Consider the following 113,249-nt stretch of genomic DNA (forward strand, 5'->3'; position numbering starts at 1 on the left):
GGGTCCCCCCGTCGGTGCTGCCGGTCCTGAAGCCTGGCGCTGAGCTGAAGAGGTTTCCAACTATTCCGAATTAACCCATTCGGTAGGGCAGGGATACTCTAATGCCAGAACAAATTAATTCCAGGTTTCCAACTATTCCGAATTAACCCATTCGGTAGGGACCAACTCACCCCTGCTGGATGGCGGGCGATCGAGATGGCAGGTGGTTTCCAACTATTCCGAATTAACCCATTCGGTAGTGACCCCCATGGAAGCTCCAAGCGGCGCCATTGTGGATACAAAGGTTTCCAACTATTCCGAATTAACCCATTCGGTAGTGGCGGCATTTAAGAATGAAACTCCTGTATGGAGTAACAAGTGTTTCCAACTATTCCGAATTAACCCATTCGGTAGTGCCCAGCACCGTCACCCTCTCCACATGCCGCGAGTAGATCGTTTCCAACTATTCCGAATTAACCCATTCGGTAGTGGTGGCCTAATTGAAGGGGCATTAAACGCTGCTGTTCAGCGTGGCTTGTTTCCAACTATTCCGAATTAACCCATTCGGTAGTGAACTTTACAGCAGTTGTCTACTTTAACAACTCTCCCGAGCGTTTCCAACTATTCCGAATTAACCCATTCGGTAGTGACAGCCAGCTAATAAACTCTGATCTATCGGCTAAGATCGTTTCCAACTATTCCGAATTAACCCATTCGGTAGTGACTCCATCTACTCCTTCTACTCCAGACAAAGTTTCCAACTATTCCGAATTAACCCATTCGGTAGTGTGCATCTACTTACTGCTGTCTACTCACAATACTATGGACTCATGTTTCCAACTATTCCGAATTAACCCATTCGGTAGTGCATCGCGACCTTTAACCCCATCACTGGCGAAACCCGCCGTGTGTTTCCAACTATTCCGAATTAACCCATTCGGTAGTGGAGATTCTTGTACCAGGCATCTATGAACTTACTCAGGTAGTTTCCAACTATTCCGAATTAACCCATTCGGTAGTGGCTGATAGCGCCGTGCAGCCAGCGCCGCCCGTCTGGTTTCCAACTATTCCGAATTAACCCATTCGGTAGTGAGATATTCAGCGGGCTGCCGCCAGGCGGCAAATGAGCCCAGTTTCCAACTATTCCGAATTAACCCATTCGGTAGTGCTCATCCTTCGCCCCGTGATGGCTTCCCCCTGCGGCTGTTTCCAACTATTCCGAATTAACCCATTCGGTAGTGGAAGATCCTAAATTGATCTTTGCCAACGTCTACTTTGATGGGTTTCCAACTATTCCGAATTAACCCATTCGGTAGGGGCCCAAGAGACTGCTACGTCGGGTTCGCCTGACTGTAGGTTTCCAACTATTCCGAATTAACCCATTCGGTAGGGTCGACTACGAAAACCTTCCCGTTCCAGAAGAATACGAAAAGTTTCCAACTACTCCGAATTAACCCATTCGGTAGGGGAAGATCCCAGAGACCAAGCCTACGTTCGGGGATACCAAGATGGGTTTCCAACTATTCCGAATTAACCTATTCGGTAGGGCCCCACCGCAGCAAGCTCAAAAAGCTGGGCTTCACCGTTTCCAACTATTCCGAATTAACCCATTCGGTAGGGAACACCGACTACCGCATGTACCCTACGCCTCGGTTTGTTTCCAACTATTCCGAATTAACCCATTCGGTAGGGCTTTTAAGTGAGTGTCCATCTTCCTTTGAATTGATGATTGAAGGTGTTTCCAACTATTCCGAATTAACCCATTCGGTAGGGGACTCACATTCGCGGCGATCATCCGATTAACCCTACAAGTAGTTTCCAACTATTCCGAATTAACCCATTCGGTAGGGGTCTTGGCAGATCGATCAAATATACATCGATGACGACCTAGAGTTTCCAACTATTCCGAATTAACCCATTCGGTAGGGTTCTCTGAAATCCTGCACGACGCCCGGCAAGTTGTAGATGGTTTCCAACTATTCCGAATTAACCCATTCGGTAGGGCGATCGCCACAATAGATCCCAAAATCTGTACATTGTCAAGTTTCCAACTATTCCGAATTAACCCATTCGGTAGGGTATCGACGAGGCAATGAGACTGATCAATGGTCGGGAGTGTTTCCAACTATTCCGAATTAACCCATTCGGTAGGGAAATACCGATAACGGCGAACTGCCTGCTGAAGCTATTCCCGGGTTTCCAACTATTCCGAATTAACCCATTCGGTAGGGTATCCCGAACGTGACGTCGAAAATGATCGCCCACCGTATATAGTTTCCAACTATTCCGAATTAACCCATTCGGTAGGGTAGACCTAAATCAAATCAATCAACTTAATGCAGAGACTCCGTTTCCAACTATTCCGAATTAACCCATTCGGTAGGGTTCCGCTCTGTTTTCCGCTGCTGCTATCCTGTCTTTGGTTTCCAACTATTCCGAATTAACCCATTCGGTAGGGTCACAGGAGATGAACAAGCGTACTTCGATATGGAGTGTTTCCAACTATTCCGAATTAACCCATTCGGTAGGGTGTTGCCATGTTTGCGGCAGGTGTGATGAAGCTTTTTGTTTCCAACTATTCCGAATTAACCCATTCGGTAGGGGTTGCTTCTGCTCTAACTGCTGCTGCTATCCTGTCAGTGTTTCCAACTATTCCGAATTAACCCATTCGGTAGGGAATCGACTGTCAATCTGGCAGTATATACTGCAACTGGTGTTTCCAACTATTCCGAATTAACCCATTCGGTATGGTATTGCGATCTTTGACACCGGCGTGTCGCCCAAGGTTGCCTACAGTTTCCAACTATTCCGAATTAACCCATTCGGTAGGGTAGAAGTTTATGCCGAAGAGCAATTCATCAATCTAGAGCGTTTCCAACTATTCCGAATTAACCCATTCGGTAGGGCGTGGCATGGGAGACAACAGCTCATCTGATTGGTGCGTACGCGTTTCCAACTATTCCGAATTAACCCATTCGGTAGGGGCTCAGATCGATGGCCGTGTCGCCGCTGACATTGACCCTGTTTCCAACTATTCCGAATTAACCCATTCGGTAGGGAGCCTCGGGCCGACCTCAAGCTAAGTCTGCCAAGACACCTAAGGCCCGCAAACAAAAGGCGTTTCCAACTATTCCGAATTAACCCATTCGGTAGGGTGTTGCTTTCAACGCTGCGGCCTGGACAGATGAGACCAAGTTTCCAACTATTCCGAATTAACCCATTCGGTAGGGCACCGCTAACACCGGAGCAACAGGCACTCGAGGATTTAGCAGGTTTCCAACTATTCCGAATTAACCCATTCGGTAGGGCCCTAGTGCTGGCTGAAGGCGAATTCTTCAGCGCAGAGTTTCCAACTATTCCGAATTAACCCATTCGGTAGGGCATGATTGGAGCAGCCATTACAAGATTCACAAACGATCCAGTGTTTCCAACTATTCCGAATTAACCCATTCGGTAGGGTGCGCCATTCTGGAATCCAGGTGTAGAGCGGGTTTTACCCCCCTCAAAAGGCACATTAGCATTTTAGCAGTGATCTCAAGCTCTGGAACATCAACTTGGCAGGCTCCAAACTCTTGCAGTGCAAGGGTTTGGCACATGAGAACGAGAGAATGCGGGTTTCAGCCGATCTGGCTAATGTGCCCCGCAACTTGCTCAAAAGTAGAAAATACTGCCCTCAAGCCCTACACAATGTAGTAGCTAGGCGGCTCTTCAATGGGTGGGTGCCCGATAGCCAGGGAGCGCTTGAACGAGTCCGGCGTAATCCAATACAGCCGCACGCTGTCTTCCTCAGGCTTCACCCGCTGCTGTATTGCCGCGTGGAGCTTCTGCATCTTTTTGAGATCCATAAAACACTCAAACACCGAGTACTGCACCCGCCGTCCGTACCCTTCTAAAAAAGTGGCCAGCTTAGTACGACGCTTGTCGTCAGGGATGTCGTAAACTACCAGTACCAGCATTATCTCATCCGCTCAAACGCCTTGTAGGGTTGGTTACCCAGTACCGCTCGCTTGTACCGCTTCACCTGCAGCTGTATCACTCGACGATAGCTCACAGGTTCCTTAACATCCGGGTGCGTCACCTTTTCGGTAATGCGCTGCTCGAAGTGCCGCAAAAACACCCGCCGAGCCGGGTCAGTCAGGTACACGCCGTTATTTTCCTTCGGCCAGCTAAAGTCTGTAGGCCGAATAATCTTTTGGTTGATCAACCGCATCACCAGGGCATCCACCACTGGCGACCTAAACTCCTCCATCAGGTCAAACGCCAGATACGCTTTTTGCCGCTCGGCTCCGTGCAGGTGGCCCAGGTAGGGGTTTAGCCCCTCCACCAGCAGCAGGCTAAACACATTGTTAAACAGCAGCGTATAGCCAAAACTCAGCAGCGAGTTTACCGGGTCGGTGGGCGGGTGAAAGTTGCGCCCCGCCCAGCTAAAGCCAGGGTTGGTAATCAGCGGGCCAAAGGTTTGAAAATATTCGCTCGCCCCGTTGCCCTCATAGCCGCGAATCTGCTCCAGCGACAGGGGCGCATCCCCCGCCAGCGTCGTCAGCGCCCCATCGAGCCGCTCGATGGCGGTACGCACCTCGGCAAACTGGCGCTTGCGATTTTGCCGCAGCAAAAAAATCTTCGAGTTCCACAGCTTGCCGTAGACCACCGCCCGCGCGGTGGTGCAACCAAAGGCCTCGTCGTGCTGGCGGGCAAACTGCTCGGCCTCGGCAGTGAGATCGGTAATTTCGGCGCTCCACAGGTGGCCCTTGTAGTCGCCCAACTGGCTGAGAAAAATCACCGGAATCTGCTGCTGTAAACAGGCGGCAATCACCGCCGTGGTGAGCTGCACATTGCCAAACAGCAAAATGCGCTCGACCTCTGCCAGCGGAATTTCGAGACTGTCTTTGGCGCGGGGAGCTTTGAGCACCAGCCGCCCCTGGTCTTTGTGCAGGTAGGCCCCCTGCTCGACAACATAGAGACTAGACATGCCATTTCTCCAGGTGATTTCTTGAGACTCAAGGGCGACCCGCACATCGGCCCGCACCTGGTAGCCCAGCACCACAAACAGCGGCGGCGGTATGGGCTGCTGCGACCGCTTTAGCGCTTCCACCAGGGCCTGCTGTATAGCGGTGCTCTGGGCTGGGCCATCGGCATAGGTCAGCTTCATGGTGCTCCCCTCTCCCAAATTGGGAGAAGGGTTGGGGGTGAGGGCCTGAGGGCGTCTTGGCGACAGCGGCACCACCACATCTCCGGCAAAGGCGTGGCCCAAAAACCGAAAGCCGCGATCGAAGGTAGTGATCTGGGTCTTATTGGGATGCAGGCTTAACCCCATGCCCTCCAGCAGTTGGGCCACATAGGTTTGTGCTTCTACCAGTCGTTGCTGAGTACGGGCCAGCACGACAAAATCGTCGGCATAGCGCACCAGTTTGTGCCCGGCCTGGGTGAGCAGCTCATCAAAGTCATCCAGATACACGTTCGCCAGCAGCGGCGATATGGGTGAGCCCTGGGGCACACCGCAGGTGGGCAGCAAAATGCCCTCGCGGGTCAGGGTGCCAGCGGTGATCCAGCCCTGCAGCAGGGCCAAAACCCAGGGCTGGTTGAGCCGTTCTTTCACCTCGGCCAGCAGCCGGGGATGCTGCAGGGTGTCGAAGTATTTGACAATGTCGGCATCGAGCACCCAGTCGTAGCCCCGGCTGCGCCAGTGGGCCACCCGCTCAACAGCCATGCGGTGAGAGCGACCGGGCCGGTAGGCGTAGCTCTGGGGCTCAAACTCGACCTCAAACACCGGGTGTAGCACCTGGAGCAGGGCTTGTTGAACGATGCGATCGCGCACGGTGGGCACCCCCAGCTCGCGCCAGCCGCCCGACTTTTTAGGAATAAAGAACTGTCGCAGGGGCAGGGGGCGATAGGTGCTGGTCGCGACCTGCTGTAAAAGCCGAGTCAGGTTTCGCGACTTGTGCAGCCCAAAGGCATAGATGGTTTCGCCATCGACCCCGGCGCAGCCCTGGTTGGTGGCCACTTTGTCCCAGGCCAGCTCAAAGTTTGTGGGGTCAAGAAAGCGATTTTGTAGAGAGTTCATGGGAATCTCAGCGTCCCTCTCCCGGCGTGGGAGAGGGATTTAGGGAAAAGAGAAAGCTTGGTAATGAGTAACTCACGCCATGCCACATTCACCCTCCGTCCCCCAGCCCCTGCCTCCCAGGTCGGGAGGCAGGGGAGTTATGGCCTCCGGCGTCGCCGCTTTATGGGCCTGAGGCGGTACGACACATCCACCGCCATGAGCTGATTGGGGTAGATCTGGCTGATGTATTGCAGGGGGCGATCGGGGGTGGCGCAGGCGAGCAAGATACCGGCGGTCATGCCCTTGGTGGCTCCGGTGTAGTCGGCGATTACCTCGGGTTCGGAGAGCCCCGCCTGGGTGGCGGCATCGGCGTAGATGGCATCGACCAGGCGCTGAATGTAGTTGGGGTCGTCGATCTGGTCGTCGGACACCAGCAGGCTGAGGGGTGGCTCGGACTGGTTAGGGTCAATTAAAAGATTGGGGCCGTAGTGGACTTTTAAGGTTTGGGTGATGCCCTCGACGGCGAGACGGCTGACCAGCTGATTGGCGTAGGGCAGCGACTTGTCGGTACAAATTAGCCAGCAGTGGCGCAGATGGGGGAGGTGCCCCTGGTTCCAGTGGTAGCGAATGGCGACTTCGGCGGGGGAGTCATCGGTGGGACTCATGGCCACGATCAGCCCCGGATAGATTTTGGTTAGCTTGGTGACATTGGCCTGGGGTGTTTCTGTCGGTATCGCTCCTATGCGGTACAGCAGTGCCTTAATCCAGCTGGGAATATCGGTGAAGTAGATCAGCAGCAGCAGCCCGACCAGTAGCGCCACGGGCAGCAGCGCCTGGCTCCACAATGGCCAGCGGGTAGTGTAGGTGTTGATCAAATTCCACAGGAACTCGGTCACCCCGTCGGAGACGAAGTTGATCACCATGGTTGCCGCTAAAAAAAGGGCAAACAGCTTTTTGGTGGGGTTGTTAAGGGCCTCGATCAGACGGCTGTAGTTCATGGAGTGGCCGGGTAAAGGCAGGTAACGTTTAGAAGTTGAACCGAAGATTTACTTAAATTTGCCATCTTTGGCAGAAAACGCGACTAGGGTTGCACAAAGTTTGCCCCCCTGACTCTCAAAGTTCTTCTCTTGCCCTGGAAGAGAGGCTCGGGAGAGGGATTATTGCGGCTAGCTTTGCCTTCTATCCCCTGTCCCCTGCCTGCCGCCCTGGGAGGCAGAGAAGTAAGCCTGACTCTATTCAATCCTGCTTCTGGAAGACCCTGCTTCCAGGTACCCGCTAGGGTAGGGCACAACAGCGACGTTTCACAGAGCCAAATACCCCATGACGGCCTCTCTTTACACCGCTATAACCTTTGCCCCAGTGCAGGGGTTTATCGAGAAATCGCGCAAGCTGCGCGACCTGTACGGCAGTTCGTTCATTTTGTCGTACTTATCAGAGCGGATTTGTCAGGCCGCCCAGCGCTACCTCAACCCTGGTGTGCCCATTGACCAACTGCGCTGGCCCGACGATCCGATCGTCTCTCCGGCGCTGATTGCGATTACCCAAGGAGTACCCAACCAGATTTTAATTCGGGGTGAGTTTCCCAAAGATCGAGCAGAAAATGCCTTTAATCGAGCCTGGAGCGATGTGGTGCTGATCTGCCAGGCTTGGATTGAAGACGAAATCCCCAATCGAATCGATGGCACCCGCTGGGAATATGAGCACTGGCAGCGGATGTGGCAGGCCTGGATCAACCATGCCTGGGAGTTTTTTTGGGCTGTGGGCGACAGCGCTGACGATGCCAAGGAAGCGCTGAACGAACGTAAGTTTGCCCGCGCCTGGTGCGGTGTGAACTGGACAGGCGAAAGCTCTAGCCTCTCGGGCATTGACGGGCGAGCCTGGCCCCACATGGGCAAGCACCGTCCCTACTCGCGCCCCCAGGCCGATGAGGACAGGGAAGTGCGCGAGTTTTACGGCCAGCTGATGGCCAAACTGGATGAAGCCACCATCACCACCCGCGAGTTTTTGAGCATTCCAGAGTTGGTAAAGCGGCTGGTTACCTACGATCGTGTGGCCAACTACCGGCCTGATCCTCAGCGACCTCGGCGGCTACAGGTCGAAATTCCCCCCAGTTTTAGAGACCTAAACCGGCTGCTGAACCGGCCCGAAAATGACCAGACCCCAATAGAAAATGCCGAGCGGGCCGAGTCTGAAACTGTGAAGCGCTGGACCGGCTGGTTTCAAGGAGATGGCGATCGTGCTGGCAACTTTTTGGTAGGCAAACCCGACGATGTGCTGCACCGCTTTAGTCACAATATGCGCCAGTGGGGTGCCGGGCTCCAGCGTCAGATGCCCCCGGCCTACCGCCCCAACAAGCTTGACCCCGATGGCCGCATTATCTACGCTGGCGGCGACGACTTTTTGGGGGTGTTTTATCGCAACCAGGCGACCAGAGGCGACCCAGCCGACAGCCCGCCCATGACGCCCCTGGAGTGCCTGACCTGGTTTGAGACGTTTAAATCGCAGGTGTGGAGCCAGACCCAGGAGCCAATTACCGTCAGCGTGGGGTTTGTGTGGGCGGCCCCCAATGTGCCCCAGCGAGACGTGCTGCAGCACTGCCGTGAGGCCGAGCATGCAGCGAAGCAGGGCGGGCGCGATCGCATCGCCTGGCGCATTCTGTTCAACAGCGGCAACTACCTGGAGTGGGTCTGTCCCTGGTGGCTGCTGGAGGGAGATTTCTCCTCTTTGCCGGAGCCCCCTGAAGATCTGCCCACCACAGGGCTAGTGGCGGCCTACCGCGATCGGCGCGGTACACAGGGCTACGACAATCGCCCCAACTGGACTCATCTTTATAACGATGTGGCTACCCTCAAAGCTCGCCACGCCTTTCAGTCCACCGAAGTCGCGCTGGGGCTGATGAAGCTGTACTTTGGTGAACCCTATCGTGCGCTGCTGGCCAATCCCTCTTACTGGTTTAACCAGGAGGCCGATACTCCTGAAAAGACTCGGATCTTCAGTGGGGTGTTAGGCGATTGCAGCACCTACAGCACCCAAGCCGACATCGATCAAGCTCTTATCAACTGGGTAATTAACCTGGCCCAGGTGGGCTTTCATTTAACCCAAAGCTTTGAGACCCGTACCTACGCTCAGGCCGCTTAGCCATGCCGACCCTCGACTCTAGCAAAACTCCCAAACCGCCGCCGTTTCGATACCTACTGGCGATTCAACCCCTAGGGTTGCTCTACGGCAGCGCTGGCCCCTTTCTCTCTCCCGAAAATTTGGTAGGGCGAGCGGGCAGCCACTTTCCGCCCAGTGCGGCGACTCTCTCTGGGCTAGTGGCCGCCCACTACGCCCAACGCATCGCCGAGACTACGGGAGCTGCCAAAACTGAACTACAACAAGCGCTGCACGATCTACAACTGGCGGGCCCTTTTTGGACCCATAGCCAAACTCTGACCTCCAGCGGTCAAGACTTTTATGTGCCAACTCCGCTGACCTACTTAGTTGAGAAGGGCAGCACCGCAATTAGTCAGACCCTAGGCTGGCAGGCTCATCCCGACAAACCTCAGCGACTAGGGTGGCGTAACCAGCAGGGGCAGGTGCCGATCGGTAAGTTTGAGGCCAACACCTGGCTGCCGCTCAGCCAGTGGCACAAGCCCAAAACCGTTCAAAAGGCTCCCTGGAATTTTTTGACTCACCTGCACCCCCGGCTGGAGGCTGATCAGCGGCGAGTCGCCGTCCCGCCCCGTACCACTGAGCCAGACGCTGAAAATCTCGACCCCCAGGGCAGTCTGTTTCTCGAAAATTCGGTGCAGGTGCCCGACGATATTTACCTGGTTTATCTCTCTAATCAGTCTCTGGAGTCAGGTTGGTATCGCTTCGGCGGCGAGGGGCATATGGCCGAGGTCACCTGCTTAGAGTTGGACTCAAAAATTCAGCTGCTGCTGTCTGAGCCTGTGGGCACCACCTTTGCGTTGATTACTCCAGCCGTGTGGGGGTCTAACCGGCTTTCGACCCGTTACCCCGCGGCCTGGCAAGACTTAGTCGGAGAAACTACCGAGCAAGCATCAATGCTTACCGGCAAACCTGTTCCCTTTCGTTATCGACTGGGCAACCGCAAAAACGACCAGGGCCAAGATATACATCAACCCCACCAGCCTAAGCAGCTGTCTCGGGGCCGCTATGCCGTCCCGGCAGGCACGGTCTATCAGCTCAGTACTGAGCAACCCTGCTGGTATGACTGGGAAACAGATTGGTTTCCTTGCGAAGGCCCCTCGCTCAAGCGCTGGGGCTGCGGTCTGGCCCTGGCGCTGCCCGATGCGATAGCGGTCCCAGCCAGTGAAGCTGAAAGTGAGTTGGCCCAGCCTCCTGAAACAAGAATTGCCAGCTAGCCCTTCATCTCTCTTCCCTCTTTTGCCCTATCTCTTCTATTTCCCATGTATCACAAAGCCTACGGCATTATCGAAACCCTGGCCCCGCTCCATGTGGGAGCCAGTGCCGGAGAAGAAACCGGCAATCTCAACTTGATCTTTCGCGATCAGTTTACGCAGACAGGCATTATCCCCGGCAGCTCCATTCGTGGACGCTTTCGCGCCGATATGCGACTGCGACGGCAACAGTATCTGGAGTTTTCCTTGAAGGAAAAAGGAGTATCGCTACCCCCAGCGACAGAGAGGGAAATCCCAAATCCAGATAGGCCCGACAATCCGTTTCCTCGCCTCAAGTGGTTAGAACAAGAAGCCGCCAAGCATGACATCAAAGTTCCTCCACAAACTGATGAGAACCACTGGTATGGCCACCACGCTGTTGCCGGTCAGGAAGATGGTGGTACCACCGAAGCCTTCGTGAAATTTGAATATGCTTCTCTGGTGTGGATTCCAGTATTTTGCCCTGGACAACCTGTAGTTTGGGTAAGCTGTCCTCGTCTGTTGCGCCGCTTCAAGCAAATTACTGGCAAATCAGAGGAAATTCCAAGGCCAAAACCAAAGGCCGATGGTCAGCCCAAAACCTATCCGGCAAAATTGAGAGAACATCGAGACCGACTCTTTTTTAATCTGGGTTTTTTGGATGATTTGGAAATTGTTCAGGATCTGAACCAGTGGGTTCCCAAAGAATCAGAAATCCAGCCTGACAACCTGGTGGTAGTGGATGACCAAGATATCAGCATTATCCACGATATGGCTTTGTATCGCCAGACTCGAACCAAGCTGGAAGATGACGTTAAAAAGGTTGAAAACTTTTTTGGCTTTGAGGCTTTACCTGAAGACAGCATTCTAATCTTTCCTATCGCTATTAAAGATATCGTACCTGAATACGACAAAAGCACTGACACCGCAGAAGATGGCAGCGATCGCTGGAAACCTTTCAAAAAGCGCACCATGCGGGAGCTTTATTTTGGGGGTTTGGAATCTGTCGGTTGCGGTCACTGCGAAGTCATGCTGGGCGGTGAATATTTTGGTGACAAATCTAATAATCTAGAAGCATAGGAATAGGAGGGTAAGCATATGGGATGGCAAGCTTACGGGCTAGACAGAGAGGCGCAAAGATTAGTGATTGATGCTCTTGAAGTAGATCAAAAAGATCAAATTCAAGGCGAAAAATGCTTGCGCGAAGCTTACAAAATGAGGGAGTCCGTCGCCTATGGTCTTGAACGGTTTTGGGGAGAACATTTACGGCACCTGGATAAAGAGGGAAGAACAACTAAAAAATCTAAGTACTGGAAAGACGTTTGGGACACCCTAGCTAATATCCTCGATAAAGCTGATGTTAAACTCCCTGATGACTCCAACCCAAAAGCAATGGCCAAAAAACTTTGGGGAGAAAATCCGGTGGACTCCAGCGGTAAAACATTAACCTTGGAAGACCAAAGGTTAGCTTTAGCAGTACTCACACAGCTCTGTGATTGCTTAGTGTGGTGGACTCAGCGATATAAAACCACTTGATCCATGAGGCTATTAAATCAAGCACCGCAAATGTCAGATTAGCTTCATGATTTTTATCCAATGTCATATCAGTCTCAGAGGTAAAAGTTGTTATGCCTAAACCAAAGAAAACTCTAAAGGATTTAGGTGAAATTGCTCCACAGTTAGGCTTGGAAGTATCTAGACAAGAACCAATTCACGGTAGAAAAATTGAGTTTAAAGGAGATCAAGACCCTATGGAGGGTCTGCGAGAACCTCCTATGATGTACAGAGCGCAGGTAAAAGAACGTTGTAACCTTCAATTCGCAGGAGACAAGGGAAAAAATCCTCACCGCACTCAATGGATGAAAGAGTGGTTACAATCTTCGTCTACTTTGGATCCCAAGTACAAATATGTCTATGAAGAAGGAGGAGATAAAACTAAAACCCCGATTTATTCCTTCAAGTTGAAGTTTTCTTGCCGAGTATCTAGTAATTCTGGGCAAGACAGTATTCATCGTCCTGTTTTAGGGAAAGCTGGAATCCCTTATATTCCAGGTAGTAGCGTCAAAGGCTTGTTTAGGCGTTTACTCTATTCAGAAATCCTACCGCAAGAAGATAAAGATCTGGTTCAACTCTACTGTGGTAATGAAGAAGAGCCCGGCAAGCTACGTTTTCATGGGGCGTACCCGATAGGTAATTGGGCTAACCAGATTGTGGATGTGGTTCATCCTCAGCAAGCTCGTCAGGTGGCAGACAACACACCAGGTAGTGCTTTTGCCTTACTTAGTTTCTTTGAGCCTGAATTTTCCTTTGAGTTTAGCAGCGCTGACGAAGGGATAGACTGGAAAAAGGTTGAAACTTTGACCAGAGAGGCCCTGCGTTCGGGACTTGGAGGTAAAACCAGTACTGGCTATGGATTTGCAGATGCAGGCAAGCCTGGCTATGCTGATGCAGAACATCCAAACTACGCGAAAGCACATCACTTCAACCTCCAGGGTGTGGGCGTCAGCTCTCAATTGCTGAATGGCAACTCAGAATTTCGGCCTAATCTCTTCAAGGCTACTTTGAGAGGCCATCTCAAACGCCTGTTGGGAGGAGTTTGTAATGACATAAATAGAGTCAATCGACAAGTTGATTACTTTATGGGTAGCACAGAAGGAGAAGGCGCTATCCAACTGTTTTACAAGCTAAGTGCTTGGCAACTTGTTGAGCCTAAAAAAAGAAATGAAAAGCCTTTGAGCCCAGCAGCTCATACTGTACGAGGAACCCTTCATGTCTCCGCAAGCTCTGAAGCTGATCTTGATTTTCTGACAGAGGTGCTAAGGTTTGCCTACGTTATGGGAGGCTTTGGCAAATCCTGGCGCAGAGTTTGGCATAAGGATTTCAAGCAGGACTATACAAGATTTCATATTGGGTGTCATTGGACTTCAGAGAAGCCTAAATCGGAAGAAGGAAAGCAGCTTGTAGATGAAATTCAGCCTGTGACGACTAAGGATGAACTGACTGAGTTTTTGAACGACTTACATCAGCTTTGCCAAAACTGTCTCAGTCTTGCATCTGCGACTCCCATAATCCAGTGGAGAGAATCGTTCCATCCAGGCAGAGTGGCAGTTTATTGCAGCAGAGAGCTTGTTACCGGGTCGGCCGCAATTGACCTCTTCCATAACAATGTTTTCAAGACGACTCGCGCGATCGGCGGTAGAGATCCCCATCGAGAGCATCCACAAAAAGTTAGAGCGCCTGGCTACACTAGTCATGTCTGGCACCGTATGTTACCTATTGGCAAGGATGCTTCTGGGACAGACCAATTCCTTGAAATAGTGACAGTGTTTCACGGCGATAGCGATCGCCGTTCATGGATGAGAGAAGGCAGAAATCAGCTAAGACCTTTTTTAGAAGCTCTTGAGGGTTGCTTTATGACTCAAGCTTGGGGAGACCCCGTCAGGTTTTAGGTGCAGACATGTCTGAGATTACGTCCATGCCTACAAGCGTCAGCAAGATCTCTCAAATCAAGACTTAGAGACTTGCGCTGAGACTCAAGTCAGTATTTTTGAGTCTCAGTGCAAGCCACCATAGGCAGCCTGTTTCGCTGCCTATTCAATCGGTGCCGATACGCTGCAAAGGTAATAGCGATTCCGCCTGCCGATAGTCATTGCATTAAAATAGGCAAGCAGCTTTCCTGATTGGGGTTTTAGCAATGATCGCTGCCAGCCAAAACCATCCTCTAACTCCCCAGGTGTATTTTGAGTGGGAAGCTCAACAGCAGTTGCGGTATGAATATTTTGATGGGGAAGTCTTTGCAATGACCGACAGGTCGCTGCCCCATGCCGATATTGCGCTGAATATTGCCACTATTCTGCGCTCCCATCTACAATGGGGGTGCAAAGTTAGAAACTCAGATGCGAAAGTAGGTATTACCGACGCTGGACCCTTTGTCTACCCAGATGTCAGTGTTACCTGCGATGAGCGCGATCGCACTGCTCAGAAGTTCTCTCGATATCCCTGCTTGATTGTGGAAGTGGTTTCTCCCGACAGCGAGGCCTATGACCGAGGCAGAAAATTCGCTCAGTATCGCCGCCTGGAAACCTTAAAAGAGTATGTGTTGGTCGGCTCTAAGACTAAGACTGTAGATGTCTTTCGCCGTTATAACGAGGGCACGTGGACGTTCATCCCCTACAGCGAAGGTAATGACCTAGAACTCATTAGCTTAGAAATCACAGTTCCGGTAGACGCAATCTACGAAGATGTGGCACCAGAACCAATTGAATTCTGATGAGTTCACTTCTACAGCAAATGACCGCAAGCCCTACTGTAGCTGTAGGGCTCAATCAACCCACTAATAGATGGCCTTCTTTGACTATGCTAACTGAAGGCCCTTACAGATATCGCGATAAAGGCCTTCCAGGCTGCACTCAATCGACCCACACCCGCTTCATCAGGACTGTCATCACTTCACCTATCTTCCCTGTTGGCACTGGCGGACACCAGTCATTGGCTTCAGCAAAGCGGCGGCTATGCAAATCACGTATGACGGCTTTCACCCCTTCAGGAGAACTGGTAACGGTAATACGAACTGTTTCCTGATGTGGCTGCAGCATGAGATCTTCTTGCTCAAGAGGTTGCAGAGCCTGAGACTTTGTTCCAGGAGCTTGAAAATTGGACATCATAGTGGACACTCATTGGCTTACACAGCTATCATATCTTGCGTGTAAGCCATTAAGTGTCCATTTACGGAGTTTCTTCCCTCTGAGATCATTCAGGGCATGGGAAGAGCAGGATATGCCTTGAAAACGGTTCTAGAGACCTATGACATTAGCCAAAATAGGTTGGCAACGCTGCTAGGCGTTCGCCGCTCAGTGGTTTTTCGGTGGTTCCATGAGCAGCGCGACCCTACAGCTGAGACTGTAGCTGAGATCGTGAAGGCACTCAATTCTGTCAATCCTGAAGCGGCCCAGAATTTTATTAAGCTCTACCTAGGAGAGTTAACCGATCCTGAGGATTCGTGAGACTGGGGCATTCTATTTGCTCAAAGGATCTGCTCACATTTCTCTACTGCGGCTATGCATTCCTTCGGGCTTCCATGTCGCACTTTGCGTGGTGATGCGATCGCCACCCTCTCGTAACGATTTTGGAGCCATAAAGGAGACTCATGAGAGGCAAGGTGAGTCCCAGAAAAATAATGGTGAGTCTAGAAATATGATGACTACTTTTGAGCGGAGTTTTCCGCTATAGGCTTCTCGCTAATTGGTTGATTTTGCTTTGTTAACCAGTCTTTGATGGCGGCTTCTAGCGCATTCGACTGGCTAAGTTCCAGGCGTGCACAGGCCACCTCAAAAGCAATCTTGAGATCTTGAGGAATGCGCCCTCTGACTTCTCGGATAGTCTTGCCCATTGAGTTAAACCCGTACTTTATCTCCAAAACATCTTACGGTTTCCAAGGTTCACACCGAGCTAGCCTTTGGAAACAACGTTGTCTCCAAGGTTCCGAGTGATTTCCCGTGACGCTAGGTAAACAGTCCTAATGCCCATCACTTGTCGCATTATGCGATATCCCCTTCTGACGAGTATAAGGCCTATCTCTTGTCGGAGATAAGAGACAAAGTATGTGCAGCGGCAATTCTTCAAAACAAGCATTCGAGCTGTTGACCACTTGAGTTCCCAGTCACTCTTACGCTTCTCCATTCTCACTTTGAGCGCGCTTGAGCTATAGCGCTTTTGCGCGTTTGCGTCTACTATGATGTTTGGATATTTCTGCTGCACTTGGCAAAATGCTAACCGACTCAGATATTCGTATTTGGTACCACCAGCAAGGGCTCAGTCCTGATGCCCAGCAGCGTATTGAGTCCATACGCAACAATCCCCCTGCCCGAGCGGTGCAGGGCGGACGCAAAAACGTCTCTGGCCGCTACCCCAGCAAAAAGATGGGTGTGACCATTCAGTTCGAGTCTCACCGAGTTGAGCTAGCCCGCATCATCCAGCTAGAGTTTGATGACGAAGTTTTGGAATACTACGACCAGCCCCATGGCGGGGTAGAGCTGAGCTACAAAGCTAGGAGCGGGAGGCCTTGTCGCGTCGTCAGCACCCCCGATCTCTTTGTGATTAGAGCCAACGAGGCTGGTTGGGAGGAGTGCAAACCGGCGGCCGAGTTAGAGAAGCTGGCGCAGACCCAACCAAACCGTTACTGTCGCGACGAATATGGAGTCTGGCGCTGCCCACCAGGTGAGGAGTACGCCGCCCGATATGGCCTAGCCTTCCGGGTCTGGTCAGACGCCGAGGTCTCTTGGGAATTTCAAGACAATATATTCTGGCTAGATGACTACCTGAGGTTTGACAGCCCAGCCATTGAGCCGGCCACTGTATCAGCTGTGCAAAACCTAGTCGAAGAGCGAAGAGGGCTCTCCCTAGCCGAATTACTAGAGGCCAACACTGGGGCTACCCCAGACGACATTTACACCCTGATTGCTACCCGACAGATTTACGTTGATCTTTACAATGGCAGGCTTTCTAACCCTCACTCGGTCAAAGTCTTTCAAAGTGAGGCGATCGCCCTGGCCTACGTTCATGCCCAGCTGATTCAGTCTCCTACCTCCCCTGACGGGTTCCAGCGTATCAAAATCTCCATTGGCGTTAGGCTCAACTGGGATGGTGAAATTTGGGAGATTAGCAACACCGGAACTAACAAAACCTCGCTTCAGCGAGCTGATGGGCAGTTGGTCTCCCTCAATAACGAACAGCTCGATGCCCTGATTGATCGGGGGGACATCACCGCTGTCGATCAGGTAAGCCGCCATGACGAACTTGAAGCAGCCGTCAACGACATTCTGCTTCAGGCTAGCGCTAAAGCAATGGAAGATGCCTACGAGCGTTACCAGGTTATTCAACCTTACCTAGAGGAATCTGCGCCTACGTGCCCTACGAGAACAATCAAGCGATGGCGCGATCGCTATAGGGCAGCTGAGAGGGAATACGGCAATGGCCTCGTAGGGCTTATCCCCAACCGCCAATTACAGGGCAATCGAGTCCCTAAGATTAGCGCCGAAGTCCTGGCGTATATGGATTCCTACATCCAAAAGCACTACGAAACTATCAAGCAACAGAACGCCCACAGTATTTTCAAGACGTTTAAGACTGACTTTGCCGAAGAGCACCCTGACTGGGTATTTCCGTGCCGAGCTTCGTTTTATAGCGCGGTAAAGCGACGATCTGGAGCAGGGCAAACGCGATCGCGCCAGGGTAAGCGGGCCGCAATCCAAAAAGAGCCAATGTACTGGGAACTGACTGAGACCACCCCACGTCACGGCAGCCGCCCCTTTGAAATTGTCCATATTGACCATACTCCGATGGATATTGAGCTACTCAGCTCCTTGGAGTCACTGAGCCTATGCAATATCAGCGTTGACAAACTGAGCAAGCCCCATGAACTCGCTAACCAAGCTTGGCTCACACTGATGATCGACGCTTACAGTCGTCGCATTCTGGCAGCCTACGTGACCTATGAGTCGCCTAGCTACCGCACCTGCATGATGGTTATGCGCATCTGCGTAAGTCGTTTCAAGCGTCTACCCCAAAACATAGTCGTGGACAATGGCTCAGAATTTCACAGCATTCATTTCAATAACCTAGCTGCTTTCTACCAGATCACCCTCAAATACCGCCCTCCGGCTTTTGCCCGCTCTGGCACCTTGGTCGAACGGATGTTTGGCACTAATAACCAGGAGTTTTTGTACAACCTTCAGGGCAATACCCAAGGGAGGAAAAATCGGCAAACCACTAAAACCGTTGACCCTAAGCGAAATGCCTTGTGGAACTTGCCTGACCTCTACAAATTCCTTTGCGTCTGGTTGTACGAAGTCTACGACAGAGAAAAGCACCCAGCACTGGATCAGAGCCCTTGTGATGCCTATACCAGTGGTCTGGCGATCGGTGGACAGCGTGAACATCGTCGCATTGAGTTTAACGAGAATTTCAAAATTCTTACTCTAGCTGCCCCAAAACCAGGCACACGTAAAATTCAGCCTACCAGAGGAATCAAAATTTTCAATATTTGGTACTGGAATGATATTTTCCGTGATCCCATGCTAGAAAAACAAAAAGTCGAGGTGCGGTACGATCCTTTCAACATCGGAATTGCTTACGCATACGTACGAAATCAATGGGTTCAATGCACTTCTAGCTACTTTTCTGTTTTCAATAGCCGCACGGAAAAAGAAGTCCAATTAGCTAGCGAGGAAGTCAAAAAGCGAAAAAAACAGAGTAAAGAAAATACAGATATCTCTGACAGGGATATTGCTCAGTTTTTGAAAGATGTGGATAAACACGAAACCTTACTTAAGCAACGCCTCAAAGCGCTTGATAATCAAACTGTCCTCCAGGTAATTGAGGGTGGTCTTTCTGGAACCTTGTCTATACAACCTATCCAGGCTCTTGGTCCTGAAGAACTCCGTCTCACTGAGTTGTCAGATATGGAGCTACCAGGTATGAGACCAAAGAATTCACAAAATTTTTCAATAGTAGAGCCATGTATTGAAGACGAAGAAGAATTTGAAGATTATGGAGAATACTAATGACCGAAAAGAGCTACTTTCCAGAAAGGCTCCTAGAATCTTCAATCAAGGAACGTATTGACTACTTTAGAAACTTCACTGTAGCCCATCCTCTTTTGATTAAAGTCGCAGACAGATTGGTAGCAGCTTTAACGGACCCTGACGAATCAACAGTTATTTTTCTTTTTGGCCCATCTGGAGTCGGCAAAACAACCCTTCTCCTAAGAACAATTGAAAAGTTGATCGACCAATTCATGAAGGAGTATGAAGAGAATAAAGGAAGGGTTCTTTTCGCAGGTTTTGAGGCTCCTACACCAGATCTCCGGAATTTTAGTTGGAAGGACTTTTATATACGAGCACTCAAAGCGCTAGATGATCCCCTAGTTGATATTGAGGACCACTTAGTAGCACGCACATATCTTCATTCATCTACCAAGGCAGCGCTTCGCCTTCTGCTTGAAAGAAACTTAAAATACCGTCAACCAAAGCTTTTTTATATAGATGAAGCTCAGAATTTGGGAAGAGTTTCTACATCAAAGCATTTGAAGGATCAGTCAGAGTGTATCAAGTCAATTTCCAATTTAGGCCAGGTTCCTATTCTTCTGGTTGGTACTTATGAGCTTTTGCCTTTACAGGCCCTTAGTGGTCAACTCTGCCGTCGTAGCACAGAAATTCATTATCCTCGCTATCGCTTGGATAGTGCTAGTGATGTGAAGGCATTCAAAAATGTACTGTACAAATTTCAAAGGCATTTACCCTTGGAAGAAGAGCCAGATCTCATGGGTCACTGGGATTTTTGCTATGAGCGAAGCTTAGGATGCATTGGCATACTGAAAACTTGGCTTTTGAAAGCTCTGAAGGAAACATTACGTGGTAACAAAGATACATCTACCATCCAGCTGACTGACCTAGAGAAACATGCATTCTCCCTAAACGCTTGCTCTACTATGTTTCGCGAGATTTGTCAGGGAGAGAAAGCTCTACAAGATACCATCACCCGAGACTACTTCCGCATAGAGCTAGGACTTGAGCCAATCATCAGTATAGAACCTGATGTAAACAGTAATAAATCACCTGTAGCACAGCCCTCTCAACCAAGACGGGTAGGAGAGCCTAATCCTGAACGGCGGAAAGTTGGTGATGACAAAAATGCCAGCTAGAACATTCTGTTCAACCCTAGTCAGTAACGGATTGACTCTACCTAGATCCAACAATGCAGAAGCTTGATGTTCCAGGACCGAGTAAGCTCTTTTCGCTGAAGCCAGAAGGCATGGGCACCCCGCATTGTGAAAGCCTTGCTAGTTATGCCATGCGCCTAGCAGAAGCCCACTGCCTTGATGTAGGCGCTTTGATCTATCGGTTCATTCATCCTTTAACTGGGTCTGCATGGAAAGATTCTCGTTCTCAAAGAAGTGTCTACAGAATAGACAGAGCTGATCTAGGTAGTCTTACTCCTGCCCACGTTCACATTGGTAAGTGGCTTGACATGTCGAATGAAACCCAAGCCACTGTATCTGCACTAGCGGAGTTAACTAAGCGCCCAGATCTCCACCTGCTTACGACGCTTCCTCTGAAAGGATACGTAAAGAAGGATTCGGTCTTACGCTTTCAGCGTGCCTGGTGTCCTGTCTGTCACCAGGAGCAGAGGATTTCCGGGCAGCCAGTCCATGACTTACTGATTTGGTCTTTCCTTGACGTCTATGTGTGCCGCCGCCATGGACGGCGGTTGCGAACATCCTGCTACTGGTGCAGTTCTAAACAACCAATTCTTAGATTTTGGTCTCAGCCTGGTCAATGTGGAAGGTGCGGCATAGAGTTCGACACAGAGGATACGCGCTCTTACGGCCCAACCTTCGAGGAAGCTTGGAAAGCTGACGTCATAGGCGATCTGCTTTCCAAGTGGAACAAACTTGAACCCGGCAAACGAAAGAGACCTCCAACCCTTGAGAGAGTGCTGACCTCTAGCTATAGCACAGGGGATATAATGGAGAGTTTGCTTCCTCAACAGTGATGATGGAACTTTGTCTAGCATATTTTGTCTGCGTACCTTTTCTAGCATATTTTGTCCGTTTTGGACAAAATATGCTAGAAAGCACAATCTGTCGTCAGATTGGTCGACGCCGGAATAGTTGCGTACTATGCAAATTATCTGATGCCTGAAGCCCTTTCTGGAAGGCAGTTTCAGAGGCAATGCTTTTTCGCCGGACTAGATTTGGACTAAATCTCCAAACCTTCTCAAGACTTCCGTGGTGCATCTTGCAGTGCCAGGCCGAACCTTAAGGCTGAATGCCGTTTATAGGGTGAGCGCTATGGCTTCTGACATAGATCCGCCAGGCCTTTGCGGAATGGCTCCTTGCAATAGAGCAAATTAGACCCGTGGCATAAAGCAGGCCATCGCCTTACCCCAAGGGTAGTCGATGTACTGCGACTTGGCTCATGGGGCTACAAAGCAGCTCCTGGTAGATTGTCTTATCAGCAATCCACTCGTTATCACTGTAAGACCTAAAAAGAGGCTGATAAGTCTCGTTTTAAGGTTTACTAGTGACTTGACATAGTTCTATTGCACAAAAAGGCGTGAGTAGGGGGAGGCGCGATCGCGATCGCGCCTCCCCCTACTCAGATCAGATCCGCTGCCTAGAAAATATACTCTTGATATAAGTCTTTTAAGTCTTATATCAATACTTAGATTTGAATAGATGGGTCTTACCATGAGATCAAGGTGATCGGCATCTCAGAGCTGGCGGAAAATTTAGCCTTGGTCTAGGTGGGTGATCCCAGATGTCGAAAGCTCGTACTCGAAGACTGAAATACACTTGCCGTTCTAACTTCCCACCTCCCTGACTCCCCTGCTCCCTCGCGACTGGCAATAGTCCCCATACTTGTGCCGCAGTCTACTAGGTGCCCTAGTTTCTCCCCACCACAGAACCTATGAACAAAGTGCGCGCTAAGGAACGTTGAATATCCCCGTCTTTTTCCCAAGATCCCTAGGGATTTCGCGCCAGATCTTGCCGACCTTCTAGGTGTTTATGCATAGACAGAAGATCAACTGACTCAATCCTTAACAAAAATTATTTGCGATAGATTTGAATTATGAGTAGGCCAGATCTGGAAGGCTATAATAAGTAAAATAATGGGTGGACTAGCAGTGGTCTAAAGACCTTTTATACACCCTTTTACATTAGTGCTCGGCTCCCTTGGGTTGAACGCTAGGTTCACAGAGGCAATTGGCTTATAAAAGCTGCTGCACCAAATTCGAGCGATTTAATGCCATGAATCAGCTTAAATTGACTTTGAAATGATTAAATTGAGCGTTGTGCTTAGACAACAGCAGCGATTTTTATGGGTCTAGGTAGGTAATAGGCTGGGGAGTTTTTTGCTCCAACGCATCGAGCCTAATCCTATGTCATTGCCTCCGCGTTAAGTCAGACAAAATAGATGTCAGCCTGCTAGGGTGGGTTGCCTTTCTTTGCCCATTCTTTCTATTGACCAGTCGTTTGCGGCCGCAGGAAAACGTTTGGCGACGTATATAGGCCTGGCTGAAGAATCGACTGGCCAAATGACTCTGATTTTCCAATTTATAGGTGCGATCGCGCCGCCGGGCCGCATTCATATCCCTTCACCTCTCCGTCGCCATGACTACCCCAACCCTCCTTCACACCGCGATCGCAAGTCTTGCCAGCCCTGTGCTTCACCGCACCCTGCCGTCTCTGCTAGATGGAGCCTATGGCCCAGTTACTCCCAACGATCGCGCCCTCAGCCAGTGGCGCAAAGGCCAGTGGCAATCTCTATCGACCGACGCCTTTCGCCGCACTGTGGAGGAGTTGGCCCTGGGGCTAGAGGCCTTTGGCCTGCACCGGGGCGATCGCGTTGCCCTGATGATGCACAGCGATATGGGGTTTGCGATCGCCGATCTTGGCACCCTGCTGGCCGGTTTCGTCAACGTTCCCATCGACCTGACCCAGACCATTGAGAATATTTTGTTTATTCTCCAGGAGGTCGAAGCGCCCCTGCTGGTGGTATCTAACCTAGATCTGCTCGGTCAGATTCGGCCCTACCTGTGGGAAGTGCCCACCCTAAAAACCGTCATCGTCGCCGAGGTGCCGGAGGATTGGCAGGCCGATCAGCCCCTGAAAAGTGAAGCCTCAGCCTCAGACATAGCTCTACCACTACCGGCCCCAGAGGCCTGCTTGCAAATTCCCCATCTGCTCTGTGAGGTTCAGTCTCAGCCGCTGTGCCCGCCCGTGCCCATGCCCCAGGCGCTGCGGGTGTGCTCGCTGGCTGAGGTGAGCCGTTGGGGGCACCAGCGCTGGACGGCTGAGGCCGCTCAGGCTTTGGGGGATGCGATCGCCCCCTCGGACCTGGCCACCATCATCTACATTGCCAGCGCAACCAAGCGGCCCAAGGGGGTTATGCTCAGCCACGAAGCCATCTCCGCCAACGTGCTGGCCGCCTTTTCTAGCTATCCCAACCTCAGGGCCGGTCCCGAGGAGGTGGCCCTGCTGTTTTTGCCCCTCACCCACATCTTTGCCCGCGTGTTTTTGTACGGGCACCTGGCCTGGGGCCACAGCATTTACTTTTCTGACCCCAACCACCTGGTCAAACATCTGCGGCGCGTCAGACCTACCTTTTTAATTACGGTGCCCCGCCTGCTCGAAAAAGTGCGCGATCGCATCCTTGATCAAGCTCACCACCTCAGCCGCTTCGATCGGCGGGTGCTGCTGTGGGCCGTCAAACTCACCACCCGGTTCGACCCCAGCCAGCCGCCCCAGGGCCTCTACCGACTCCAGCTACAGCTGGCCGAACGGCTGGTATATCCCAAATGGCGCGAGGTATTTGGCGGCCGGCTCAAAGCCTGCATCTGCGGTGGGGCAGCCCTCTCCGGCGATCTGGTGCAGTTTTTCTCCGCCGCAGGGGTGCCCGTCTACCAGGGCTACGGCCTCACCGAAACCAGTGGCGTGCTCACCTACACCCGCGAGGGCCACAACCGCCCCGGCACCGTTGGCCTCCCCATTCCCGACGTAGAAATTGCCCTCGCCCCCGACCGGGAAATTCTGGTCCGCGCCCCCTTCTTAATGCAGGGCTACTACCATGACCCCGCCGCCACCAGCGCTGTTCTCACCCCCGACCGCTGGCTGCGCACGGGCGATTTGGGTCAGGTTGACCCCGATGGCTTTCTCACCATTACCGGCGTAAAGAAACCTCTGTTCAAACTCTGCACCGGCAAATACGTCTCCCCCCGCCCCCTTGAGGAAGAACTCACCGCCTCCCCCCTAGTCGCCCAGGCCATCACCGTCGGAGCCAATCGCAAGTTCTGCGCCATGGTAATCGTCCCTGATTTAGCTGCCCTCTGCCACCAGGCCCAGGTGCGGGAACTCGACACTACCCAGCCCGATTGGTGGCGCCATCCTCGGATTACCGCCCTCTACCAAAGCCTGATCGACAGCGCTAATTGCCACCTGCCCTACTGGGCTACCGTGCGGAAGTTTGCTCTGATTGCCGCCGAACAGCTTGAGAGCGAGGGATTGGCGAAAGCCGTTGAGGGGCTGTATGGCGATGGGGGCGGTCGAGGGGATAGGGGAGATGGGGGAGATGGGGAGGTTTGTCCGGTTTATGCGCGATCGCTGATGCGGTACTAAGGCAAGGTTTGAGTTTTGAATTTTGAGTTTTAAGTTAGGAGGTTGTTTCCCAAGGTTTGAATTTTGAGTTAGGAGGTTGTTTTAGTGGTTTTGACGATTGCAGTAAGGATACGTATTAGTTCGTCAATTTGGCTTAGCTCTGTGCTCAGGTCGAGGTTCACCAGATCGGATTCTTTTAGAAGACGCAGCCAATACTTTGTTTCTCTGGCTTCCTTAGACGCGATCGCCATTTTCGATAAAAAGTCTCTGCGACTCTGAGCTGCCGTTGCCTCCTCAACATTAGCGCCAATGCTAGTACCGCTCCGCAGCAGTTGCTTAGAAATCACAAACTCTCTCTGCGCCTGCAATTGCTTATAGAGCCTAATAACCCTCAACGCAAACTCAAAACTCTTCCTCTGAACAATACTCTCAGCCATTCCCCCACTCCATACTCAAATTCTAAAATTCCCAACTCTCCCCAATTCCCAACTAAAAACTAAGAACTCAAAACTCCCCTCCCCTTCTTCCCCAATTCAAAACTAAACACTAAAAATTCAAAACTAAACTCCCCCACTCCCAACTACACCCCACAAGGAGCCAGCTATGCAAACACCATTCCGCACCGTCGCCGTTCTCGGAGCCGGGGTCATGGGAACCCAGATCGCGGCTCACCTGGCCAATGCTGGCCTGACCGTTCACCTGCTCGAACTCCCCGCCAAAGATGGCAATAAAAACGACCTGGTAGAGGGAGCGTTCAACAAAGCCCGCAAGCAGTCGCCGCCGATTTTCTATACCCAGCAGGCGGCCAAGCGGGTCATCCTGGGCAACTACGACGAGCATTTCGATCGCCTGGCCAGGGTCGACTGGGTGATTGAAGCAGTGGTCGAAAACCTGGCCATCAAGCAGGACCTGATGGCCAGGGTAGAGCGCACGGTGGGGGCGAGCACGGTAATTTCCACCAACACCAGCGGGCTGCTGATTCACCAGGTGGCAGAGGGCAGGTCGCGCTCCTTCAAACAGCGTTTTTTGGGCACCCACTTCTTCAACCCACCCCGCTACCTGAAGCTGCTCGAACTCATTCCCACCGCCGATACCGACCCCGCCGTGGTGGAGCGGGTAGCGGCATTTGGCCGCGATCGCCTGGGCAAAGGCATCGTCATCGCCAAAGACACTCCCAACTTTATTGCCAACCGCATCGGCGTGTTTGTCTCGATGCTGGGCATCCGCGCTTTCGTGGGCGGCGACTACACCATAGAAGAAATCGACGCCCTCACCGGCACCCTGGTGGGGCGGCCCAAGTCGGCTACCTTCCGCACGGCGGACCTGGTGGGGCTAGATACGCTGCTCTACGTGGCCGACAACCTCTATCCAGCCATTTCCCACGACGAGCGACGAGAGTATTTTCAAGTCCCCGAACTGCTGCGCAAGCTGGTGGCCACCGGCACCCTGGGGGCCAAGGCAGGCCAGGGCTTTTATAAAAAGGTCGACGGCGAAATTCGCTCGCTGAACCCTCAAACCTTTGGTTACGACTCTCCCCGTCCGGTCAATCTAGGTAATCTGGACGGTCTGAAGAAAAAAGATTTGGCGGAACAGCTGCGCCAGTTGTATAGCGATCGCGGGCGGGCCGGAGCCTTTTTCCGCCAGACCATGCTCGAAACCCTGGCCTACAGCGCTAACCGCATTCCCGAAATTGCCGACAGCCCTGCCGATATCGATCGCGCCATGGTCTGGGGCTTTGGCTGGGACATCGGCCCCTTCGCCATCTGGGATGCCCTGGGCTTTGAGCGAGTCATTCAGGACATGGCCCAGGCTGGGCTGACCCTGCCACCCTGGGTCGAGCGCATGCAGAAAGCCGGGGCCACAGGCTTCTACAGTGCCGACCCCGCCCTCTCCGCGCCCTCTGTCTATGTGCCTGGCGAAAGCTATGTCGCCCTGGATGTTCCTACCAACGAACTCCACCTCGCCGATCTCAAAGATCGGCCTCCCCTCTGGCACAACAGCGAGGCCGCCCTGCTCGATGCCGGAAACGGCGTGACCCTGTTCGAGTTTCGCTCCAAGGCCAACACCCTCAGCACCAAAGTGGTTGAAGGCCTGGATGCTGCCCTCGATTGGCTAGCCGCCCACGACGACTACCACGGCATGGTGATCGGCAACGAAGGCCCCAACTTCTGCGTCGGCATCAACCTCGCCGAGGTCGGCAAAATCGCCCAGTGGGAAAATCTCAACCCCCTCAACCGCAACCATCGCACCATCGCCAAGCTGCTCCACGCCGTCCAGGCTCTGGTGCAGCGCATTCACTATTTCCCGAAACCCGTGGTGGCCGCCATTCAGGGTCGGGTTCTGGGCGGCGGCTGCGAACTGGCGATGGCCTGCCCCCACGTCGTCGCCGACGCCGAAACCTACATCGGCCTGGTAGAACTGGGCGTCGGGCTGATTCCCGCCGGGGGCGGCCTGATGCGCCTGGCCCGCTGGGCTGGTCAGCGCGCGATCTCTGACGAATACGCCGACATTCTGCCCTGGCTAAAGCAGGTGTTTCGTACCGTCGGTATGGCCCAGGTTTCCAACAGCGCCTACGAAGGCATTGAGTTAGGCTTCTTGCCCGCCACTGCGCAAATTGTCATGAACGGCGATCGCCGCCTCTACGCCGCCAAGCACAAGGTTCTCTGCCTGCACCACATGGGCTACGCCCCCCCGCCCCATCAGCCCATCCCCGTGCTCGGCCAACCCGCCCGCACCGTGCTAGAGCACATGGCCTACGTCATGCACGCCGGTAACTTCATCAGCGACTACGATCGCAGCCTCGCCAACCGCCTCGCCTACGTCCTCACCGGCGGCGACCTCACCGTCCCCGCCCTGGTCGATGAAGCCTACCTGCTGGGCCTGGAAGGCGACAACTTCCTGCCCCTGATCGACGAACCCAAGACCAAAGAGCGCCTGCTGCACATGCTGAAAACCAAGAAACCCCTGAGGAATTGAGGGGTGAGGGAGGTGGGGAAGGTGGGGGAGGTGGGGAAGGTGAGGGAGGTGGGGAAGAACTCAAACTCCCCCATCTCCCCCATCCCCCCTATCTCCCCCACCTCCCCTATCTCCCCCACTCCAAAACACCATCACTCCCCCACTCCCCACTCCGGAGACTCCCGCCATGAACACCGCCTACATCGTCAGCACCGTCCGCACCGCCGTGGGCAAAGCGCCCCGAGGTACCCTGCGCCACACCCCGCCCGACGACCTGGGGGCTGCCGCGCTGCGGGGCGCGATCGCCCGCATCCCTACCCTGGTCTCAGACCGCATCGACGACGTGATCATGGGCTGCGCCATGCCCGAGGCCGAGCAGGGCTTCAACCTGGGCCGCCTGGTAGCCCTGCGCGCCGGGCTATCGGACTCGGTGGCGGGCTGCACGGTCAACCGGCTCTGCTCCTCGGGGCTGCAAACCATTGCCATGGCTACCCAAGCCGTTGCCTGGGGCCAGTCCGATGTGATTGTGGCGGGCGGGGTCGAGTCCATGAGCCTGATTCCCATGGGCGGCCATCAGTTTTCCCCTAGCGGCGGGCTATTTGCCGAACTGCCCGCCGCCTACATACCCATGGGCCTGACCGCCGAGAACGTCGCCGAGCGGTTCCAGATTTCCCGCGCTGACCAGGATGCCTTTGCCCTGCGATCGCACCAAAAAGCCCTCGCCGCCCAGTCCACCGATCGGTTCAAAGCCGAAATTGTCCCCATCACCCTGCGCAGCACCGAGTACATCGACGGCCATCCCCAAACCTACAAGCACATCTTCGACACCGACGAAGGCCCCCGCGCCGACACCAGCCTCGAAGCCCTGGCCCAGCTCAAGCCCGTCTTTAAAGCGGGCGGCACCGTCACCGCTGGCACGTCCTCCCAAATGTCCGACGGGGCCGCCGCCACCGTCATCATGGGTGAAACCACCGTCCGGGAACTGGGCCTACAGCCCCTCGGTCGCCTGCTGGGCTTCGCCGTCGCCGGCGTGCCCCCCGAAATCATGGGCATTGGCCCCGTCGCCGCCGTTCCCAAAGTGCTCCAGCAGGTGGGCCTCACCCTCAACGACATCGGCCTGATCGAACTCAACGAAGCCTTCGCCGCCCAATCTCTCGCCGTCATCCGCGAGCTGGGCCTCAACGAGGACATCGTCAACGTCAACGGCGGCGCGATCGCCCTCGGCCACCCCCTCGGCTGCTCCGGTGCCAAGCTCACCGCCACTCTGCTCCACGAGATGCAGCGGCGCGGCACTCGCTACGGGTTGGTGACTATGTGCGTTGGCGGCGGCATGGGGGCAGCGGGGGTGTTTGAGAATTTGTTGATCTGAATTGAGGGTGGGGGAGATAGGGGAGGTGGGGAGGTTTAGAGAAGCCAGGATTTGGGGTTTTTGATCAGGCTGACTAGGCCGCTTAGGACTTGGTTGTAGGTTGAGTAGATCGTTTTAGCCCGGTCGCTTTCTAGGTAGTGACACTTGACTGCAAACTTCAGCCAAACCTGGGTTTCAGCGGCTTCGGCTTCACAATCACTCAGTTTCGCAATAAAAGCGGCCTGATACCGCCGCTTTCGCCAAGCCTCCGCCATATTGGCACACACCGACCGAGACGATCGCCGCATCTGATCCGTCAGCGAATACCGCTCCTCCACCGGAAAGGTCTTGCTCAGCTCAAAAATCTCCATCGCCGCCCCAAACGCCAGCTGATATATCACCAAATCCTCATGACTCCTGATCACCCCCCTCTCCCTCTCTCCCATTCCCTTTTTCTCCCTTCTTCCCAATCCATACACCCAATAATTCCCCTCTCCACCTCCCCTCACTAATCACGGAAACCCACCAACCATGCTCCTCCCTACTTTCCTCCCCACCCTCCCCATCTCCCCCACCCTCTTCATCTCCCCCATCCTCCCCATCTCCCTTGTCTTCCTCATCCTCGCCATTCCCCCCCTCCGTCGCACCCTCATCTCCGCTCCCCTCGGCAAGATCGCCCGCAAGCGGCTGCCCAAAATCTCCGACACCGAGCGGGCCGCGATCGAAGCGGGTCAGGTCTGGGTGGAGGGCGAATTCTTCTCGGGTCAGCCCGACTGGCAGCGGCTGCTGAACGAGCCTTACCCCCAGGTGCCGCCGGAGGTGCAGGCCTTCCTCGATGGGCCGGTGGAGCGGGTCTGCCAGATGGCCACCGACTGGGAGATCTACCAGCGCAAGGACCTGCCCCCCGAGGTGTGGAAATACCTCAAGCACGAAAAATTCTTTGGCATGATGATTCCCGCAGAGTTTGGCGGTTTGGGCTTCTCGAACCTGGCCTACAGCGCGGTGATGGTGAAGCTGGCCTCGCGCTCCTTTACCCACGTGGCCACGGTGGGGGTGGCCAATTCCCTCGGCCCGGCCAAGCTGCTGCTGCGCTACGGCACCCCCGAGCAAAAGGCCCGCTACCTGCCCCGCCTGGCCATTGGCGAAGAAATTCCCTGCTTTGCGCTCACGGAACCCCTGGCCGGGTCTGACGCGGCCAGCCTGACCGCACGGGGGGAGGTGTTCAAGGGCGAAGACGGCCAGCTCTACCTGCGGCTGAACTGGCGGAAGCGGTACATTACCCTGGGCGCGATCGCCACCCTGATCGGCCTGGCCTTCCGCCTCTACGACCCCGATAACCTGTTGGGCCAGGGGCACGATGTCGGCATCACCTGCGCCCTGGTGCCGAGGGAAACGCCTGGGGTGGTGATCGATCGCCGACACGATCCCATGGGCGTGCCCTTCTTTAACTCCCCCGTCGAGGGCCACGACGTGGTGCTGCCCATCGAGCAGATTATCGGCGGCGTGGCCCAAGCGGGCCAGGGCTGGAAGATGCTGATGCAGACCCTGGCAGCGGGGCGGGGCATCAGCTTCCCCGCCACCTGTACGGGGGTGGCCAAGCTGGTGTCGCGGGTAGCCAGTGCCCACAGCGTCGTGCGCCAGCAGTTTGGCCTGCCCATCGGCCGGTTCGAGGGCGTCGAAGAACCCCTGGCCCGCATCGCCGGGTTGACCTACGTAATCGATGCCGCCCGCCTCTACACCTGCGGAGCGGTGGATAGCGGAGCGCAGCCTGCGGTGGTGAGCGCGATCGCAAAGTACCAGACCACCGAACTAGCCCGCCACATCGTCAACGACGGCATGGATATTCTGGGCGGCTCCGGCATTTGCCGGGGACCGCGCAACCTGCTGGCCCACGTGTACAACGCCATTCCCATCGCCATCACCGTAGAGGGGGCCAATATCCTCACCCGCACCCTGATGATCTTTGGTCAGGGGGTAATCCGCTGCCACCCCTACCTCTACAGCGAGATTCAGGCCCTCTACGACAGCGACTGGGTCGCCTTTGACCGACTGCTGTGGGGCCATACAGAGGCGTTTATTCGCAACGTCGCTCGCTCGGTGGCCCTGGGGCTGACTCGGGGGCGACTGGCTTCATCCCCCGTCGGTGGTTCCACCGCCATCTACTACCGCAAACTGTCCTGGGCTTCGGCCACCTTTGCCGTCCTCACCGATGTCGCGCTGCTCCGCTACGGCGGCAGCCTCAAGCGTCACGAAAAAATCACCGGCCGCTACGCCGACGCCCTTTCCTGGCTGTATCTGACCAGCGCCGTCCTGCGCCGGTTTGAGGCCGAGGGGCGGCCTGAGGCAGACCTGGCGACGGTGCATTGGGCCGCTCAGTATGGCCTGGTTCAAATTCAAACCGCCTTTGAGGGCATTGCCAGTAACCTGTCGCTGCCCGTTGTAGGAGGTCTAATCAAACCTTTGTTAGGGCTAGGACTGCGGTTAAATCCCCTGGCGACTCTTCTCAGCGATCGCCTGGGTCACCAGGTAGCGAAGGATTTGCAAACGGTTGGGGCAATGCGCGATCGCCTCACCGCTGGCCTCTACCTCCCCACCGACCCCACCGAAGCCCTGGGCCGCCTTGAGGTTGCCCACCGCCTCAGCCAGCAGGTCGAGCCTATCCATCGCCGCCTCAAAGAAGCTGTCCGCAGCGGGCAGCTTGCCACCAACGGGCCAGATTCCCTAGAAACCCTGGCGCTCCGAGCGGGGCTGCTCACCCAGGCCGAATGGGACCTGCTGCGAACCGCAGATCAGGCCCGCAAAGACGCCATCCAGGTCGATGCCTTTAGCTTTGAGGAATATCAGACCGGAACAGCCGTGGAACCTGTGGCCGCAAAGGCCACCTTATAGCGGGTGACGAGCGCACTCAACTGAGTTCAATGTATTGAGCGCCCTCTCCGCAATGCCTTACGGTAATGGGAGAGATTGACGGGTGTTGCCATCATGGGGGCCAAATGACGCTTTCAGGCAAGCAAAGAACCGAGTTTGCCCGACTGTGGCAGCCCGGCGCTGAGGGCATCGAGCTATTCAGCGCTCAGCTCTATCGCTACGCCTTCGCCAAGCATATGCACGAGGCCTATACCATTGGCCTCAACCATTGCGGTCTGGGCGGTTGTGACTATCGCGGCAGCGATTACCAGGCCTACCCCGGCGGTTTCAATCTCATCCATCCTGGCGAAGTGCACACCGGTCACGTACAGGGAAACCGGGGCTGGGGCTTTCGCAATCTCTACATCAGCGTGCCCACTATGGAGCGCATTCTGGCTCAGATCGACTGGCCAGAGTCAACGCTGCCGTACTTTGTGTCTCCCACAAAAGTCAGGGCCGACACCCTGGGGTCGGGGATCTTTAGCCGGGTGTTTGCCGCCTTAAACCGCCCAGCTTCGCGGCTAGAACAAGACACGCTGCTGCTGGAGCTGGTGGCGTACTTGGTCGATCGCTATGCCGATAGGCGTCACAGTTGGCGATCGCCCCAGCCTGAAACCCAGGCCGTGGCGATCGCGCAAGCCTATCTAAAGGAGCACTACGCTGAGAGTATTTCCATTGCCGCCCTGGCTGACCGGGTCGGACTCAGCCCCTTCTATTTGATTCGCAGCTTTCGTCACCAGGTCGGCTTGCCGCCCCACGGCTATCAGCGCCACTGGCAGCTGATGCAGGCCAAGCGATCGCTCCATACCTCGCAGCCTCTAGCCGATATTGCGATCGCCCACGGCTTTTACGATCAAAGCCACCTCACCCGCACCTTCAAGAAAGCTTTTGGCGTTACCCCAGGGCAGTACCGCCAGAGCAATTTTGTCCAAGACCTGCCCAGATAACAATCGGTAGCTTGGGGCCAGACGTTTCGTTTTCGATCGCCATGGCGACCAGGGCATTGTTTAAAGATATCTCGCTGTCGGCCATTATTGCGGGTTTTGTCACCGTGCTAGTCGGCTTCACCAGCTCAGCGGTAATCGTGTTTCAGGCCGCCCAGGCCCTCAACGCCACCCCCGCCGAAATCGCCTCCTGGATGTGGGCCTTGGGACTGGGCATGGGGCTCACCTGCATTGGCCTATCCCTGCGCTACCGCGCTCCGGTCGTCACCGCCTGGTCAACCCCCGGCGCCGCCCTGCTCATCACCTCGGCGGCGGGGGTGCCCATGGCCGAAGCAATCGGCGCATTTTTGGTATCGGGCCTGCTGATTACCCTGGCCGGGTTCACCGGCTGGTTTGAGCGGCTGATGAACCGCATCCCGATTTCCCTGGCGGCGGGGATGCTGGCTGGGGTGCTGCTGCGCTTTGGGCTGGATGTGTTTACGGCCATGCAGACTCAGTTTGGGATGGTGTTGGCCATGTTTTGCGTCTATTTGGGCATGCGCCGCACCAATCCGCGCTATGCAGTGGTTGCAGCGCTGGGAGTTGGCGTTGCGATCGCCGCCCTGCAAAACCAAATCCAGCTCGACACCCTCAGCCTGCAGCTGGCCCAGCCCGTTCTGACCATGCCCCAGTTCTCCCCCGGAGCGCTGATCGGCGTTGCCCTGCCGCTGTTTGTGGTCACCATGGCCTCCCAAAACGTGCCTGGGGTCGCGGTAATCCGCGCCTCGGGCTACGGCTCCGTGCCCATTTCGCCCATCATCGGCTGGACCGGAGCCGTCACCGTCATCCTGGCCCCCTTCGGAGCCTTTGCCATTAACCTGGCCGCCATCACCGCCGCCATCTGCATGGGCCGCGAAGCCCACGAAGACCCCGGCAAACGCTACATAGCCGCGATCGCCGCCGGATTTTTCTACCTGCTAATCGGCCTGTTTGGGGCCACCGTCGCCGCCGTCTTTGCCGCCTTCCCGTCGGAGCTGGTGCTGGCGATCGCCGGTCTAGCCCTGCTCGGCACCATCGGCAACGGCCTCTTCACCGCCCTGAAAGCAGAGCGCGATCGCGAACCCGCCCTGATCACCTTCCTCGTCACCGCCTCCGGCATCACCCTGCTCGGCATCGGCTCCGCCTTCTGGGGCCTGATCGCCGGCACCCTCGCCCTCGCCATCTATCAATTCAAATTCCAAACCAGGCCAATCTCAAAAAAAGACTAAACAATCTCCCCTACAGACTCAAACACAGCCAACCAAGTCTCAAAAAAAGACCATACCCCCCTGTCCCCTCCATCCCCCCTGCCCCCTTATCTTCCCCACCTTCCCCATCCCCCCACCTTCCCCATCCCCCCCTCACCCCATCACCCCCCTCACCCCATCCCTCCCCTCCCCCTCCTCCGCTCAAACTCCCCCAACCTCCGCTCAAACTCCCCCCAATGCCCCTCCATATCCGCCAGCGACACCTCAAACCGTTGAGCGGGTTGATCGGCTAGCGCGATCGCAATCAGCCCCTTCTCCACCTCCAGCCCAAACTCGGCATAGACCTCAGTCGCCGCCGCCCGGTAGGCCGCAATCTGCAAAAAATAATCTCCCAGCCACTCAGGCTTTTTGGGCCGCAGCGCCGTTTTCCAGTCGCAGAGGTGCAGTTGCCCATCTATGACGACCAGCGCATCGGGGAACCCGATAAACCCCGCCGAGTGCCACACCGCCCCTTCCACCAGCAGCACCGCCTCCACCTGGGCCAGCAGAGGTTGCATAGAATCCCAGTAGCCCGTCAAGTCGGCGGGGATAGTGACCGGTTCATCGTTCAGGTAGGCGGCAATTTGTTTGTGCAGCCGCGTGCCCGCCGACGAAGCCTGACCCGAAATACGCTGAGATTCCTCAGCCCCCACCCACTGCCGCCATCGCTGCAAAGCCTCCCGCGCTTCCTGGGGTTTCGTGGCCGACAGCACCGTGGTCACGCCGGGGTAGCAGCGCCCTTCAATTTCGTAGACCATTTTGCGGTCGCGGCGCACCCGCTTAGCCGAGTAGTGGGGAAGCCTGTCCATTTTCAACCGACCCTAGATCGCAACCAAGTTTTGAGCATAGGCCATCCCAGAGATCCTGTCATAAGACTCATTCACATCCATCGTGGACCCAATCTAAAATACTTAGGTCTTAAAGAGAGACAGACCTGAGCCACTTCATGCAGCCCCCTTAGTCGGAAACTTTATAAGACTCAAGCAGATAATCCTTGGACCTTTTATGAAGCCAACAGGTCCCAAAAAGAGACTCAACAGCCCACAAAGCAGTCTTATGCGTCTCACAGAAAGACCTTTCGAGATACTATCGAGTCTCAAGACAAGACAACCGATCTATTCAGCAGCACGCCCGAAGCGCTGTGCACTGTGCGCAACGGCAGGATATCCATTTCTACATAGCGAAGGCAGGTCAATAGCCAGAATCTAGATTAAGACTCATCCTAAAACTGCGGATGCACCCACAGGAACTCCCCTTGCTAGATCACCGGAAACAGCTTTCAAGAATGCCTGATTGACTGACAAAAGTTCTGATGTAGGTTGGTGTTGAGCGAAGCGTTCGCGTAGCGTCTCTAGGGGAGAAAACCCAACACCAGTAAGGGTTTTGTTGGGTTCTGCTGGCGCTTCACCCAACCTTGCATATAAGCGGTACGCCCCTCGGATTTATCCTAAAGGCCTATCGTTGTGGGGAGGACTCCGAACCCAACCTCAAGCTTCCAAGCTTGCTTCGTAGATTCATCAGAGCCTCCCCACCCCTCAAGCCGTCACCCCAAGCAGCCTAGACAGTATGCTGGGCCACCCTCTAGTAGGAACCCGGATTCCGCAAGGATAGTGCGCTTGTAGAGTGACTCGGTGACGACAAACACAGGAGTAGGCTGATGAGTGCATCCCCGATCGCGGTTCCGTTAGGTATCGACATTAGCAAAGCCAGGTTTGACGTGGCCTTGCTGAAAGAGAGGCATCGCGCGAAACGAGCCAAATTCGACAATACAGCCGCTGGTTTCGACCAGCTCAAGGCGTGGCTGAGAGCTCAAGCTATTGAGCAGGTCCACGCCTGCCTGGAAGCCACCAACACCTACGGTCATGCCCTAGCGCGCTATCTGCACCACCAGGGCCATCAGGTCAGTATCGTCAATCCAGCCCGTATCAAAGGCTATGGCAAAAGTCAGCTGAGTCGAACCAAGAATGATGCCGCCGATGCCAGTCTCATCGCCCGCTTTTGTCGCGATCTCAAACCGACGCTCTGGCACCCCGCCCCTGATGAGGTCGCCACACTCCAGCGGCTCACTCGGCGCTTAGAGGCGCTTGAACAGATGATGACGCAAGAAAAGAACCGCCGGGAGCTGTGCGACGACGACGAACTCAGGGCCGATATTGACGCTCATATTGAGTTCCTGGAGGCGCAGGAGACGTCGCTAAAAAAGCGCTTGCAGCAGCTTATTCAAGTCCATGACCGCCTAGCTGAGCAACAGGCCCTCTTGGAATCCATCACCGGCATTGGAACCCAGACCGCGCTCACCGTGCTCGGCGAGATTGGCTCGATTGAGGTCTTTGGTTCAGCACGCCAATTAGCAGCGTTTGCCGGGCTTACCCCCCAAGAGTTTCAGTCCGGTAGCTCTATCCATGGGAAAACCCGGTTGTGCAAGATTGGCCATGCCCGTCTGCGTAAGGCCCTCTATTTCCCAGCCCTCGTGATGATTCGCTATTGCCCTGAAATCCAAGCCTTTCGCCAACGCCTCCTAGACGCTGGCAAGCAGAAGATGCAAGTCGTCGGTGCCGTTATGCACAAACTTATCCGCATCATCTACGGCGTCTTGTCTTCCGGGGAAACATTTGACTCCGCTAAATTAGTCTCTCAGAACACTTGACCTACAGCGACTTAAACAGTATCTACCTCAAAACTTATCCCTGACACCGCACAGCCTAATACTGCCGGGCGGAAATCCAGCCGCCGCTGCAACTCCCCCAACTCCCTTTCACCTTTACGACTGGACGTCCTAACCAACGTGACTATGGCTACAACCTGATTGACTGACAAAATCCCTGAAACCCTTATGCGGCCGTAGCCGCCGTAGGTTGGTGTTGAGCGAAGCGTTCGCGAAGCGTCTCCAGGGGTGAAAACCCAACACTAGCAAGGGTTTTGTTGGGTTTCGCCAGCTCAACCCAACCTACCTCAGGACGTTTGTCAGTTAATCAGGGCGATGAACCCATAGATGCCAGGTTGAACATCGCCGGACTCAGCCAGCACCGTTGGCGATTCAGCTTGCGGCGGAGAAGGCTGGATGAGCGGCAGGCTGGACCAAACAGACGGGTGAGGCCTGTCGCCGGGTCGGCTCTCGGAGCACATAGCCAACCCCTCGCACCGTATGAATCAACCGAGGCATTTGATGCTGTTCCAGCTTCACGCGCAGATAGCGGATATAGACATCTAAAACATTGGATTCAATGTCGGGATTTTTAGTCCAAACCTGCTCAAGGATTTGGTCGCGGGTCATCACCCGCCGAGGATGCGCCATAAAATATTCTAGGAGTGAAAACTCTCTCGCCGTGAGGGCGATCGCGTGCCGATGGCGGTAGACATCGTGGGTCAAGCGATCCAGCGTTAGGTTTTCAAAATGCAGGCGATTGCACTGGGTTTCTAGCCTGGCCCGACGCAGGCGCGATCGCATCCTGGCCTTTAATTCTTCCATTGAAATCTGGGGGAACAGATAGTCATTGGCTCCGGCATCTAGCCCGGCGACACAATCTTGAATGCCGTGCCTTGCACCCAGCACCATGATCTGAGCCCGATTGCCCGTCGAGCGCAGTCGACGACAAATCTCCAACCCCGAAAAATCAGGCAGACCCATGCCTAAAAGAATCAGATCAAACTGCAATTCACGCGCATACAATAACCCCTGTACGCCACTGCGGGCAACCGTAAAACAAGTGTGACCGCCCAGGCCAGGCTCTGAAAACTCACTTAGATTTGACACCAGAAATTGAGCTCGCCGAATATCTGCCTCAATCAACAAAATTTGGGTGTTCATAGGTTATTCCTTTTAGAGCTCAATCTCTCGCCAAACATTTATAAAAATGCTGCGCTGGGTTTTGGCCTAGTGAACAAGACCAGAGCGCAACGCCCGAATCGCGGCCTGGGTGCGATCGCTGACGCAGAGTTTACTCAGGACGTTGCGCACATGACTTTTGACGGTGCCCGTCGTGATGTAGAGCTTTTTGGCAATCATAGAATTGTTGCAGCCGTCTACAATAAGCTGCAACACCTCTAGCTCACGGGCCGTTAAAGAGGCGATCGCAATACTTTTTCTATGCTCTGGATCGACGGCTCGAATCATCACCATCTCTACATATTTGGCCCGTTCGGGTTGACCAGAATGATATGGCGTTACTAACTCCGTAACCTCCTGGGCAACGGTGGCCAACGCTTGATTAATAGCGGCCTTATCCCATGCAATAGCCTGAGCCGAACGCTCTAAAGACGTACGCTGACCGTAGCTCACAGCTGAAGTGGACGCCATCATACTATCCTCATTAATACGCTAATTAAAAAATCTATCCAGCCTTAATTGCGCAGTTGTGATCGAATCAGTTCAGAGAGTATCAAACTTCTGAAATCTGCGTTTGTATGGGTTTAATATAGGGAGTCTTCACCATCCTGTCGCCCACTCAGGGTTGACACTTCTGCCCCACAGCGTGATTGACCCAATCGTCCATCTCCCACTGGATCGCTCACTCCACCTTAGGTTGGACCTGAAACCCAGCCCCAGGTCCCAATCTGACCATGCCAGAGTCGGTCACCTGATTGACTGACAAAAGTTCTGATGTAGGTTGGTGTTGAGCGAAGCGTTCGCGTAGCGTTTCCAGAGGAAAAAACCCAACTCCAGTAACGGTTTTGTTGGGTTACGCTAACGCTAACCCAGCCTACGGCAGTATAAGGGTTTCAAGGTTTTTGTCAGTCAACCAGGTCGGCCACACCAGCGAACCCCCAAAGCAGACCCAAATACTCAGTATTGCTGAACAGAAATCAAGCCACCGTTCCACCTCCCCACCTCCCCTACTCCCCTACTCCCCTACTCCCCCGCTCCCCTGCCCCCTCGCGAATAGTCCACTAACGCATTTTCGTCACCAAACTGCCCTAAAACGTCGTTAGATCGATGGAAAAATAGACGCCGCTCGACTGCCAGGAGCCGCCCGCCTCGCCGCCGTTGAGGGGAATGCCCCAGTCCAGCCGGGCGCTCCAGTAGTCTCCCTCGGTCCACAGCAGGCCAACCCCAGTGCCCACCAGGGTGTGCAGATCCGGGTTGGGCCGCCGGGTGTTCCATCCCGTGCCCAGGTCGAAAAAGGGCACCACTTGCAGCAGGCCCTGGCGATCGCGATCGCGCAAAACCGGCAGCCGCACCTCGGCGGAGGCCAGCAGCGCATTGTCGCTCAGCAGTCGGTCCTGGGAATAGCCCCGCACCGTGTCCTGCCCGCCCAGGCCAAACAACTCTTGAGAGGGCAGGGTATCGCTGGCCAGCTGGGCCTCACCCCGCACCAGCAGCAGCGTGTCGGGGCCGAGCAGTCTGGCCCACTGGGCCTGCCCCAGCCAGGAAAAAAACTCGCCATCGGGGGCGTCGCCAGTCAGGTTCAGTGGGGTAGACCCGCCCAGGCCCAGGTTAAACTGCGATCGCGCCGCCACCACGCTGCGCCCACCCCGCTGCACCCAGTCCTGGGCAAAGCGCAGCACAAACACCTCCACCTCCCCATTAGCGTTGGCCCCAAAGGCCGGGAAGGGGATCGCCTCACCGAGAATATCTTTCAGAAAGACGGTGCGACTCCGCTCCCAGGAGCCCGTCAGCGTCAGGGCCAATTCCTGCGTCGGAGTCAAAATGATCGGCTGGCGGTAGAACAGGTCCAATACGGTGCTGTCGGTGGTAATGCCGAGAACATCGGCGGGCTGACTCACCACCTGGCTGTGGGTGTACTCAAAGCGGGTGCCCACCGTACCGTTGCGGGGGTTGATCGGAATGTGGTAGCTGGCGCTGAGGCGATCGCTGCCGTCGGTATTCAGGTAGCCCAGCCGCAGCCCATCCCCATAGCCAGTTAGATTGCGCTGGTTGAGAAACAGTCCCCGCTCCCAGGTGCCCACCGCAGCCGGGCGGCTGTTGCTGGTGACAACGTCCACATCTACGCTGTCGGCCTCGGTTACCGTCACCGTCAGGCGGCTGGTGCCCGGCTCTACCCCCGCCGACAGATCGCCGGAAATGCTGGCAATCAACGAGTCCAGCTGGAGCAGCCGCAGCGCATCCACCAGGCGATCGACATTGAGGGGAGGCCCAGCCGCCAGAGCCAGACGGCTGGTGATGTAGCTGGGGTTGAGTCGCACTGTGCCCACGACCTGAATATCGCTCAGGCTGCCTTCAATCACCTGAATGGTGACGACCCCCTGCTCCGGCTCCTGGGGCGGAATAAACGCCCCCGACGACACATACCCGCGCTCTACATAGAGCTGGGTAATCGCGGTGCGGGCTTGCAACAGCTCCGCCAGCGTTAGGGGGCGGCCCACGTACGGGGCCAGCACCGCCTGAAGTTCGGCCTGGCTGAATACCGTGCTGCCCACCACCTCAAAGCGATCGACCACCAGGGTGACTTCGCCCGCCGGGGGAGCCGTATCCTCGGGCGGGGGCGTAGCGGGCACCGTCAGGGAAGGATCTGGCGGAGATGGCTCCAGCAGGTCCGTGGGCGGCGGCAGGGGGGGCAACGGTCGCGGCTCGACGGCTGGGGGCGGCACCTGGGCCAGGGCAGGGAAGACGGGCGGCGAACTATCTGACGGCGGGAATAATCCATCGCGGGCCAGTTCCATCGCCACAGCCTGCGGTTCGTGCCCCCCGGCCCCTACCGGAACCTGCACCAAAAACTCGCAAACCAACATCACGCCCATTGCCCTAAAAACAAGCCTCAGCGGGCGAGAAGGTACGTAATTTGCCGTAGGTAGACGCTCTACGGGCCGTAAAGGCTTAACAATAGCCATTTTCTCTCTGGGTCTTAGCTCACCATAGCTGATTGCGGTAGGAGCTAATGGCTTTTTCGCTGCATTCGGCCAGAAAGCCACAGTTCGGTCGTTGACTCCCATAGCCTTGTGTGGCAGAATCCTGCCATCATAAGGCTTGCGGTGAGTGAAGTTTCTCTTCAAAACCAGGGGAATGCTGCTATGAGTCAGTCCTTTGACGCCCTGATCATTGGGGCTGGCCAGGCTGGGCCACCGCTGGCTGGACGGCTGACCGCAGCGGGCATGAACGTGGCGCTGATTGAGCGCCATCTGTTTGGCGGCACCTGTGTCAACACCGGCTGCACGCCGACTAAAACCCTTGTCGCTAGCGCCTATGCCGCCCATCTAGCCCGCCGCGCCGCCGACTATGGTGTGGCAATTGCCGGGGAGATTGGCGTGGATATGCAGCGGGTAAAGGCCAGGGCCAGCGCCGTGGTTGCCAACTCGCGCCACAGTGTCGAGGCCTGGCTGAAGGGCATGGAGGGCTTAACGGTGCTGCACGGTCAGGCTTGCTTTGAGACGCCCGACACCCTGCGGGTGGGCGATGAACGTCTCACCGCACCAAAAATTTTCATCAATGTCGGCGGCCGGGCGCGGGTGCCTGACATGCCCGGCGTGCATGAGATTGATTACCTCACGAACACCTCTCTGCTGGCGCTAGATAGTCTCCCCCGGCATTTGGTGATAGTGGGCGGCAGCTACATTGGCCTAGAGTTTGCCCAGATTTACCGCCGCTTTGGTGCCGCCGTAACGGTCTTAGAGAAAGGCCCGCGCCTGGTGGCCCACGAGGATGAGGATGTGTCTGCCGCGATTCAGGATATTCTCGAAGCCGAAGGTATTCAGGTGCGCACCAGGGCTGAGTGCATTGCCTTTAGACCCCATGCCGACGGGGTGGCGGTGCAAGTAGACTGCTCCGAGGGGGAGCCCGAGGTCGTCGGCAGCCACGTGCTGCTGGCGGTCGGGCGGCGGCCTAATACCGATGATCTGGGTCTCGACCGGGCCGGAGTCGCCACCGACGAGCGCGGCTACATTACCGTCGATGACCAACTTCGCACCAGCGCGCCCGGCATTTGGGCCTTGGGCGACTGCAATGGCCGGGGGGCGTTCACCCATACCTCCTACAACGATTTTGAGATTGTTGCGGCTAACCTGCTCGACGGCGCTGAAAGAAAGGTGAGCGATCGCATCCCCGGCTATGCCCTCTACATCGATCCACCCCTGGGGCGCGTCGGCATGACCGAGGCCCAGGCGCGCGGGTCGGGCCGACCGCTGCTGGTGGGCACCAGACCCATGTCTCGGGTGGGTCGCGCGATCGAGAAGGGCGAAACCCAGGGGTTTATGAAAATCGTGGCCGATGCCGAAACCCAGCGCATTCTGGGCGCGGCAATCTTGGGTACGGGCGGCGACGAAGCCATCCACGGGCTGCTCGACATGATCAATGCCGACCAGCCCTACACCACGATGCAGTGGGCCGTACCCATCCATCCCACCGTGTCCGAGTTAATTCCAACGGTGCTGGGCGGGATGCAGCCGCCGCCAACAGCCGGTGCTGAATGATGGCCCTTGCGTAACCGCTGGCGCTGGTCCCTTACTAATCTCTCAGCAGAGCCTCTCGCCATAGAGTCGTGAAGGATATAGCCGTAGCCAGTCTGGTCCAGGCATTTTCCCTCAAAACGTTCAAACCTTCGAACGTCTCTAGATGCCCTGGGAGCCGCGGTGTTCTAGACCAGCTCGCGCAGGCGGCTTTCTAAAAACCGGCGCTCGGGTTCCTGCCTGGCCAGGTCCAAGGCCCGCTGGTAGGCCTCTCTGGCCTCGGCTGTCTTACCCAGCTGCCGACACAGGTCGGCCCGGGCCGCGTGGGCCAGGTGGTACTGGGCCAGATCGCCCTGGGCCAAAATGTCGTCGAGCAGGTGCAGGCCGACCTGGGGACCGTCGCGCATCGCCACCGCCACGGCCCGGTTTAACTCGACTACGGGGGATGGCTCGATCTGGGTCAGCAGGCTGTACAGGCCCACAATCTGTGCCCAGTCGGTGGCGGCGGCGCTGGGGGCCTTGGCATGGACGGCGGCGATCGCCGCCTGAAGCCCGTAGGAGCCAACGGGGCCAGAGGCCACCGCCTGCTGCACCAGGGCCTGCCCCTCCGCAATCTGCGCCTGGTTCCAGAGGGCGCGATCCTGATCGGCGAGCAGGATGAGATCGCCCGTCGGGGAGGTGCGGGCTGTTCGCCGCGACTCTTGCAGCAGCATCAGCGCCAGCAGCCCGATCACCTCGGGGTTGGGCAGCAGTTCCATAACCAGTCGCCCCAGCCGAATCGCCTCGCCCGACAGATCGGCCCGCGTCAGCGTCGGGCCGGAGGAGGCCGCATACCCCTCGTTGAAGACCAGATAGATCACCTGGAGAACGGTGTCTAGGCGGTCGGGCAGCTCGGCGATCGCGGGCACCTGGTAGGGGATGCCCGCCGCGCGAATTTTGGCCTTGGCCCGCACAATTCGCTGGGCCAGGGTTGGCGGGGCGACCAAAAAGGCGCTGGCAATTTCCTCGGTTTTTAGGCCGCAGACCTCCCGCAGGGTGAGCGCCACCTGGGCCTCCCGGGGCAGGGCCGGGTGGCAGCAGGTGAAGATCAGCCGCAGGCGATCGTCCTCGACATCGTCGTCGGCTATCTCGGCCGCAGGAGTATCGAGCCGCTGGGCCAGCTCGGCCAGGGAGGCGTCGAAGCGAGTGCGCCGCCGAATGGCGTCGATGGCCCGAAACCGGCCCACCGAAACCAGCCAGGCGCGCGGGTTAGCCGGTACGCCCTCCCTGGGCCAGCGCTCCAGGGCCACGGCAAAGGCCTCGTGGAGAGCTTCCTCGGCCAGATCGAAGTCGCCCAACAGGCGAATCAGAGTGGCAAACACCCGCCGCGACTCGGCGCGATAAACGGCATCTAGCTGCCTGTGGATCTGTCTGGGGTTGTCCATGCTCGATGCTTCAGAAATCGACATCCGTCACCTTGCTCCAGACCCAAATAGTACTATAGTACCATGACCAACGCTGCGACTACCGCTTGCTGAGCCGTTGCCAGCCGTCTTCTAGCAGCGTGTAGAGCACCGGCACCACCACTAGACTCAGCAGGGTTGAGGTGATCAAGCCGCCGATGATGGCGACGGCCATGGGCTGCCGCAGCTCGGCCCCGGCCCCCAGGCCCAGGGCAATGGGCACCATGCCCAGCACCGTGGAGGCCGTGGTCATGAGAATGGGCCGCAGCCGCACCTGGCCTGTGACTTTGATGGCGCGATCGCGGCTCAGCCCGGCCTCGCGCAGCTGGTTGATGTAGTCCATCAGCAGCAGGGCGTTTTTATCCAGCAGGCCCAGCAAAAACAGCAGCCCGATCACCGAGATCATGCCGAAGTCACTCTGGGTAATCAGCAGGGCCAGCATGGCCCCCACCAGGGCCAGGGGCAGCGACAGGCCCACCACCGCTGGCTCCAGCAGTCGCCCAAAGGGAATCCACAGCACCACCAGCATGCAGATCACCGCCAGGCCCAGGGTGGTGCCAAAGCTGCCCAGCACTTCGTTGAGCCGGGCCGAATCGCCCCCCAGATCGACCGTCACCCCCGGCGGCAGGATCTCGTTGGCGATCGCCACCATCTGATCGGTCGCCTTGCCCAGGGCCTGTCCGGCACTCAAATTGGCGGTCACGTAGGCCACCCGCTGGCCGCTGCGCCGATTGATTTCGACAATCTCGCCAGCGCTGCCGACGGCTTCAGTGGTCGAGACATCCACAAACCCCGGCAGCGCGGCCACCCGGTCTTTGAGCGCCGTCGCGGCCTGGTGGAGCTGGGCTAAATCCTCTCCTACCAGCACCACTTGCAGGGGCTTTTCGCCGCCGGTATCGACAAACTGGAGGTCTTCGACGCTGGTGGTCACCCCTGGAATCTGGGGCAGGTCAGCCCGCAGCTGATCCTGCACTTCGGCGGTGGTCAGGGCGCGATCGGGGCTGAGGGTGACGTAGAGCTTGCCCTGGTTGGGCTTGCCCCGCACCCCCACCGTGGTCAACACCGACGCCACCGCCGGGGCCTGGAGCACGGTGGCTTCGATCTGCTCGGCCACCGATTGGGACTGGGCAAAGATCAGCTGCATCGGATTGATCTGGGCCGCCGCCCCGGCCGCCTGGGCCAGCCTGGGGTTGCGGGCCTGCTGGGTCAGAACGCCGCTCGCGGCACTGCCCTGGGCGCCCGGCTGGGGCAGCGGCGCCTGGTAGGTGACATTGAACTCGCCCCGGTCGAGCTGGGGAATAAACCCCTGGGGCACCAGGGGAATCAGGGCAATGCCGGCCACCAGGCTGGCGATCGCCAGAGCCACCACCATCCACCGATGGCCCAAGGCCCACCCCAGCAGCCTGCTGTAGCGCCGCGCCAGCCAGCCGTTGGGCGGGGCTTCGGTGATCATGGCGGTCGTTTCGCTGGCCGCCGCAGGAGCGCCAGGGGGCAAATCCTCTGACCCAGCGGCCTCCGGAGGCAGCTCCGATCGCCTGCCGCGCAGCCAGTACACCGCCAGAACCGGCGACAGGGTGCGCGCCACCAGCAGCGAGGTAAGCACCGCCGCCGACACCGTCAGGCCAAAGGGTTTAAAGAACTGCCCCACGGTGCCCCCCATCAGGGCCACGGGCAAAAACACCGCCACAATGCTCAGGGTCGACACCGACACCGTCAGGCCAATTTCTCGGGTTGCCCGCAGGGCCGCCTGTTTTGGCGATTCCCCCGCCTCCAGGTGGCGCATGATGTTCTCCACATCGACGATGGCATCGTCCACGATGATGCCAATCACCAGGGCCAGGGCCAGCAGGGTAATGGTCTCCAGGTTGAAGCCGTAGATCGCCATCACCACAAAGGTGCCGAGCAGCGAGGTAGGAATCGCCAGGGCCACAATCAGCGTGGCCCGCCAGTTTCTCAGAAACCAGAAGATGACCAGCACGGCGATCGCGATCGCCAGCACCAGCGAGTCAATGGTGGCCTGGGTGGATTCTTGAATGAAATTGGCCTGGGTCGCCGCTTTGGTGATCTGGAGGTCTGGCATCGCCGCTTGCAGGTTCTGCACCACGGCTTCGACATCGTTGACCACCGCCAGGGTGTTGGCGCTGCCCCGCTTGATCACCTGCAGGGCCAGGGCCTCGGCCCCGTTAAACCGAATCAGAGTGGGGGGATTGAGCAGATTGGTCGAGGGGTTTTTCGCGCCAGGGGCCTGGTTATTGGCCAGGGGCGGCGGGGCCAGGGTCTGCTGCCCGGCGGTGCCCTGGAGGTCGACCCGGAGAACGCCAGGAACGGCTTCCAGGGGCGGAATGACATCGGCCTTGACCCGCTCGGCCAGGGCCACCAGATCGCCATCGGCGGCGCCCAGGGCGTAGCTAATGGCGGCTTCCTCGTTGAGGTTGAGGGGAATCACCTGGGTCTGGGTGGCCTCGGGCAGGGTCAGCTCCGCCAGCGCTTCCTCCACCGCCGCCGTTGAGGCTTCCAGGTCGGTGCCCACCTTAAACCGCAGGTTCAGAACGCTCTGCCCCGGATAGGTGGTCGAAAAAATGCGGTTTAGACCCTCCAGGGGTTCGAACTGGGCCTCCAGGGGCACCGTGAGCTGGGCCTCGGTCTCCAGGGCCGTGGCCAGCGGGGCAGAGCCGTTCACTACCACCACCGGAAAGGTGATGTCGGGAAACAGCGCATACTCCAGGGAGCGAAAGGCGAACAGCCCGGCCACGCTGACCACCAGCCAGAACGCAATGGTCAATCCGGCATGGTTGATCGCCAGCTTAGAGAGGTTGAGGCGATCTTTGAGCAGCCGTGGGGGCGAGGCCTGGGGCATAGGATCTAGGCAAATAGGGCCATTGCAGAGAACGGGAGGTTGGAAGGCTCGACAGGGTAGGAGGTGTCCATTCTAAGATGTGTCGTTCTAAGTCTGTCAGTTGTTCTAAATCTGTCATAGTAAATCCAGAAAATTAGGGATTCACCAGTTCCAGCATGCCAATGGTACAGACGGCTTTAGGAGGGTTCAGGTGCCGCTAGCCGCTCCAGCAATCACAACGCTTTTGGTCCCCCAGGGGGCAGAGTATGCCGCTGTGTGCAGAGGCCTAAAGCCGCTGAAAAAGGCTGCGATCGCGCTGCCCCAGGTGGTGCCGATTCCCGTGGGTGGTGAGGCGGTGACGGCGCGGCTGAAAGCCCTGGAGCTGCCTCCAGGGGGCTGTTTGGTGATGGGACTGGGGGGAAGTCTATCGCCAGCGCTGGGGGTCGGGGCCGGGGTGATTGGTCAGCGCTGCCTGACGGTGGTGGAGGGTAGCGTGGTAGGGGATAGTCCTGGCCAGCCCAGCCCCGATTTAGTGGGTTGGATGCAGGATCGGCTGGGTCACGCCGCTGGCTTGGGGACGGTGGTGACCAGCGATCGCATTCTCACCACCGCCGCCGCCAAGGCCGCCCTCCACCATCTCACCCAGGCCGACGTGGTGGATATGGAGAGCAGCGCCGTCATTGCCGCCCTGGCGCCCCATCCAGTGGCGATTCTGCGGGTGATCAGCGATGATTACGATCAAACCCTGCCGGATATCACCGCCGCCCTGGGAGCCAACGGCGATCTCAAGCCCTGGCCCCTGGTTAAGAGCTTTATCCAGCAGCCCGGGGCAGCCGCCCATTTGATTGCTGGCTCCCTGCGCGGTCTCCGGCGGCTAGAAGCCCTAACCCATCAACTGTTTGTTTAGCCTCTATGGACATTCTTCAACGGCTGAAAGCGCGCCAGGCCGAAAATTTTGATCTGCACACCCAGCACCTCAACGCCCAGATGGTCAACGTGCTCAAGACCATTGGCTTCAATCGCCAGTACGTGCGGGCCGAAGGCCCCTACCTGTACGACCAGGAGGGCCACCAGTACCTGGATTTGCTGGCCGGGTTTGGGGTGTTTGCCCTGGGGCGCAACCATCCCACCGTAGTCCAAGTGCTGCAAGACGTGCTGGGGGCCAGCCTGCCCAACCTGGTGCAGCTCGATGTGTCGCTGCTGTCGGGGCTGCTGGCGGAAAAGCTGGTGGAAGTCACCCCCCCCGGCCTCGATCGCATCTTTTTTGCCAACTCCGGCACCGAAGCCGTGGAGGCAGCGATTAAGTTCAGCCGCTACGCCACCGGGCGCAGCAAAATTGTCTTCTGCTCCGGGGGCTACCATGGCCTCACCCTGGGGTCGCTGTCCGCCACCGGAGACGACTATTTTCGCGCCGGCTTTGGCCCCCTGCTGCCCGACTTCATCGAGGTGCCCTTTGGCGATCTGGCCGCCCTGGAGCAGGCTCTACACCGCAGGGATGTAGCCGCCTTCATCACCGAACCAATCCAGGGCCACGGCGTCTGGATTCCGCCTGAGGACTATTTACCGGGTGCCGCCGCCCTCTGCCAGCGCACCGGCACCCTGTTCGTGGCCGATGAGGTGCAGACCGGCCTGGGCCGCACCGGCCAGTGGTGGGCGGTGGATCACTGGGGGGTGGAACCCGACATTCTCTGCGTGGCCAAGGCGCTCTCCGGCGGGTTTGTGCCCGTGGGGGCGGTGGCCTGTCGGCAGTGGATCTTTGAAAAAATGTTTAACCGCATGGATCGGGCTGTGGTGCACGGCAGCACCTTCGGCAAAAATAACCTGGCCATGGCGGCGGGGCTGGCCACCCTGGAGGTGCTGGAAACCGAAAACCTGATTGCCAATTCCGCCCGCATGGGAGAACGGATGCTTGCCGACTTGCAGCCACTAGTCACCCAGTACGAGTGCCTCAAAGAAGTGCGGGGCCGGGGCCTGATGATCGCCCTGGAGTTTGCCGAGCCCCGCAGCCTGTCGCTCAAAATGGCCTGGAAAATGCTGGAGGCCGCCAACCAGGGCCTGTTTTCCCAGATGATTACGGTGCCTCTGTTTGAGCGGCATCGGATTCTCTCCCAGGTGGCGGGCCACGGCATGAATGTGGTCAAGTTTATTCCGCCCCTGACGCTGACCGAGGGCGATCGCCAGTGGATAGTCGAGGGCGTTACCGATGTGGTCGCCGATGCCCACCGGGTGCCAGGGGCCGCCTGGGACTTTGGCAAGTCGCTGGCCACCAAGGCTCTGCGGATGAAAGCCGGAGTGGGCTAAGGCATGGCGAGCCTGTTTCATCCCCTCTGCGGCAGCACCCCCGCTACCCTGTGGCGGCTGTTCTCCAGTCAGGGCGGCGTTTCGCCCCAGCGCCTGCCCCAGGCTGCGATCGCCATGGCCGTAGCCCTGGCCCGCTGGCCCTTTTCTCTGGCGGAGCAGCGGCAGACGGCTAGCGTATTGAGTGAACCGATGCCGCCGCCGATTTTTATCGTCGGCTACTGGCGATCGGGCACTACCCATCTGCACAACCTGCTCAGCCAGTCCGACGCCTTTGGCTACATTACCCCCCTGGCCACCGGCCTGCCCTGGGATATTCTCGGCATCGTCCGCCGCCTGGAGCCGCTGCTGGAAAAGGCGCTGCCCAGCGATCGCTACGTCGACAATGTGGCTGTCACCCCCACCTCCCCCCAGGAGGACGCCATTCCCTTGGCCACCATGGGCGCGCCGTCCTACTACCACGGCCTGTACTTTCCCCAGCAGTTGCGCCGCCACTTCGAGCGCGGAGTGTTTTTTGAGGGCTGCGATGCGGCGGCGATCGCCCAGTGGCAGCGCTACCAGGCCCAGCTGCTCCACAAGGTCTCCATCCATCAGCAGGGCAAACCGCTGCTGATCAAAAACCCGGTGTACACGGCCCACGTGGCCCGGCTTCGCCAGCTCTGGCCCGAGGCCAAATTCATCCACATCTACCGCAATCCCTACGTGGTGTTTCCCTCCACCCGCCACTTTTTTCTGCGGCTGCTGCCGGAGCTGGCCCTGCAAACCTACGACGCCGACGCCATGCTCCCCCTGGTGGAGGAGCTAATTTTAGACAGCTACCCCCGCATGATCGCCGCCCTGCAAACGGACAGCGCCACCCTGCCCAAAAACCAGTTCGCCGAAATTCGCTTTGAGGATTTTGAGAAAGCCCCCCTGAATACCCTGGAGCAGGTCTACGCCACCCTGGAACTGGAAGATTTTGACCGGGCGCGATCTCAGTTTGAGCGCTATCTAGACGGGCTGCGAGGCTATCAGAAAAATCGCTATGACCTCGATCCTGAGCTGATTCAGCGGGTAGAGGAGCACTGGGCAGCGCTGATTCAGCAGTGGGGCTACGAAAAGCCCCCAGCCGGAGGAGGCGCTTAGGCAGCTCCCGATACCGATTCCCCATCAGCTGAGGCAGAGCACAGGAGCAGTGATTTCAAGCATCAAGCATGGCTCGAAGGCTTCAGCCCCATGGTCACCCAGGCCCCGCCTAAAAGCCTTTGATTATGCCATGGCGCTACGGCTGCTCCCTTGCGATCGCACCGGGCCGGATATCGCCATCGGGCACATAGGTGCTCATCACCACGCCCGTGGTCGAAACCTGGGAGCGCAGGAGCCGCAGGGCAAATGGTCTGGCCGTTTCGCCAAAGAGACGCTTGCCCCGCCCCAGCACCACGGGAAACGTCCACAGGTTGTACTCGTCGATCAAGGATGCAGGCTGCAATGTTTGAATCAAATGGCTGCTGCCAATGATCTGCAGGTCTGGACCTGGTTGGGCCTTGAGGTCGGTGATGGCCGAGACCACATCGCCCTGGAGCAGGATGGAGTTGTTCCACGAGAGCGTCGTCAGAGTGCGCGAAGCCACATACTTTCGGGTGGCATTGAATGTCTTCGCGATCGGATGGTCGTCGGGCTGGTAAGGCCAGTAGGCCTCGAAGATCTCGTAGGTTCTACGACCGAGCACCAGTTCCCGATCCTTACCGTTAAAACCTGCGGCGGAGAGATCCATGTCCTCGTCCGCAAAGCCAGCCATCCAGCCGCCCAGGGTAAAGCCGCCCGTCGGGTCTTCGTCCGGGCCGCCGGGCGCTTGCATAATGCCGTCCAGCGACACAAACGTAGATACGATCAGCTTTCTCATGGGGAACACTCTCGTTTTACAGAATGAGTGAGCGTCAGGCAGCGCTGGGCAAGGCGAACTCAGGTTGACCGAGTGCGCAGCTGGCCCTCGTAATCGCGCTTGCCCAGCGGTACGCCGTTAGATCTCAAAATGTCGTAGGCGGTCACGGTGTGGAAGTGGAAGTTCGGCAGCGAGAACGAGAGGATGAGCGTCTCGGCAGTGAAGGCGAGCTGGCGCGGCCCAATCTGAAGATCCAAGTCTTTGCCTTCCCACTCATTTACTTCATCTGGAGTGAGCGCACTCAGGGCGGCTTCCGCCCGGGCCATCATCGCCCGCAGTTCGGTGAACGGCACCGGGCCTACTAGAGCTGGCGGCGCAAACAGGCCAGTTCTCATGGCCTCGAAGCCCCAGACGGAGTGGTGCCACGCCGCTTCAATCTGAAAGTGGAATGGTGCCATGTCCCGGTAGAGGCGCATGTTCACGAAGGAATCTGGGTCGGCACCAGCGTCGGCACAGTGCGTAGCGGCGCGGTCCAGAAAGCCCGCGACGGCGCGTACGGTTTGCAAAAACGAGGGGACACTGAGGTCATAGAGCGATGTAGCCATGGGCACCTCTGGTTGGCCGGTGACGGTGTCGGAGTTCGCGGTGCGGCAGAGAACAGCGGTGGTCTCTTTTTGCAATTGTTCAAGCTTCTGAGGCACGTTTGAGGAAGGTCAGCCGTTTGCTGCGCGCTCAATCTCGGCGATGTCAATCTTCATCATTTCCATCATCGCCTCCTGGACTCGACGAGCGCGCTGCCGGTCAGGATCGTTGAGCAATTCGATCAGCCGGGTCGGAACGATCTGCCAGGTTAGCCCCCAGCGATCTTTGATCCAGCCGCAGGCAATTTCGGAGCCGCCATCGGCAAGGGCCGCCCACAGGCGATCGACCTCAGCCTGATCGTCGCAGTAAATCTGGAACGACACGGCTTCGGTGAAGGAAAACTGCGGGCCGCCGTTCAGTCCCATGTATTGCGTTCCGGCTAAGGTGAATTCGACGGTCAGCACGGTATCGGCCGGGCCGCTCGGGGTGTCAGTCAGTGATTTCAAGACCCGGTCAATCCTTGAATCGGGCAGCAGCGAAACATAAAATTGCGCCGCCGCTTCAGCGTCGCCATCAAACCATAGACAGGGAACAACTTTCTGCATGACGTTTCATCCAGTGGAGTGAAATAATAACCCGCCTCGACGGCGTATGAGTCTTTGAGCTATTACCAGTAGTCTTGTGCCCCTCCATAGAAGTGCTCGTTAAACTGTGATTTACATCACAAGTGAGTTTGAATAAAACTCTCTGTTGAGTTCACATGGGGAAATGCTTCGTCTGGAATGTCTAGATCCAGCGCTCGGCACAGCGGCTCCCAACCGTCACCGGCTTTCCATTCCAGTAGCCTGTGCCCTAAGTTAGAGTTTCGAACACGCTCATTATGATGATTGAAAGCTTCTATACAAGCGGAGCGATTAGCCGTGTCTGTGGTGAACCGATGCGCAAACAGTTCGTCTACCATAGAGCGCCACTCGCCTTCTGATTCCCTAATTCTAGGAAAGATTGTTGAGCTTGCGCTTTGCCACCAGGAATCAGCGTCTCTGTAGGAAAGAATCACGAGGGAGTCAGGGTAAATGGTGCTTAACTCAGGCCAAAACGAGCTTGAAGGCCAATCTACTGCGGCAATATAGCCGTCAAAGACTGCTGACCAATCAATATTTTCACCGCGAGATGCAGCAGACCAGAGAGGAATATGTTCCGGATGGGAAAATACCTCGCTCATGTGATAGCAAGGCTTGCCAAGAAGACGCTCAAGTGCCAATTTGAGTGACTTTGTTCCAGTTCGACCAAGTCCAGCTCCTACTACTTTCAACATAAATAAAAAATCATCCCCAAAAACAACTCTTTAGCAGCTCGTTAGGCCTCTCTCTTAGCACTTTGAACCAATGACTGACTGGCTTGCCATAGGCTTTTTCAACGGAAGGGAAGTAGGAAGCAGGGCCTTTAACCTTGTTCGCTTCTGGCATATTATTTACCTGATGAGTTGACCGTGAATTTGTTCTGGCAGGCTCGATAGCTCCATCACAGGGCGAATTTCGATGGTGCCTTTGTGGGCGGCAGGGATGCGTCCGGCGATGGCGATCGCTTCGTCGAGATCCTGGGCGTCGATCAAAAAGTAGCCCCCGAGTTGCTCGCGGGTTTCGGCAAAGGGGCCATCGGTCACGAGCTGTTTTCCCTGCCGCAGCCGCACGCTGGTTGCGGTTGATACCGGCTGTAGCGGCGATGCACCCAGGAACTGACCGCTGGCTTGAAGCTGGTGTGTAAGCGTTGTGGACTCGGCGTAGCACTCCTCGCGTTCGCTCTGGGTCCAGGCATTTTCGTCGCTGTAGACAAGCAGCATATATTTCATGGCTGTTTCTCCTTATCCATAGGTCGGTTTCTGTGGCCAGCCAGCGGGAGAGTTTTCAAAGCACTCTTGCCGACCGTGGCGGAGATAGCGAGCAGACCGTAGCCGTTGGTCAGGTCTGCAAACCGCGCCAGAGCTGGAGCAGGTGTGAAAAACCTGGTCGCCCAGGCAGCAAGAGCGCCACTTTTCATGATAATTTCCCCAGCTCAGATCATGGCCTTAGCGGCCTGGAAGCTCTTTTCGCGCTCTGCCACCAGCGCATTCATGTCCTCATCTACGGGGCGAATCTCAAAGGGGCCGTTGCGAACGCCAGGATGCTGCGACATCAGTTGGATGGCGTGGTTCAGGTCTCTGGCCTCCAGGATTAAAATGCCGCCGAGGTATTCTTTGGTTTCGGCGTAGGGGCCATCGGTCACCATCACCTGACCATTCTGGTAGCGCAGCGTCGCGGCGTTTTTAACGCTTTGGAGAGCTTCCCCACCGACAAAGTGGCCGCCCCGGCGAAGCTCGTCGTCGTAGGCAAAGCAGTCTTCCATCATGGTCGACTGCTCGGCTTCAGATAGCCTATCCCACTGGTTTTCGTCAAAGTATCCCAGACAGATAAATTTCATCTTGACCTCCAAAATTGGGTTGAAAGGGTCGCTTACATGGAGTAGTCGTTTGACCGAGCGGAAAATCGACAGGAGCCAGAATTTTTTTTCGAGTTAACGGCCTGACGGCGCTCAATCCAGTTCTTGCAGGCATTTTTCATGAGATCGACCTTCGGGTTCCCGCTTCACCAAGGCTGGGTGCTGCTGATAGGCCCTCCTGAACTTAAAAGGTGTGAGTAGATGACTCAAACTCAGATAAAAACCCCGTCTCTTCAAGCAGCGATCGCAGCTTGACCTGGGGAAAGACCGTATCTTTTCTAGGATTTCTCGACATATCCGCCAAGAAATCGTGCATGAGGTCGATGATGCTGCGATATTTGACAATGCTGGCCACATAAGATCGATCCAGAGACATAGTACCTTCGGCCTGGATTGACTCAATGTTTTCGAGTAATAGTTTTCTTACCTGAGAAGGGCCTAAGTCTTTTTGAATGTTGTACTTTTCGATCAACCTGCTTTTGCTAGATTCAGAACATAGATCGTAGACCGATAAAATCAGATGACCCAAATTGAGCAGGATTTCTCCATAGTCATAATCAGCATTCTGGTGAAAGAAAATACGTTCTTCCTCTGACAGAGCAAAGCTTCGGTCAAGGACTAAGCCAAAATCAGTCAAATAGATCTGCTCACCGTCGGTCAAAACATTTCCAAAATGGGCATCGAAATGGATAATTCCTTTCGATCTTAGAAAGGCAATGGTATTGCACAGACTGCCCAGATTGCGCTGGGACTCGCCAGGGTTTGATTGAAGCCACCTATCTAAAGTTTGGGGTACGTATTCCAGGAATAAAGCCAGTTCATGATTAGCCTCTGCGCGATCTAGCATATAGGCTTCGATCTCCCCACAGTTGCCCCAGTATTCTACAAAGCGCTTGATTTGATCTAAATTAACCTCTTTGGACTGCATCGAAAGCGGCAAAATTCGATAGTGAAACATCAAAGGGAAACTGGTATTTTCTTCCTCCAATACCCAGTGAGTGGTCTTGAGGTGAGTCATGAGTTCCCGGAAAACCCCTAAACCGACTGAACCAATACCGTAGTTGAAGTAGGTTGGTAGGTCATAAAGGTTTTGGGTGGAGAGAAGATGGTGATATTCAATGTCCGTGACTGGAATTCGTTTGACAAATACCTGAGACTGCCCCAGCGCGATCGCATGATTTTGCCCCCATCCCAAGCTGAACCCATCGTTGGGAAATAGGGCCTGCAGTTGAGCATTATTGAGCCGCGCCAGCTGTGAGCTGAGCTGGAAGTAGGTTTCTTTTCTAAGCTGTAGAGCCTTCTTATCCATCGTTCCAAGTCGTTTTTTAGCCGCTGTTTTAGCCGTGCGATCGCTCACCGTCAGGAAGCTCCGACAAAGTGGATTGGCGTTGCCAATCGCCTCGCTCCAGGCGATAGACGCGGCAGTTGTCTTCACCGAAGCAACGGCACTCAACGAATCGAAAGCCCAGACGTTCATAAAAGCGATGGGCTTGGGTATTGCCAGCCAGCGGATCCACCAGCACAGCGGTCACGGCGGGATTTGCGAAACACCGAGCCAGGGCAAGCTGCATCATTTTGGTGCCATAGCCTTTGCCTAAATCGGCCTTTTCTCCAATCCAAATGTCAATGGCGCGGAGATTGGCTGGAACCTCGCCCCAGTAGTGGCTATCTTCCTGAGCCGGATCGATGATCTCGATAAAACCGATAGGGCGGCCCTCAACGTCAGCTATCAGCTGCTCTCGCCAATCTGGGGTGCGTTTCAGCTCGATTTCCCAGGCCCAATCGTCGTTAGGAACTGCGGCAATCACGTGGGCTTTGGCATCCCAGTGGCGCAGCAGAGCCAGATCGGCCAGGGTTGCAGGGCGTAACGCTACCATAAAAATTATCTGCTTATCCGTAACCACTGTTGATGGATGAATTGCACCGGACCGTTAACAGTATAGATATACTACTTTGGCGAGTTATCATCCGACGGAACCAGGGTGATGTCATAAAAGTTGATTCCTACCGCGGGAAGAAATTGCTTTCCCAGCCCTGAGGTCAGCATGGCGCAGTGGGGCTGTAATTTCACTACCCGAAAGGATAGGCGGCGGCTAACTTGATTCGCTACCGTGGGAAGGGTTCAGGATTTATCTCCGCTTGAAGGTTTGGCTAGCCCGCTGCTATTGACAAAGCTGCATGTCCCCTCGCCCCGATCGCAGTGGGTGAGGCGCGATCGCATCCTGCAAAAGCTCCAGCAGGAACAGTCCAGTCGGTTAATTTTAATTTCCGCCGCCGCTGGATTTGGGAAAACGACCGTCCTCAGCGCCTGGGTGCAGCACCAGCAGTCTGTCGGCTGGCTGTCTCTAGATGAGCGCGACAACGACCCGACTCGCTTCTGGACCTACCTGGTAGCCGCCTTGCAGCAGGCAAACGGGCAGCTTGGGGAAGCGGCTTTGTCGATGCTGCGATCGCCCGAGCCGGTTTCCTATGACGCATTCTTAACGCCGCTGCTGAATGAGCTGGCCCAGCTGCACAGTGGCCTGATTCTGGTGCTGGATGACTACCACCTGATTACGACTCCAGCCATCCACGAGGGGCTGGCGTTTTTTCTGGAGCATTTGCCAGCCGGGGTGCGGGTGGCGATCGCAACTCGGACCGATCCGCCCCTGCCCCTGGCCCGCTGGCGGGTGCAATCGCAGCTGACGGAACTGCATGCCGCCGATCTCCGCTTTACCGATGCTGAGGCGACGGAATTTTTGCAGCAGTCTCTGCCCCTGCCCCTCAGCGAGGCCCAGGTGGCGAGGCTACAGCAGCAAACCGAGGGCTGGATTGCGGGACTTCAGTTGGCCATGCTCTCCCTGCGGGAAGCCGCCAGCCCGGCGGAGAGTCTAACGGCCTTTGGCGGCAACCAGCGCTACATTCTGGGCTATCTGGTGGAGGAAGTGCTAGACCGCCAGCCGCCCCCGCTGCGCCGGTTTTTGCTGGGGACGGCCATTCTAGAGCAGATGTGCGGTGCCCTCTGTGCTGCCGTCATGGAGAGTGAGGCGGCTGATGGAGCGAGGGTTCTAGAGCAGCTAGAGCGGCAAAATCTGTTTGTGGTGCCCCTGGATGACCATGGCCTCTGGTACCGCTACCACCACCTGTTTGCCGAAACCCTGCGCCACATTTTGCAGCGCAGCGACCCAGATGGCATCTCGACCTATCACCGCCGGGCGGCCCAGTGGTACGAGCAGCAGGGCGACATCGCCGATGCCCTGCACCACGCGGTCGCCGCCCAGGCGTTTGACTACGCCGCCCAGCTGATCGAGCGGGAAATTCAGACCCGCGAAAATCCTCGCTTCGATGCGGTGGTGCTGCGAAGAACCCTGGAGCGGTTGCCAGGTGAACTCACCCGGTTGCGCCCCTGGCTGCTGATGGCCCAGGCCTGGCTGGGCTTTACCACGGCTCAATTTGCCGAGGCGATCGCCGCCGTTCAGACCCTAGAAACCATCCTCAACGAGCACCCGCCCCAGTTCGGCAACTCGGTGGGCAATCTGGATCAGCTCTGGGGGTTAGTGATCGCCCTCAGGGGCATGCAGGCCCGCCAGCAGGGGCAGGCGGCGGAGTCGGTAGCCCTGATGGAGAAGGCATTGCAGCTCTTGCCCCAGGACAACTCCTGGCTGCGATCGCTGACTCTTCTCAGCCTGGGCGTCACCTACTTTGTCGATGACAATTACGAAGCCGCTCGGCGATTGCTGCCTGAGGTCAGCCGCATCGGCCAGGTGCGAAGTGCGGCTGACCCCGCGATCGCGGGGCTCTATCTACAGGCCCAGTTTCTCGCCCTGCGGGGCCATCTGGCAGAGGCCACAGCCCTCTGCCAGCAGGGGTTAGATCTGGCGGCAGAGCGGCGCTGGCTGGCCACCTATGCCGGAGTTTTGGTGCAGGTGGCCCTGGCGGATCTGCTGCGGCAGCAAAACCAGCTCGACGCGGCGGCTGAGCATCTCGCCCAAAGCATCGATCGCGCCGTTGAAACCCAGCAGCCCGGCCTGATGATGGGTTACATCACCCTGGCCAGGGTCCGCCAGGCCCAGGGAGATTGGGCCGCCGCCTGGGGAGCGATCCGGCAGGCCGAGCCCGGCCAGGTCTGGCTCTGGCCGACGATGCTGCCGCTGGAAGCCTGCAAAGCCAGGCTGCACCTGGCGGAGGGCAACGTCAATGCCGCCATGGACTGGGTTGAGAGTAGCGGCCTGTCCGTCGAGGATGATCTGCACTACAACACCACGGCAAAATTCCCCACGGCGGCGGAACTCGCCTATTTGACCTATGCCAGAGTGCTGCTGGCTCGCGGTCGGCAAACCTCGTCGGCCATCCCCTTGCGGGCGGCCCTGCGCTTGCTCTCTCGCCTGCAAGCTCTGGCCACAGCCGGGGGGCGCACCCTGCGGCTGATGGAAAGCCTGCTACTCCAGGCGCTGGTCTGGCAGGCCCAGGCCGATCAGGCCCAGGCCTTAACCTGCCTGCAGCAGGCGCTGCAATTGCCCCGGCAGGATAGCGATATCCGCCTGTTTTTAGACGAGGGAAAAGCGATGGCGGACCTGTTATCTGCGGCGGCAGCAAAAGGGATTCACGCTGAGGAAACCGCAGCGTTACTGGCGCATTTCGAGGTTCAGAGCGCGCCAATCGTGCCCCGCCGCCAGCCGTTGATTGAGCCGCTGAGCGATCGCGAGCTAGAGGTGTTGACCTATCTGTCCACGGGCATGACCAACCAGGCGATCGCCGATGCGCTGTACGTCAGCCTGGCCGCCGTGAAGTGGCACGCCCGCAACATCTACGGCAAGTTAGCGGTCAAAAACCGCACCCAGGCCGTGGCCAAAGCCAGGGAATTGGGACTGTTGCAGTGACGGGTTTCTAGATTCACGACTCTGCCACAATTGTCCCCTGGTGATAGAGAATCTTCCAGCCCGCAGGAGTGTGCTTCCAAAGGGTGGCCCGGCTAGTTGGGCGCATCCCAGTCTTGCAAGACTCAAGATGAGAACTGGCCATTGAGATAAGCGCAGCGATGTCGGAGCACTTGAGGAACGTTACTTTCCTTCCATTGAGCACCAGAGATCTTCACCCGCCTGCTAATTTGCTTGATGGTCGACTCCACAGCTCCAGAGCCGATTGAGATTCCCTCTGCGTGGTAGTAGCTGTAGTTGACGATGCGGTGACGATGCTTGGCTAGATAGCCGATAAACTGGTCTACCCGCTCATGGGGCCAGTCGTCGAATGCCCTGACCGCCCCGTCTACATCCCCTTGCCATAAGCAGGCTTCGACCGCATCTAGGCGCTGTTGAGACCCGCCCACGTTGCCCAAATTCTCCATGAGGTGATACCAATCTAAAATCTCAACCCGTTCACTCGGGTGAGCAATCTGGGAAAACAGGTTCCAGATGTCGTCGTGGCCATCCCCGAGGCAAACCAGGGGATGCGTTAGGAGTTGCTGATTGGCCCAGTTGACTAAGCTGTCATTGTCTTTATAAAAGGTGCTAATGCTCCACTGATGAAGGTTGACAGCCTTGTAGTCACGCCACTCGCACCGCTGCCCTGGAGGTGTTCGCAGGCGCACTTTTCCGCCATCAAGACTCATTTCCTTGACCCCGCCGTCCACGGTTGGCGGTTCTAGGTCTTGGCGATGCACGAGCCGTTGCTGGGTACTGCCTGACACACAGACTCCAGTCAGCACGGCGATATCGTCGACCGCCCGTGCGTAGGCCTCGTTGGCACTCAGCAGCAGGCAACACTTTTCCAGATAAGGACTCCACTGAGTCCGAGCCTTAACCTCAAGCTGCTGACTCTGACGCTGGCTCAGGCTCAATCGCCCGACGATGCTTTGGATGTGTCGTTTTCGTCCTCGGCTCGTGCCGCTACTTGTGCAGATAAAAAATTACCGATCTCTGGCCCCACATGCGCCAGTAGGTGGTCACGAACGGCTACTTCAATGCCGGCCAATGTCTTGACTTGTTCAGGGTCGGTTTCGTTGTAGAGTAACTCAGCTAAGGCCAGGGCATGGGCTTTAATTTGAGCTTCCTTGGCGGCATCCATCGCTTTAGTTATCCTCAGAGTTGCTGCTCTGAGACTACGGCTTCTGCCTTTGATCTGCACTAAGCACTTCTACTCATTGCATAACTGGGATGCACCCTTCATCGTCTAAGGTATCACCCATGATGAAGTCCTCGAAAAGTTAGGATCCCACCAGTTTACTCAGTCTGCCTATTGGACTGTGTCGAGTAACAAGTTATTGGTATGTCGTTTAAAGAAACTTTGACTAATCAATCTCCTATTCCCCACTCCCCAATACCATCATCTGAATCCGCGCTAGCCGAGTTCTCAGTCGCGCCCAGGCCCGGTAGGTATCTGCCTTCTGACTATCTAACTGTGACAAATGGTTTAGATATGTGACACTATCGATCTGATTGCTGAAGCGGTAGTCAATCTCTAGCAGGCGATGCTGCACTGTGGCGCGGCGGGCCACCTCCTGAGAGATCTGAAACTCGCGGCGGGTGGCATCGAACTCAAGAACCTCCAAAGCTACCTGCTCACGCAGAGTCTCAGCGATCTTCCGCTTCTCCTGCTCAATCTGCGCAACCTTCACCTGGAGGTCACTGATGGCGATCGCCGTCTGTTGAGCCCTGGCATTGGTATTCGTCAGATGGCTGAGAGCAAGCGATCGAAGAATCCCTACTGCTGTTGCTGGTCATCCGCCAGGACAGAATGGGTAGCGAAACACCAGCGGCTCAAATGAGTCGGCGACCTGGTTACAGGCGCGGGCCTCTTCAATGGACTAATCAATGCCGTCAACGCGTGGGTTTGTATTGCTAAAGTCTAACTTGCCAAGAATTTAGCTGCTGTTATTCACAATCTAGTCATCACCGCCGCCTAGAGTAAGTACACAGACAAACCGATGCCTGTCGAACGCTCCCGCATAGTGCCTGCTACACCATGAAGGGACCTCAACAGCATCTTTTTGACGAGTGATGCCAAATATGGTGAACGCCTGCTGATCAAGGTCTAGGTCAAAAAATCCTGCTGCATCCCGGTTCCTTTATTCAAGCCACTTTTGATGGCTTCAGGAGACGCCATGACTCAGTTTGTGAGTAAGCAAGAGATTTCGCAGCACCTCAAACTCAGCGATACCACCCTTAAGCGATATCGGCTATCAGGCGTTTGGATCGAAGGCGTCCACTGGATTCGCATCAACAGCCGCTGCACTCGCTACAACCTAGATTTGATCGATGATTGGATGAGCAACGTGTCCCGGCAGTTGTAGAGCGTCATATTGATGCCTTCCTTAACATCGAGACCCAAACTAGTCACGATCGCTGACCAAGCCCGCTGATTAAAGTTTTTGGCACACATCGGCCCGCCTTTTGCCGCTGGAAAAACCAGGCTTTCTGGAGCAGGATTCTCAGGCCTGATGGCCTGTAGAAGTTCTTTCAGTCGCGTCGGACAGGTAAACCACCGCTTCACGCTGGTCTTGGTTTCCTTGCGACGCACCTTTTTACCTGAGACATCCACAATGCTTTCGTGGATTACGGGACGGGGAAAGCCGATGGCGGGATTTGAACCCGCGACCGCTCGATTACGAATCGAACAACAACGCTTAATTTACAGGGGTTTTGAAGGCCTTTTTAAGGCTTACACCCATTTTACACCCAGCGCTATCCTTTACACCCAAAAATCCAAGATCGGTAGTTCTACCACAGTCGGTAGATTCATTTATCATATATTTCGACTTCAGCATGAAAATCCGCCTCGCGTTTTGAATTGAAGCTACACCTCATAAGCAAAAGGCATCCTGAGGGTTTCAGGATACCTTTGGTGCAAGAAATATGAGCTACTTGGAGAGACGAATCAGGAACCTGGCACACCTCAAAATAGAAACAAGAAGATCTACACAAAAATAAAACTGGTCTCCAATTTCGATTTAGATTAAAATTTAGATCTTGATTTTCTAATTTCATGGCACTCTGTTTTGATGCAATAATTCAGGCCACAGAAATTATGTCATCCTTTTTAGGTGAAGTAATTAGGGAAAGTTTTATTATTTTTTAAGTATTTTCAGATTGGTCAGGATATCTTCTGGACTCTCTACATCTTGTGAATCTTCTTTCTGCTACTTAATAGAGACGATCGCTGAGTCTCAATCGCGTTTTGATGAGCACTTGGATTATTCTTGTTTTGTAGCCAATCATCGATCAAATCTAGGTTGTATCGAGTGCAGCGGCTGTTGAGGCGAATCCAGTGGACGCCTTCGATCCAGACGCCCGAGAGGCGATACCGCTTGAGGGTGGTATCGCTGAGTTTGAGGTGCTGAGAAATTTCTTGCTTACTCACAAACTGAGTCATGGCGTCTCCTGAAGCCGTCAGAACTGGCTTAAATGAAGGGTTTAGATGCAGCAGGATTCAGCCGGGGCCTTGAGCAACAGACGTTGATCCTCCTTGGCATCGATGTAAACATAGACAAGATGAGCTAGTGCTGAGGCTTCTCGCTGGTGTAGCAGGCACCGAAGGAGAGTAGTCAACAGCTGCCGTCTGTCTGTGTCCTCACTCTAGGCGGCGGCGATGACTAGATTGTGGATAACAGCCGTCAAATTTATGGCCAATGGAAATTTGGCGAAACAAAACCCTTGGCGCTGGCCAAGGGCGTCAGTGAAATTCGACATCAGTATCCTAAGCCATCTAGCTCAGCCCCCGCGATCGCACCCCTCAGCAGGCCACTCAGGTCACCACAAGGGGCTTTGCTTTCGAGGTAAAAAAGAACCCCTCGTAGTCGCTTCGGTGGAGTTGTGGTTTGGCACAAAGCAGCACGACACACCAGAAAAGTAAAGAACATCCATCACAATTGGGCGAAAGTTGACCTGTTTCGGTTGAGCGCCCCACTTCCTGTGAATCTGGCGGTTGACGGGTGTCACAACGCGGCGGGTTAAGCCACTGTAGAACGAAGGGCAGACCTACTGCCTTATCGTTCAACCCTATAGCGAACTCCTTATAGTCAAACCGCCCCCGGTGCCCAGTGCATCGGGGGTTATTCAATGGCGCGATCGCGCATGAAAGTACCGATGACCTGAGCCATGGTTCAGCATCAAACCATTGGCATGGTGACGCAGGTAGCACCTTGCACGTCACAATAACGCCATGAACTGACAGAACTGCATCAAAACGATTTCCGCCCATACCCCATTTAACGAGAAGGAGGCCGATTCCATCACGGCCACCCTGACTTTTCTAGACGGGCAAACCCGCTTCTGGCAGCGGGATAACTATATCGGGCACCTCACGGCCTCTGCTTGGGTGGTTAATGCCGCCAGGTCTCATGTGCTGTTGACCCACCACAAAAAGTTGAACCGCTGGCTACAGGTAGGCGGTCATGGGGAAGAGGGCGATGGCTCCCTGCTGGAGGCGGCATTGCGCGAAGCTAGAGAAGAATGCGGCATTCAGGCGATCGCACCCCTGCAAACCACCATTTTCGACATCGGCCACCACTCCATCAATACCGCTAAAGAACCGCCCCATGTGCATTACGATATCCGGTTTTTGCTGGTGGCCCAGGACATGGAGTTCACGGTTTCTGAGGAATCCTACGCCCTGGGCTGGTTTGCCTTGGAGGAGGTGCCCACCATCAGCGACTCAGCCGCCCTGCATCGGATGGCGCGTAAACTGGTTGGCCAATGAGGACTACTTTCATGGCAGGGTTGCCACGTTTAACGAGAGCTGTCGTGTCCGTTTGCGCCCTATGATTTTGAAATGAAGACGACATGAATAAGTCCTTCAAGCTGATCCTGCTACAGAGCTATGGCCATGTAATTAAGTAGTATGTCAAGGAATTACCCGTACAGGCTTGGTTTGCGTACCCTGATGGGAATTTTATTAAGAGAGCCTAAAATTTTACGATCCTTGAGTTAGTCATAGCTCCCTGCTGCTCAGATGCTGAAATACTTTTCCTATGCTGCCCTCTGTCTTTAACACCTGCGTCCCTAGAGACGAAATTCGCTCTGGCGACCTTTCCTTAGATCTATTCGCAGCCAAGCTCAGACTAGTCGTAGACGGTAAAGCCCCTCAGGTCTACCAGCAGCCGGAGGTTTTTTTAGCGAATACATTCCCCACAGATGGCCTAAAAACCTTGATATCAAAGGTGTTTGGTCGCCTGACAGGGAAGGCGGTCGGCTCTCCAGTCATTCGACTAGAGACTAGCTTTGGCGGCGGCAAAACCCACGATGAAATTGCCCTGTGGCACATTGCTAAGCGAGGCCGAGACATCGCCGGGCTAGGGCGGTTTGTGGAAGATCTGGCTTTATTACCAGACCGGCCTATCCAGGTAGCCGCCATTGACGGACGAGACCTCGACCCAGAATCTGGGGTCTATCACGCTGAATCTGGCATTACCACCTACACTCTGTGGGGCGAGATCGCCTACCAAATCGGTGGCATCGATGGCTACCAACTGCTGCGGGGGGCCGACGAAAATCGCATCAGTCCTGGTACCTCGGTGATTGATCGCCTAATTGGCCAGGAGCCCACGCTGATTGTCATTGACGAAATCGCCCGACACCTGCGGGCCGCCAAGGCCAAAATCGTGGGGCAGAGTACTCTGGCCGAGCAAGTCGTCGCCTTTTTGTTCTCCCTGATGGATCAGGCGGCTTCCTGCAACAACCTGGTGTTTGTTTACTCTCTAGCCTCGGAGTCTGACACCTTTGCCAAAGAAACCGCAGAGATTCAGCAGGAGCTGGTGCGGGCCTCGGCGCGGCAAGAGCGAGTGCTCAGTCCCAGCACCGACATCGAGGTCTACAACATTGTGCGCCAGCGGCTGTTTGCCAGCATTAGTTCCGAGGCGGCTGAGAAAGCCGCTGAAGAGTATCTGCAAGCTTTTCGAGCTAGTCGGGTGAATCTGCCCGATGGCTGTAAAGATGCGACCTATGCGACGGCGATCGCTAACAGCTACCCCTTCCATCCCGAACTGTTTAACCTGCTGACCAAAAAGATTGCCTCCATCCCGGAATTCCAGCGCACTCGGGGAGCCCTGCGGCTGTTTGCCAGGGTCGTGCGCTACCTGTGGCAGCACCCGGACGGCAGAACACCGATGATTCACCCCCACCATCTGCCCGTGGGACTGCAAGAAGAACTCACCAGTGACCTGACCTCGCGGCTCCAGCGGCCCCTCATGCGCCTACCGATCTCCGCCGATATCTACAATCCCAATGGCCGCGAAGCCCATGCCCAGCTCCAAGACCAGGAATGGCTGGCGGCGGGCAAGCCGCCTTTCTCGACCTGGGTTGGGCGTACTATCTTTTTGCACTCCCTCACCCAGGGCATTTCCTCAGGCATTCGCCGCACCGAGCTGAATCTGTCGCTGCTGACCCCAGGGGTAGACATTAGCTTTGTGGATCGCGCCCTAGAGCGACTGAGCAATGTGGCCTGGTATTTGGACGTGGATCCCATCACTTCCATTGCCCGGTTCAAAGAAGAGCCCTCGATCAACAAAATCATTGCCGAGGAAAAGGAGCAGATTGGTCTCACTGAAGCCAAGGAAGAACTGCGCACTCGGCGAGACACCATCTTTGCAACCAAATTCTTTCAGCTCGTAGCTGGCCCTGAAGGTGCCCATGACGTAGACGACGACCCCAACACTATTGCCCTCTGCATCATCGACTTTAACGAAGCGACCATCACCAGCTCCACCGATGGCCCACCGCCGCTGATTGAGCAAATCTTTAGCAATACCGGAGAGTCGGGCAAGTTTCGGACCTTCCGCAACCGGCTGCTGTTTTTGCTGGCTAATTGGCAGGAGCTAGATCGGGCGATCGACATCACCCGTGAGTTTAGGGCGGTGCGGGCCATCCTGCGCAGCCCAAACCGCATGGATGACCTCTCCCAGAGCCAGCAAGACCAAATTAAGCAAAAGGAAGGAGAACTAGATCTGGCGGTGCGGATCGCGATGACTAATGCCTATCGCCATTTGTTTTACCCCGCTAATGACTCGGTGAAAGCGCCGAAGGGACTGATGCACTACCCTTTGCCTGCCCAGGATGCCAGCACGGTCAAGGGCAACCGCAACCAGCAGGATGTGGTGCTGAAGGCGCTAAAAGACTGCGGCAAGGTGCGCGGCGAAGATGCGGCTCCCTATGCCCCAGCCTACCTGCTGCAAAAGGTGTGGCCCACGGGGCTCGACCACTGGACCACCCGCCAGTTGCGGGAGCAGTTTGCTAAGGACTTGAGCCTGAATATGCTGCTTGATGCGGAGGTATCGAAGCTGCGGGACACCCTGCGTAAGGGGCTAACTGAAGGCCAGTGGGATCTCAAGGTGGGGGAGCAGCTCTACATCAAGACGGAGGCAACCCCGCCTGCTCTGCCGACCACGATTGAATTTTCTGAACGGGCCGAACTCTATCGCCGGGGCTTGCTGAAGCCCCCAGAACCAAAAGTGGTGGAGCTGAGCGCCCAGCTCTTGGCTGGAGCAGGCGAAGAGCGGACGGTGCAGGTACGCTGGCGGGCGCGAGAGGCGTTGAAGGTCAGCCTGTACCAGGATGGGCAGTTGATGGGTGACGCCTTTCTACCCTCTGACGAGTACGAGGGGCAAATTTCACAGACGACCCAGTTTAAGGTGGCGGCCGACTACGGTACGGGCGAAGTTGCTGAGGCCGTGAAGGATGTCGTGCTGTATACCTCCGGGGATAGCAAACCCACTAACGGCGGCGAAGGCTCTGGGGGGTACAACCCAGGCACCATCTTGGAGAAGCCGACAGAGCGGGAGCTAGAGGGTAGCCCTAACAAGGTATTTAACGACCTGGCCGATTGGGTAAATGACTATCAGGTGGCCAAGATTGCTGAGATTCAGCTCACCGTTGGCGATGTCACCGACTATCGCAAGATGGGCACTACTTTACCCCTACTAGCTCGCTATCAGTTTGATATTCAGCAGTTTGTTACGGTTCAGACTGGCCAACAGTTTGTGCGGCTAGAGTACCAGGGGGATGTGCGCGGCTTTCAGAGCTTTTTCAGCACGCTGAATAGCATGCTGAATTTGCCCGATACCCAGGCGAGTCTGAGTCTAACGGTAAATTTTCAGCTAGAGGCTCCGATCGCTCCCAATGGACCAGAAATGCAGGGGCTTCAGCAGGCGCTGGCCCGCAACCCAGTCGATAGGATGAATCTACGAGTCAGAGTAAAATACTAGACCTGACGTCTTCTTCCCTGTTTTTGGGATTCGCCCCTTATGCAAGAGTTCCAGCTGCGAGTGGTACCCCTGAGTAACAATGATTTTGCTCTGGAGCTTTACCAGTGCGCCTACAAAAAGGCGGGGGAAAAGAAGCGCCCGGCAGCCAAGCGGGTAGGGCGGCTGAAGGGCAAGCCGCTGGTGCAGGCCCGGCAGGCGATTTATCAGGCGCTGAAGGCGAATAACTATGATCCCAAGACGCTGAGCTACAAGCGGCAGGCTCCCTATGTGCTGAGTGAGGAATCGGGGGTGAATTTGGCGCTGCTGTTCCAGGCGTTGCAGCCGTTGTCGAAGCCGGAGCGAATTGCCAATGTGACGGAAGGCATTACGGCGATGAGTAATGAGGAGGCCCATTACTGGTTTGGTAAGGTGAGTAATGGGAAGAAGCGTCCGGCCCTGAAGGCCATGCGGGTTTTACTAGGAGACTGATGTAGCAGGAGGTAAGTATGGCAAAAGCTAATAGCCCAGCAATTCCAACAGTCAATGTTCAGACAGCTGCTCAAAACGCAACCAGTTTCTTACAAAGTCTTGCCCCCCAAATTGGTGCTGAAATTATTGATATTCGCCTTGAGGAAGTCGAACTATCAGAGGATGAAAAATTCTGGTTTATTACTTTAGGGTTTGCACGACCTGTAGATACTTCATTTGCTATGCTTCAAAACCAAAAACAACGGGATTACAAGCAGTTTAAGATTGATGCGGAGACAGGGGAAGTGAAGGCTATGAAAATTCGCAATGTATGATTGAAGAAGTTAGAGCTGTATTTGTACGCTATCAGCAAGCAGGGATTTTAGTTGACACCAATATCTTACTGCTCTACATTGTAGGCTTGGTTAACAGACAAAGAGTTCCCTTGTTTAAGAGAACAAAGCAATTCACCCCCGAAGATTTTGACTTGCTAGCTCAAATTCTAAAGTCTTTTCAAAAGGTGGTCACTAAGCTGTTGCGCATCTAAATTGCATCAATAGCACTTCCCTTGTTTTTCGCCTTCCGATGCCAATTTATGGCCAGTTCTCCTTCATTGAGAAGCTTATTGATAAGAGCCTCGAGATCTTCAATAGACTTAAATAAACGATTTGAGATGAACTCTTTTGCTGAATGCCAAACCAATTCGACCAGATTGTAGTCCGGGCTATACTCAGGTAAAAACTCCAAAACTAAATTTGGCATCTCTAACTTTATCTTCTCTGTAAATTCCTCCTTTTTGTGAATACTCGCATTGTCTAAAATAATCACAACCTTAGGCCCGTCTTTCTCAAATTCGCTCACGCTCCTATCCTCGCCAGCCCAGTCATAAATAACCTCCTCGTAAAAGTTCTTGAGAACCTTATAAAAATTTTCACCGGTTCCTTTGGGGAGAAAGTCCACCAACCGCTTCTTGTCCGAATAGCGGATTCCTCCCATCACATTGATACGTCCTTTCCGTCGAATTCCAGAAACCTTCTTGCGCGTCCCTTTCTTGACCCAATCCTTTCGACGTGTCACTCTCAAACTAAAGCCACATTCATCCCAAAACCAGACCTGGAGCTTCTCTGGGGATTCTTTAGTAATTCTTAAATACTCCTCCAGTTTTGCCTTGAAGAGTTTTCGCTTCTCTGGATCTTGCTTCTCCTCTAAGCTATATTTGGCCCAGAGGTAAACGTACTTTTTTGACTTGAGAATCCTCCTCACTTGACTCCCACTTAGCTGAATCCCGGTTTCTTGTTCTAAATATGTGGCGAGCCGAGCCGCCGTCCATCGACCAAATTCGTACCCCAATTCTTGAGGCTCTTTCTCAATGACATCCAATAATAAGTTGACATATTGATCGGTGGCCTTATGATAATTCCCATGCATTCGTTCATCGGTTAAACTGGCTAAGTCACTTGGATTTCCGTGGGCACACCAATAGGCTACTTTCCTTAAGGAGCAACCTAGAAAGTCTGCAATCTCTTGCTGTTTTCTGCCATCATTTCGCAATAGCAGAATTAGAATACGCTCACGAACGTCGGGATGCTCATGAAATTTAAGCTGCTTCTGCAATTCCTGTTTCTCTTCGGCCGTTAGGTAATTCTTGATTGGCATGTATAACTCACCAAAATACACTCCCTAATATGTAGTTTAGATGCTTAACAGCTTATGCCAAATATCCTGACTGAAGTCAATAGCCTTGCCAATCAACTGGGGGAGCCGGAGCGTTCTAGGTGTTTTCAGTTTTTTCGGCAAGTTATTGGCCAAATGGAAGAGATCTACCAACCCAGTCAGCAGTTAGTTCAATTACAAGAATTTCAGGAATTTGGCTTGACAGACTGTGGCATTTTGGAGGTGACTCAGGGAAGCTATTTAGTGCTCACAGATGATTTAAAGCTCGCAGCTACCCTCCAGCGTAAAGAGATTGATACCGTCAACTTTAACCATATTCGAGTTCTAAACTGGAAAAAGTAAGATTGGGAGTAAATACCAATGCAACTTTCAGATTTGACTGAAGAGTCTTTAGACGTAATCAAATCTGTCCGGTGGGACCGCATTATTGAGAAGCATGAGGGGCCAGAGGATTGGGCCTCAGTGCTGGAGTGGTATGACATAGAATTTATGATGATTGAGGGGCGGGCGGTTTTGCTGCCGGTGGAGCGATCGCACCACGACAACATCTCCATTCTCCGCACCATCTGGAGCGCGGATGGCAACTCCCTAACGCTATTTTTGAAAGACACCACCTACGGCGACGACTGGTTTATGAGTGGGTATATGGCGGTGTGCGATCGCATGGCCGATCACGATTTCTACCTGGCAATTCTCTACCACGAGTGGTTCATCATTGAGCCACCGGCCACCCCGGAGGCGTAACCCCATGATCACTCCCAATGGATTAGATCGCATTCTTGCTTTTATGCCAATTTTTGAGCGCACACCCAGCAGTCTGTACGAGGTGCGCCCAGATTTGAGCATGATGGATCCCTATTTCTATGCTCCAGAGTTTAACCAGTTCATCAAGGGGCTTTACCGTGAGAACTTGGTGATTGACTTCAACTGGGTTGCCTGGAAAGATGAGGCTGCCAAGTATCTTGAGAATCCCAGGCAGATCGAGTCAGCAGATTTAGAGACCCTACAGAAACTGATCACAACCCATGTTCGTGCGGATCGGTTCAATAGCGGGCACCTGGCTCAGATGGTTGAGAATGGGCATATCTTGGCAATCCTGAAGCGCCTAGCGGCGATTCGCAGGCAAATGGAAGCTTTTCGTTCAGATTCACAGCAGCGAATTCGAGTCATCCGGGGCAATATTACCCGCCAGCAAGTAGATGCGATCGTCAATGCAGCCAAAGAGTCGCTATTGGGAGGTGGTGGCGTGGATGGCGCTATCCACCGAGCGGCGGGGCCTGAACTGCTGGCAGAGTGTCGAACGCTGGGGGGCTGCCTCACAGGGGAGGCCAAAATTACGCAGGGGTATAATCTGCCTGCCCGATGGGTGATTCACACCGTAGGGCCAGTCTGGCAAGGTGGGCAGCAGTGTGAGGATGAGTTGTTGGCCTGTTGTTACCGCAGTAGCCTGGCCTTGGCTGAGGCCCATTCAATTCGTACCCTGGCATTTCCTGCGATCAGCACAGGGGTCTATGGGTTTCCGCTAGAGCGGGCTACACACATTGCCATGGCTGAAGTAATCGCTTTTCTGAGCCATTCAGCTTTTGTTGAGGAGGTCAGATTTATCTGCTTTGGCGATGAGGCTCATCGGGTTTACCAAGCAGCGCTATCGATGCTGTAAACGCAAGAGAGACAGAGCTCTAGCTGAGCCAGCCTTGGGTTTTGAGGTGATTCCAGGCCATGGCGAGATGCTGAGGCTTAAAGAGGTTCTTCTTACGATCGCTCCATTCCCGCACCCGCTCAATGGCTATCTTGCAATCTGCTGCTGCACGAGGGTCTTCCTGAGCCACCCAGTGCAGGGTCGCCAGCATTTCCATGCCGTAGGGGGTTTCAAACCCTTCGATTAGCTGACTGACCCGCTCTAAATAGGGGTCGGCATTTTGGCCCTCAGCTAAGAAACTTTGAGCCGCCTCATGCCCTGCGGGCAAGACCTGAATCTGGGCGCGATCGCTCCCGTCACCGTACCCACGAATGTAGTGGCCTTCCATACCTTGCAGGGCGTGGCCTAGGTTGTGGGCATAGGGGCCATAGTGAAAGCGCTGGAACGCCAGGCTTTGCAGCGTTGGCTCTCCAGCCATTTTGAGAAAGTACGCCAGCTTTTGAATTTCGATGCGGCTGGCGCTATACCCCGGTAGCCCATAGAGTTCTAGGATCCGAATCAGGGCGGCTCTAAAGGCTGTCATCGGCGGCTTTGAGGTGGCGATCGCCATTGCTTCAACCGGCGGTGCCCCGGCAGGTTCAAACACAATCACCTCGACATTGGGCAGTGGCTTAAAGGCTTCTAGAATGAGCGGTTTGACCTCGGCCCAGTTTAATCCTCCATTGCCACAGCCTAAGGGGGGAATGGCAATCGACCGAATTCCCAAGCGTTGAACTTCTGCTACTAAAGCGGCTAGCCCGGCCTTGATATCGTCAAGCTGGGAGGGTTGCTTCCAGTGGCGTTTGGTAGGGAAGTTGATGATATACCGGGGGTTTAGCAGCGAGTCGGTGGCGACGGTAAACATGCGGCCTGGCTCGACCTCATTGTTTTTGCACGCTTTTTGATACTGCTTAAAGTTGTCTGGAAACGCCCGCTTAAATTGCAGCGCAACTCCTTTGCCCATGACACCTACACAGTTAACAGTGTTCACTAGGGCTTCTGTTTTTTCGTCTAGGAGGTTGCCACGCTTTAGCTTGAGCATTGTGTCGTCATATTATTAGTTCAATTGTACTAAATAGAGGAGTTGGGTTCAAGATCCTTCAGGGGTGGTTGAGTCGCCTGCATTTTATGTGTAATACCACTGGGGGCGCAGGCGGGCGGTCACCGTTTGCCCAAATTGTCGCAAAATTTGGTTCACCTCGGCAGCGATCGCCTCATCCATCACCCCAATGCCGCGAATTAAAGGCCAGGGCACCGCTTGGTGTACCAAAAACTCGGCCTGGCGGCGGCGCTTGCGATCGCCATCCTCTTCGGTATCCCGCCAATACTTGGTTTGCATGATCTCCCAGTCGATAGCGGTGTCGATTTCGTTGAGGTCGTCGTAGAAGCTGGTGTAGCCCATAACGGCATGGCCATCGCTGAATACAAACCCCAGGTCGGCCTCTGCGATCGCTTCGGCGGTGGTCACCAGGTGCAAGATAGTCTGCTGACCGCTGGTGTAGCCAGTGACGTTGCCGATGTGGATTGCCCCCAGCATGGGCGAACGGGGAGCAAAGTAGAAGGGTACGTAGTCGTGCAGTACGCCGCCAGGGCCACAGGGAACGGTTTTGGAGTAGCGCCGATCTTGAATGTGCTCGTAGGCAATGGAGGTGTAGTCGGCCTCGCTGACTTGCAGCCGGTTTTTGGCTAGCAGGGTACCGGCCTGCACAATGGTGGCCAGGTTGCTGATGGGGGTAATGTGGTAAAGCCAAACGGGCATTCTACACAAGGCAGCGGTGAGAGCTCTTTAGCATAGCAATCGTGCCGGGTTTAGTGATTAGGTCGGAGTAAGTTTTCTTTCAGATCGTAGACCACAAGAATGGGTATAGCCCTGTCATCTTGCTATAGGAATGTCTAACGAATATACGGATTAATAGCTCTTGGGCTGAAAGGTGGAGTAGCAATGATATCCACCCTATAAGGCTGCGGGCTTGTGGCGTTAACGCACTCTCTGTTCGACAGTAAGGCTCAGGGTATTCGGCCTTACCGCATGGATCTGAGCCGTCGGGAGTGCATCGAGCTGCTAGAGAAACTTAGGTGGGGTGGGGAGCCGCAGTGCCCGTACTGCGGTTCGCGACGCGCTTCGCCCATGGATAGGGAACTACGCCACCACTGTAATGACTGTTTTACGTCATATAGCGTTACAGTTGGGACGCTATTCCATCAAACTCATGTAGATTTACAGAAATGGTTTAGGACGATTCTGCTCGTTCAGGCGTCTTCAGGTAGCATTAGTGTGCGAAAACTGGCGTATGAGATAGGGGTAAGCAAGAATACAGCGGCTCTGATGCTCAGGCGTCTGCGGGAAGCACCCCTTCAAGAGTGCAAGCTATTGGAGGCTATTGCTAAGGAAGTCGGTGATCTACAGTAACGGCTAGACGGAAGATGGAAAGAGTCAGCAGGGTTCCTCCACAGTCTTCACTTAATTACACTCTCATTTTTGTGCTAATCAGCACATTAGCGTTTTTTGGTTTTGCCTTTCCTTACCTATTGTTGCTCAACGCTGAAGGAAAGCTGCTCGAAGGAATTGGTCTTCTCTTAAGCGGGGCTAGCTTCTTATTGCCCCTCGCCTTTCAAATACACGACAAGAAGCAAGCTGAACTAGAGAAAAGCGAGAAAGCAGGAGACGAAATCGGCTTGCAGCTTATGAACAATGTAATAACCTTAGCTTTGGCTAATCAAGAGGCCCTACTCAGACAAAGCAACCAACTTGGAATGCACCAGAGGCTGAGGGCTACCGAACTTGGTCCTGCTTTCATAAATGACTCTATTCCACCTATTTTGGCCGATAGAGCCGATCGCTTACTGAGTCAAAGCTACGGGATTGCCGAGCAGATTGACTTTCGTCGAGGTATTGCGCAGCATTTGGAGCAGCATGAGCAAGACTTGAAAGCTCTTGCCGTAGAAGCTGCTGACGATGTGCTCGATCAGTTGAGCGAAGATCGCCTTAAAGCCTTGGGTTTGTATGACTTAGACGCCCGAAACCCCTTTATTGGCGATATTTTTAAGTACTTGAGAGTTTGGCTGAAGAGCAGTATCGAGTACGATATGCCTATGCCCGAAGACCGTATCACTCAGACTGCATTAGACAGAAAGCTCTATTTGGATGTCATCAAGCATATTCGTGATGACAAAATAGAGGCTTTTGGCTTAGCCGAAGAAGCCCAGAAAAAGGTCGTCAGAAAATATCTCACCACACTAGTTGGTAGATTAGATGCTGCTTAAAGTACAGCTACCGTTTTCTGTATTGGCCAAAATCTTCTTGAGCAACTTCCTGTTCTACCCGAGCTAGTTCTGCCTCATAATTAGCAACCGCCAGTTTTTGACTGTCTTCAAGCGCAGAAACTAGCGTTTCTACAGATTGCTTAGCCTGATTAGCCTGGGTTGTTAGGCGAGGTTCGTCCATGGTCACTTTTTCCTCAACAATCGTCAACAGCGCTAAAGCCTTACGAGCAAGGCTTTGGACCGTTCCTTCCTGACCTGGAACTGGCTGAAATCCCATGGCTAACCCCAGTGGAAAAAGTATGCTGAGCTAAGACGTATATAGATATGCCGCCAACCCAAAAAGCTAGGGCAAAACCACCTCGTCTAGGCGCATCCTAACTACCCCAGCCACTGTGGTCTACACCACAAACTGGGACAGCAGGGAATATAGCTAGGAGTTCGCAGGAAAAATACGGAACGGCTTTTAGTTTAGTACAGATGAACTATATCAGCAAGGCTGTATATCGTTTTGTTGAGTTGTCATTTGTGAAAGGTCTTGAACCTTTGCTGAAGGGGCATTTTGCAAGCGAAGGTGTAACTATACTGAGAAGCCAAGCCTGCCTGCCAACGCCCTCACCCTAGAGGAAACTGTATGACCCAACCCGCTCGCCCTGCTGTCTTCATCGAGAAGATTTTTCCGGTGACGCTGCTGAATAAGCAGGTGTATTACGAGCATGGGGGCAACCCGTTTAAGGGGCTGCATCGGTGGTATTCGCGCAAGCCGCTGTCGTTTAGTCGGGCGAGTGTGTTGGGCTCGCTGCTGCCGGACACGGTGACGATGGAGGAGTTTGAGTATCTGCTGGGGCTAAACCGGCGGGTGGATGGGCACTCGGATAGCACGACGAAGCTGTATAAGACGCCGCCCAGCCCGGAGCGGATTAAGCAGGTGCATGACCTGTGTGAGCAGACCTGGGGTACGCGCACGCCGACGGTGCTGGATGCGTTTGCGGGGGGTGGCAGCATTCCGTTTGAGGCGGTGCGGTATGGGCTGAATGTGCTGGCCAGCGACTTGAACCCGGTGGCGGTGGTGACGATGAAGGCGGCGATGGAGTACCCGCTAAAGTTTGGGCCAGATTTGCAGCATGAGATTGATAAGTGGGTGAAGTGGGTTGGCGATGAGGCAGAAAAGCGGTTAGCGGAGTTTTTTCCGTCGCAGGAGGGGGAGACGGTTCAGAACTATTTGTGGGCGCATACGGTGGTGTGCCCGAGTTGTGAGTCGGTGGTGCCGTTAAGCCCGAATTGGTGGCTCAATAGTTCTCCTAGCGCTGTAAAAAAGAAAGATCTGTGGGCTGCCAAGCCCATAGCCAATCTTGAAAATAAAAACGTCAAATTTGAGATTGTTAGAGGTGAAATAACTAAGAATGGAACTCTGAAATTAAAAGGCGAGCTTGAAGATGAATATGATCCTTCAGGTTCTGTGACCATAAGTAGATGTGTTGGGAAATGTCCAAATTGTGAAAATATAATTGCCGACGAAATCATCAAGCAGCAAGCCCAGAATGGCGTCATGGGTTGTCAAATGTATGCTGTTGGCTACAAAAAACATACCAGTGAATTATGCTTTCGTGTTCCACTGGAGGCCGATCATGATGCTTTTGTCAGGGCAGAAAAATACTTTTTAGATAAACTTTACTTTTGGAATCAGGAAAATCTTATTCCAGGAGAGGCAGGAGATAACACAGGGATTTTTCCTTGTGAAGCTGATAGAGTTCACAAATATGGAATAAGAAAGAAAAAAGATTACTTTAATACAAGACAACTGTTGGTTTTAGTGACTTTAGCTGATATCTTGCGGGGGGTAGAAGCTAAGCTAGAGAGATCTGGTGTCGATTCTGATAAGGTATCTGCAATTCTTGTCTATCTCAGTTTAGTTCTTGACCGTTGTGTTGACAGGCATTGTCGCCTCGCCAGGTGGCATCCCAGTCGGACAAATGTTGAGGCTTGCTCTAGTCAACATGCCTTTAACTTAATGTGGAATTATCCAGAGAACGTTGGAACATCAAGGCTCTGGAATTGGTGTTCAGAAACTGTTTCTGGTGAATATGAGGAGTTGTGCTCCCTGATTGGACTTCGTTCAAAGTCGACTACTCTGGTTAAACAAGGCTTTACTCAGGGAAGCTGTCAGGTTGAGAACTTTTCTGCTGACGACCTGAGTGCTATCGAAACTGAATCTATAGACCTTGTCGTTACCGACCCACCATACTATTCAACTATTCAATATGGTGAGTTATCTGACTTTTTCTATGTATGGCAAAAACGAGTTCTGAGTAATGTTTTTCCAGAGTTTTATTGGTCAGATTTAACTGATAAATCTCGGGAAGCTATTGCTAATCCCTCCCGCTTCCGAAACATGGGCGGAAGTCCTGAAGAACTTGCCAACCGTGATTACGAAGCCAAAATGGCTCTCGCCTTTGCCGAATACTTCCGCGTCCTCCGCGACGACGGCGTCATGACCGTCCAGTTCAACCACAAAGACTCCGGTGCCTGGGACGTGCTCGCCAAATCCCTCATCGACGCCGGGTTTGAAATCACCGCCAGTTGGGCCGTCAGCACCGAGAACCCGCAAAACCTGCACCAGGCCCAGAAAAACTCCGTCTCCAGCACCGTGCTCTTGGTCTGCCGCAAGCGCGACCCCAACGCCGGTTCCGCCTGGTGGGATGACCTGCGCCCCGAACTCGCCAACCTCGTCGAGCAACGCGCCCCCGAATTTGAAGCCAACGACATTGGCGGCATCGACCTCTACCTCAGCGCCTTTGGCCCCGCCCTCAACGTCTTTAGCCGCGCCTGGCCCGTGCTCGACAGCTCCGGCGTTGAAATGCGCCCCGAAGTCGCCTTTGGGGAAGCTCGTAAAGCGATCGCCAACTACCGCTTCCGCAAACTGCTCGAAGCCGACACCGCCGGGTTCGACCCCCTCACCCAGTGGTACATCCTCGCCTGGGATGCCTTCCGCGCCCGCGAGTTCCCCTTCGATGAAGCGCGGCAGCTCGCCCTCGCCGTCGGCGGCTTCAACGTCAGCGACCTGGCCAAAACCCACAAACTGATCGACTCCGCCAGCGGCACCTGCAAACTGCTCACCCCCCAGCAACGCCTCAAAAAACGCGCCTTCTCCACCAACCCCGACGAGTTTACTGCGATCGCCCTAGTCGATGGCCTCCACGCCATCATCGCCCTCTACCTGGAAGAACAAAGCATCGACCCCGTCCGCCGCTTTCTCAAAACCACCGGCCTACTCAGCAACGACCTCTTCATGCGCGCCTGGGAAGTCGCCCTCAAGGCGATCCCCCACATCGGCGACGAGCGCAAACGCATGGTTGAAGAGAAGGCGCTAGCCGACCTGTGGCTGGCGATGGATGAGATTCAAGCCAAGGTGCTCTACGTGCAGCCAGAGCTGGAGTTTGAAGAGGGCCAGATGGGCTTGTTTTAGAAACGGCGAGGGAAAGACGGCAAGACGCAGAGAGGGTTTGATATTTGCGTCACCATAAAGTTAGTTGGGATATCATACGGGGGTAAGCACTATGGCAGGTACATCGGCTAAAGTTCCAAAATCTAAAAAGAAAAATTTTTCTAGCTTTAGCTATGCCGAAGCTTTCAAACAGCTCAACTTAGACGATCTTATTCCCTGGGAACTAGACGCGCCCCCGGTAGAACCCAGCGCCTTCTTCCAAGAACGGCTGCATCGCCTAGAGCAAACCTTTGACCTAGAAGGCTACGAAGAATCGAAAAAGCTGCTGATTGATGCCATTTGCGAAGAGGCGATCGCCAGCACCGACCACCTCAAAATCTGGAAAGGAGCCCAACTCGAAGGCGACACCGCCGCAGGCTATGTCGATTACCTGATCGCCGAGCGAAAACGGTATTTAGACATTCCCCTACTGTGCATCATCGAAGCCAAAAAGGATGACTTTGAGAAAGGGCTGGCCCAATGCCTGGTCGAAATGCAGGCCTGCCAGTGGCAAAATCGTCAATCGGGTCGCGAGATTGATGTCTACGGCATCGTCACCAATGGCCGAGCCTGGCAATTCTACCGCATGATTCCGGCGGGCACAGTCTACGAAACCCCTGTATATTCCACGGGCGATATGGATCTATTGCTGGGGCGATTGCGCTATATCTTCCAGCTATGCGAACAGAATCTGGACTAAGGTTTTGGAAAATGTTGAATGCCATTAAGCAACAGACTACCGTGAAGCCTGGGGGCGTAATTGAGCTAACTTCACCGGAATTGCCAGAAGGGGCGATCGTGGAGGTGATTGTGTTGATTCAAGACTCTGCTGAATTAGCCAAAGAAACGGCGCGATCGCTCACGAGCCTGATTGGAGCAGCCCCCGGCAGCTTTGCCACCCCAGAAGAGGCCGACCAGTTCATCCGCCAGGAACGGGATGCATGGGATTATTAATAGAGATTCCGGTTGGGCTGCTGTCAGAGGTCATTTTGCCAGAGGAGTGATACATTCAAAACTACGAAGAGAGGCTCAGATAGTGTTATGACAATATCCCTAATCGATCTTCCTAATGCAATCCCTGCCGAGGAACAACGGCTTGTGCTGGAGGGCATCACCTGGCAGCAGTACGATGCCCTAGTGGCTCTGTTTATGAACCAGTTCCCCGCACTGCGGATGACCTATCTGGAAGGCACCCTTGAACTCATGACCACCTCTCCCGAGCATGAACGTCTCAAAAAAATCATTGCTCGCCTAATCGAAGCCTTTGCCGAAGAACTGGACTTAGACCTCAATGGCTTCGGCTCTGCCACTTTCCGTAAAGAAGCCGCCGCCCGTGGCTTGGAGCCGGATGAATGCTATTGCCTGGGCGCACTGTACGAGGTACCAGACATTGCCCTGGAAATCGTTCTCACTAGCGGCGGCATCGATAAGTTGAAGGTTTATCAAGGCTTAGGGGTTAAAGAGGTCTGGTTCTGGGAGAATCAGCGCCTCAGCATCTACGGTCTGACGGCAGTGGGCGAGGATTACGAAGCTTTACAGATGAGTCAGCTCTTACCACAACTCGATTTTGCTCTCTTGGCTAGCTATGTCGATAGCACCAGCCAAACCCAGGCGGTTAAAGCCTATCGTCAGGCGTTAAGGGAGAGCTTGTTGTAAAGACAAGCCGGTTTACTCTCATGATTTCGGAAGCCGACTATGAAAATGCCCTAGAGCGCATTCGTACTCTGATGGATGCTGCTCCAGATACTCCTGAGTTGGATGAATTAGATAGGTTGGCTACCCTGGTAGAAGCCTACGAAGAGCAGCACTACCCGATTGGCTTGCCAGACTCCGCTCCATAAACCATGCCACCCCTACTAACGACCTACCCCTGGCGCATTAGCTACGCCAGCGACACCAGCAACCCCGTCGCCGACTTCTACATCCCTGCCCTCGAACGCGCCACCCAGTACGATCGCAAATCCGGCTTCTTCAACAGCGCCATCCTCAGCCAGGTCGCCGGAGGGCTAGGGGCCTTCCTCCACAACCAAGGCCGCATCCGTCTGATCATGAGCTGCCACCTCAGCCAATCCGACCTCCAAGCCATTCAGCAGGGCTACACCCTCCGCGATGCCGTCGCCGCCCGCCTCGATGCCAACCTCACCCCACCCACCAACTTTGCCCAGCTCAAACGCCTCGAAATCCTTAGCTGGCTAATTCAGAGCGATCGCCTCGATATCCGCATCGCCATCCCCCTGCGCCACGATGGGCAACCCCTCGACCCTGACGAGGCCATCAACACTCACTACATCTACCACGAGAAAGTCTGCCTCTTCACCGACGCCGACGGCAACCAAATCGCCACCACCGGCTCCAATAACGAGTCCAGCGGTGGCTGGAACTTCAATGTCGAATCGTTTCACGTTTTCTGCTCTTGGGAGGGCGATCGCGACCTGGCCCGCGTGCAAGAAGAAACCCTGCGCTTCGAGCAACACTGGCATAACCAAATCCCCAGTGTCCGGGTGTTTGAAGTGCCCGAAGCCGTCAAACGCAAGCTAATCCGCTACGCTCCACCCCAAAAGCCGACCTGGAACACCGACGACGAATTTAACCAGCGCCCCCTCACCAAGCAAGAGCGAGAACAGCTAGAAATACCTGACCCAGAGCCGGTTGAGGAAAAAGAGCCAGAGGCCCAGATCGATGAGTCTGCCCTGGCTAGGGAACGGGAGATGTTTCGGGCGATCGCCAACATCCACCAAGATCCCGGCTGCCTGAGCGCCTGCCTCAGCTCTATTCCCATCCAGCCCTGGCCCCACCAGATCAAAATCCTCAAACGCGCCGCCGCTGAATTTCCCCGCAGCTTTCTGATCGCCGATGAAGTTGGCTTGGGCAAAACCATCGAGACCGGGCTGATCCTCCGCTACCTGGTGGTCTCCCAAAAGGTCAAGCGCGTCCTCGTGCTGGCTCCCGCCAGCGTCCAGCCCCAGTGGCACGAAGAACTGCGCGAAAAATTCAACCTCCACTTCTGGAGCTACACCCAGGGCGAATTAAAAGATCCCTACGGTCAAACTACCCAGCCCACCGGCAACCCCTGGAATAGCCAAAACCTGATCCTCGCCTCTAGCCACCTGGTGCGTCGCCAGGAGCGGATGCAAGAACTGCTCGATGCCGAACCCTGGGATCTGGTCATCCTCGACGAGGCCCACCACGCCCGCCGCAAATCGCCCCAGGCCCGCAAAGACACCCCCAACCGCCTGCTGCAACTGCTGGAGCAGCTGCGCGACAAAACTAAAGCGCTGATTTTGCTATCGGCCACGCCGATGCAAATTGACCCCATCGAAGTCTTTGACCTGCTGCATGTGCTGGGCCTACAAGGCCACTGGGCCTACGGCGACACCTTCTGCGACTACTTCGCTTCCCTCGATAGCAAGCCCGATCGCCATCTGCTCAACTTTTGGCAAACGATGTCTGCCGACTACTTTGCCCGTGGCGGCCAGCCCTGCCCTCGGCTTCAGCAGCACCTCCATCAGCAAGACCGCATGCTGGCCAGCCGAGTGGAAGATGCTTGGCGGGGGCGGCTGAAAATAACCATCAACGATCGCCTCTTCCTGCAAGATGAGGCCTTTCTCGCCGCCTCCCTGCAATTCCTCTCGACCAATACCCCCCTCAAAGACATGATGTTCCGCCACACACGGGACACCCTACGCGAGTACTACCGCCTCGGCCTGCTGGAAAAAGACGTGCCCCGCCGCGAGGTGTGTGACAACGCCATTACCCTAGAACCCACCCGCGAAGCCGACCTCTACCGCCAGGTGAGCGACTACGTGCGCCACTTCTACCGCCTGGCCCAAAAGGAACAGCGCAAAGCCCTGGGCTTTTTGATGACCCTCTATCGCAAGCGGTTGACCAGTTCCTTCTACGCCATTCAGCAATCGCTCCAGCGGCGGCTCGACTCCCTCCTCACCCAGCAGGGCAGCGGCCTCACTGCTGACGACCTGGCGGATCTAGACGATGCCGACGATGCGGTAATCGAAGGGCTAGAGGGCTACATGGAGCCTGTAGACCCCCGCGAAATCGAGCACCTAGAAGCCCTGCTGCGGCAGTTTGAGAACACTGGGGAAGACACCAAGCTGACCCACTTCATCGCCACCTTGCGACAGGAGTTGGTGAACCGGGAAAGTGCGATCGCCTTCACTCAGTACACCGACACCATGGATTTTCTGCGAGAGCAACTGCGGGAACTCTACGGCAGCCAGGTAGCCTGCTACTCTGGGCGCGGCGGCGAACTGTGGCGCGATGGCCAGTGGGCGATCGTGCCCAAGGAGCTGATCAAAACACGGTTTCGCGATGGCGAGATCAAAATCCTGCTCTGCACTGAATCCGCCAGTGAGGGCCTGAACCTGCAAACCTGCGGGGTGCTGTTTAACTACGACCTGTCCTGGAACCCCATGCGGGTGGAGCAGCGCATTGGCCGCATTGACCGCATTGGGCAGCGTTACCCTACAGTCACCATCCACAACTTCTACTACGACGGCACGGTGGAGGCGAAGGTGTATCGGAAATTGCGCGATCGCATTGGAGCCTTTGAATCTGTCGTCGGCAACCTTCAACCCATCCTGGCCCAGGTGCCCACCTTCATCGAACGGGCCACCATGAGCGTCGATGCTGAGGAAGAAGACGTGCTGCTCTCTGAGTTCGACAATGTCCTATCGGCTCCGCCCCAGCGACCAGCCCTTGATGACATGGTGAAGCGCGATGTAGAGGCCGACCTGCACGACATTCGGCGACCGCTGCCTCTTACCGCCATAAGCCTGGAGACTGTGGAAGCAACATTTACCCAGTCGAACCTCCTCAAAGCTAAAGGGATTCACTTCTCTCAATTAGAGCTGGAGGTGTGGACACTCACCACTGGTCAGCGCACCTATTCTGTGACGTTCAAACCAGAGGTGTTTGGAGAAAAACCCTCTCTACGCTTGATGACTTGGGGCGATCCTCTCTTCCAATCCTTGCTGGCGGCAAGTCAAGATTGCCCGTAAGAGTAAGTAGGCAACTGGATATAAGTCCTCAAACCAGCTTAGTTTCCTCCATCAACCCCTGATACCGCTCTGGCAGAGTCCCCTCTTGCCAGAGCTTTTCCATAATGGCATCGCGCATCCATGCCGTCCGGTTCTCCTTCTCCCGCATCAGCGCGTCAATATCCTCCGGCAACCTGACGCAGAGGGGCCGCTCCGCCATGGCCACCTCGCCCTGCTGCTGGAAGCGGGTCAAATAATCTCTGCGGGGAGCCTCATCACTCATTGCCGGAAAACTCCACAGTTGGGTGGCTTGAATCATCCCAAGTATACGAGGCTTTAACCATCCTCGGCTATTGATCAGTGGGGCTTATCGGTCGACCAATTTTTCCCCGAAATTGATCAGAAACTCTCATCAAAAAACCTGTAAAACCCCTTCTCTGAAACCCATAACCCGCGTATACATGGGCTATACTAAAAAGTAAGGAAAAGAACAGGACGCCGGAGCCACAAAGTACGGGGAACCTGCTGATACCGCAGCCGCCGGAGCTGATTCCGATGTCCCACACGACTGAAAACTGACCAAGTCCAACCTTCACCTTCACTTGCATACGGTGATGCCCCGGAGCGCTACCAACAACCACCGGGGCACTGCCGGATTCACTTTCATTTTGGGAGAAATGACCGTGTTACCTGCATTCACTGATTCTATCCAAACCGAGATGGCCCAGCAGGCTGAGGCCGCCTACGCCGAGCGCTATCTCGATGGCAGCACCGATGCTGCCATGGGTCGCCTGCCGGAATATGCCCACGACGCTTATCTGGAAGGCTACGTCGCCAAGCTCAAGGAGTTGCCCAAAGACCCTCTTGGGCGGTTAATCCACTATTCGCCCAGGCAGCACTTCGCCTTTGGCTATGTGGATAGCCCTAACCCCTGTGGCTGTGACGAGTTCTAGGCCGATCCATTCCTATTCACCGGGGCAGAGCTAGGGCTTTGCCCTCTTCACTTCACACCATTTAAGGAGACTTGCCATGACCACGTCAACGACCGTAACCCCCGCGGCTCAAAACGGCCACAATCCCCACGCTGCTGAAACGTTGGTTGCCTCAGAGCACGACGAGTTCGATGCGGCGGAGTACGAGGACGGGCGCGAGTCCTTGCCCTACCTGCAAATGCTGAATTATCAAGACCCCAATCAGGCAGGCTTTTTCATCACGGCTGAAAATATGGCCGCGTCTTTCTTTGTCCCCAACGAAGATTGGACGCTGCATACCGCTACCTTTCAGCGCGGAGAAACCGCTGAAGGCTATCGCTCTTTACTGGCCCGGCTGCTGATTCTAGGCAAGTCCAAGCTGACCATGTACAACCGTGACAGCGGTGAGTTCATCGGTGACTTTCAGAAGTCCACCTACGATCGCACTATCCATTTGCTGAAGCAGCGCTATCTGGTCTACCTGATTACCAAAGATAAGCAGCTGATGCACGAATCTCCGCTGATGCTGACCACCAAGGGCTCCTTCTGCGGCAGCTTTGGCGATACCGTGCGGGCATTCCACAGCGATATGAGCAAGGCTTACGGGGAAGCCACCGGAGCCAAGAAATCTCGGGGCGATCGCTTCATGGCGCTGTCGGTGCTGGCGGTGCGGGTGCAGCCAGCACTCAAGGGCAAGGAGAAAAAGTCCTGGGTCTGCTCCGTAGCAGGTTACGGGCAACCTACTGCCGACAACTGGAAGTCCTACTTTGTCGGCTACGACGAGGCGATCAAAGCGCGCATCTTGCGTGACTTCGAGACCTGGGCTGATTTTGGCAAGGGCGCGATGAATCCCCCTGCCCAAAGCCCAGCGGATGAGCCCGCCTTTGGCTACGACGAATTCTAAACCCCCTTCCCACAGCCCGGAGACGTTTCTTCGGGCTGTTTTCTTGATCCCCCTCAGAGGACTTCACCATGTCACTGCCCTACGAAGACGACCTCAAAGCTCTGATTGGTGGTCAGGTGTGCCACGCGGCCCTGAGCCAGGATGGCTATCCCTACCTGATCATCACTAAGACCGACGAATCCCGAGTCTTCTACGTAATTGCCCAGTGTGATGCCGAGGGCAACGGCCCTGGGTTTTTGCAGCTGAACGAACAGCCAGGCCGCGTCGCCGAGTATCCATAACTCCCCTCACGACTCTTCATTCGGGGTCAATCATGCTATCCCCCAAAACCTGGTATGCCCTGGCGTTTGTTCTTGAGCCAGGGCTGTTTTTGTTCAAGCAACTGCTGCTTCACCGCTACCTCCATATCCTGAACTGGGGCATGGGGGTGGAGAGCACCGCGATTCTGCTGCGCTGGCTGCTGGAGCCGGAGCAGCGACCGTTCGCCAATCTCTCAGACCTGGTGGTGCTTGCCGCTCAAACGGGTGATGAGATGCCCTACACTCAGACGCTCTGTGAAACCTACCTATTTCCCCTACTGCGACAGCACCGCGTTCGCGTGGTGCAGGTGGCCAAAGCCTCCGCCAGCAAGCGCGACGGCTATGTGGTTCTCTCTGATACCCGAACGCCCAAGACACTGCATATCGAGGGCTATTTCAAGCTTAGCCAGAACCTGCTGCTCTCCGGCACGGTGCCGCGATTGGGACGGCCCCACATCTGCGCTCAGCGCTGGAAAGGGGAAGTGCTCGATGCGTGGCTCACTGATCACATCGACGATGCCTTTGGCCCCTATCTGGGCTACAACTGCGAAGAGTCGAAGCGGGTCGCCAAGTCCGATGGCTATAGCTGCCGGGGCTTTGACTACATTTATCCCCTGGTGGAATGGGGCTGGAGCCGAGACGATTGCCTCCAGTACCTCTACCGCCAGTGGGGCATCTGGTTTGCGAAATCAGCCTGTAGCTTTTGCCCCTTTCAAGATTGTGGCACGGCGGTCGAGCGGTTCCAGCGAGACCCCGATGCCGCAGCCCAAGCCCTGCTGATGGAGCAGAATGCCCTGGCCCACAATCCCCGGATGCATCTGTTTTCTTCAGGAACCGCCTACGGGCTGGTGGTGAAGCACAACCTTCAGGCCGTGCTGGAGCGCTACGAAGAACGGCTGGCCCAAGAAACCTGGGCGTTGTACCACGTCTACCGGATCTATCGGCAGTTGCCAGTCAAAGACAAGCCTGGAAAGTTTCGCATCGATGCCGATCGCTACAACGGTGTGGTGACAACGGGTAATCGCACTTACATCGACTCCTGCCTGAGCGAACTGGCTCAGCGCCACGGCAAACCTGTAATTGCCCAGCACGGTCAACGTTTCTACGTCCACGAACGAGTTGAGAAGCAGTATCCCGCCTGGGAAGAGTTCTTTGTTGCCACCATTCATCAGGCCGAGGACAAGTGCCGCAACCTGAAGCGTTTCAGAGAACGCTGGTATGCCTTAACCGGCGACACCATTGAGCTGAAGTTCGGAGAATCCCTCCAGCTTTCGCTTCTGTAAACCCGTTCAATCTTTGCCACCGCCCTTGATGACACCCATCGGGGGCTTTTCTTTTGGAGATGTTCTATGTCATCTATACCGATTGAAGCTGCCCCAGTCCGAGATTTCAACGTCCCAGCCCTGATTGATTGCCTGGGCAACTTCTCCGATGCCTACTTTGATGCCACCTGGATGCATCTGAGTGTGGAGGAGGCTGAAGCGCTGGCGGCGTTGCTGATTCATCAGCTCACGCGATCGCTCTCCGGCAAGCTGCTTGCCGCCTACCTCCACGCCCTGCGTTCTGGGGAAAGCCTTGATTTGCCCCCGATCAAGATTCGCGTTCGGCACCCAATGCGATGCTTACCACTTGATTTTCCTGGCGAAGCGCCGTTGCCGGTATTTCTCTATGGCGACCCTGTCCGCTGGACTGCCGATACCCTGACGACCGGCACCGTCATCGGGCGCTACTTTGCCTATGCCCACCACCGGGGCTGCTGGGCCTGGAACTACCTGATCTGGCTCAATGACCTCACCGGCCAGGTACTCGCCGATAGCGCCTGGGAAGACGACCTGGAGGCAATGCCATGACGCGCCCCTTGACTGATCGGGACTTACAGCTAATCCAACTCTATGCCCGCTGTCGCCTGGGCCTCTCGCCCCAAGCCTTCTACAGCAAGTGGGGCGTCAGCCACGAACTCATCGCCGCTATTTGCTCACGATCTCCCGTCACCGTGCATCGCTGGTTTTTACAGGGGCAAGACTATCGCGCCCCTAGCGCCAGCGATCTCAGGCATTTAGCCTTGATGGATTTCATGCTGGAGCACTTCGAGATGATGCCGTCAGACCTCATGGCCATGCTCTGCGCTGGAGTCGCCCTCAACGCATCCGAAGAATTCAGGGACACGAGCACATAAGCCCGTTTTTTTCAATATCCAACGGATATTTCTTTCCGAAATTTCGTTGCCTAGGGTGAGCGAATGATCCTGAATCGCTCACCTCAACGCCTATGCAATCGAGGTCTTTACACCATGCTTCAACCATGTCAGATCGGCTCGGAAGGTCACCGAGTCGCCGCCGAGATTCAGCGCATTCAGAGTGCCCTTCATCAGGTTGGCTTTCGCACGCGCAAACAGCCCAAGCAGCCGATTTGGTCGATTACAGCCCCTGATGCTCAAAGCTACCGGCTCAGCTTTCAGCCCGTCCCCATTAGTGGCTGGGTGCTGCATCCCATTGATGAAAGTCCAGTTCGACAGCAAATCACCGAAATTGTCCAGTCGGTGCTGGCTCCCGAGCGGGTGTCCTGGCGACAGGTGCTGATTTTAGAAACCGAGCTGCATCCTGATTGTCGGCCTTGGGCGATCGTGATGATTCGAGACGCCGTGCAGCGATCGGTCATTACTCGCTTTCGAAATCGGCAGGATGCTGATGATCACCTCAGGGTAATTCGTCGGCACATGCCTCAAAGCGTGTTTGAGGTGGTTTTTGATCCGTCTGAATATCCCATAGGAGTTAGTACACCTGTATGATTTAGCTATCCATCTTTGTGGGAAAAGTCTGGCAGTGCAGCGAAGGGTATTACTGGCACGAGGGCGCGATAATCAGAGGGTTGCAACCCTGCTGGTTGAGTTGGCTCAGAAACACCTTGATGATTTTGAGGCTCACTGGCGTCCCGTGCTGGAGCAGGCCGGAGCGGAGGACAAATTTTGGGACTGGGTGGTTAAAAAGCGGATTTCGCTCTCGTCGGATAACTTTGAGAGTTTTGCCATTGAATATGAAGGCATGACCCAGGGGTTAATGGCGATTGAAACCCAGTGGCATCGCTCTCAGGTCAATCGCCGTAACCAGGTTGTCTATGTCCAAGCAATCGCATCGGCCCCTTGGAATCGTGGCGCTATTCGGCGACCGCCCGAACTTCGGGGTGTGGGCACCGCCCTGCTCCTCTTTGCACGCCAACGTAGCTTGGAATTGGGTTATGGGCTTACATGCTTTGCCTGGAGCCGAGAGCTTCTATGATGACCAAAATATGGCCGACTACGGCCCTGATCCAGACCAGGAAAATTTGACATACTTTGAGTACGGTCGCTTCCAGAGGTGAGCAATGACGCAGAATGACTTCAGTTTCATGGATTTGCTGGAAGATGATGCCTGGTTTGAGGCGTCGGCTCGTCGGGAAGAAGCGGTCGATTGTGAGGCGCTGGCAGGATACGGCTGGGGCTCCCACTTGGGGTCAGTGATGGCTAACCCCCAGGGCTACAGCCACTTTGCCGAGCTGCGTTCCATGGTGATGCAAGCGTGGCAGCAGTTGGTGACCGAATGGGATCTGGGCATTGGGACAGAAGCCGCTGAAGCGAAGGGCCAGGAACTGATTCTGAAGCGCCTTCATCAGCCTGAGCCTGAGATCCAGGAAACTTTGATGGCGCTGCTGGAGGCGAAGCTCTCAAAACCGCAAGGGGAATGGGAGATGACCAAGACGGTTCACGCCGAGATTCGGGCAGTCTTGGGTAAGGTCCTGACGCCGGACGACTGGAAGGCCATTGCGGAAAGCGCTAGCCATGACATCTATGCCCAAGTCGTCAGACATGAACTGGTCACCGTAGAGAGCCTGTGACGTCGATTTTTAAGTTGAGAACGCCTGCAACTAAAACCCTGCCGGTCCTGGCGAAGCTTCCCCACCGTGGTCTTTTGTCCGGCTCACAAACTGATGGCTGATTGCTCCATCGCGGCTAACGTCATGTACCATTCAGGTTTTACATTTTGGCTCTTGCCCCGGTGTACCGGCACCAAAGACACAAAGGAAACCTGTCCCCATGGCTGAACAATCTACTCCTCTGACCGGTAAAGCCCTGCTGCAAAAGGTCAAAGACCTTGCCCATCTCACGAAGCGAGAAACGGCGAAAGCCTGCGGCTACACGGCTAAGACCAAAGACGGTCAGGAGCGGGTGAAACTATCTGAGTTTTACGACGCGCTGCTAGAGGCTAAGGGCATTCAGCTAGAGCCCGATAAAGCGAAAAAAGATGGCCGAGGCCGCGAGCCCTCCTATCGCCTGACGGTGCATCAAAACGGTCAAATTGTGATCGGTGCCGCTTACACCCAGGAAATGGGTCTAGTCTCTGGCGATGAGTTTCAGCTCAAGCTGGGCTATAAGCACATTCATTTGGCTCAGTTGGGCGAGCCGAAAGGTGACGACTAAACCTGAGGCTCTGGCAGTTTCAGCGTGCCGAACTTCGGTGACCAGAACTCGCCCCGGCTTTGGAAAAAGGCCACTTCCTTGCATTTGCCGCGACGGTTCTCTAGGAGCGAGCAGCGCAGCATGACTTTGTCTTGCCCGTCTTTGGTGTAGGCGTAGCGCTCCAGCAGGGCACCGCAGACGGGGCAGGGATGATCGGTAAACAGCTCTGAATTGAGAGCCTGGCGCTGGGTCTGAGGCAGTTCGTAGCGCTTGGCTTTGGCGTTCCAAAACATCACCGTGCCGCAGGCCGCGCCGGAGCATTTAAGGAAGTGCTTGGCTTTCATCTTCTTAGAACGGGAGGGGACTTTGGTCATCCTCTCCCCGCAGGTGGGGCACTTGGTTTTGGTCGGTTGTCCGGTGGTGGGCTTTGCATGATTGGCGATTGATCGCTTAGCAGGCATCACGCCAGGTGTCGGCGGATGCTCGGCGAAAGTTGGCAGAGATAGAAGTTGGGACTTGGCTTGGGCGATCGCAGGCGCAAAGTATCCCCGGTTCCAACCAATCAGGTAGGCTTGCCATTCCTGTTCACCCGTTGCGATCGCATCCAAGCTGCCTGCCTCGCCGCATCTCTACCCTTAAATGATACTTGTCAAGCAGATTTTTTCGAATGAGTCAATAAAGTTTGGAGAGGTCTTTGCGGCTACAGAGAAAACTTTAAGCAGTTCTCAACACAATTTCATGCAAAAGCAACCATAATGTGAAGTTGCTTTTAAAACCAGCTAAGGTAGGTTACTGTAGAAAACTATATCTTAGGTTTGCCTTGCTAAATTTGTTTCCGAAGTTCAAGAAAACTTAGATTTTCCCCAAGTTGCATACTCCCGGTTCGCTCATTTCTAAGGTGGTTCGTCAGATACGGGCCCCAGCAGGGTGTAAATACTTACCGGGAAGTTGAGAGCCTTTAAGATCTGCTGCTGTAAAGGCGTCAGCTCCGTCAGATGGGCATAGGTCTGCCCTCGTGCATTCACCATGACTAGAGTAATGTCGCGAAAACTGGCCAACAGTAATTCGGCTGTCGGACGTGCCGTCGCCCGCTTGGGATTACCGATATATAGCCCTGAGAGGGTTTCTTGGTGACCAGCTAAGGCTTGACGCATCTGAAACTCCACCAGCGTTAACAGCCGCAACCCCATCGAGAGTAAGCGAATTAATCCCTTGATATGGTCTTCACGCTGTAAGTACATCGGGGAGAGGGAGAGGGGATGCCCTTTGAGTCGGCTAAAGCTGTGCTCCACCAGATATTCTTGGCGGTAGACCGTCACGGCTTGAGGCAACGATAATGCCGCTGCGGGATGATTGGTGACATAGACCCGCCAGCCCAAGGTTTGCATCTGCTGGTTGATGGCCTCAGTTTCTAGGGTGCCATTCACCTGGAATCGACGGTGCTCCACCATCCGAGCCGGGCGGTCCCGGTAGCGACGCACAGCGTGTTGCTCCACCTGTTGTGAGTAGGTGAGTTGAACGTAGGCCTTGACCCGGTAGCGGGTGAGAATCGCCTCGGCGGCTTGCGCTAAGGCGACCTCATCAGGAAAGGCTTTCTGGCCGCGCCCCGATTGGTTGAGCGCCGCTAGGGCCGTCTGGGCGTGCTCAAGTCGAACTTGGAAGGCCTGCTGGGCGGATTGAGCATAAGCCAAGGAGTACACGACCAATTGCCGCTCTGACCACGTCCAGGTGTGTCCGTCCCATTCTCCTGTGCGGGTCTGGGTCTGCTCATAGCCTCGGGCAATCAGCGCGGTGTGACCGTCGGCATAGTCGTAGTGAATCTCCTGCAACTCAACGGCCCCTTGCTCCACTGGGTCTAGGTAGGCCTGCATCGCCTCCGCCTTGAGTTGAGTCCCACCGAGCGGACAGAGATAGTAATCGCCTGTGGCCTGGAGAAAGCAACGGGTCGCTAGACTGGCCATCTTGCTGTCACCCACGTAGAGCAACCCAGACTGACTGAGGGTCTGACGCACCTGCCCGATGGCCGGAATGTAGAGCGGGTCGTCGGCGCGCTGCCCGGAGACAATCTCGGTCGCTATCGGTAGCCCCAGCGGATCTAGCGTCGCCAGCATCAGCTTCAGTTGGGGCAGGTCGGGGCGATGGTCTTTGCTATGGCCATATTGGAACAGCCCTGACTCATTGACCGTCCAATCCCCGCTGACGCTGGTACTATCCAGACGCAGCCGTTTGGGGTGCAGGTCATACACCTGAATCTGACGCTGATTCAACGCCGGTTCAAACAACGCCCATTGGGCATCATCACTGAGATATCGCAACACGCTTTCTAGGCGGTCGTCACTCAGGTCAAGGGCGCGAACCGGTTGCTGCAAGCCCTGTTGCAAGGTTTCCTGATGTCGCTCTACCCAGGCCTGCACGGGGTTTAACCGGTGATCCGCTTGGGACAAAATGTGGCTCAGCCAAACTATCACCACATGGCCTAAGCTGAGCCCCTGCCAGTTCCCATGGGTCGGAAAGTAGTCGTCGAGCAGGGGTTGCACGTCCATCCGCTGCAGTTGGGCCAGCAACAGGGGAATATCGTCAACCCGTTCGGTGATAACGGTTAGGGGGGTATCCATAGCCCTAACCTATCCCAATTGGCTGACCTCATTTAAAAATGAGCGAACCGTGAGTGCATAGATAGATAAAGACAAAAATGGCTAAACAGATAATGGGAGATTTTATCTTGGCAAGGATCAAGAACGTAAATGTTTCTAAGTTAGTAAGATATCGATATCAGGACAAGGGTAATTTACCCAGAATTGAAGGCATCTACCTTGTGGGTCACTCCCCAGAAGAAATTGTTTATGTGGGTCAAACTAGAAATTTTAGAGACAGGCATAGAAGTCATCATAGAGACCAAGCATTTAAAGAAATCGAAAAAACAGATGGGCCGTTATTTATTTGGTGTTGGCCTCTGCCGAGTGATTTGAAGAAGACAAGAATTGAAGGCGACACTAATTTAACTCACGCTGAAAACGCCTTTCGAATTTTGCTGGATCCTGAAATAAATGATACTCCTATAGCGGGTTCTAAGCCGAAGATTGTTTCACCTGAGCAAAAGTGTAAATATAATTATAATGGCAGTGTCTATGTATCATTGAACTTCCTTCCTGAATATTCTGTTGACCTTCTCAATGGCCTGGTGCCAGCATTTCATACAACGGTTAAAAAGTTGCACCATGTTCAACATGCTGTCCGGCAAAAATCACCATGTTTCTTGATTTCGAGTTTGCCTATTGATTTTTTACAAGAACCAGGCATGGAGACTTATAAGAAGCTTTTAAGCCCAGACCCATATTGGAGAAGAGAAACTACTCTATACTTTCTAGAATATATGTTTAGATCTCAGGGTTATACAAAAACACCAGAAAGGGAAGACTTTGATATTTGTATATATGGGGATCTCGAAAGATCTGTGGTGAGACGAATCTATTTGAATGATTTGGACGACTTCAAGAATTTCAGGCAGTCTTATTTAACGATAGGAATGACTAACTGTTCAGATCATATAGCAATCCGGAATGATTCGTGAAATATATCAGTATAATTACTGAGGATCCAGAATTCTGATGCGAGGTGTGATGGTCATGCCCACCCCCCAGACTAAGCTCAGCAAAACCATTGCCATTGAAGAACTCAAGGCCTTTATCAGTGCTGAACGTGATGGTCGCCAAGTGAAGAAAGCATTGGCCGTCAAACTGATCTATCAGGACTATGGCTATGAGGCCATCACCGCGATTCTCGATGTATCGCTGGGAGCCCTGAGCAAATGGAAACAAGCCTATGAGCGGGACGGCTTAGCCGGGTTCCGCCCTCAGCATAAAGGTCGCAGGAGTTATTTGACCCCGCTAGAGCGAGAGGCCGTATTGCAGTGGTTACAGGCTAAAGCGATCTGGGAACTGAGTGAGCTGGAGTATCATCTGGCCGAGACCTACGACGTGGTGTACGAGTCTAAGCAAAGCTACTACGACTTGTTTGAAGCGGCGGGTTTGAGTTGGAAAAAGACCAGTAAAGTGAATCCAAAGGCGGACGCTAAGGCGGTGGCCGCAAAAAAGCCGAGATCCAGCGGCTATTGGCACGTTACCGAGACGAGATCGAAGCCGGGCAGTTGAGAGTGCTCTTTGTCGATGAATGTCATCTCATGAGTGGTGACCTTCAAGGCTACGTGTGGGGACGAACGGGGGAACGGGTTGAGGTGCCTATTGTGAACGAACGAGAGCGTCAAACGTATTATGGAGCCTTAGATTTGCTCAGCAAGCGCCTGATTGTTCAAGGGCACGAGAAAGGGAATACGACCAACACCATGGCGTATCTCAAATTTTTGCAAACGCAATGGCCAGAGCAACGGTTACTCTTGCTCTGGGATGGGGCAAGTTACCATCGCTCCCAAGAACTCCAAGACTTTCTAGGCCAAATCAATGCTGGATTAGAGCCCAAAGCCTGGAAAATCCATTGTGTTCGATTCGCACCCAACGACCCGAGTCAAAATCCCATCGAAGATGCTTGGCTACAGGCTAAAACGTGGCTAAGACGGATGTCAGGGCTGCGTCCCTGCTTCTCGGCGCTCAAAGCCCTCTTCGAGCAGTTTTTTAGGCTAGAGGTGTTTAATTTCCCAAAAATGCATCGATACGGATCCTTTTCATGAACCAAATAGGACTGCTATATATTTACAGGCACACTGTTCTCTTTAGTAATGTCCTGATTGCTGATGGAGTCAGCGTGATTAGTTGCTCTATTTTTTTGATTCTGAGGAGTGGTACATTAAATCTACTATCAATGTTTTAGGTTGCATCGCAGCCCTCACCGCCTGGGACGTAATCTCGCTGTAGACCACCCGCTGAGGATTGCGGAGATTCAGCGCCTGCTGGAGGTGCCAGCCGATGGTTTCCCCTTCGCGATCGGGGTCGGTGGCGATATAGACGCGATCGGCGGCTTTGACCGCCTGCCGGAGTTCGGCGAGCACTTTCTTGGAGCGGGCATCGCGGGGCTGGTAACGACAGTCGATAGAGCCTGCCCCTAGGTCAAAGCCCAGAGCATCGTCGCCGTCATTGGCGAGTTCGCGCACATTGCCCATGCTGGCCTTGATCACCCAGCCTGAACCCAGGATTTGTTCCAGTTTTTTCACTTTGCCGGGGCTTTCAATCAGCAGCAAGTTTGGCATAGTCACCTCATCGTTGCCATCAACCTAAATAGTACACTTGAACTTTCAAAAGACTTCAGCCGCGTCTCAATGCGCAACGCTTAACCCCTCGAATCGAGTCCCATCACCTGCTCCAGGCGCTGGAGCTTGATCTGCGACCAGGTCACCCGCTGCTTGATGAACTCGACTTCGTTGAACTGCCAGAGGCTGAGGGCTACCAGCGCGATCGCCAGCCCACCTATTGCGCCAGCCCTAAAGCTCAACCTCGGGAGACTTTTTGATGGGCTCAGGTTGGGCAACTGGAGCCTGGAATCCCCAGTCGATAAGCTCTTCAGAGTTACTCCCAAAGCTTGGGTAGTCTGCTGAATAGTCGTCGTAGCCTGCTTGATCTGAGCTAGCTCCGTCCCAATCGGGGTGTCGGGTGCCCATCTGCTCAAGGAGGAGAGCGCTGTCTCGATTTGCTGCTGCAAGCACAATAGTTGCCCGTCGAATCCGTTCAAGTAGTAAATGAGCTTGCTGTAGTGCTGGGCTGAGCGCTGCTGTTCCTCCACCTGCTGGCTCAGTAGCTCCAGCAGCTGTAAATTCGTCTGCGTCCATTGCTCTACTTTCTCCTCTAAACGAGCATTGCCTCGGGCGACAAGCACCAGGGGGTCAGATGGGTCAATGCCCATCTGCGCGGCTAGGTGCATCAGGGCGTCACTGGCCTCATCAAGCTTTGACGGGTGGTGTTTTGGGGGCTGGTTTTGGGGTTGCGGCATTGGTAATCTGTCCTGTGGATTCAAAAGCGGTGTAGGCCTCCTTGAGGAAGCGTTTGATTTTGGTGCGACTCATAGAAGGCAAGTCAGCGGCGGCTCTGGCTTCAGCAAACGTCCAGTTCTTTTTCTGCACCAGGTTGGTTTCCTGCCAGGGTAGCCTTGGAAAGTCGATGACCTGCACCTTGTGGCGCTTCATCAGCTTGTTGAGATCGCTCAGCGCAGACAGCTCGCTCCAGTCATCGCTGACCCCCCAGTTTTTGACCAGCACATGGGGAAAGTTGCCGCCGTGGCGCTCTAGAGCTATTTGAAACAGATTGAGGGATTCAAAGGTGCCGCTGGTGATAAACCAGCGCACAAAGCTGACCCCGTTTTCGGCGGCATCAAAGCAGGCCATATCGAGCCAGTCATTCAGGGGCTGGCCGACCTGGGACGGCAGGGAAATAATCAGCGGTTGTTTCACCGCCAGGTCACGGAGCAGATCGGCCTGGGTTTGGCGCTCATCATCGCTGAAGATGGCGAACTGGAAGGTCAGATCGCCATAGCGGTTAGCGACATCGGGGTTGTAGCGATCTGCTTCAACGGGAATGAAATCGATGTTGCGATCGAGGAAGTATTGGATCAGGGTGCTGCAGACAAAGCTTTTGCCGACACCGCCCTTATCACCATCAACGAGATGGATACAGGCCATTTACGGTCTCCTTAAGTTGAATGAGGATTGAATTTCAGATTGAGGTTTACGTCGAGATTTCTCAGAAGTTTTCTGAGGACTAAGCGGAAGGCTATCGCTAGGATTAACGATGTTATTAGCCGAGTCTTCATCAGAGATTTCATCAGCTTCTGGCTGTTCTTCAGAAGGTTGTTGGTGCGATAAGCCATCGGTTTTATCGGCAGTGATTGAAGAGTCTGTGACTGAATCATCTGATTGCTCTTCAGATTGGTTGAGTTGGGTTTCAGGGGTCTTCCCATCTGGTTTGAATGACTTAGGTTTTGGTTTATTAGTCTTCTCCTTCTTAGCTGTTTTGTCCGTTAGCTCAAAATAGTATTGCCGAACGCTAGCGGCACTGATGTCGAGTTCTCCGCCCGTGGCGTCTTGAAGCATTAGGGTAATCTTTTCCCAACTCACCTTGTAGCGTCTGGCTTTGCTGATAGGCTTCAGCGACTTTCTGACGATTTCCTTCAAGGTAAAATCGTCTTGCCAGCTGGCATCGACTGAACTCAGACGCTCATGGAAATCTTGGAGCGATTGCTTATTGAACTTAAGAGCCACCGTACTGATCCATGCAGTGTTTTCATCATGAGGGATAGCCCCGAGAATTTTGTGGCAGTTATGGGAAAACTTTATGGCAATGTTGAGATGATTTTGAAACAGGTAGTGACAAAATCTTCAGGATGCGTACACTGAGGTTTATGGAGACTTTTTGAAGAGGCTTAGATTCACTAATGATCCATTAAGCTGTTTTCAATGACTTACAGCTTGAAGTCTTTTCTAGAACATCTCCTATCTCTTTCAAAGCCTTAGCTTAAAATCCGTCTCAGCGTTAACCGTTCACTGCTCTTTAATCGATGTATTTGCCTGACTTCAGTAGATAGTTTTACCTCAGTGTCATCCATGAAATTACATCTGGACAATGCTTGAAATAAACTCCAGAGTCGTTCCTGGAATAGCCCTTGGAATGGTTCTTGGAGTAGACCTCGAAGTAGTTCATGGAGTCGTTCCTGAAGTAGTTCTTGGGATAGTTCTCGGAGTCGTCGCTGAGGTAGACCCGGACGTTGCCGGTGGAGTAGTTCCTGGGACAGTTCTCGGAGTTGTCGCTGGAGTAGTTCTCGGAGTCGTCGCTGGGGTAGACCCGGACGTTATCGGTGGGAGGAGGGCTGAGAGGACAGCAAGCCGTGGCCATTTCCTGGAGTTTTAGCAATGTCAAAAACCACAAGACGAACAGAAACCATTGAGGTGCAATGCACCGCTGAACAGAAAGCTCAGATTCGGCAGTATGCGGTCGGGGCCGGAACCAGCATGAGCACCTATCTACTGGACTGCGCCCTGAAGCGGCGGCGGCAGGCAGAAGGGCCGTTGATCAACCTGCTGCTGTATCAACGGCTGGGAGAACTGGGTGAAATCCTCGAAAGCCACCCTCAGAGCCGTAAACGGCAAGCCCTCCTGGAGCTAATTTGGGAGGTGCGGCGGGAGATTGCTCTCAGGCGCATCGGCGACGCTGCCGAGAAGGTGGTTCTAACACCATGAATATCAACTATTCCAAGGGCTCAGATCCCCATGGGCTGGTTCAATACGTGCTCTCACCGGCTAAACAGGAATCGGAGCAGGCCTCGCCCATCTTGGCCACCAATATGGTGGGGTTGAATGTTGAGGAGCTAGCGGAGGAATTTCGCTTTGCCCACGACTACAACCCGCGTGTGCGCAAGACGATGACCCACTATTCGGTCAGCCTGCTGCCGGGGGAGCGCAAGAGCCCGGAGGAGATCGGCGTCATTTCTAAGGCGGTATTGGCGAAGACTGGGCATCAGGACTGTCAATACTTGGTCGTGGAGCACCACGATCGTAAAGACCATCACCAGGTGCAGCACTGGCATATCGTCACCAGTTCAGTCGATATGAAAGGGAAGTGGGTCGATGATGCCTTCATCAAGCTGCGTCTCCAGCATATCGAGCGGGAGTTGACGGAGACGTTTGGCTTGCAGCCCAAGCCGGAGCGGGTCAAGCGCGATCGTCTCAACCTAACCACGGGGGAATATCGGCTGAAGGAGCGTACCGGCGGGGAGTTAACTAAGGAGAAGCTGTGGCGATCGCTCCAAATACACACCGCAGACCAGCCCTCGATGCTGATGCTGGTGACACGGCTAAAGGCCGCAGATATCTCAGTACGGCTCTATGCCCGTGAGGGCCAGATCGATGGCATCAGTTATGGCATGGAGGGCATTGCCTTTCCGGGGTACAAACTGGGAGCCGCCTATTCGTTCAAAGGTTTGCAGCGGCATCTGGGGGTAGACCACGCCCCCGAACAGGATGAGCTGCTGCGACGGGTGAATCTGCTGACGGCTCAGCAGTGTCGGCAGTTGGTGAAGCAGTCTAAGGAGCGAGATTCAGCCGGGGTACCCCAGGCGGAAGAAAATTCCACAGTTCAACTGGAGCTGGCTCAGGGTATGTTAGCGATCGCATTCCAGGTCTTTGCGATCAACCATCAGGCAGGCAGAACGCAGGAGACCGCTGCTGGCGTTTGGCGGCTATCCGGCAAGCGGTATATCTCAAACTACGACTCCGCTGCCCATGAGTTCTCATTGACGTCCTTGGACGATGGAGGACTGAAGATTCTAGGGCAGTTTGAAGCGGAAGCCCTGAAAGTGACCGCAGCTCAGCACATTCGAGAGCATGATTTGGCGGCATTTAGAGAGATGCGGCGGATTGTGGATATGATCTCCACTCAATCCTCTGTGCAGGAGCTGTAGAGCGTCTTGGGCTGGTGGTTGCAGTAGAATCAAATCGAACGCATACCATCCTCAATGGCGACTCAGATTCCATCCCTCTCTGCACCACCGGGCTATCGACCTCAGGCCGACGATACTGGGGTCGAGACCGATCTGCTGTGCTTTTATCTGCTGCGCCAAAAAACCGTCGCCGAACGGTTACAAATGGGAGCCCAGCTCACCCGCAGTGCGCGTCAGTTTGCCCTCAATTGCTTTCATCAGCGCTTTGCCCAGCTCACGCCTCGGCAATTTGCTCGTAAGATCGCCGAGGCCTGGCTCCAGGAGCACTGTCCCGCTGATTATGTGCCGGGAGGTTCAGAGGTGTCCTGGATTCAAGATTCGATTCAGCTCGCGGTGGAACTCCATCAGATTTTTGTTGCTGAGGATATTCCGTACTACGTCACGGGTGGGGTAGCGGCGATCGCGTACGGCGAGTCACGCACGACTCAAGACCTAGATGTCGTGTTGTTTGTCTCCAGAGCCGTGGTTCCGGCTTTGGCCAGTGCCCTGGAACAAGCCGGATTTTACGTTCCTGGGGTAGACGATGTGGTAAGTGGGCGAATGCGGACGCTGCAAGTCACCCAGGTTGACACCATTTCTCGGGCTGATTTGATCATTGCCGATGACACAGTTTACGAGCAACAGAAGCTGGCACGGCGGCAGGCCTATAGGCTCACGAATGAGACTTCCATTTATCTGGCGTCTCCTGAAGATTTAGTGGTCAACAAGCTGCGTTGGGGGCAGCAGAGTCAATCTCAAAAGCAGTGGCGGGATGTGCTGGGTGTCTTGAAGGCTCAGCAAGAGAGCCTGGACTATGAGTATATGCACCGCTGGGCACCGGAATTTGATCTGGCCGCCGTGTTAGAACAGGCCACGGTGGAGGCTGGAGTCAGAGAAATAGCCGATCGCCAATGGGCTACGGCGATCTATCCCACCATCCATCACGCCTTCGAGATAGCCCAGGCACGAAACCGCACCACCCAGCCCAGTCCTAACCTCGAAATTGCAGACGGAAACCTTTATACGCTAACCCGCGATCGCGCTGCCCAGACCCTGACTGTCGTCGCCAAGACCGACGATCGAGACATTGCTCGCTATGACTCCCAGGGAACGGTTTTAATGGCCAGTCCTTCCCGGCAAGACAGGCAGCAGTGGCGCGAGATTGCCGCAAGAATCCAATGAGCGATCGCTCTGTCTGCCTGAGTTCGGAAAGTACTTGCCTAGCCAACAGCAGCGCCCAACATACTGTAAAACCTGTGATATCGCGACAGGTAACGGTCGCCCTAGGTTGAAAGCAGACGGTCCATTTCTGTAGGAGTGCTTGAGGCAAACACCATGAATTGGAAAACCCGTTTACTGCGCATCGGCCTATGAGGCTTGACCCTGCCCCTGTTTGTGCTCAACGGTTGGGTATTGCTGCTGCTCTTTGACTACTTTCGCACCATTATCACCATTGTGGCAGTGGCCACGCTGTTAGCCTTTGTGCTGGAGTATCCCGTCGCCTGGTTGCAGCGGTTGAAAATTCGGCGGCCTCGGGCGGTGCTGCTGGTGCTGCTCTTGTTTGGCCTGGTTGCTAATACTGGGGATAACCCTAGTGCCCGCCATCATTGAGCAGGTGAATGATGGATTGCCTCGGGCACCCAGCAGTTCGATACGCTGCAATCCTGGACGGTAGCCCGTCGTCTCCCCGTCGATTTTACCCACTGGATCACGCAACTGGAGGATCAGGTGGCCAGCTAGCTGCAATCGACTAGCGGCGCAGTGGTCGGCACCCTGGTTAGCGCCAGCAGCAGCGTGCTGAATGTGGGGGTGGCCCTAGTTTTAACGTTTTATCTATTACTGCACAGCCAGCAGCATTGGGACGGCATCTTCCGCTACTTGCCTATCGCTGCGGGGACACGATTGCGGGAGAGCCTGCGGCAAAATTTTCACAACTATTTTGTCAGTCAGTCGATCTTGACGCTGCTATAACCCTCGCCTTTCTGCATATTCGGGTGCCCGTTGGCCTGATGTTTGGGTTGGTCATCGGGGTTTTAGCCATGTTTCATTTTGGAGCCGCCCTGGGCATTACCGCTAGTGAGCAGCCTGACGGCCTTAAGCAGTATTTGGTTGAGCCTCAACGTGCTGGCGATCGCAGTCGTGATCGACCAGCTGATCGAAAATGGCGTTGCCCCTCAGCTCATTGGCAGCTTTACGGGGTTGAGTCCAGTGTGGATTTTGATTTTGCTGCTGGTAGGAGCAAAAGTGGCTGGACTTTTAGGGGTCGTTGTTGCGGTGCCCATTGCTGGCTCGACTGAAGATATTTTAGCGAGTCCAGCCCCTCAATCGGTTTCGTAAGATGCAGAATCGTTGGTGATGAAAAGTCCCCTCGATGAGTAAACCAGTCTCGTGACAACGTCTTATCTAAAACGTCCAGTACGCGCTCTGCTGAGTCGAGAAGAATATCAGCTCCTACAAGACTTGCGGCAGCGAAATCCAGGGCAGCAGCCCCCACAGACCCGCCTCGATATTGGCGATCACATTGCTGATCAGGTTGCTGAAGTCATGGGTTCCTGGCGGTTCATCATCATCCAAAGCCTGCTTTTAGCCAGCTGGGTTGTCCTCAATGTGATTGGGGTATTCCGAGCCTGGGATCCTTATCCGTTTATCCTGCTCAACCTGATGTTGTCGTTTCAGGCCGCCTACGCTGCGCCCATCATTATGATGAGCCAGAACCGACAGGCCGAAATTGACCGTCAGGACGCCCAGCATGACTACGAAATCAATATGAAAGCCGAGTTAGAAATTGAGCTACTGCAAGACAAAATGAACTTATTGCGAGATGAAGAGGTGGTCCAGATCCTCAGCCTGCTTCAGGAACAACAGCAACGGCTCCGACAAATTGAACGTTTATTGGTGGATCCGTTGCGCCCTGATCTTGATAGTAGAAAGGACTAGCTGACAGCATAGGTTGTCAGCTCTTGATGACGTCGCCGCAAATGACTGAGGGCGGTATTTTGCAGTTGTCTGCGGCTAATGCCCAGGTGCTGATCCACCTGGGCGGGGGACAATTTCCGGTTTTCTAATAAGCCGTAGCGCAAAACCATTACTCCCTGCTGTTGCGGGGTCAGGCTATCTATGGGGGCTAAAACACTTTGCTTGATAGCGTCTCGCAGCAGGGTTTCTGCGGGGGCAGCGGTGGTATCGGGCAGCAGACCTTGCAGCTCAGTGTCTTGGTTTTCGCTGACTTTGGTTTCTAGGGAGGGGGTTTACCGCGCCATTTGCAGCATATTGCGCACCTGCTTGAGGTTGAGATTGAGCGCTTGGGCAATCTCTGAAGCTGTCGGTATGCTAGGCTCTGAAAGAGTTCGCGCTGGATGCGTTTGATTTTGTTGAGTTGTTCAACGCTGTGAACGGGTAAGCAAATGGTGCGGGCCTGTTCGGCGATCGCGCGGGTGATCGCCTGGCGAATCCACCAGTAGGCATAGGTCGAAAATTTGTAGCCTCGACCTGAGTCAAGCTTCTCCACAGCGCGCTCTAGTGCAGCACCAACATTAAGAATTGGAATAGGTGATTCCTGAAAGGCTCGATTTATAGAACTTTCAGGAATCAATGATTTCAAAATTTCAGCTTGGCGCACCACTAGGCCAATATTGCCCTCTTGAATTAAATCGGCTAGGTCTAGATTGCGGCGCTGATATTTCTTTGCCACCGAAACAACCGCTTCAATCATCCGGCGCTTGGCCTGCGGCCCCTGTTGCAATTCCTGCTGGAGTTCGCAGGGGCAGCAGGCTGGTTTGGTTCGCCCACTGCTGCACCGTGGGCACTCTTTTAAGGGATTGGCTGAGGGTCTCTTTTAGATCCATTAAGGTCATCATGCGCTTTACTCGATGCCCCAGAGTAATTTCATCCTCAGGCGTTAGCCGAGAAATGCGGCCAATACGGATAAGAGGACAGCACACGGTTATTATCGGCGACAGAGCACTTAGGAATGGTCTGTTAGGATGAGAGGACGTTGCTGATTCCTAGAATGAATCTATTCTTGAAAGCTTCGTCCCGATAGGGTTTCACACATCTGCTCATCCCTCACTTCAGCAGCGCCGTGCGATCGCCGATCGGGATGTTTTTTAGATGAAATACTCTAGGCGGCGAATAGGGCTAGATCTGCCTTTACGTCAACCGACCTAGCAAGATTCAGGGTATTACTGGGGGGAGCTTGGAGCTTGACTAAAACGGGGAGATCCTTTCCGGGTAACGCCACCGTAAAGTAGCCTTGGTCGGCTGGCAAAAGGGCGTTCCACTGCTCCATCTCAATGGGCCTTAGTAGCGAACCAGGCTGACTTTCACCATTCATCGACACCGTGAAAAGCATAGGCAAGGCATTAACTGGCGGCAGATCTGGCAGCATAACTCCATGCCGAAGCTGAGATTCCTTGGCATCGGTAGACTGATCTAGCTCAAAATTAAAACCGTCCAGGGTGGTGACAATTGTTCTAATTTCCATCCTATTTACCTGCGGTAGAAGGGGTTTATTCCACAAACACAGAGATGTGGAGTCCGTGGCATATCCTCACGGTAGAAGCAGGGCTTGGCAGTTCCGTGTCAATCCTGAGACATTACCACCACACACCCGACACCAGCGGTTCATTGCGGCCCAGCACCGCCTGGGTCTCTGGCGGCTAGGTCTCTGGCCCCGCAGCGGTGTCCTAAACCTCTGGGGGAGAGGTCTCTAGCGCGGATCGATCGCGGGGGGCTTGAGCGACCAGGCGGATCTGGTTTTGCTTGACCACCACGGTAATTAGGGGTAATGAACGGGGGGCTGGTCCCCGGACCAGCCCCCCGCAGGATCATATTGAGAGCCGTGGCAGGGAAAAATGAACCGATTTTTCTCGGCATTCCAGGGCACCGTACAGCATAAATTGTAGCTAGGGAGGCAGAGTCAGAGGATTGCCTATTGCCCTAACTCTCGTGGGTGTATTCTCGGCATTCTAGCCGGTTCTTGCCGCTGCCTTTAACGGCATACATGAGCTGGTCGGCCTGGGCAATTAAAGCATCGGTAGACGTTGGCGGGGTATTGAACGTGATAGCGCCCATGCTGAAGCCAATGGGCCATCCATGGTTTTGGCTGAGCTTTTGCAGGTGATGGTGGGTACGAAGCAGGGCAACTGTTGCTTGCCTGCCGTTGATTTGCGGCAGCAAAACTGCAAATTCGTCGCCGCCCAGGCGAGCAACAACGTCACAGGAGCGCACCGTTTCTTTTAGGGTCTGCGCTACGGCTTGCAACAGCCGATCGCCACTGCTATGCCCCAATTTGTCATTGACTAACTTAAAGTCATCTAAATCGAGATAGGCCAGGGTAAGCGGTTGACAATAGCGGCGCGCACGTTCCAGCTCTAGCTCTAGCAATTCTAGAAAAAAGCGGCGGTTATAAAGGCCTGTCAAGTCGTCTACGCGGGCCAATTGCTGCTCTCGAACATAGGCCTGGCGCTGAGAGGCTAGCAAAACGTTGATAATCGCGAAAAATCCAAACCGCACTGCTGCATTCCAGTAGGGCAGAAGGCCCGCATCAGCATGCTTGGCGGCGATATCAGCCTGAAACCAGGCTAAGGTGCAACAAAATGCCACGAATAGCCCCATGCGTGGACCGAGAAACCAGGCGGCGATGGCTAAAGGGATCAGATAGAAGATAGAAAGGGCAACATCTAGCCACACTAGAGCGTCGATAGTCCCAATCAGGACGGTGAGACCGAGGCTTAAACCGACTAACGTTACCTTCGACTGGCGTTCTAAAAATTCGAAAATATAGCGTTTCATCGATCCTTAGGTCATGGGGGTGTACTGCAAGTATGCCCAGGCAATTTTTAGCCCCTAGAACAGCTGGTTACCCACTGACGTGGATTCTAGGCCGCTTCAATGGGTCTGGCTCAGCTTTGCGCAACACCTCGCGGGTTACCAGCGGCACATCCCCTTCCCCAAACAGGATAAATCGCAGCAAATACTGAACTGGATTGCCCTCCACCCACTCGAAGTACACGTGAGGAAGTATCCCGGTTTGATCGCGCAGGTAGAGCAGCAGAGCCGCGATCGCATTGGGCACCGCCGAACTCCGCACCCGCAAAATCCGGTATCCTCCCACTTCCACCCCTTTGACCCGAATCACGTCGATAAACACCGAGGCATCAAAGACCTGCACTTCCAGAAAGATCATCGGTTGAGACATCGGTAGGTGACTGTCCTCCCTCACCTCTTGCTCCTTAAGCTGATACTCCAGCGCGTTTGCTCCCTTTTCTCGGCGATGGGCGATTATCCGCACCGGCTGGGCTTCTAGCTGGTCAATAAACTGGCGGGCAGTGTCATCTAGCTCTACCCCAGTGACGCGCAGTTCGGTAGAGCGAAACACCCGCGAAATCAGCGAGGTGACCACAATTGCGGCGATAAACAACGCCGCAATCCGAATGCCGTCGGGACGCTCAATCATGTTGGCTATGGTGGTGTAGAAAAACACCAGGGCAATGAGACCAAAACCGAAGGCCCCCCGTTTCGATCCGCGATGATAGGCCGCCAGGGTCACCGCCACCGCCGCCGAACTCATCAGCACCAGGACTCCGGTGGCATAGGCACCGCCCTGGGCCTCGACATTGGCGTCAAAAACCAGGGTGACGGCAAAGGCGATCGCGGTAAACACCAGCACCAGGGGTCGCACCGCCCCCGCCCATTCGGGAGCCATGCCGTAGCGGGGCAGGTAGCGCGGCACCAAATTCAGCAATCCCGCCATGGCCGAGGCTCCGGCAAACCAGAGAATCGCGATCGTGCTCAGGTCGTACAAGGTGCCGAAGCCGCTGCCTAAATACCGGTGCGCCAGGTAGGCCAGGGCTCGTCCGTTCGCCTGCCCACCAGGCTTGAATTCCGCCGCCGGAATTAAGACCGTAGTGATCACGCTGCTGGTCAGCAGAAAGAAGCTCATGATCAGAGCTGCCGTCGTCAGCAGCCGATGGGTATTGCGAATGCGGCCCGTGGGATGCTTTTCGGTATCGTCGGGGCTGCCCTGCACCAGCGGCATCACCGCCGCCCCAGTTTCAAACCCCGACAGCCCTAGGGCCAGTTTGGGAAATAGCCATATCGATAGGCCGATCATCATCCATGGACTGCCCTGGGTCGTCGTCAGCGCCCTTTGCCAGTTGCCCAGCAGCGTCGGTTGTTGCATGATCTGATAGCCGCCTACCCCGATCACGACCAGATTGAGGGTGAGATAAATCGCTACCAGGATGACAGCCAGACCGATCGCCTCCTGAAACCCCTTCAGAAAGACCGTCCCTAGCAGCGCCACTAAGATCAGCGTTAACGGTACGGCCTGCCCCTGCAGAAACCCTGAAAACAGCGGGTTCTGCACCAGATGAGCGGTGGCGTCGGCGGCTGATAGGGTAATGGTGATGATAAAGTCTGTGGCGGCAAAGCCCAGCAACACCAGCACAAATAGCTTGCCCTGCCACCAGGGCAACAGCCGCTCCAGCATGGCAATGGAGCCTTCCCCATGGGGACTGAGCTTCGCCACCTGGCGATAGATGGGCAGGGCTGCAAACAACGTCACCAGGATTAAAATCAGGGTTGCGAAGGGAGACAACGCCCCTGCCGCCAGCGCGGCAATCCCCGGTTGATAGCCCAGGGTAGAGAAGTAGTCCACTCCGGTGAGGCACATGACCTGCCACCAGGGATGCTTGAATTTGTGTTCGTCAGCCCCGTCGCGATCTTCGTTCAGTAGCCAGTGGGTCAGATACCGACGGTGCTGCTTCGGCGGAATAATCGGGCTAACCATTAGATTTGAGCTGCTGAAAAGAGCTTAATTACCCTCAATTCTCGCTTAAAAGCTACGATTCTAGGCAGATAATCGTTTGTGCATGATCGTCGTCGGTTACTGTGCAGCTCTCGATCTTGCCGCCTTGGTCAGTGATAACGTCAATCATCTGAGGATACACGATGACGTGGGCATAGGTCGCTGTTCCGACACTCAAAGGGCGGCTCACGGTTACTACCAGGTCGTTACCGTGGTTTGGCGGTTCGTACAGCACAGAGAACAACCGTTTATGACTCAACACCTCGAAATCGCCCATTTGCTGATCTAAGATTTTGAGGGTGATTAATCGGCCCCGATAGTCTGAAGTAAATTGCTCAAAGAATTCTCGCCAGACCTGCGGGGGAACCACGAGCCGATATTGCGTTTGAGATGGCGGTAGATCCATCGTTCATCTCCAATATTTATCTGCCAGCTTAGATTTAAGCCATGCCATTTCGATGGCAATGCCGTGACAACCTATTTCATCTCCCACGGACATATTTTTGCAATGTTCACGACACCGAAAAGGATGTTTCCCCAATGAAAGCTCAAAAATTATCGGCTAAACAGTACGTGCTTATTGGCCTGACGGCGGCGACGCTACTTGTCCCTGTTGGCTCCACGTTCTAGGGCTTTATGTATTGGTAAGGACACAATTCTGGCACGGTTATGACATGTCAAACTGTCATCTTATGAAGTGTCGATAGAAATATACTCTCAGCTTAGAAAAACGCTCTGACATCGGCTAAACACCGGACTGCCGCCCACGTTCTCTAAAATCGAGCTATTCATCCTGAAGCGATATCGAAGTAAAAGGCAAAATATTAGCAGGTTTGGCTTTTTTAAGGCTGATCGTAGCGGCTCCAGCGGCAGCCAAAGGCAGGTGTATCTCTGCTCACACAGCCCAAGATGGCTAGTAAGTCAATGCGGTGCGATCGCAGTTGCGCCCCTTGAAACCTGATATGCCAAGTCCAGCTCGGGATCTGTAGTTCTCCCCCAGGAAAAACTCCACGTCTAGATTTGAATTTGGTTTAGCTCTCCTGCCGTTCTGTCTTGAGATTTCAAACGGTAATAGACCAGCTCTCTTGAGCCAACTCACCTAGTGGTGCAGAAAACTCCTGAAACCCCTATGAATAAAGGATTCTCAACGAGACAGCGGATTTGAAATTTCTCGACGAAGCGAACGAAAGTAATGGATTTCAGCCGCTATTTCGACCGCCTAGCCAGTCCATTATGAGACGCAAAAAAGTTTTCTGCACTACTAAGGCCAACCCATCTACGAAAGGAAATAAGATTATGGATATCCCTATTGGAGCCAAGGTGCAATGTACCGACGGCTACTGCGGCAAATCTAGCCATGTCTTGATTAATCCGATGAGCCAGGCCGTCACCCATGTGGTGATCGGCAACAGCCATTGGCTGGGTGATACCAGCCGGATTGTGCCCTTTGAGCAAGTTATAGAGACCACACCTGATACTATTCATCTACGGTGCTCTCGCACTGAAGTCTTGACGATGGATGAGTTTGTCAAAACTCAATACATTGAGAATACCCTCTATGACCCCAATTTTGTCGGTCTTGATCGACCGATATCATCTCAGGGGCTATGGCTAGACAATCGAGAAGCTTACATGCTCTGGCCCTATGTCACGCCCGATGTTGAGTCTCCTTATGTACCTGTTGAAGAGGAGCAGATTCCACCGGGCGAGATGGCGGTGTGTCGAGGCGCTGAGGTTTGCGCCACTGATGGAGCCGTCGGGCAGGTGGATGAATTTATGGTGGACCCCACCAGCGGGCATATCACCCATCTGGTGCTGAAAAAGGGACACCTCTGGGGACAGCAGGATATTACGGTGCCGATCTCGGCGATCCAGCACATGCAGGAGTATACGGTCGAACTCACCATTGACAAACAGGCGATCGCGGCTCTCCCCAGAATTCCAGTACACCGCTTTCACAAAGTAGCCCATTGAAATACCCTCCCAATCGAGTTGCAGCCAGCCCACCATGAACCCAAAGCACCAGCGGTATTTGGCTCCATTGATTGGGCTGGTTTTATTGGCGATCGCAGCGGTTGTGGTCAGCTATCAGCTTCGAGATTATCAGGTGCAGGATATTGTCGATGGCTTACAATCGCTGCCCCCCGCCCAAGTAAGACGAGCGATCGCCTTTGCCGGGCTGGGCTATCTGGCCATGACGGGGTACGACGCGTTGGGGTTTCTCCATCTGCGGCAGCCGCTGGCCTACCCCAAAATTGCCCTGACTGCTTTTATTAGCTGTGCCTTTAGCAATACCCTGGGCTTTTCCCTGGTCACAGGCAGCGCTATTCGCTATCGGTTCTACGCAAGCTGGGGAATTCCTGCGATCGCGATCGCCCAGGTGATTGCCTTCACCAATATCAGTTTTTGGCTGGGGCTGCTGGCCGTGGGTGGCGGCGCGTTTCTGCTGGCCCCGTTTGAGATTCCGGCCCAGCTGCATCTGCCCTTTCGCTCTACCGCTGGGCTGGGTCTGATCTTTCTCGCGTTAATCGCCCTATATATCGTTGGCAGCGCTACCCTGCGCCAGGGGTTAACGATTCGCCAGCAGCGGCTGCAATTTCCCCAACCCGGCATTGCTCTGGCTCAAATTGCGGTCTCTAGCCTCGATTGGAGTCTAGCGGCAGCGACCCTCTACAGTCTGTTGCCCCAGGCAGCGGAAATAACCTATCTGGGCTTTTTGAAGATCTACCTGCTGGCGATGGCGGCAGGCGTATTAAGCAATGTGCCCGGCGGCTTGGGGGTGTTTGAAACCGTGGTGATTTTGCTGCTGGCGGGGCAACTTTCTCCCCCGGCGGTACTGGCGTCGCTGTTGGCCTATCGGGGCGTTTATTACTTTTTGCCGCTGGCGGTAGCTCTAGTGCTGTTCAGCCTCCACGAGTTTCTACAGTTGCTGAAAAAAAGGACCTTGTAAATAGGGAGCAGTCTGAAGTCTGAGGTTTTCCACAGGCAAAAAATACGGTTAGACACACAGCTGACATGGCATTGGCATACCCACAGCCTAAGGTGACAATCAAGATTTTAAGAGCCCTACATCCCTTCGGTGGTCTCTAGCGCAACCTATCCTGCTTCGCCGCATTTGGCAGGCAATCATTATCGATTGTCTCCGTCGTAGGCAATGCAATAGGACCTATGGGCTCTTGGAATCCCACCCTTGTTATCCCACCCTTGTTATTTGGAGAAAGTCCATCATGAATCATCCAAATCGTGCCGCTCGCTGGTTAACCCTACCCCTACTGGGGCTAGCCTCCACAGCTACAGTTTTGGCCGGTGGGGTTGCCGCCAGGGCAGCCGCTCTGCCCAACCATACGGCTATGCCCACTATGGCCGCACCTACGCAGACCCATCCTATGGCTGCACCTATGCAAACCCATCCTATGGCTGCGCCTGTGCAAAGCGCTAGGCCAGCGGTTTCACCGACGACAGAAGCCATGGCTTCCTTGAGCCATTACTCACCTCAAACCGCTCCAATCCTCAGAGTAGGTAGCCATGGCCAGGTGGTTAAGGATGTTCAGGCCAAGCTAGAACAGGAGAAACTCTATACTGCCAGCATTGATGGTGTATATGGCCGAAATACTCAGCAAGCGGTGAAAACCTTCCAGCGAAATCATCACTTGACCCCAGATGGCATCATCGGTCATCGAACCTGGACTGCCCTCGTTAACAGCTAACCAATCTGGGTGCAGACCGCAGCTCATTGCTGTCGCTAAGACCATACTCTTGGCGACAGCATTTGCTGTATTTCTTCTTCAAGGGGAGGCTGGTAGCAGGGCCAGAACGCCATCGGCAATCAGTTGAACGGCGATCGCCAAAATCAAAAACCCCAGTATGCGGTTGAGCGCGCCCATCCCGGTTTCTCCTAGCCGCTCAATCAGCGGCTCCCCCAACCTCAGGCAAAGGTACAGCACAATCCCTAAACCCACGACCCCCAGCACACAACCAGCGTAGTCACTCCACTGAGTCGCTTTGGTGGATAGACCAATCACCACGCCAATGGCTCCCGGCCCGCTGATCATGGGCACGGCCATCGGCGTAAAGGAGATATCCGCCTGATCTGTGGCGGCTTTGTGTTCCGAGGCGGTAATGCGCTGGCGAGCCGTCACCATTTCCCAAGCGGTATGGCCCACAATGAGACCGCCTGCAATGCGCAACACCGGCAGCGAGAGGCCAAAGAAATTGAGAATCAGCTTACCGCCCAGAAAAAAGACGACCAGCACCAGGACGACGTTAAGCGCCGTCTTTTGGGCCTGCTTCAGGCGGTAGCGCTGGGTGTCGGTCGCCGTCAGACTATAAAAAATGGGAATTGCACCCACCGGATTCGCAATGGGAAACAGCGCCGCCAGGGTGCCAACACTAAAGGAGATGAGACTTTGAAGCATAGGCCAACTGCCCATAAAAGTCGTCGGAGATAGCTAAAACGACTGCTTAGCTTCGGTCACAGAGTCTACCTTAGGCTACTCAATCGTGACTTTGGTTAAAAGCAGCTTAGATCGGAGGTTGCAACCGACCCTGCTACCCCCTTGACACAGCATGGCGACAGGATCGCCATAGCGTTTATCTATAACAGAGATGTTCGCTTCTCATCACCTCAAATCACCTCAAAGAGGTACATCCATGGATAAAATTTTGGCAGGTTTAGCATCTCTGATGGTCGTTGCCACCGCTCCGATGGTGGCCCACGCCCAGACCCCAGCTCCATCTGCACCTGGTGGCACCACAACGGTGGCGCTAACCCAAAACCTAACTCCGTTTCAGCTGGTCAACCTGGCCTACGAGGGTGGTCTCCAGGACCAGGGCATCCCGAGCTACGGACAGTTCGAAAATGCCTATGCCCAGAACAAGGTCGATGCTCACAGCCTCGTTGCAGCGGCTATTCAAGGCCGCTATGTGCCAGCCAACACGGCGCAGGATGGCGGTTATCTCAATGGGGTGCGATTGCAGCTCCGCTCTGTTGCCCCCGATAGCAACAGCTACCGCTTGCCCTAGGGGGGCTGGAAAGTGCTGGGACTGTCGGCCAGGTGCCGCCCCATCTGGTTGGTTCACCCCAGGACCGCTCCAAATTTTGTCATCGCTTCGCTGACCCTATTCTGCTGAACCCATGCAAGGCTTTTCTCGTGAGCGGCGTACTGTTTAGGAAAAACGGCCCCCCGGCCATTTGGCTCATACTTAGCCTACTTTTACTGTCGGCGGGGGGCACGGGCGGTTGGCTATATTGGCGGCATACCCAGCAGCAATCTGCCCAGACAACCCTCCAGACTCAGACCGCTGCTGTGGTGCGTCAAGACATCACGATTAACGTCTCGGCCTCCGGGACCGTTCAGCCCATTACCCCCGTCAATATCAGCCCCAAACAGGCGGGCCGCCTAGTTCATCTTTACGTCGATCAGGGCAGCCGGGTCAAGGCGGGGCAGGTGCTAGCCCAGATGGATGATGGCGATCTGCGGGGACAGCTTATGCAGGCGCAGGGCAATCTGGCGGCGGCCCAGGCCAATCTGCGCAAACTCAAGGCAGGAAACCGCCCCCAGGCCATTCAGCAGGCCGCTCAAAATCTCCAGCAGGCCCAAGATCAGCTAATTGCGGCTCGCTCCACCTACGAGAGCAACAGCCAGCTCTACAAGAGTGGGGCCATTTCTCGCAATGACTACGACATCAGTTTGTCGCAATACAAGGCGGCTCAGGCCAACATCGGCGCGCTGGAGCAGGCGCTCAGCCTCCAGCAGGCGGGCTATCTTCCAGACGATATTGATGCCGCCCGCGCCCAGGTGCAGCAGGCCCAAGGCAGCTTAGAAACAATTCAGACCCAGCTCAATGACACGGTCATTCGCGCCCCATTCGCAGGCATGGTCACGCAAAAATATGCGGATGTGGGGGCGTTTGTCACCCCAACCACCTCCGCCAGCGCCACCACGTCAGCCACCTCATCCTCCATCCTCTCTTTGGCCGATGATTTGGAAGCGCTGGTCAGCGTTTCAGAGAGCGATATCCGCAATATCCACACCGGCCAGCCCGTTGAGTTGCAGGTTGACGCCTACCCCGGTGTTACGTTTAAGGGCGAGGTGCGGCTGGTTGCCCCAGAAGCTGTCGTGGTGCAAAACGTGACCAGTTTTCAGGTGCGGATCAAAATTCTCGATGACGAAAAGCACCAGCTCAAGTCGGGCATGAACCTCACCGCTAGCTTCTTGGTGGGGGAACACAAAGGGGCGCTGTTGGTGCCCACCACCGCCGTAGTCAGCCAGGCCAATGGGGCTGGGGTCTACCTCCAGCAGGGCCAGGGCGATCCGGCGATCCAGCCGATTACCATTGGGGCCACCGTCGGCACCCAAACCGAGGTCTTGAGCGGGCTGAAGGAGGGCGATCGCGTGTTTATCACCTTCCCCGGCCAGCGCCAGCCCAACGGTCAGCCCGTGAAGCCACCCGCCTTCGGCGGCGGTAGCGGCCGCCCTGCTCACCAACGGAGTTAAACCATGGGCGCGCCCAGCCGCACAGGACGAGTTAAATCTCCACCATCAGCCAAACCAGGTCTTAGGCGGCGACAGCGCCGCTTAAATATTGCCGAAACGGTTGGCTTGGCCTGGTCGTCACTGTTGGCCAACAAGGTCCGGTCGGTCTTGACCATGCTGGGGGTAATTATCGGCATTGCGGCGGTCATTGTCATGGTCACCATTGGCCAGGGAGCCCAGGCGCAAACCGATAAGCAGCTCCAATCACTGGGCTCGAACCTGCTGTTCGTACAAAGCGGCACGGCCAATTTTGGCGGCCCGGCCTCCCAGGGGGCGGGCTCGGCCACCACCCTAACCTGGGACGACGCCAAAGCCATCGCAGCCACCAGTGCGGCGGTGGCAGGCGTGGCCCCGGTGCTGAG

At 55.0% G+C, this 113,249-nt stretch carries 106 protein-coding genes, 1 tRNA gene, 3 pseudogenes and 1 CRISPR repeat array (2 of these 111 cut by a window edge); of the genes and pseudogenes, 64 read left to right on the top strand and 46 right to left on the bottom strand.

What is annotated here, in order from left to right; genetic code table 11:
- A CRISPR array of direct repeats spans positions 1–3,438; the repeat unit is 36 nt; unit sequence GTTTCCAACTATTCCGAATTAACCCATTCGGTAGGG; it begins 33 nt to the left of the window's first position.
- Positions 3,439–3,659: 221 nt separating this feature from the next.
- The 3 genes from cas2 to LEPTO7104_RS0129875 all read right to left on the bottom strand — a co-directional run bounded on the left by cas2 (position 3,660) and on the right by LEPTO7104_RS0129875 (position 7,017).
- Entirely contained in the window at positions 3,660–3,935 is a 276-nt protein-coding gene (gene cas2, locus LEPTO7104_RS0129865) for a CRISPR-associated endonuclease Cas2 (RefSeq protein WP_017302243.1), read from the bottom strand.
- Positions 3,935–6,040 carry a CRISPR-associated endonuclease Cas1 gene (gene cas1, locus LEPTO7104_RS0129870; protein ID WP_017302244.1) on the bottom strand — a complete coding sequence of 702 codons (2,106 nt, stop codon included), beginning with the start codon at positions 6,038–6,040 and terminating at the stop codon, positions 3,935–3,937. Before cas1 ends, cas2 begins: the two co-directional genes overlap by 1 nt.
- 137 nt (positions 6,041–6,177) lie before the next feature.
- Entirely contained in the window at positions 6,178–7,017 is an 840-nt protein-coding gene (locus tag LEPTO7104_RS0129875) for a hypothetical protein (protein WP_017302245.1), read from the bottom strand.
- 322 nt (positions 7,018–7,339) lie between these two features.
- On the opposite strand from LEPTO7104_RS0129875, the gene LEPTO7104_RS36170 reads away from it, so the two are divergent.
- From LEPTO7104_RS36170 to LEPTO7104_RS0129905, 6 genes are all read left to right on the top strand, one after another.
- Complete coding sequence (locus LEPTO7104_RS36170; RefSeq protein WP_040697961.1) at positions 7,340–9,157, top strand: type III-B CRISPR-associated protein Cas10/Cmr2; 1,818 nt, start codon at positions 7,340–7,342, stop codon at positions 9,155–9,157.
- Positions 9,158–9,159: 2 nt separating this feature from the next.
- Positions 9,160–10,389 (top strand): type III-B CRISPR module-associated Cmr3 family protein, encoded by a 1,230-nt coding sequence (locus LEPTO7104_RS36175; RefSeq protein ID WP_017302247.1) that lies wholly within the window; start codon positions 9,160–9,162, stop codon positions 10,387–10,389.
- A 45-nt stretch (positions 10,390–10,434) separates the two neighbouring features.
- Entirely contained in the window at positions 10,435–11,484 is a 1,050-nt protein-coding gene (locus LEPTO7104_RS0129890; protein WP_017302248.1) for an RAMP superfamily CRISPR-associated protein, read from the top strand.
- Between the two features lie 18 nt (positions 11,485–11,502).
- Complete coding sequence (locus LEPTO7104_RS0129895) at positions 11,503–11,940, top strand: hypothetical protein (RefSeq protein ID WP_017302249.1); 438 nt, start codon at positions 11,503–11,505, stop codon at positions 11,938–11,940.
- Between the two features lie 92 nt (positions 11,941–12,032).
- The gene (locus tag LEPTO7104_RS0129900; RefSeq protein ID WP_083887216.1) at positions 12,033–13,853 is read left to right on the top strand and encodes an RAMP superfamily CRISPR-associated protein; all 1,821 of its coding nucleotides are present in this window, start codon (positions 12,033–12,035) and stop codon (positions 13,851–13,853) included.
- A gap of 245 nt (positions 13,854–14,098) precedes the next feature.
- Positions 14,099–14,674, top strand: a complete 576-nt coding sequence (locus tag LEPTO7104_RS0129905) for a Uma2 family endonuclease (RefSeq protein ID WP_017302251.1) — start codon at positions 14,099–14,101, stop codon at positions 14,672–14,674.
- A gap of 139 nt (positions 14,675–14,813) precedes the next feature.
- On the opposite strand, the gene LEPTO7104_RS40780 is transcribed toward LEPTO7104_RS0129905, so the two are convergent.
- Complete coding sequence (locus LEPTO7104_RS40780; protein ID WP_155524001.1) at positions 14,814–15,068, bottom strand: hypothetical protein; 255 nt, start codon at positions 15,066–15,068, stop codon at positions 14,814–14,816.
- 96 nt (positions 15,069–15,164) lie between these two features.
- Here LEPTO7104_RS40780 and LEPTO7104_RS0129910 point away from each other — a divergent pair, with 96 nt between their 5' ends.
- Complete coding sequence (locus tag LEPTO7104_RS0129910) at positions 15,165–15,407, top strand: helix-turn-helix domain-containing protein (protein WP_017302252.1); 243 nt, start codon at positions 15,165–15,167, stop codon at positions 15,405–15,407.
- 197 nt (positions 15,408–15,604) lie between these two features.
- On the opposite strand, the gene LEPTO7104_RS0129915 is transcribed toward LEPTO7104_RS0129910, so the two are convergent.
- Complete coding sequence (locus LEPTO7104_RS0129915; protein ID WP_017302253.1) at positions 15,605–15,793, bottom strand: hypothetical protein; 189 nt, start codon at positions 15,791–15,793, stop codon at positions 15,605–15,607.
- Between the two features lie 349 nt (positions 15,794–16,142).
- On the opposite strand from LEPTO7104_RS0129915, the gene LEPTO7104_RS0129925 reads away from it, so the two are divergent.
- From LEPTO7104_RS0129925 to LEPTO7104_RS36180, 4 genes are all read left to right on the top strand, one after another.
- Positions 16,143–18,965 carry a DDE-type integrase/transposase/recombinase gene (locus LEPTO7104_RS0129925; RefSeq protein WP_155524002.1) on the top strand — a complete coding sequence of 941 codons (2,823 nt, stop codon included), beginning with the start codon at positions 16,143–16,145 and terminating at the stop codon, positions 18,963–18,965.
- The gene (locus tag LEPTO7104_RS0129930) at positions 18,965–20,104 is read left to right on the top strand and encodes an ATP-binding protein (protein ID WP_017302256.1); all 1,140 of its coding nucleotides are present in this window, start codon (positions 18,965–18,967) and stop codon (positions 20,102–20,104) included. The genes LEPTO7104_RS0129925 and LEPTO7104_RS0129930 overlap by 1 nt, the downstream gene beginning before the upstream one ends.
- A 110-nt stretch (positions 20,105–20,214) precedes the next feature.
- Entirely contained in the window at positions 20,215–20,955 is a 741-nt protein-coding gene (locus tag LEPTO7104_RS43945) for a TniQ family protein (protein WP_225887141.1), read from the top strand.
- Between the two features lie 1,621 nt (positions 20,956–22,576).
- Complete coding sequence (locus LEPTO7104_RS36180; protein WP_155524003.1) at positions 22,577–24,580, top strand: AMP-dependent synthetase/ligase; 2,004 nt, start codon at positions 22,577–22,579, stop codon at positions 24,578–24,580.
- 68 nt (positions 24,581–24,648) lie between these two features.
- Here LEPTO7104_RS36180 and LEPTO7104_RS0129940 read toward each other — a convergent pair whose 3' ends face one another.
- Entirely contained in the window at positions 24,649–24,996 is a 348-nt protein-coding gene (locus LEPTO7104_RS0129940; protein ID WP_017302258.1) for a four helix bundle protein, read from the bottom strand.
- Positions 24,997–25,162: 166 nt separating this feature from the next.
- On the opposite strand from LEPTO7104_RS0129940, the gene LEPTO7104_RS0129945 reads away from it, so the two are divergent.
- Positions 25,163–27,535: a 3-hydroxyacyl-CoA dehydrogenase/enoyl-CoA hydratase family protein gene (locus LEPTO7104_RS0129945; protein ID WP_026073203.1), complete on the top strand. Its 2,373-nt coding sequence runs from the start codon at positions 25,163–25,165 to the stop codon at positions 27,533–27,535.
- 166 nt (positions 27,536–27,701) lie between these two features.
- Entirely contained in the window at positions 27,702–28,883 is a 1,182-nt protein-coding gene (locus LEPTO7104_RS0129950) for a thiolase family protein (RefSeq protein WP_017302260.1), read from the top strand.
- A gap of 35 nt (positions 28,884–28,918) precedes the next feature.
- Here the strand turns inward: LEPTO7104_RS0129950 and LEPTO7104_RS0129955 are convergent, their stop codons facing one another.
- Positions 28,919–29,233 carry a four helix bundle protein gene (locus LEPTO7104_RS0129955; protein ID WP_017302261.1) on the bottom strand — a complete coding sequence of 105 codons (315 nt, stop codon included), beginning with the start codon at positions 29,231–29,233 and terminating at the stop codon, positions 28,919–28,921.
- Between the two features lie 160 nt (positions 29,234–29,393).
- On the opposite strand from LEPTO7104_RS0129955, the gene LEPTO7104_RS0129960 reads away from it, so the two are divergent.
- The 3 genes from LEPTO7104_RS0129960 to LEPTO7104_RS36185 all read left to right on the top strand — a co-directional run bounded on the left by LEPTO7104_RS0129960 (position 29,394) and on the right by LEPTO7104_RS36185 (position 33,960).
- A complete protein-coding gene (locus LEPTO7104_RS0129960; RefSeq protein ID WP_017302262.1) occupies positions 29,394–31,751 on the top strand; it encodes an acyl-CoA dehydrogenase in 2,358 nt (785 codons plus the stop codon).
- A 104-nt stretch (positions 31,752–31,855) separates the two neighbouring features.
- Complete coding sequence (locus LEPTO7104_RS0129965; RefSeq protein ID WP_017302263.1) at positions 31,856–32,716, top strand: helix-turn-helix transcriptional regulator; 861 nt, start codon at positions 31,856–31,858, stop codon at positions 32,714–32,716.
- A 41-nt stretch (positions 32,717–32,757) separates the two neighbouring features.
- A complete protein-coding gene (locus LEPTO7104_RS36185) occupies positions 32,758–33,960 on the top strand; it encodes a benzoate/H(+) symporter BenE family transporter (RefSeq protein WP_017302264.1) in 1,203 nt (400 codons plus the stop codon).
- Positions 33,961–34,109: 149 nt separating this feature from the next.
- Here the strand turns inward: LEPTO7104_RS36185 and LEPTO7104_RS0129975 are convergent, their stop codons facing one another.
- Positions 34,110–34,787 carry a hypothetical protein gene (locus tag LEPTO7104_RS0129975; RefSeq protein WP_017302265.1) on the bottom strand — a complete coding sequence of 226 codons (678 nt, stop codon included), beginning with the start codon at positions 34,785–34,787 and terminating at the stop codon, positions 34,110–34,112.
- A gap of 848 nt (positions 34,788–35,635) precedes the next feature.
- On the opposite strand from LEPTO7104_RS0129975, the gene LEPTO7104_RS0129980 reads away from it, so the two are divergent.
- Positions 35,636–36,625, top strand: coding sequence for an IS110 family RNA-guided transposase (locus LEPTO7104_RS0129980; RefSeq protein ID WP_017302266.1), 990 nt, complete (start codon positions 35,636–35,638; stop codon positions 36,623–36,625).
- 390 nt (positions 36,626–37,015) lie between these two features.
- Here LEPTO7104_RS0129980 and LEPTO7104_RS36190 read toward each other — a convergent pair whose 3' ends face one another.
- From LEPTO7104_RS36190 to LEPTO7104_RS36200, 3 genes are all read right to left on the bottom strand, one after another.
- Positions 37,016–37,786: a response regulator transcription factor gene (locus LEPTO7104_RS36190; RefSeq protein ID WP_017302267.1), complete on the bottom strand. Its 771-nt coding sequence runs from the start codon at positions 37,784–37,786 to the stop codon at positions 37,016–37,018.
- A 66-nt stretch (positions 37,787–37,852) separates the two neighbouring features.
- The gene (locus LEPTO7104_RS43055; RefSeq protein WP_083887233.1) at positions 37,853–38,275 is read right to left on the bottom strand and encodes a response regulator transcription factor; all 423 of its coding nucleotides are present in this window, start codon (positions 38,273–38,275) and stop codon (positions 37,853–37,855) included.
- Positions 38,276–38,892: 617 nt separating this feature from the next.
- A complete protein-coding gene (locus tag LEPTO7104_RS36200) occupies positions 38,893–40,677 on the bottom strand; it encodes a ShlB/FhaC/HecB family hemolysin secretion/activation protein (protein ID WP_017302269.1) in 1,785 nt (594 codons plus the stop codon).
- A gap of 270 nt (positions 40,678–40,947) precedes the next feature.
- Here LEPTO7104_RS36200 and LEPTO7104_RS0130000 point away from each other — a divergent pair, with 270 nt between their 5' ends.
- Positions 40,948–42,342 (top strand): FAD-containing oxidoreductase, encoded by a 1,395-nt coding sequence (locus LEPTO7104_RS0130000; protein ID WP_017302270.1) that lies wholly within the window; start codon positions 40,948–40,950, stop codon positions 42,340–42,342.
- Positions 42,343–42,506: 164 nt separating this feature from the next.
- Here LEPTO7104_RS0130000 and LEPTO7104_RS0130005 read toward each other — a convergent pair whose 3' ends face one another.
- Both LEPTO7104_RS0130005 and LEPTO7104_RS0130010 read right to left on the bottom strand, forming a co-directional pair.
- Complete coding sequence (locus LEPTO7104_RS0130005) at positions 42,507–43,766, bottom strand: RNA polymerase sigma factor (protein WP_017302271.1); 1,260 nt, start codon at positions 43,764–43,766, stop codon at positions 42,507–42,509.
- A gap of 55 nt (positions 43,767–43,821) precedes the next feature.
- Complete coding sequence (locus LEPTO7104_RS0130010; RefSeq protein ID WP_017302272.1) at positions 43,822–46,617, bottom strand: efflux RND transporter permease subunit; 2,796 nt, start codon at positions 46,615–46,617, stop codon at positions 43,822–43,824.
- 190 nt (positions 46,618–46,807) lie between these two features.
- On the opposite strand from LEPTO7104_RS0130010, the gene LEPTO7104_RS0130015 reads away from it, so the two are divergent.
- Genes LEPTO7104_RS0130015 through LEPTO7104_RS0130025 form a run of 3 tightly spaced genes read left to right on the top strand, consistent with a single transcriptional unit; the run spans position 46,808 to position 50,019 of the window.
- A complete protein-coding gene (locus tag LEPTO7104_RS0130015) occupies positions 46,808–47,503 on the top strand; it encodes a phosphorylase family protein (protein WP_026073207.1) in 696 nt (231 codons plus the stop codon).
- A gap of 5 nt (positions 47,504–47,508) precedes the next feature.
- Positions 47,509–48,897 (top strand): aspartate aminotransferase family protein, encoded by a 1,389-nt coding sequence (locus LEPTO7104_RS0130020; protein WP_017302274.1) that lies wholly within the window; start codon positions 47,509–47,511, stop codon positions 48,895–48,897.
- A 3-nt stretch (positions 48,898–48,900) separates the two neighbouring features.
- Positions 48,901–50,019, top strand: coding sequence for a sulfotransferase family protein (locus tag LEPTO7104_RS0130025; RefSeq protein WP_017302275.1), 1,119 nt, complete (start codon positions 48,901–48,903; stop codon positions 50,017–50,019).
- A 136-nt stretch (positions 50,020–50,155) separates the two neighbouring features.
- On the opposite strand, the gene LEPTO7104_RS36205 is transcribed toward LEPTO7104_RS0130025, so the two are convergent.
- The 9 genes and pseudogenes from LEPTO7104_RS36205 to LEPTO7104_RS0130065 all read right to left on the bottom strand — a co-directional run bounded on the left by LEPTO7104_RS36205 (position 50,156) and on the right by LEPTO7104_RS0130065 (position 55,689).
- Positions 50,156–50,776, bottom strand: a complete 621-nt coding sequence (locus LEPTO7104_RS36205) for a dihydrofolate reductase family protein (RefSeq protein WP_017302276.1) — start codon at positions 50,774–50,776, stop codon at positions 50,156–50,158.
- Between the two features lie 59 nt (positions 50,777–50,835).
- Positions 50,836–51,435, bottom strand: a complete 600-nt coding sequence (locus tag LEPTO7104_RS0130035) for a DUF1993 domain-containing protein (protein WP_225887122.1) — start codon at positions 51,433–51,435, stop codon at positions 50,836–50,838.
- A gap of 33 nt (positions 51,436–51,468) precedes the next feature.
- On the bottom strand, positions 51,469–51,942 hold the full coding sequence (locus tag LEPTO7104_RS0130040) for a VOC family protein (protein WP_017302278.1): 474 nt from the start codon (positions 51,940–51,942) through the stop codon (positions 51,469–51,471).
- 116 nt (positions 51,943–52,058) lie between these two features.
- Positions 52,059–52,652, bottom strand: a complete 594-nt coding sequence (locus LEPTO7104_RS40785) for a sulfotransferase family protein (RefSeq protein ID WP_071527440.1) — start codon at positions 52,650–52,652, stop codon at positions 52,059–52,061.
- A 49-nt stretch (positions 52,653–52,701) separates the two neighbouring features.
- Positions 52,702–52,803 (bottom strand): annotated as a pseudogene (locus tag LEPTO7104_RS40790) (DUF4287 domain-containing protein); the annotation flags it as partial.
- Positions 52,804–52,808: 5 nt separating this feature from the next.
- The gene (locus LEPTO7104_RS0130045) at positions 52,809–53,186 is read right to left on the bottom strand and encodes a YciI family protein (protein WP_017302279.1); all 378 of its coding nucleotides are present in this window, start codon (positions 53,184–53,186) and stop codon (positions 52,809–52,811) included.
- Between the two features lie 203 nt (positions 53,187–53,389).
- Positions 53,390–53,794, bottom strand: coding sequence for a YciI family protein (locus tag LEPTO7104_RS0130055; RefSeq protein ID WP_017302281.1), 405 nt, complete (start codon positions 53,792–53,794; stop codon positions 53,390–53,392).
- A gap of 202 nt (positions 53,795–53,996) precedes the next feature.
- Positions 53,997–55,169 (bottom strand): BUD32 family EKC/KEOPS complex subunit, encoded by a 1,173-nt coding sequence (locus LEPTO7104_RS0130060; RefSeq protein WP_225887123.1) that lies wholly within the window; start codon positions 55,167–55,169, stop codon positions 53,997–53,999.
- On the bottom strand, positions 55,150–55,689 hold the full coding sequence (locus tag LEPTO7104_RS0130065; protein ID WP_017302283.1) for a GNAT family N-acetyltransferase: 540 nt from the start codon (positions 55,687–55,689) through the stop codon (positions 55,150–55,152). The genes LEPTO7104_RS0130060 and LEPTO7104_RS0130065 overlap by 20 nt, the downstream gene beginning before the upstream one ends.
- Before the next feature lie 270 nt (positions 55,690–55,959).
- Between LEPTO7104_RS0130065 and LEPTO7104_RS41380 the strand changes: the two genes are divergently transcribed.
- Positions 55,960–58,671 carry a winged helix-turn-helix domain-containing protein gene (locus LEPTO7104_RS41380; RefSeq protein WP_196358219.1) on the top strand — a complete coding sequence of 904 codons (2,712 nt, stop codon included), beginning with the start codon at positions 55,960–55,962 and terminating at the stop codon, positions 58,669–58,671.
- Positions 58,672–58,793: 122 nt separating this feature from the next.
- Here LEPTO7104_RS41380 and LEPTO7104_RS0130075 read toward each other — a convergent pair.
- Positions 58,794–59,854 (bottom strand): ISKra4 family transposase gene (locus LEPTO7104_RS0130075; protein ID WP_155524006.1). Its coding sequence is split into 2 segments (ribosomal slippage): positions 58,794–59,698 and positions 59,698–59,854, totalling 1,062 coding nucleotides; the frame shifts between segments, so codons are not numbered across the junction.
- A 235-nt stretch (positions 59,855–60,089) separates the two neighbouring features.
- Positions 60,090–60,404, bottom strand: coding sequence for a hypothetical protein (locus tag LEPTO7104_RS0130085; protein WP_017302287.1), 315 nt, complete (start codon positions 60,402–60,404; stop codon positions 60,090–60,092).
- A gap of 486 nt (positions 60,405–60,890) precedes the next feature.
- Here LEPTO7104_RS0130085 and LEPTO7104_RS36215 point away from each other — a divergent pair, with 486 nt between their 5' ends.
- Positions 60,891–61,079, top strand: coding sequence for a helix-turn-helix transcriptional regulator (locus LEPTO7104_RS36215; protein WP_017302288.1), 189 nt, complete (start codon positions 60,891–60,893; stop codon positions 61,077–61,079).
- Between the two features lie 277 nt (positions 61,080–61,356).
- Here LEPTO7104_RS36215 and LEPTO7104_RS40800 read toward each other — a convergent pair.
- A tRNA-Leu gene (locus tag LEPTO7104_RS40800) sits at positions 61,357–61,469 on the bottom strand.
- A 431-nt stretch (positions 61,470–61,900) separates the two neighbouring features.
- The gene (locus LEPTO7104_RS0130100) at positions 61,901–62,158 is read right to left on the bottom strand and encodes a helix-turn-helix transcriptional regulator (protein ID WP_017302289.1); all 258 of its coding nucleotides are present in this window, start codon (positions 62,156–62,158) and stop codon (positions 61,901–61,903) included.
- A 918-nt stretch (positions 62,159–63,076) separates the two neighbouring features.
- On the opposite strand from LEPTO7104_RS0130100, the gene LEPTO7104_RS0130110 reads away from it, so the two are divergent.
- From LEPTO7104_RS0130110 to LEPTO7104_RS36220, 5 genes are all read left to right on the top strand, one after another.
- Positions 63,077–63,484, top strand: coding sequence for an NUDIX hydrolase (locus LEPTO7104_RS0130110; RefSeq protein WP_225887142.1), 408 nt, complete (start codon positions 63,077–63,079; stop codon positions 63,482–63,484).
- A gap of 271 nt (positions 63,485–63,755) precedes the next feature.
- A complete protein-coding gene (locus tag LEPTO7104_RS0130115; RefSeq protein ID WP_017302292.1) occupies positions 63,756–66,983 on the top strand; it encodes an ATP-binding protein in 3,228 nt (1,075 codons plus the stop codon).
- 39 nt (positions 66,984–67,022) lie between these two features.
- On the top strand, positions 67,023–67,451 hold the full coding sequence (locus LEPTO7104_RS0130120; RefSeq protein ID WP_017302293.1) for a DUF7680 family protein: 429 nt from the start codon (positions 67,023–67,025) through the stop codon (positions 67,449–67,451).
- 17 nt (positions 67,452–67,468) lie between these two features.
- Positions 67,469–67,765 carry a hypothetical protein gene (locus LEPTO7104_RS0130125; protein WP_017302294.1) on the top strand — a complete coding sequence of 99 codons (297 nt, stop codon included), beginning with the start codon at positions 67,469–67,471 and terminating at the stop codon, positions 67,763–67,765.
- Positions 67,762–67,977, top strand: a complete 216-nt coding sequence (locus LEPTO7104_RS36220) for a PIN domain-containing protein (protein ID WP_017302295.1) — start codon at positions 67,762–67,764, stop codon at positions 67,975–67,977. Before LEPTO7104_RS0130125 ends, LEPTO7104_RS36220 begins: the two co-directional genes overlap by 4 nt.
- Here the strand turns inward: LEPTO7104_RS36220 and LEPTO7104_RS0130135 are convergent.
- On the bottom strand, positions 67,974–69,086 hold the full coding sequence (locus LEPTO7104_RS0130135; protein ID WP_017302296.1) for an IS630 family transposase: 1,113 nt from the start codon (positions 69,084–69,086) through the stop codon (positions 67,974–67,976). The genes LEPTO7104_RS36220 and LEPTO7104_RS0130135 overlap by 4 nt on opposite strands.
- A 54-nt stretch (positions 69,087–69,140) precedes the next feature.
- Between LEPTO7104_RS0130135 and LEPTO7104_RS36225 the strand changes: the two genes are divergently transcribed.
- Genes LEPTO7104_RS36225 through LEPTO7104_RS43385 form a run of 3 tightly spaced genes read left to right on the top strand, consistent with a single transcriptional unit; the run spans position 69,141 to position 70,764 of the window.
- Entirely contained in the window at positions 69,141–69,446 is a 306-nt protein-coding gene (locus tag LEPTO7104_RS36225) for a PIN domain-containing protein (protein WP_017302297.1), read from the top strand.
- An 18-nt stretch (positions 69,447–69,464) separates the two neighbouring features.
- Positions 69,465–69,848 carry a hypothetical protein gene (locus tag LEPTO7104_RS0130145; protein WP_017302298.1) on the top strand — a complete coding sequence of 128 codons (384 nt, stop codon included), beginning with the start codon at positions 69,465–69,467 and terminating at the stop codon, positions 69,846–69,848.
- 4 nt (positions 69,849–69,852) lie between these two features.
- Complete coding sequence (locus LEPTO7104_RS43385) at positions 69,853–70,764, top strand: O-acetyl-ADP-ribose deacetylase (protein WP_017302299.1); 912 nt, start codon at positions 69,853–69,855, stop codon at positions 70,762–70,764.
- 19 nt (positions 70,765–70,783) lie between these two features.
- Here LEPTO7104_RS43385 and darG read toward each other — a convergent pair whose 3' ends face one another.
- Complete coding sequence (darG, locus tag LEPTO7104_RS0130155; protein ID WP_017302300.1) at positions 70,784–71,824, bottom strand: type II toxin-antitoxin system antitoxin DNA ADP-ribosyl glycohydrolase DarG; 1,041 nt, start codon at positions 71,822–71,824, stop codon at positions 70,784–70,786.
- 84 nt (positions 71,825–71,908) lie between these two features.
- A complete protein-coding gene (gene darT / locus LEPTO7104_RS0130160) occupies positions 71,909–72,541 on the bottom strand; it encodes a type II toxin-antitoxin system toxin DNA ADP-ribosyl transferase DarT (protein WP_017302301.1) in 633 nt (210 codons plus the stop codon).
- Between the two features lie 270 nt (positions 72,542–72,811).
- Between darT and LEPTO7104_RS43950 the strand changes: the two genes are divergently transcribed.
- Both LEPTO7104_RS43950 and LEPTO7104_RS0130170 read left to right on the top strand, forming a co-directional pair.
- Entirely contained in the window at positions 72,812–73,192 is a 381-nt protein-coding gene (locus LEPTO7104_RS43950; RefSeq protein WP_017302302.1) for a transposase, read from the top strand.
- Positions 73,193–73,263: 71 nt separating this feature from the next.
- Complete coding sequence (locus LEPTO7104_RS0130170) at positions 73,264–74,046, top strand: hypothetical protein (RefSeq protein ID WP_155524007.1); 783 nt, start codon at positions 73,264–73,266, stop codon at positions 74,044–74,046.
- A 7-nt stretch (positions 74,047–74,053) separates the two neighbouring features.
- Here the strand turns inward: LEPTO7104_RS0130170 and LEPTO7104_RS0130175 are convergent, their stop codons facing one another.
- The gene (locus LEPTO7104_RS0130175; protein ID WP_017302304.1) at positions 74,054–74,323 is read right to left on the bottom strand and encodes a hypothetical protein; all 270 of its coding nucleotides are present in this window, start codon (positions 74,321–74,323) and stop codon (positions 74,054–74,056) included.
- A 354-nt stretch (positions 74,324–74,677) separates the two neighbouring features.
- Between LEPTO7104_RS0130175 and LEPTO7104_RS36235 the strand changes: the two genes are divergently transcribed.
- The 6 genes from LEPTO7104_RS36235 (at position 74,678) to LEPTO7104_RS0130205 (ending at position 82,542) form a co-directional block, all read left to right on the top strand.
- The gene (locus LEPTO7104_RS36235; RefSeq protein WP_040697966.1) at positions 74,678–77,509 is read left to right on the top strand and encodes a DUF1156 domain-containing protein; all 2,832 of its coding nucleotides are present in this window, start codon (positions 74,678–74,680) and stop codon (positions 77,507–77,509) included.
- A gap of 91 nt (positions 77,510–77,600) precedes the next feature.
- Positions 77,601–78,227: a hypothetical protein gene (locus tag LEPTO7104_RS0130185; RefSeq protein ID WP_017302306.1), complete on the top strand. Its 627-nt coding sequence runs from the start codon at positions 77,601–77,603 to the stop codon at positions 78,225–78,227.
- A gap of 11 nt (positions 78,228–78,238) precedes the next feature.
- On the top strand, positions 78,239–78,481 hold the full coding sequence (locus LEPTO7104_RS0130190; RefSeq protein WP_017302307.1) for a hypothetical protein: 243 nt from the start codon (positions 78,239–78,241) through the stop codon (positions 78,479–78,481).
- Positions 78,482–78,568: 87 nt separating this feature from the next.
- Complete coding sequence (locus LEPTO7104_RS0130195) at positions 78,569–79,183, top strand: Uma2 family endonuclease (protein ID WP_017302308.1); 615 nt, start codon at positions 78,569–78,571, stop codon at positions 79,181–79,183.
- A gap of 20 nt (positions 79,184–79,203) precedes the next feature.
- Complete coding sequence (locus tag LEPTO7104_RS39655) at positions 79,204–79,368, top strand: hypothetical protein (RefSeq protein WP_017302309.1); 165 nt, start codon at positions 79,204–79,206, stop codon at positions 79,366–79,368.
- A gap of 3 nt (positions 79,369–79,371) precedes the next feature.
- Entirely contained in the window at positions 79,372–82,542 is a 3,171-nt protein-coding gene (locus LEPTO7104_RS0130205) for an SNF2-related protein (protein ID WP_017302310.1), read from the top strand.
- Positions 82,543–82,570: 28 nt separating this feature from the next.
- Here the strand turns inward: LEPTO7104_RS0130205 and LEPTO7104_RS36245 are convergent, their stop codons facing one another.
- Positions 82,571–82,840 (bottom strand): hypothetical protein, encoded by a 270-nt coding sequence (locus LEPTO7104_RS36245; RefSeq protein ID WP_017302311.1) that lies wholly within the window; start codon positions 82,838–82,840, stop codon positions 82,571–82,573.
- A 364-nt stretch (positions 82,841–83,204) separates the two neighbouring features.
- Between LEPTO7104_RS36245 and LEPTO7104_RS0130215 the strand changes: the two genes are divergently transcribed.
- The 10 genes from LEPTO7104_RS0130215 to LEPTO7104_RS0130260 all read left to right on the top strand — a co-directional run bounded on the left by LEPTO7104_RS0130215 (position 83,205) and on the right by LEPTO7104_RS0130260 (position 89,148).
- Positions 83,205–83,474, top strand: a complete 270-nt coding sequence (locus LEPTO7104_RS0130215) for a hypothetical protein (protein ID WP_155524008.1) — start codon at positions 83,205–83,207, stop codon at positions 83,472–83,474.
- Positions 83,475–83,550: 76 nt separating this feature from the next.
- Positions 83,551–84,396, top strand: a complete 846-nt coding sequence (locus LEPTO7104_RS0130220; RefSeq protein ID WP_017302313.1) for a DUF5895 domain-containing protein — start codon at positions 83,551–83,553, stop codon at positions 84,394–84,396.
- Between the two features lie 68 nt (positions 84,397–84,464).
- Entirely contained in the window at positions 84,465–84,677 is a 213-nt protein-coding gene (locus LEPTO7104_RS0130225; RefSeq protein WP_017302314.1) for a hypothetical protein, read from the top strand.
- A gap of 32 nt (positions 84,678–84,709) precedes the next feature.
- Positions 84,710–85,978 carry a cytochrome P450 family protein gene (locus tag LEPTO7104_RS36250; RefSeq protein WP_017302315.1) on the top strand — a complete coding sequence of 423 codons (1,269 nt, stop codon included), beginning with the start codon at positions 84,710–84,712 and terminating at the stop codon, positions 85,976–85,978.
- A 66-nt stretch (positions 85,979–86,044) separates the two neighbouring features.
- Positions 86,045–86,545 (top strand): hypothetical protein, encoded by a 501-nt coding sequence (locus LEPTO7104_RS36255; RefSeq protein WP_017302316.1) that lies wholly within the window; start codon positions 86,045–86,047, stop codon positions 86,543–86,545.
- Positions 86,542–86,871 (top strand): hypothetical protein, encoded by a 330-nt coding sequence (locus LEPTO7104_RS0130240; RefSeq protein ID WP_017302317.1) that lies wholly within the window; start codon positions 86,542–86,544, stop codon positions 86,869–86,871. Before LEPTO7104_RS36255 ends, LEPTO7104_RS0130240 begins: the two co-directional genes overlap by 4 nt.
- Positions 86,872–86,985: 114 nt before the next feature.
- Positions 86,986–87,483, top strand: coding sequence for a hypothetical protein (locus tag LEPTO7104_RS37650; protein WP_017302318.1), 498 nt, complete (start codon positions 86,986–86,988; stop codon positions 87,481–87,483).
- Positions 87,484–87,583: 100 nt separating this feature from the next.
- A complete protein-coding gene (locus LEPTO7104_RS36265) occupies positions 87,584–87,970 on the top strand; it encodes a hypothetical protein (protein WP_264308834.1) in 387 nt (128 codons plus the stop codon).
- An 85-nt stretch (positions 87,971–88,055) separates the two neighbouring features.
- On the top strand, positions 88,056–88,565 hold the full coding sequence (locus tag LEPTO7104_RS0130255; RefSeq protein WP_017302319.1) for a hypothetical protein: 510 nt from the start codon (positions 88,056–88,058) through the stop codon (positions 88,563–88,565).
- 199 nt (positions 88,566–88,764) lie between these two features.
- Positions 88,765–89,148 (top strand): AbrB family transcriptional regulator, encoded by a 384-nt coding sequence (locus LEPTO7104_RS0130260; protein WP_017302320.1) that lies wholly within the window; start codon positions 88,765–88,767, stop codon positions 89,146–89,148.
- On the opposite strand, the gene LEPTO7104_RS42025 is transcribed toward LEPTO7104_RS0130260, so the two are convergent.
- Positions 89,145–89,501 (bottom strand): hypothetical protein, encoded by a 357-nt coding sequence (locus tag LEPTO7104_RS42025; RefSeq protein ID WP_225887124.1) that lies wholly within the window; start codon positions 89,499–89,501, stop codon positions 89,145–89,147. The two genes, LEPTO7104_RS0130260 and LEPTO7104_RS42025, sit on opposite strands and share 4 nt — an antisense overlap.
- 519 nt (positions 89,502–90,020) lie before the next feature.
- Positions 90,021–91,742 (bottom strand): IS1634 family transposase, encoded by a 1,722-nt coding sequence (locus LEPTO7104_RS0130270; RefSeq protein ID WP_017302322.1) that lies wholly within the window; start codon positions 91,740–91,742, stop codon positions 90,021–90,023.
- Between the two features lie 77 nt (positions 91,743–91,819).
- Here LEPTO7104_RS0130270 and LEPTO7104_RS40805 point away from each other — a divergent pair, with 77 nt between their 5' ends.
- A complete protein-coding gene (locus LEPTO7104_RS40805) occupies positions 91,820–92,698 on the top strand; it encodes a GIY-YIG nuclease family protein (protein WP_155524009.1) in 879 nt (292 codons plus the stop codon).
- 94 nt (positions 92,699–92,792) lie between these two features.
- Positions 92,793–93,811, top strand: a protein-coding gene (locus LEPTO7104_RS43955) for an IS630 family transposase (RefSeq protein WP_155523829.1) whose coding sequence is annotated in 2 segments (ribosomal slippage) — positions 92,793–93,222 and positions 93,222–93,811 — 1,020 coding nt in all. Because the reading frame shifts where the segments join, the coding sequence is not laid out codon by codon here.
- An 87-nt stretch (positions 93,812–93,898) separates the two neighbouring features.
- On the opposite strand, the gene LEPTO7104_RS0130295 is transcribed toward LEPTO7104_RS43955, so the two are convergent.
- The 4 genes from LEPTO7104_RS0130295 to LEPTO7104_RS0130310 all read right to left on the bottom strand — a co-directional run bounded on the left by LEPTO7104_RS0130295 (position 93,899) and on the right by LEPTO7104_RS0130310 (position 96,328).
- Positions 93,899–94,327, bottom strand: coding sequence for a toprim domain-containing protein (locus tag LEPTO7104_RS0130295; protein WP_017302325.1), 429 nt, complete (start codon positions 94,325–94,327; stop codon positions 93,899–93,901).
- A gap of 80 nt (positions 94,328–94,407) precedes the next feature.
- Entirely contained in the window at positions 94,408–95,064 is a 657-nt protein-coding gene (locus LEPTO7104_RS0130300) for a hypothetical protein (RefSeq protein ID WP_225887125.1), read from the bottom strand.
- On the bottom strand, positions 95,015–95,749 hold the full coding sequence (locus tag LEPTO7104_RS36270) for a P-loop NTPase family protein (RefSeq protein WP_017302327.1): 735 nt from the start codon (positions 95,747–95,749) through the stop codon (positions 95,015–95,017). Before LEPTO7104_RS36270 ends, LEPTO7104_RS0130300 begins: the two co-directional genes overlap by 50 nt.
- Positions 95,750–96,328: a hypothetical protein gene (locus LEPTO7104_RS0130310; RefSeq protein ID WP_017302328.1), complete on the bottom strand. Its 579-nt coding sequence runs from the start codon at positions 96,326–96,328 to the stop codon at positions 95,750–95,752.
- 361 nt (positions 96,329–96,689) lie between these two features.
- Here LEPTO7104_RS0130310 and LEPTO7104_RS40815 point away from each other — a divergent pair, with 361 nt between their 5' ends.
- The 7 genes and pseudogenes from LEPTO7104_RS40815 to LEPTO7104_RS36285 all read left to right on the top strand — a co-directional run bounded on the left by LEPTO7104_RS40815 (position 96,690) and on the right by LEPTO7104_RS36285 (position 101,478).
- A complete protein-coding gene (locus LEPTO7104_RS40815; RefSeq protein ID WP_155524010.1) occupies positions 96,690–96,974 on the top strand; it encodes a hypothetical protein in 285 nt (94 codons plus the stop codon).
- Positions 96,975–96,976: 2 nt separating this feature from the next.
- Positions 96,977–97,303 (top strand): plasmid mobilization protein, encoded by a 327-nt coding sequence (locus LEPTO7104_RS0130320; RefSeq protein WP_017302330.1) that lies wholly within the window; start codon positions 96,977–96,979, stop codon positions 97,301–97,303.
- The gene (locus LEPTO7104_RS0130325) at positions 97,300–98,523 is read left to right on the top strand and encodes a relaxase/mobilization nuclease domain-containing protein (RefSeq protein ID WP_017302331.1); all 1,224 of its coding nucleotides are present in this window, start codon (positions 97,300–97,302) and stop codon (positions 98,521–98,523) included. Before LEPTO7104_RS0130320 ends, LEPTO7104_RS0130325 begins: the two co-directional genes overlap by 4 nt.
- A 54-nt stretch (positions 98,524–98,577) precedes the next feature.
- Complete coding sequence (locus tag LEPTO7104_RS36275) at positions 98,578–99,723, top strand: hypothetical protein (RefSeq protein ID WP_017302332.1); 1,146 nt, start codon at positions 98,578–98,580, stop codon at positions 99,721–99,723.
- 195 nt (positions 99,724–99,918) lie between these two features.
- The gene (locus LEPTO7104_RS42030) at positions 99,919–100,152 is read left to right on the top strand and encodes an AI-2E family transporter (protein WP_026073211.1); all 234 of its coding nucleotides are present in this window, start codon (positions 99,919–99,921) and stop codon (positions 100,150–100,152) included.
- Positions 100,153–100,281: 129 nt separating this feature from the next.
- Positions 100,282–100,878: pseudogene (locus LEPTO7104_RS43400) on the top strand (AI-2E family transporter).
- A 51-nt stretch (positions 100,879–100,929) separates the two neighbouring features.
- Entirely contained in the window at positions 100,930–101,478 is a 549-nt protein-coding gene (locus LEPTO7104_RS36285; protein WP_051158646.1) for a DUF1003 domain-containing protein, read from the top strand.
- Here LEPTO7104_RS36285 and LEPTO7104_RS42045 read toward each other — a convergent pair.
- The 8 genes and pseudogenes from LEPTO7104_RS42045 to LEPTO7104_RS0130385 all read right to left on the bottom strand — a co-directional run bounded on the left by LEPTO7104_RS42045 (position 101,475) and on the right by LEPTO7104_RS0130385 (position 106,757).
- Positions 101,475–101,627 carry a hypothetical protein gene (locus LEPTO7104_RS42045; RefSeq protein ID WP_017302334.1) on the bottom strand — a complete coding sequence of 51 codons (153 nt, stop codon included), beginning with the start codon at positions 101,625–101,627 and terminating at the stop codon, positions 101,475–101,477. The two genes, LEPTO7104_RS36285 and LEPTO7104_RS42045, sit on opposite strands and share 4 nt — an antisense overlap.
- Positions 101,628–101,776: 149 nt before the next feature.
- The gene (locus LEPTO7104_RS42640; RefSeq protein ID WP_422879863.1) at positions 101,777–102,163 is read right to left on the bottom strand and encodes a sigma factor; all 387 of its coding nucleotides are present in this window, start codon (positions 102,161–102,163) and stop codon (positions 101,777–101,779) included.
- Between the two features lie 3 nt (positions 102,164–102,166).
- Positions 102,167–102,277: pseudogene (locus tag LEPTO7104_RS43960) on the bottom strand (sigma factor); the annotation flags it as partial.
- Positions 102,246–102,482, bottom strand: a complete 237-nt coding sequence (locus LEPTO7104_RS40825; protein WP_196358207.1) for a sigma-70 factor domain-containing protein — start codon at positions 102,480–102,482, stop codon at positions 102,246–102,248. The pseudogene LEPTO7104_RS43960 and the gene LEPTO7104_RS40825, both read right to left, overlap by 32 nt.
- Positions 102,483–102,661: 179 nt before the next feature.
- Positions 102,662–103,024: a hypothetical protein gene (locus LEPTO7104_RS0130370; protein WP_017302337.1), complete on the bottom strand. Its 363-nt coding sequence runs from the start codon at positions 103,022–103,024 to the stop codon at positions 102,662–102,664.
- A 455-nt stretch (positions 103,025–103,479) separates the two neighbouring features.
- Positions 103,480–104,334: a GGDEF domain-containing protein gene (locus tag LEPTO7104_RS0130375; protein ID WP_017302338.1), complete on the bottom strand. Its 855-nt coding sequence runs from the start codon at positions 104,332–104,334 to the stop codon at positions 103,480–103,482.
- 67 nt (positions 104,335–104,401) lie between these two features.
- The gene (locus tag LEPTO7104_RS0130380; RefSeq protein WP_017302339.1) at positions 104,402–106,333 is read right to left on the bottom strand and encodes an APC family permease; all 1,932 of its coding nucleotides are present in this window, start codon (positions 106,331–106,333) and stop codon (positions 104,402–104,404) included.
- A 52-nt stretch (positions 106,334–106,385) separates the two neighbouring features.
- Complete coding sequence (locus LEPTO7104_RS0130385; protein WP_017302340.1) at positions 106,386–106,757, bottom strand: DUF5335 family protein; 372 nt, start codon at positions 106,755–106,757, stop codon at positions 106,386–106,388.
- Positions 106,758–107,647: 890 nt separating this feature from the next.
- On the opposite strand from LEPTO7104_RS0130385, the gene LEPTO7104_RS0130390 reads away from it, so the two are divergent.
- From LEPTO7104_RS0130390 to LEPTO7104_RS43965, 3 genes are all read left to right on the top strand, one after another.
- Positions 107,648–108,325 carry a PRC-barrel domain-containing protein gene (locus LEPTO7104_RS0130390; RefSeq protein WP_017302341.1) on the top strand — a complete coding sequence of 226 codons (678 nt, stop codon included), beginning with the start codon at positions 107,648–107,650 and terminating at the stop codon, positions 108,323–108,325.
- A gap of 34 nt (positions 108,326–108,359) precedes the next feature.
- The gene (locus tag LEPTO7104_RS0130395; RefSeq protein ID WP_026073216.1) at positions 108,360–109,301 is read left to right on the top strand and encodes a lysylphosphatidylglycerol synthase domain-containing protein; all 942 of its coding nucleotides are present in this window, start codon (positions 108,360–108,362) and stop codon (positions 109,299–109,301) included.
- Between the two features lie 517 nt (positions 109,302–109,818).
- Complete coding sequence (locus tag LEPTO7104_RS43965) at positions 109,819–110,058, top strand: peptidoglycan-binding domain-containing protein (RefSeq protein ID WP_225887145.1); 240 nt, start codon at positions 109,819–109,821, stop codon at positions 110,056–110,058.
- A 78-nt stretch (positions 110,059–110,136) separates the two neighbouring features.
- Here LEPTO7104_RS43965 and LEPTO7104_RS0130405 read toward each other — a convergent pair whose 3' ends face one another.
- Positions 110,137–110,766 carry a MarC family protein gene (locus LEPTO7104_RS0130405; RefSeq protein ID WP_017302344.1) on the bottom strand — a complete coding sequence of 210 codons (630 nt, stop codon included), beginning with the start codon at positions 110,764–110,766 and terminating at the stop codon, positions 110,137–110,139.
- A 235-nt stretch (positions 110,767–111,001) separates the two neighbouring features.
- Here LEPTO7104_RS0130405 and LEPTO7104_RS37660 point away from each other — a divergent pair, with 235 nt between their 5' ends.
- The 3 genes from LEPTO7104_RS37660 to LEPTO7104_RS0130420 all read left to right on the top strand — a co-directional run.
- The gene (locus tag LEPTO7104_RS37660; protein ID WP_051158647.1) at positions 111,002–111,373 is read left to right on the top strand and encodes a hypothetical protein; all 372 of its coding nucleotides are present in this window, start codon (positions 111,002–111,004) and stop codon (positions 111,371–111,373) included.
- A 284-nt stretch (positions 111,374–111,657) separates the two neighbouring features.
- A complete protein-coding gene (locus tag LEPTO7104_RS36300) occupies positions 111,658–112,848 on the top strand; it encodes an efflux RND transporter periplasmic adaptor subunit (protein WP_017302346.1) in 1,191 nt (396 codons plus the stop codon).
- Positions 112,849–112,851: 3 nt separating this feature from the next.
- Positions 112,852–113,249, top strand: the 5' end (the start) of a protein-coding gene (locus tag LEPTO7104_RS0130420) for an ABC transporter permease (protein ID WP_051158648.1). 916 nt of this gene lie beyond the right edge of the window; 398 of the gene's 1,314 nt are visible here — the first part of the coding sequence; the start codon lies at positions 112,852–112,854; the stop codon falls past the right edge of the window.

This window comes from Nodosilinea nodulosa PCC 7104 (assembly GCF_000309385.1).
Taxonomy (GTDB): domain Bacteria; phylum Cyanobacteriota; class Cyanobacteriia; order Phormidesmidales; family Phormidesmidaceae; genus Nodosilinea; species Nodosilinea nodulosa.

What these genes read in the sequence shown, in the direction of transcription:
- cas2 (WP_017302243.1), bottom strand. Translation starts at nt 3,935, where the DNA reads ATGCTGGTACTGGTAGTTTACGACATCCCTGACGACAAGCGTCGTACT.
- cas1 (WP_017302244.1), bottom strand. Translation starts at nt 6,040, where the DNA reads ATGAACTCTCTACAAAATCGCTTTCTTGACCCCACAAACTTTGAGCTG.
- LEPTO7104_RS0129875 (WP_017302245.1), bottom strand. Translation starts at nt 7,017, where the DNA reads ATGAACTACAGCCGTCTGATCGAGGCCCTTAACAACCCCACCAAAAAG.
- LEPTO7104_RS36170 (WP_040697961.1), top strand. Translation starts at nt 7,340, where the DNA reads ATGACGGCCTCTCTTTACACCGCTATAACCTTTGCCCCAGTGCAGGGG.
- LEPTO7104_RS36175 (WP_017302247.1), top strand. Translation starts at nt 9,160, where the DNA reads ATGCCGACCCTCGACTCTAGCAAAACTCCCAAACCGCCGCCGTTTCGA.
- LEPTO7104_RS0129890 (WP_017302248.1), top strand. Translation starts at nt 10,435, where the DNA reads ATGTATCACAAAGCCTACGGCATTATCGAAACCCTGGCCCCGCTCCAT.
- LEPTO7104_RS0129895 (WP_017302249.1), top strand. Translation starts at nt 11,503, where the DNA reads ATGGGATGGCAAGCTTACGGGCTAGACAGAGAGGCGCAAAGATTAGTG.
- LEPTO7104_RS0129900 (WP_083887216.1), top strand. Translation starts at nt 12,033, where the DNA reads ATGCCTAAACCAAAGAAAACTCTAAAGGATTTAGGTGAAATTGCTCCA.
- LEPTO7104_RS0129905 (WP_017302251.1), top strand. Translation starts at nt 14,099, where the DNA reads ATGATCGCTGCCAGCCAAAACCATCCTCTAACTCCCCAGGTGTATTTT.
- LEPTO7104_RS40780 (WP_155524001.1), bottom strand. Translation starts at nt 15,068, where the DNA reads ATGATGTCCAATTTTCAAGCTCCTGGAACAAAGTCTCAGGCTCTGCAA.
- LEPTO7104_RS0129910 (WP_017302252.1), top strand. Translation starts at nt 15,165, where the DNA reads ATGGGAAGAGCAGGATATGCCTTGAAAACGGTTCTAGAGACCTATGAC.
- LEPTO7104_RS0129915 (WP_017302253.1), bottom strand. Translation starts at nt 15,793, where the DNA reads ATGGGCAAGACTATCCGAGAAGTCAGAGGGCGCATTCCTCAAGATCTC.
- LEPTO7104_RS0129930 (WP_017302256.1), top strand. Translation starts at nt 18,965, where the DNA reads ATGACCGAAAAGAGCTACTTTCCAGAAAGGCTCCTAGAATCTTCAATC.
- LEPTO7104_RS43945 (WP_225887141.1), top strand. Translation starts at nt 20,215, where the DNA reads ATGGGCACCCCGCATTGTGAAAGCCTTGCTAGTTATGCCATGCGCCTA.
- LEPTO7104_RS36180 (WP_155524003.1), top strand. Translation starts at nt 22,577, where the DNA reads ATGACTACCCCAACCCTCCTTCACACCGCGATCGCAAGTCTTGCCAGC.
- LEPTO7104_RS0129940 (WP_017302258.1), bottom strand. Translation starts at nt 24,996, where the DNA reads ATGGCTGAGAGTATTGTTCAGAGGAAGAGTTTTGAGTTTGCGTTGAGG.
- LEPTO7104_RS0129945 (WP_026073203.1), top strand. Translation starts at nt 25,163, where the DNA reads ATGCAAACACCATTCCGCACCGTCGCCGTTCTCGGAGCCGGGGTCATG.
- LEPTO7104_RS0129950 (WP_017302260.1), top strand. Translation starts at nt 27,702, where the DNA reads ATGAACACCGCCTACATCGTCAGCACCGTCCGCACCGCCGTGGGCAAA.
- LEPTO7104_RS0129955 (WP_017302261.1), bottom strand. Translation starts at nt 29,233, where the DNA reads ATGGAGATTTTTGAGCTGAGCAAGACCTTTCCGGTGGAGGAGCGGTAT.
- LEPTO7104_RS0129960 (WP_017302262.1), top strand. Translation starts at nt 29,394, where the DNA reads ATGCTCCTCCCTACTTTCCTCCCCACCCTCCCCATCTCCCCCACCCTC.
- LEPTO7104_RS0129965 (WP_017302263.1), top strand. Translation starts at nt 31,856, where the DNA reads ATGACGCTTTCAGGCAAGCAAAGAACCGAGTTTGCCCGACTGTGGCAG.
- LEPTO7104_RS36185 (WP_017302264.1), top strand. Translation starts at nt 32,758, where the DNA reads ATGGCGACCAGGGCATTGTTTAAAGATATCTCGCTGTCGGCCATTATT.
- LEPTO7104_RS0129975 (WP_017302265.1), bottom strand. Translation starts at nt 34,787, where the DNA reads ATGGACAGGCTTCCCCACTACTCGGCTAAGCGGGTGCGCCGCGACCGC.
- LEPTO7104_RS0129980 (WP_017302266.1), top strand. Translation starts at nt 35,636, where the DNA reads ATGAGTGCATCCCCGATCGCGGTTCCGTTAGGTATCGACATTAGCAAA.
- LEPTO7104_RS36190 (WP_017302267.1), bottom strand. Translation starts at nt 37,786, where the DNA reads ATGAACACCCAAATTTTGTTGATTGAGGCAGATATTCGGCGAGCTCAA.
- LEPTO7104_RS43055 (WP_083887233.1), bottom strand. Translation starts at nt 38,275, where the DNA reads ATGGCGTCCACTTCAGCTGTGAGCTACGGTCAGCGTACGTCTTTAGAG.
- LEPTO7104_RS36200 (WP_017302269.1), bottom strand. Translation starts at nt 40,677, where the DNA reads ATGGGCGTGATGTTGGTTTGCGAGTTTTTGGTGCAGGTTCCGGTAGGG.
- LEPTO7104_RS0130000 (WP_017302270.1), top strand. Translation starts at nt 40,948, where the DNA reads ATGAGTCAGTCCTTTGACGCCCTGATCATTGGGGCTGGCCAGGCTGGG.
- LEPTO7104_RS0130005 (WP_017302271.1), bottom strand. Translation starts at nt 43,766, where the DNA reads ATGTCGATTTCTGAAGCATCGAGCATGGACAACCCCAGACAGATCCAC.
- LEPTO7104_RS0130010 (WP_017302272.1), bottom strand. Translation starts at nt 46,617, where the DNA reads ATGCCCCAGGCCTCGCCCCCACGGCTGCTCAAAGATCGCCTCAACCTC.
- LEPTO7104_RS0130020 (WP_017302274.1), top strand. Translation starts at nt 47,509, where the DNA reads ATGGACATTCTTCAACGGCTGAAAGCGCGCCAGGCCGAAAATTTTGAT.
- LEPTO7104_RS0130025 (WP_017302275.1), top strand. Translation starts at nt 48,901, where the DNA reads ATGGCGAGCCTGTTTCATCCCCTCTGCGGCAGCACCCCCGCTACCCTG.
- LEPTO7104_RS36205 (WP_017302276.1), bottom strand. Translation starts at nt 50,776, where the DNA reads ATGAGAAAGCTGATCGTATCTACGTTTGTGTCGCTGGACGGCATTATG.
- LEPTO7104_RS0130040 (WP_017302278.1), bottom strand. Translation starts at nt 51,942, where the DNA reads ATGCAGAAAGTTGTTCCCTGTCTATGGTTTGATGGCGACGCTGAAGCG.
- LEPTO7104_RS40785 (WP_071527440.1), bottom strand. Translation starts at nt 52,652, where the DNA reads ATGTTGAAAGTAGTAGGAGCTGGACTTGGTCGAACTGGAACAAAGTCA.
- LEPTO7104_RS0130045 (WP_017302279.1), bottom strand. Translation starts at nt 53,186, where the DNA reads ATGAAATATATGCTGCTTGTCTACAGCGACGAAAATGCCTGGACCCAG.
- LEPTO7104_RS0130055 (WP_017302281.1), bottom strand. Translation starts at nt 53,794, where the DNA reads ATGAAATTTATCTGTCTGGGATACTTTGACGAAAACCAGTGGGATAGG.
- LEPTO7104_RS0130065 (WP_017302283.1), bottom strand. Translation starts at nt 55,689, where the DNA reads ATGGTAGCGTTACGCCCTGCAACCCTGGCCGATCTGGCTCTGCTGCGC.
- LEPTO7104_RS36215 (WP_017302288.1), top strand. Translation starts at nt 60,891, where the DNA reads ATGACTCAGTTTGTGAGTAAGCAAGAGATTTCGCAGCACCTCAAACTC.
- LEPTO7104_RS0130100 (WP_017302289.1), bottom strand. Translation starts at nt 62,158, where the DNA reads ATGACTCAGTTTGTGAGTAAGCAAGAAATTTCTCAGCACCTCAAACTC.
- LEPTO7104_RS0130115 (WP_017302292.1), top strand. Translation starts at nt 63,756, where the DNA reads ATGCTGCCCTCTGTCTTTAACACCTGCGTCCCTAGAGACGAAATTCGC.
- LEPTO7104_RS0130120 (WP_017302293.1), top strand. Translation starts at nt 67,023, where the DNA reads ATGCAAGAGTTCCAGCTGCGAGTGGTACCCCTGAGTAACAATGATTTT.
- LEPTO7104_RS0130125 (WP_017302294.1), top strand. Translation starts at nt 67,469, where the DNA reads ATGGCAAAAGCTAATAGCCCAGCAATTCCAACAGTCAATGTTCAGACA.
- LEPTO7104_RS36220 (WP_017302295.1), top strand. Translation starts at nt 67,762, where the DNA reads ATGATTGAAGAAGTTAGAGCTGTATTTGTACGCTATCAGCAAGCAGGG.
- LEPTO7104_RS0130135 (WP_017302296.1), bottom strand. Translation starts at nt 69,086, where the DNA reads ATGCCAATCAAGAATTACCTAACGGCCGAAGAGAAACAGGAATTGCAG.
- LEPTO7104_RS36225 (WP_017302297.1), top strand. Translation starts at nt 69,141, where the DNA reads ATGCCAAATATCCTGACTGAAGTCAATAGCCTTGCCAATCAACTGGGG.
- LEPTO7104_RS0130145 (WP_017302298.1), top strand. Translation starts at nt 69,465, where the DNA reads ATGCAACTTTCAGATTTGACTGAAGAGTCTTTAGACGTAATCAAATCT.
- LEPTO7104_RS43385 (WP_017302299.1), top strand. Translation starts at nt 69,853, where the DNA reads ATGATCACTCCCAATGGATTAGATCGCATTCTTGCTTTTATGCCAATT.
- darG (WP_017302300.1), bottom strand. Translation starts at nt 71,824, where the DNA reads ATGCTCAAGCTAAAGCGTGGCAACCTCCTAGACGAAAAAACAGAAGCC.
- darT (WP_017302301.1), bottom strand. Translation starts at nt 72,541, where the DNA reads ATGCCCGTTTGGCTTTACCACATTACCCCCATCAGCAACCTGGCCACC.
- LEPTO7104_RS43950 (WP_017302302.1), top strand. Translation starts at nt 72,812, where the DNA reads ATGGATCTGAGCCGTCGGGAGTGCATCGAGCTGCTAGAGAAACTTAGG.
- LEPTO7104_RS0130175 (WP_017302304.1), bottom strand. Translation starts at nt 74,323, where the DNA reads ATGGGATTTCAGCCAGTTCCAGGTCAGGAAGGAACGGTCCAAAGCCTT.
- LEPTO7104_RS36235 (WP_040697966.1), top strand. Translation starts at nt 74,678, where the DNA reads ATGACCCAACCCGCTCGCCCTGCTGTCTTCATCGAGAAGATTTTTCCG.
- LEPTO7104_RS0130185 (WP_017302306.1), top strand. Translation starts at nt 77,601, where the DNA reads ATGGCAGGTACATCGGCTAAAGTTCCAAAATCTAAAAAGAAAAATTTT.
- LEPTO7104_RS0130190 (WP_017302307.1), top strand. Translation starts at nt 78,239, where the DNA reads ATGTTGAATGCCATTAAGCAACAGACTACCGTGAAGCCTGGGGGCGTA.
- LEPTO7104_RS0130195 (WP_017302308.1), top strand. Translation starts at nt 78,569, where the DNA reads ATGACAATATCCCTAATCGATCTTCCTAATGCAATCCCTGCCGAGGAA.
- LEPTO7104_RS39655 (WP_017302309.1), top strand. Translation starts at nt 79,204, where the DNA reads ATGATTTCGGAAGCCGACTATGAAAATGCCCTAGAGCGCATTCGTACT.
- LEPTO7104_RS0130205 (WP_017302310.1), top strand. Translation starts at nt 79,372, where the DNA reads ATGCCACCCCTACTAACGACCTACCCCTGGCGCATTAGCTACGCCAGC.
- LEPTO7104_RS36245 (WP_017302311.1), bottom strand. Translation starts at nt 82,840, where the DNA reads ATGATTCAAGCCACCCAACTGTGGAGTTTTCCGGCAATGAGTGATGAG.
- LEPTO7104_RS0130220 (WP_017302313.1), top strand. Translation starts at nt 83,551, where the DNA reads ATGACCACGTCAACGACCGTAACCCCCGCGGCTCAAAACGGCCACAAT.
- LEPTO7104_RS0130225 (WP_017302314.1), top strand. Translation starts at nt 84,465, where the DNA reads ATGTCACTGCCCTACGAAGACGACCTCAAAGCTCTGATTGGTGGTCAG.
- LEPTO7104_RS36250 (WP_017302315.1), top strand. Translation starts at nt 84,710, where the DNA reads ATGCTATCCCCCAAAACCTGGTATGCCCTGGCGTTTGTTCTTGAGCCA.
- LEPTO7104_RS36255 (WP_017302316.1), top strand. Translation starts at nt 86,045, where the DNA reads ATGTCATCTATACCGATTGAAGCTGCCCCAGTCCGAGATTTCAACGTC.
- LEPTO7104_RS0130240 (WP_017302317.1), top strand. Translation starts at nt 86,542, where the DNA reads ATGACGCGCCCCTTGACTGATCGGGACTTACAGCTAATCCAACTCTAT.
- LEPTO7104_RS37650 (WP_017302318.1), top strand. Translation starts at nt 86,986, where the DNA reads ATGCTTCAACCATGTCAGATCGGCTCGGAAGGTCACCGAGTCGCCGCC.
- LEPTO7104_RS0130255 (WP_017302319.1), top strand. Translation starts at nt 88,056, where the DNA reads ATGACGCAGAATGACTTCAGTTTCATGGATTTGCTGGAAGATGATGCC.
- LEPTO7104_RS0130260 (WP_017302320.1), top strand. Translation starts at nt 88,765, where the DNA reads ATGGCTGAACAATCTACTCCTCTGACCGGTAAAGCCCTGCTGCAAAAG.
- LEPTO7104_RS42025 (WP_225887124.1), bottom strand. Translation starts at nt 89,501, where the DNA reads ATGACCAAAGTCCCCTCCCGTTCTAAGAAGATGAAAGCCAAGCACTTC.
- LEPTO7104_RS0130270 (WP_017302322.1), bottom strand. Translation starts at nt 91,742, where the DNA reads ATGGATACCCCCCTAACCGTTATCACCGAACGGGTTGACGATATTCCC.
- LEPTO7104_RS40805 (WP_155524009.1), top strand. Translation starts at nt 91,820, where the DNA reads ATGGCTAAACAGATAATGGGAGATTTTATCTTGGCAAGGATCAAGAAC.
- LEPTO7104_RS0130295 (WP_017302325.1), bottom strand. Translation starts at nt 94,327, where the DNA reads ATGCCAAACTTGCTGCTGATTGAAAGCCCCGGCAAAGTGAAAAAACTG.
- LEPTO7104_RS0130300 (WP_225887125.1), bottom strand. Translation starts at nt 95,064, where the DNA reads ATGCCGCAACCCCAAAACCAGCCCCCAAAACACCACCCGTCAAAGCTT.
- LEPTO7104_RS36270 (WP_017302327.1), bottom strand. Translation starts at nt 95,749, where the DNA reads ATGGCCTGTATCCATCTCGTTGATGGTGATAAGGGCGGTGTCGGCAAA.
- LEPTO7104_RS40815 (WP_155524010.1), top strand. Translation starts at nt 96,690, where the DNA reads ATGCTTGAAATAAACTCCAGAGTCGTTCCTGGAATAGCCCTTGGAATG.
- LEPTO7104_RS0130320 (WP_017302330.1), top strand. Translation starts at nt 96,977, where the DNA reads ATGTCAAAAACCACAAGACGAACAGAAACCATTGAGGTGCAATGCACC.
- LEPTO7104_RS0130325 (WP_017302331.1), top strand. Translation starts at nt 97,300, where the DNA reads ATGAATATCAACTATTCCAAGGGCTCAGATCCCCATGGGCTGGTTCAA.
- LEPTO7104_RS36275 (WP_017302332.1), top strand. Translation starts at nt 98,578, where the DNA reads ATGGCGACTCAGATTCCATCCCTCTCTGCACCACCGGGCTATCGACCT.
- LEPTO7104_RS42045 (WP_017302334.1), bottom strand. Translation starts at nt 101,627, where the DNA reads ATGGTTTTGCGCTACGGCTTATTAGAAAACCGGAAATTGTCCCCCGCC.
- LEPTO7104_RS0130370 (WP_017302337.1), bottom strand. Translation starts at nt 103,024, where the DNA reads ATGGAAATTAGAACAATTGTCACCACCCTGGACGGTTTTAATTTTGAG.
- LEPTO7104_RS0130375 (WP_017302338.1), bottom strand. Translation starts at nt 104,334, where the DNA reads ATGAAACGCTATATTTTCGAATTTTTAGAACGCCAGTCGAAGGTAACG.
- LEPTO7104_RS0130380 (WP_017302339.1), bottom strand. Translation starts at nt 106,333, where the DNA reads ATGGTTAGCCCGATTATTCCGCCGAAGCAGCACCGTCGGTATCTGACC.
- LEPTO7104_RS0130385 (WP_017302340.1), bottom strand. Translation starts at nt 106,757, where the DNA reads ATGGATCTACCGCCATCTCAAACGCAATATCGGCTCGTGGTTCCCCCG.
- LEPTO7104_RS0130390 (WP_017302341.1), top strand. Translation starts at nt 107,648, where the DNA reads ATGGATATCCCTATTGGAGCCAAGGTGCAATGTACCGACGGCTACTGC.
- LEPTO7104_RS0130395 (WP_026073216.1), top strand. Translation starts at nt 108,360, where the DNA reads ATGAACCCAAAGCACCAGCGGTATTTGGCTCCATTGATTGGGCTGGTT.
- LEPTO7104_RS43965 (WP_225887145.1), top strand. Translation starts at nt 109,819, where the DNA reads ATGGCTTCCTTGAGCCATTACTCACCTCAAACCGCTCCAATCCTCAGA.
- LEPTO7104_RS0130405 (WP_017302344.1), bottom strand. Translation starts at nt 110,766, where the DNA reads ATGCTTCAAAGTCTCATCTCCTTTAGTGTTGGCACCCTGGCGGCGCTG.
- LEPTO7104_RS37660 (WP_051158647.1), top strand. Translation starts at nt 111,002, where the DNA reads ATGGATAAAATTTTGGCAGGTTTAGCATCTCTGATGGTCGTTGCCACC.